Consider the following 115,343-nt stretch of genomic DNA (forward strand, 5'->3'; position numbering starts at 1 on the left):
GCACCAGCATCAGCTCGTCACGACCTTCGTTGACCAGCATCATCGCGGTCAGGGCCACGGCCGGCGCCGTGTTGCGGCCGAACGGTTCCATCAGGATGCGCTGGGTTTCCAGTTTACGGTTGGTCAACTGCTCGTTGACGATGAAGCGGTGGTCTTTGTTGCAAACCACGATCGGGGTGTCCATGCCTTCAAACACCAGGCGTTCCAGGGTTTGCTGGAACAGCGTGTGTTCGCCGGTCAGGGCGAGGAACTGTTTAGGGAACTGCTTACGGGAAAGCGGCCAAAGACGTGAGCCGCTACCACCTGACAAGATCACCGGAATCATGTTGTTACTCCTTGAAAATCGTATGGGTCAGAGCTACTGCGTTCTGTCGTTTCACTCTTGTTCTTATTCCGTAGCCAGGCCGTCTCACCGATCTCTGTAGCAGCTGCCGAGCCTGCGAGGCTGCGTTCGAGCGCGAAGCGGTCGTTATCCTGGCAACTCGGTCTCTCTGAAAGACCGAATGTGCCGGTTTTACGACTGCTGCGCAGCCGGACGCAGGCTTCGCCAGCTGCTACAGAGGGATCACCGTCCTGACGAATTATTTAGCGCGTCGAAACCGGGCGTTTTACCCAGACTGGCGACAGGCTGCTGCCTTTGCCTGTGACGTACAGCACGGCGGCTTCACCGCGTTCCAGGGCAACCGGTTTCACGTCGCCGACTTTGGTGGCGCCGTCATACAGGGCCAGGCTGACTTTGACCGGGTTGATTTCACGCTCGCCACGGCCCTTGGCCGCTACGGACGGAACCACTTCGGTCTTGCCGTCAGCGGTTTTCAGGGTCAGGGCCTTGTCGCTGAGGTTCTGTACGCGAACCAGGGATTTCTGCTTGTTCTTGAACGGCGGCTCTTCGATCAGTTGCGGCGCGCCGCTGGCGTTGTTGACCAGGGTGTAATAGTGATCGCCGGCCAGTTTCACCGGCAGCGTCTGGCTGCCGACCTTGGCGCTGTAGTCGCCGCCCGGCATGAAGCTGAAGTCGGTGCTGGACAGCGGCGCGACTTCGGCCAGGTTGGTGCTGCCGACGGTGGCGCTGACTTCAGCGTTACCGGCGTTGTAGACACGGACGAAGCTCGAACCTTTCGGTGCAGTCGGGCCGTAGAGTGCAGCGTCACCAGCGAAGGCGGACATCGACAACACGCTCATGCCAGCAACAAGTGCAAAGGTCTTGGCGAGACGGCGAGGAGTAGTAGTGAAAGTCATGGTAGTACCTCTCTCTTTCAGTTTTGCGCCCGGTCGGGCGTCTCGGATTTAGTGTTTGCGGCTACGTTTTGTTGGCGGGCGCCGGCTTCTTTGAGCTCTGCGACCCACTGCGGGTCGGCGTCGCCGATTTCGTTGTTCACAGGCAGATAACGTTCAGGAAACTCCCAGATCAGCACCTGTGGCGGGCTGTTCTTGAAAGCATCACTTTTCAGGTAGCTGAGCATCGGCAGAATCGGGCCGTGGCCGTCTTCGGCGTAATTGACCACGTCGCTGTTCAGCGCTTGTTTCAGCGCACCGACGAAGTTCCAGTTAGGGTTGGCGCTGTAGCTGGTGCCAATCAGGGCCACCGGCACTTCAGTGTTGGCGAACAGCGCGTCATCACCGGCAGGCTGGTCTTGCGCGACCACGGTGTTGCGCTTTTGCAACGGTTCGGTCTTCGGCATCAGGTTTTCGAACAGCGGGTCCAGCGGCAGGAACAACCGCAGGTCGCCCTTGTGCGTAACGTTCTCCGCAGCTTCGGTGACGAAGCGTTGCGGCTCGCCGCTGAGCGGGGTCTTCTCGGCAATGGTCTTGGCCAGAGTCTCGGCGGCGATTTGTGCGCCTTCCGGGGTCCAGTGAGTGTCGGTGCGCAAGAACACTTGCTGACCGTCGAGCTTGGCTTTCAGCATCGGACCGAACAGGTCGGGCGCGATGATCTTGTTGGCCGCCACTCGAGCGTGGAAGTCTTCATAGAGGTTGGCGTGAATGCTCGAAGGCTTCACTTGGCCCAGGTGTTCCGGGTACAGGCGAGTCTTGGCCGGCACGATCGCCATCACCAGTTTCACGCCTTTGGCCTTGAGTTCCTGACGTACGCCTTCTACGAGCGCGTAGTTGCCTTGCAGGTTCAACTCTTCGTTGACGATCGGGTTGAATTCTTCATCGCTGTACAACCATTGATCGCGGCCGAGCACGACGCCCGGACGACCTTCGTTGAACAGTTTGAAATCCAGCGCAGCCCAAAGGTTGGTGCCCAGGCGCTTGATCGGGAACTCTTCGTCGTAGTGCGTTTCCACGGCTTTGGCCCAGCGGCCATTGAGCACCGTCGCATCGGCGTTGGTGCTGAAGCCGAAGAAGCTGCGCGTCGACCACAGGCCCAGCACCAGCAGGGTCACCATGAACAGGGCGATGTAGAAGATACGTAATGAGCGGGTCATGGTCAGATCCCTCAGAACTGGAAGTAAAGGAACGGCGAGAAGCTTTGCGCCGAGAGTTTGAAAATCGAGGCGATGAACAGCACCAGGACCAGCGTGCGCATCACGTAACGGGACCAGTCCGCCGTCCAGTAGGCCGGTTGCACGGTGGCTTCAACGCCAACGGTGTAGCCAGGCTCATGGATGCTGGTCGGGTTGTCGCCCGGTACGGCTTTGATCATTCCTGGCGTGGCAGCGGCAGGGCCGTCGGCCTCGACGTTGACCACAGGCTTGGTCTTCTCAGGCGGCAGGTTGCTGTAGAAATCGCGGATGCCGAAGAACGCCAGGGTCATGTAAGCCACCACCAGGGTTGCCACTTGCAGGCCGGTGAGGCTGGCCGCGTTGAGTTCCGACAGTGACCATTCGCCGAAGCTGAACATCGCGCCGTACATACGACCGGCAACGTGCAGGTTTTCCGAGCGGAAGATCACCCAGCCCATGACCACGAGCAGGAAGGTCAGCGCCCAGCGGATCGGGTTGATGCTGCGTGGCGAGGTGTTCAGGCCCAGGGCCTTTTCGATCGCCAGCCACATGCCGTGCCAGGCGCCCCAGATGATGTAGGTGATGTTCGCGCCGTGCCACAGACCACCGAGCAGCATGGTCAGGAACAGGTTGCGATAGGTCATCAGCGTGCCTTTGCGATTGCCGCCCAGCGTGATGTACAGGTAGTCACGCAGCCAGGTGGACAGGCTGATGTGCCAGCGCCGCCAGAACTCGGTGATCGACTGGCTGATGTACGGCTGTTTGAAGTTTTCCATGAAGCGGAAACCCATCATCAAGCCCAGGCCGATGGCCATGTCGCTGTAGCCGGAGAAGTCGAAATACAACTGCGCGGTGTAGGCGAGGGCGCCCAGCCAGGCATCGCCCGTCGTCGGGTTCTGCAAGGCGAAGCAATGGTCGGCCACCACCGCGAGTGTGTCGGCGATGAAGACCTTCTTGATGAAACCCTGCATGAACCGCGTGGCACCTTCGGAGAACTTGTCGAGGGTGTGGGTGCGGTTGTTGAACTGGTCGGCGAGGTCGCGAAAACGCAAAACCGGGCCGGCAATCAGGTGCGGGAAGATCGCCACGAACGCCGCAAAGTCGATCAGGTTGCGCGTTGCCGGCGTGTCGCCACGGTAGACGTCGATGATGTAGCTGATGGACTCGAAGATGTAGAACGAGATCCCGATCGGCAACAGCACGTGGGTCAGGATGAACGGCGAAAGACCCACCGACGTCATCATCGCGTTGATGCTGTCGACGCCGAAGTTGGCGTACTTGAAGTAGCCGAGGATGCACAGGTCGACGCCCACGCCGAGCAGCAGCCAGCGCTGGGCCGGTTTGGTTCGAACGCCTGCGGCGCCGACTTTGAGGCCGATCCAGTAGTTCCACAGCGTGACGGCGGCGAACAGCGCGAGGAAGTCCACGCGCCACCAGGCATAGAACACATAGCTGGCGAGCAGCAGCAGCAGGTTGCGATAGCGTATTCCGCTTAAGTAGTACATGCCGAGAAAGATCGGCAGGAACAAAAACAGGAACACGTTGGATGAAAATACCATCCCGGTCTCTCCATGTTTAACCAACAGTCAAGGGCCAACGGCCCCCCCAAACCCCCCACCGAAAACCGAGGGAATATCACTCAACTCAAATCTTGCACTGACCCTAGTGGGAGCGAGCAAGCCCGCTCCCACAGGGGTTATGTGTTGGCCCTAAGAACCTTTGCCTTTCTCGTTGGCCGGGTCGTAGACCTTGGTCAGGTCACCCCCGAGGCGGAAGGTCTTGAACGGCTGCATCTCGTGTTTTTTCTCGAGCACATCCGGCGAGCAGGTGTAGAGCGTGCAGAACGGTTCCAGCCAGGCGAATTTCGAATCGACCTTGAGGTCGGTCATGTCCTGTTCTTTACCGTTCTTCTTCTCGAATTCGTCCGGGTCTTCAACCCCCGACAGCACTCGATCACCCAGGCGTTTCAGCGCGCCGTTGTTTTCCTGGCGCAAATCCACACCGTTGACCTGCGCAAAACTGGCGATCATCGCCAGCGGCGGCAGGGCGTAGTTGTGATAGGCGAGGGCGCGTTGCTGGCGCTTGAGTTCGTTGGGCAGGAAACCCTGGGCGTCAATTTGATTGGCGGCGACCTTGAATTCCTTCACCGACCAGTCGAACAGGTCGCGGCGGTTGGTGGCGATGGACGTTGCCATCACCGACCAGGCGGACCAGTACGAGTGGTTGTTGGTTTTTTCCAGCGGCAGGTTGTCCCAATCGCTGACCACCTGATCCGCCATTTTGCTGAACCAGGCTTCAATCAACTGCGACTCTTGCTGATGGTTGGCCAACGGATGCGAGTCGGAGAACTTCAGGCGCAGGTACGAAGACGCCATGCTGCCCAACGCCCATTTGCGCATGGACTTGCCGGTGTGGTTGAAGTCCTTGGACATCAATGCATCGGCCTTGGCCCAGGCGGTCAACCAGTTCAAGGTGCATTCCAGTTGTTCCGGACGACCGTCACGCATGTACTGCATCACGCGCTTGCTGGTGCCGCGCTCAATCTTGGTGATGTCGGCGGTGGTGTCGCGGAAGGCTTTTTCCGAGGCTTCGTTCAGGGTCGAACGGGCCTTGTCGGAGCCTTCGTACTTGCTGCGAAATTGCAGCGAACCGGTATACGGCGTCGGCACCGCATCACAGCCTTCGCTCTTGTCGCCGGTTTTGACTTTTTCAATCGGCGCGAAGTAGCCCTGGGGCGGACGAAGGGGCGCGGCGGCCTGCGTGGCGCCGGCGAACATCGCCAGCGTCAGCAGTGACGGTGCGAGTAATCTTTTCAAAGTTCGGGTTTGCATAATTGCCTCATTGCCCGGCCGAAGCGGTACGCTGCCCAGCGCCAGGGAATACGTTGCGTTTGCAGATTTTCGCTTCGACTTTCTGTGGCGTGGCACCTGCTTCAGGGCCCTGGATTTCGACGGCCAGCAAATTCTGCGTGGCCCAGTCTTCGTCCGTACGCAACTCAAAGGCAAAGCGCCCGTCGGTGTCGGAAGTTTCCGGTTTTTCGATTTTGATGTCCTCGTGGCGACCGTTCATGTACCAGAGGGTGGCTTGCAGGACTTTCACCGACGCATCGGCGAACTGGATGTCGACCTGGTGACTGCCGTTTTGCAGGTTCAGGTTCTTGCTGTTGACCATTAATTCGTTCTTGCCCGGTTTCAACGTGGTGCTGCCGGTCATCTGTGCATCCTTTCCTTCGCAACCGTTGTCCAGCAACGCCATCATCTGGCGGTAGGTGGTTTCCTGGTCTAGGCGATAGAGCGGCGAGAATTCCCAGATCAGAATCTTCGGCGGCTTGGTCTGGAACTCTTCGCTGCCCAGGTACTGCAGCATCGAACCTTCTAGGCCACCGCCGGGGAACGCCACGTTGAGGATGTCGGCGCCGATGGCCTCTTCGAGGAAACCGGCGAAGTTGTAGTTCTTGCCACTGTGGCTGGTGCCGACCAGGGTGATCTCTGGATTGCCGGAGTCACTGAACAGGTCGCCGTCGGCGGCTTCGCCCTTTGGCTCGGTGGTGAACTGATCCATGTACTGGATCGCGTAGCTGGTGCCACAGAGTTGACCGGCCATGTTGTGTAATGTTCCGGTCTTGCCCATGCGACCCGACTTATGGCTCTCGAACTCGCGCTTGGGAATGTCCGCGAACTCAGGCAATTGCTTGATTTTCTCGCCGACGATTTTCGCTGTGCGCTGGGCGCCATACGGCGTCCAGTGTTGGTCGCCGCGGAAGTAGAAGTCGTGGGCCGGCAGGGTGTCGGGCAGCGATTCGTTGGTCAGCGGCGACAGGTCCGGCACCACATAACCCATGGCGGCGAAACGGCCGAGCATGGTCTTGTAGTTCTTCAGCGCCTTGTCGAAATCGAACTTGGCTTTGTCTTCCGGATTGAGCTTGTTGCGGTTCACCAGGCCACGGGTCGGCTGGTAAACGACGACCAGTTCCACGCCTTTGCTCTTGAACGCATCGTGCAGTTCTTTCATGCGTTTGTAGCCGGCGGGGGTGGTGTCGAATTCGGTGCGCAAGTCTTCTTGCGTACGGAACAGCCAGTCGCCCTGAGCCTGCACCAGCGTGGTGAAGTTCTGCTGGTAGCGCGTGGTGTAGTTCTTCGCGTCGTGAGCTTCGGGGCACAGGTTGCAGCACGGTTCAGCACTGAAACTAGGGGCTTTGACTTCATCGGCCCGGACGCCGGCGCTGGCCGCGAGAATGCCGGCGGTCAGGGCCGACAGGCTGAGTAATTTGATCAAGTGTGGGTGCATAAAATTATCCTCAGTCCTGCATTTCGGTCTGGCGTTCGACAGGGTCGATCAGCACGGCTTTCTGCTGGCGCACCAGCAGGTCGAGAATTTCATCCTGGCGCTCGCCAAGAATCCCGTTGAAGCTGATGCCGCTGGATTTGGTCGGCGCGAGCATGGACACGCGATACAACTCGACGCTCAGCGGCGAGTCGATTGACAGCGGTCCGCTGCCGTTGCCGGCCAGTTCGCCGCCGACGATGATCAGCGACACCTGGGCGTCGAACGGGTCGAGCTTGATGTCCCGGTCGGTGTCGCTCAGGTCCTTGATGTGGCCGTAGACGCCGGTCAGGCCGTTGGCCATGGCGAGGTTTTCGTAGAGGCGGATGTTCACGCTGTTACGAATCCGGATGCCGTGGCGACGGTTGCTGATTACCTTGTTGCCGTAAATCAGATTGTCGCCACTCTCGTAGAGGGTGATGCCGTCCGTGTGGTTCTTGTAGATCTCGTTGTAGGCGATCAGGTTGTTAACGCTGTTACGGTCGATCACCAGGCCCGACAACTTGTTGTCGTAGCTGCGGTTGTTGAAGATGAAGCTGTCGTTGACCTCACGGGAAATAATGATCCCGTGCTTCTTCTTGGTCCCGTAAACGGTGTTGTCAGCGATGATCAGACCGTGTGAACGGTCATGCGGGTCAATGCCGTAGACGATGTTGTCTTTGTAGGTGTTGCCCTTGACCACGAAGTCGCGGGTTTCGTAGCAGTAGAAGCCGTACCACATGTCCGAGAACTCGGAGCCGACGATCCAGCCAGTCGGTTCAGGGCGCTTGAGCACCTTGGCCATGTTCGGCGTGTACTGGGAAATACTCACACCGTAGGACTTACTGTTGGCATAGCCGAAACTGGCGATCTTACTGTTGGCGATGTAGGTCTCGGTGCCGCCCCAGGACAGCAGGAACGGACGGAATTCCTTGGGCGACTTGAAGGCCGCCGGGCCGTTTGCCTTCTCGCTCCAGCCAGTGATTTTGGTATCACGCACGAACAGCTGGCCGTCGTTGACCAGGAACGAGCCGGCTTCTTGGGACAGGCGCAATTCCTGGGTCTGCTTGTCGATTTCCAGGATGCCGTTCTTGCCGACCACGATCGGCAGCTTCGCCAGGAACACGCCCGGCGAGGTTTCGCTGAAGTACTGCTTGGGCAGTTTCTTCGCCAGGTCCTTGAGGTTCATGTAGCCGTCGTCGACGAAGATCGCCTGCGGGATACCGTGCTGACGCACCACCCATTCAGCCATCTTGTTGTCGCCGCCGATGAAGTCCTTCAGCGCGTCTTCCTGCATCATCCGACGCACGCTGATCTTGCCGGCCTTGGTGCGCACGATCTTCGCGGCGATGGCTTCGGCGGTGTAGCCGGAGGTGTCCGGCAGTTTCGGCGCAGCCAGTTCCAGCGGCTCGGTCGGTGCGCTGCTGACGGTGTAGGTCTTGGCCTGTTGCAGGCCCTTGGCGATGGTCGCCGGCTGCCCTTTCTGCACGGGCGCTGACGGCTCCGCCGTGGCGAAGGCCGCCGAACTTGCCAGCAGCATCGCGCCGGCCAGCAAGGTCAATGAGCCTCTCTTCGGACTGTTCATGTCAGGAACTCCCTTCGCGGTTCGCATCAGAAGCGCCAGATCACGTCGATAAACGCGCGGTGCATGTACGAGTCGACGCCTTTGCCATACGCATCGCCCGGCTTGAACACACCGCCACGCAAACGCACGAGGGCCGAAGGCTCATCGATCGACTGACTCAGGGAGGCCGGCAGCAGGCCTTGCTTGAAGTACTTGGTGACGACCACGTCCATTTCCTGGCCGAGGTCTTTGTTGCCATCTTCCAGTGGCAGGGACGTGCTGGAGAGCACGGCGCCGGTCACGTCGTCAGTGTCGTTCTGCACGGCGTTGATGCCGTTGCTGCCGACTGGCTTGTTGCCGTCGACACGCCAGAATTTGTGGTAGATCACGCTGGCGTCGTATTCGTCGTTGAGCATCCACGAACCGAACAACGTCGCGGTTTGCATGTTGTTCATTTCGCCACGGAAGGCTTCGCCGAAACGGTGAACACGGGAACGGGTACCGGTGTAGTTCGAGCGGTTGCTTTCCAGACCGTTCTGTTCGTAATCGGCACTGGCGCGGGCATAGGCTGCACCGACTTGCCATTGCGGATCGAGGCGCAGACGCACGCCCAGGTCAGTGGCCCAGCCATCGACGTTACCGCTGGTCTTGGCTTGTGCCGGCGGAGTGCCGTCGGCGTTCAGCGGGTTGACCGTGTCGCGGTCGCCGTTCATGCCGGTGACGCTGCCCCAGTAATTGACAGTGTTGGTGTTGCGCCAGTTGTAGGCATCGCTGTCGGCGGTGAGGCCGATCCAGCTGATGTCGCCGTTCTCTTTCTTGTCCAGAGAATCGGCAGGAACACCTGGCTCTGGATAGTCGAGCTTGCCGTCATCGTGGGTGTGATGACCGCGAATGCCGACCCAGTTGCCCGGCGTCCACTGATACGCCGCATCGGCGTAGGCGTGCAGGCGATCCTTGTCTTTGGGCGCCAGCTCGGTGAGGTCGGTGCGGTATTCGCTGAAGCGTTCGGCGACACCGGCGTTGGCGCGCAACAGGGTGGTGTCGAAGGTCCAGTTCAGGGCTTCAATGTTGGTGTCGCGCCATTGGCCGTCGTCGTTGCGCAGGCGTTGACGACCGAGCTTGAGGATCTCGCCAGGGTACGGCGTCAAGCCGCTGTAGCCGACCCAGAACTCGCGCATCGCCAGGTAGTTTTTCTTGCTCTTGCGATCACCGTTGTCGGTGGCCTGGGTGCCGTCGCTGTCGGACTGCTGCAGGGTGTCGGTCTCGATGATGTCGGTGGACGTCACCGCCTGACCCATCGCGTATCCGCTCCACGCGCCGCTCTCGCCGTAGATCCAGGGACGCAGGTCGAGGCCGACGCCGTTGACGTCGCCGCCGCTCGCGGTACCCAGGTCGGTATCGTCTTCGGACTGGGCAGTGATTTTCACGTCCAGGCCGTAGTTCTGGTTTTCAGTCAGGGCCGCCAGGGTCGGGCACGACCACAAGAGGGCGAATGACAGGCCGATACCGGCCTTAACGAATGGATTCAGCTTCATAGGGATTCCTCGCCGTCTTCTTCTTGCAGGGCGTGCAGTTCCAGCGTGTTCTGGCTCAAGGCACCACGAACGGCCTGTTCTTGTTTCAACAGACGTTGGGCCTCGGCGAGCTGGGCAGGCGGCAGTTGCGCTTCGAGTGTTTGTGCAAGCTCGGTGGCTTGCGGGGTGTTCTGCGCCTTGGCCAATTGGCTGAAGACGTAAGCGTTAAGCGGGTCGGGCTTGGTGCCCTTGCCTTGGGAAAACAGTTGGGCAATGGCGAAGTCGGCGCTGTTCTGGCCGTTACGCGCAGCCTTGAGCAGGTGGTCCAGCGCTTTCTGCGAATAAACCTTGCCCAGGTAACCGCGACGGTAGATCTGGCCGAGGTAGTAATCGGCGGCCACTTCTCTGTCGACGGCTTTCTTGAAGTGTTCTTCGGCGACCTTCGCGTCGGCCGGGACCATTTTGCCTTCGTAGTAGAGCTTGCCCAGCAACAGTTCGGCACGCGGCTGGTCAGCGGCGCGGCCGTTGTCCAGGTACTTCATCATCGTGTCGACGTCGCCCAGTTCCGGGAAGTCGTAGAGCAATTGCGCGAGGCTGACCCAGGAAGCGGGGTAGCCCGGAGCGATGCTTTCGAGCAGCGTCTGAGCGGTTTTCTCGTCGGTCTTGCCGAGGGTCGCATCACCCAATACGCGAGCGACGCTGTCCACGCGTTGAGCAGTGACCGTGCCGCGAGCATGAGCGGCTTGCATCTGCTTGATCAGCTCGGCCTGTTGCTCAGGCTTGGCCTGTTTCTGATAAACCGTGGCCAGTTCGACGTAGCAGATGTCGGTGGTGTTCAACGCGGCCTTGCAGATGGTTTCCACTTCGTCCAGGTGCTGGTCGTAAGTGCCTTGGGTGCGATAAAGCAGCACTTGGGCCAGGCCCGCTTCCGGCTTGCCTTCGGCGCGCCATTGGCTGATCTGCTGCTGGGCGTTGACGTTCGGGAAACTGTGCGGGTATTGCAGGTACAGCATTGCCAGCGGGATCAGGGTGTTGCCTTCGCCAGCGGCCGAGGCTTTTTTCAACAAGCCTTCGGCTTCGTGCTGTTCGGCTTCGGTAGAACCCGGCTTGGCCACCAGCAGGCGACCCAGGCGAGCCTGAGCCCGCGGCGAGACGCTGGCCGCGGCGCGGTAAGTCGCCTCGGCCTGTTTGATTTGTGCCGGGTCACGGCTGTCGACCTGGATATCGGCCAGGCCAACCTGTGCTTCGCTGTAACCCAGGTCTGCCAGTTGCTGATAGTTCTGCGCCGCCAGCGCGGTGTCGCCGCGCTTGAGGGCTTCGTTGGCCAGACGCTGGTCGGGCAGGCCGGCGCAACCGGCCAGGCTTACGGCCAGGGCCAAAGCACACACCGTACCCATGTGGGAGCCAGCCTGCTGGCGATTCAAGTGACTCGGTCCATCAGACAGACCGCGGCGATCCCATCGCGAGCAGGCTCGCTCCCACAGGGACTGCGGTGCGTTCAAGATTTTTGAGATAGTCACGGGCATGTCCTCTGCTTAAAGACCGGAAGCCATGGCTTTGTCGATCAGCCAGTTCAGGTTCGGACCACGGGAGCTGTTCACTTCAACCGGGCGACCGGCGAATTTGCTGTCCAGCGGCTCGTCGGGCTGGATCAGCACGCGGATGTCGGAGGAAAGGTCGGCACTTTTCAGGCTGGTGCTGCTGACGATCTTGCCGGTGCGAGTGGTGTCTTCGCCGGCGATCTGGAAGCTGACGGTGCTGCCTGGACGCACATCGGCAAACTGGCGATAGGTGAAGCGTGCTTCAACGTTGGCTTCGCTGTTACGCGGCACCAGTTGGAAGATCACGTCGCCCTTGCTGGCGTACTGACCGTTGGCGACCAGTTGCTGGGCCACGGTGCAATCGCACGGCGACGTCAGGGTGCCGGTCATTTGCTTGCCGAACAGCTCTTCAACCTTGGCCGGTTGCAGTTGATTGTCGTCAAGATGGCCCTTGAGCACATCGAGCATGCTGGTGCTGAACGTCGCGAGCGGAGCACCTTTGGCGGCAACGCCGTCTGCCTTGATCAGGCTCTGCACGGTGCCGTCACGCGGCATGGTGATGTTCATGCCCGGCACGCTGACCAGACCGGCCTGTGCGTGGCTGACGAAGTACATGCCGTACACCGACTTGAAGATGAAACCGAACGCCGCCAGGCCGACGATGAAAATCGCCAGGCTGAACGTCACGGCGCGCAGGCGACCGAACGCGGTCATGCCGTGGCCGCCGTCCTTCATCTTGCGCGCCTTGGTGAAGTTGTCGCGCTGCAGGGTTGCCAGCACTTCACCCATGCTGACGATGTCGCCGGCCAGGTGCGAGGTGATCAGGTGGCGCAGGGTCGAGATGTCTTGCGGTTCCAGGTTCTGGAACTGGCAACCGGCACGACCGGTCTGGCGGTCGAAGGAGCGCACTTGCAGCTCCACGTCCATGGCCAGGCCGAGGTTATCGATGACGAATTGCAGGCGAGCCTTGTACACGTCGCCGATTTTCAGCGGCAGCTGACCGGCGTTGAAGGCCAGACCGCCAGCGGAAAGGTCGATCACTCGAGCTTCCATCGGGGTCCGATCGGGACCGAAGAAGCGCAGCTTGGCCGGAATTTTTACTCGGGCGTGTTGGCGCTGGGCTTCTGACTCATGCACTACGTTGGCGTTGACGGCGGTATTCATATGGGCGATTTCCTAGTTAATTCAGGCGAGTTCGGTCAGACCATCATCAGCAGCACGGCAACAAAAATGCTGCCGGCGGAGAAGGTCATGGTCCGAGACGACCAAGTGTTGAACCAACCTTGAAAGCTGGCGAGATCACGGGTCAGGGAAGTGGGCTGGCGACTCCAGGACTGTCGGTCGAGGCGGAAGAACACGTAGATCTTCACCATCGCGCCGACGATCTGGTTGTAATAGAGAATCGCCGGGTAGGCCGGGCCGATCCGGTGACCGGACAACGACAGCAGCACGGTCAGGATCAGGCGGGTAATGCCGATCCACAGCAGGTACACCAGAATGAACGCGGTGCCGTACTTGAAGCTGGCGATCAGCGCGACCGTCAAGCCCAGCAACGAGGTCCACATCGACACGCGCTGATCGAACAGCACCACCGAGGTGAACAGGCCGAGGCGTTTAACCCCCAGGCCCAGGGCGCGGGCGTTCTGGCGCAGGTTGTTGCCGTACCAGCGGAACATCAGTTTGCGACTGGCCTTGATGAAGCTTTTTTCCGGCGGATGCTCCACGGTGTGGATCGCGGCGTCCGGCACGTAGAACGTGTCGTAGCCCAGGCGCATCAGGCTGAACCAGCTCGACTTGTCGTCACCGGTCAGGAACTTGAAGCGGCCCAGGCGCCAGTGTTGCAGCGAGTCGCTTTCCACGTCGGCGATGAAGTCCGGGTTGGTGACCACGGTCGCGCGAAACACCGACATCCGGCCGGTCATGGTCAGTACGCGCTTGGACAAGGCCATCGAGCACATGTTGATGTGGCGCTGGGCGAATCGCAGTTTGTGCCATTCGCTCATGATGTAGCCGCCGCGCACTTCGCAGAACTCGTTGGTGGTCAGGCCGCCGACATTGCCGAACAGCTGGAACCAAGGCACGGTCTTGAGCACGGTGCCCTCGGCGAGCACGGTGTCGCCATCGATCACTGCAACCACTGCGCGGTCGTCCGGCAGGTGGCGGGAGATGGCGCGGAAACCGTAGGCCAGGCCATCACGCTTGCCGGTGCCGGGAATGCGCACGAAGTCGAGCTTGACCCGATCCGGCGGATTCATCTTCGTCCAAAGGCTTTTCACCAGCTTCTCATCGGACATTTCCACGATGGAGCACACCATGGTGGTCGGCAGGCCGCAGTCGATCGCTTCGCGAATGACGGAGGCGTAGACCTGTGCGGTGGTCAGCGCATCGATACGGAAACTGGTGACCATCAGAAACACATGGGACGGGTTTGCCGCGTCACCCAGCTTGCGCACTTTGCGCCGCAGGTGCGGGTAGACCACGTACAGGAACAGCATCCCGCGCACAAAGTGCGTGGCGCCCATCGAGTAGCGCCAGATGCCGATGAAACCGATGAGGAAGATAAAGTCCTTCGAATCGGAATCGAATGTGGACGCAGGCAACGCCATGGCGATGCCCATCAATAAACTTAGGTAAAACAGCCAACCGGCGGCCTGAAGTAGGCCGTGCTTTAGCCTGTGCATAATCTGCATCCGTCTCTATCTCGGGCGAGCCTGTGGGGTGGCCCGATGGGGTTAAGGCAGGCGAAAAAGCCGGGAGGGTTGCGGGCTTTGTGAGCACCGCAAACCCTCCCGATACCGCTTGTTACCAGCAGATGCCTTCGGTACGGCCACTGACGCTGGTGGCTTTAGACATGAAGCCGACCAGGTCGACGACTTGCTTGCCGTGCGGAGCGTTCTGCGCCAGGGCGCGGAATTTCTCGTCACGGTTGCCGAGGATGATCACGTCGGAGTTGGCGATCACGTCGTCGAAGTCAGCGTTGAGCAAGGACGAGACGTGAGGGATCTTCGACTCGATGTAATCCTTGTTCGCGCCGTGGACACGGGCGTATTCGACGTTGCTGTCGTAGATGCTCAGGTCGTAACCCTTGCCGATCAGCATTTCCGCCAGATCAACCAGCGGGCTTTCACGCAGGTCATCGGTGCCGGCCTTGAAGCTCAGGCCCAACAGGGCGACTTTGCGTTTGTCGTGGCTGGAAACGATGTCGAAGGCGTTCTGCACCTGCGATTCGTTACTGCGCATCAGCGAGTTCAGCAAAGGCGATTCCACGTCCAGTGCACCGGCGCGGTAGGTCAGGGCGCGCACGTCTTTGGGCAGGCAAGAGCCGCCGAACGCGAAGCCTGGGCGCATGTAGTACTGGGACAGGTTCAGTGTCTTGTCCTGGCAGACCACTTCCATCACTTCGCGACCGTCGACACCGCACGCCTTGGCGATGTTGCCGATCTCGTTGGCGAAGGTCACCTTGGTGGCGTGCCACACGTTACAGGTGTACTTGATCATTTCGGCAACGGCGATGTCCTTGCGGATGATCGGTGCGTCGAGCTCTTCGTACAGCGATTGCAGAACGTCGCCCGAGGCCTTGTCGAACTCGCCGATGACGGTCATTGGCGGCAGGTCGTAGTCGGCGATCGCGGTGCTTTCGCGCAGGAACTCAGGGTTCACTGCGACGCCGAAATCAACGCCGGCTTTCTTGCCGGAGCAGTCTTCGAGGATAGGGATGACAACGTTTGCGACCGTGCCCGGCAAAACGGTGCTGCGAACCACGATGGTGTGGCGGGTGGTCTTGTCACGCAGGACAAAACCGATCTCGCGGCACACGGCTTCGATGTAGTTCAGTTCCAGGTCGCCGTTCTTCTTGCTCGGCGTACCGACGCAGATCATCGACAGGTCGGTGTCACGAATCGCCTCGGCGAAGTTGGTCGTGCCGCGCAATTTGCCCGTCTCGATGCCCTTCTTCAGAAGTTCGCCCAGACCCGGTTCAACGATCGGCGATTTGCCGGCGTTGATCATATCGATTTTGTCTTTGGCAACATCGACGCCTACGACGTCATGGCCCCGTGCAGACAGGCAACCGGCACATACTGCGCCGACGTAACCCAAACCAAATATGCTGATGCGCATCGCAATTACCTCTGTGTTTTATCAAGCCATTACATGGCCGGAGTTAATGGTGTTCAGCGGTATAGTGCACTCGGAAGTGCGGCTTACAGGCGCCACAGTGCCGCGTGCAGGCATACAAAGTTCCGAGTGTCTAAATAAGTGCACTCAAGGGGTGCGCAACTAGGCCTTATTATTCTGATGTGCCCTGTTATGCAGCCGATCTTCTAATCAGAGGACCGTGAGCAAAGGTCTTGCGCGCTCAATGCCAGGCCAGAAGCCCGTAAATCAAGCGGTTGGGTGCTCAGATGAGCACGTTTATAGGGGCGCAGCCTTGGCCTTGAAGGGGATATTAATAAGCGTATCTCCTGTCCTTTATGTGTTGCCAAAATCAGAGGCCCAGTCTGCGGAAGTTAATGTGACAACTTCGCTACGTGGCGCTCTTCTCTGCGTAAGTTATCTCGTACATACATTGAGAAAATCGTTACCGGTGGTATGAGCTACGCATTTGGACATAGTTCCTGTCCGCCCATCGCGAATTCTGAAATTTCTTGAAATATTGAGAAAGATGGCACTGCTCTCAAACTGATAGCACTTACCGTTTGGCCCTTTATATATAGGCTTATTATCGACCCCGATAGTTTTGTGCCACTACCGAGAAAAATTTTCAGTGCCACTACTGAAAAAAATCATCAAAGTCGAGTGAAACTAAAGTTAGAAAATCGGGTGATGGATTTATGGCGCCAATAACTCGGCGAATAAGGCGGGGGATTGTTGGACGATCAGACGGCGGCGCACGACGCTTTTCTGCTGTCGTGCACCAACCGGGAGCTTACTCGGGCGCGTGATCGCGCAGGAATACCAGATGGTCCGGTTTAGACTGCTCGGCACTGTAGCGATAGCCTTGAACGTCAAATTTTTTGAGGTCTGCCGGGTCGTTGACGCGCTCTTCAATGACGAAACGGCTCATCATTCCCCGCGCTTTTTTCGCGTAGAAACTGATGATCTTGTATTGACCGTTCTTCAAGTCCTTGAAGTCGGTATTAATGATGCGTGCGTTCAAGGCACTGCGTTTGACCGCCGAGAAGTATTCGTTGGAGGCCAGGTTCAGCAATACGTCGTCGCCCTGATCGGCCAGGGCTTCGTTCAGCCATTCGCTGATCCGCGTGCCCCAGAACGCATACAGATCCTTGCCACGGGCATTTGCCAGTTTGGTGCCCATCTCCAGACGATACGGTTGCATCAGGTCCAGCGGGCGCAACAGACCGTACAGGCCTGAAAGCATGCGCAAGTGTTGTTGCGCGTAATCGAAATCGGCTTCGCTGAAGGTTTGCGCGTCGAGTCCGGTGTACACGTCGCCCTTGAAGGCGAGCAGCGCCTGCTTGGCGTTTTCCGGGGTGAACGCGGGCGTCCAGCTGCCGAAACGTGCGGCGTTGAGGCCGCCGATCTTGTCGGAGACGTGCATCAACTCGCTGATCTGCGCTGGCGTCAGGTCGCGCAACTGCATGATCAACTCTTGGGAATGGTCGAGGTACTGCGGCTGGGTAAAGCGCTGGGTCGCCGGCGGTGTTTCGTAGTCGAGGGTCTTGGCGGGGGAAATCACCATCAGCATGAAGTCGTCTCCTTTAATCGTGGGCGCGATTCTAGGGGGTTGGGCCGGTTGACTCCAGCTATCAAGTCCATAGGTGATGATCGGTGGCTTGATGTAAACCTTGTGGGAGCGGGCTTGCTCGCGAATGCGGTGTGTCAGTTACCGATGATGCCGACTGACACACCGCATTCGCGAGCAAGCCCGCTCCCACAGAGTTCGGTGCTGCTGCGGGAATGTGGGCTGGATCAGCTATAGTGCCGCGCGGGTTTTGTTATGGAGACATCCCTTTGCGTATCGTTTTTCTATTTTCGGCGTGGCTCTTGAGCTTCGGTGCCATGGCGGCGCCTGGCGACGTGGCGACGCTTGATCGCAGCACCTGGCCGGAACAGCTCAGCAGCCCGACGCTGTTCGACGTCGCATCACGCGCCGAAATCCTCATGTTCGCGCGGGTGTTGCTGGCCAGCGAATCGCTGGATGAACCGGCCCTGGCCCAACGCCTGGGCCTGCGGAAAATCAATCTGGAGGCCGTCAAAAACCTGCGCCAGCGCCTGTGGCAGCGCCTGCTCACCAACTATAACTTTGCCCAGCAGAGCTGCGATCAGGATGCTTCCTTCTGTTTTCTCGTCGAGGACATGGACACCCTGCGCCAGCAAGCGGCCAAGTTTCAGGTCAGCGACGACAGCTACTACATCAAGTGGTCGGAGCCGAGCCGGTTGTTCCACGCCCAGTATCTGGACGAGCAACTGCGCAAGGCGGCACTGTCCCCCCAGAGCAGCAGCGAAGTCGATCGTTTTGGCGACTATGAGCGCAACGGCGACGAGATGCATGACCGGCTGTTTTTGCTGACCTTCGACAGCGCCGCCAATGTCATGCCGGACAACACCGGCTGGGTCACGGAGTACCTGCGCAAGTCGAACATGAGCGGTACGTTCTTCGTGCTGGGCAAAGACATCCAGGCGCGTCTGGCCGAGCGCTCGGTGTCCAGTCTGCAAGCGACGTACTCAGCGCAGTGCATCGGTGTGCAAGGCTGGGAGTTTCGTTCCCACAGCCACTGGCAAGACTGGCAGGACTCGGTGCGCCGCAGCGTCGAGCTGGTCAAAAGCAAACTGCCGGAGAACTACGTGCCGCTGTTTCGTCCGCCCGATGGCCAGCGTCGTTCGGACGCCGAAGGCTTCTTCAAGGCTCAGGGTTTGCAGGTGGCGCTGTGGGACATCGATGCCCTGGACGGCGCCGGCAAACTCAAGGGTAACCCGAGTGCGCAACGCGTGTTGACGTTGATGCTGCTGTGGCGACACGGGGTGATTAACTTCAATGTGAAGCAGGATGCAGTGAAAACGGCGATGCCCTGGCTCATCACGCAAACGGCGCAAAGCGGGATCGGTTGGGAGGACTGTCAGGACGCGTTTCGCTGAAACCGTAAAAAGCCCGGAATCATTGGGTGTGAGGGCGCAGCGGGGTGATTTTTGTGCAGAATTCGATGCAGGCGGACTTCCGACTTTAACGGGGTGATGGCCATCCGCCTAGTGCTATTGGTCACTCTGAAAAATAAACTTCAAAAAAGCGTCAAAGTACTTTTTTCTGTCATGGGTTTTGGAGTATTACGAAGACAGACCGCCGAAACCTGCACCACAGGTGGCGTCTTCCAAGACCCAACTATGGATGCAGTTCACTTGAGTCCCCGCAGGTGAAATTCGGTAGTCACTTCGAGGCGCAGCACCGCCAAGGTATTGCGTCGAATGGCTCCCACAAAGGTGACCGAGTATGGATGATCACGGACGTAGTTCTTCCTCCAACCAGCCAATCCTTTATGTACTCGATACCAACGTATTGATTCACGATCCAAACGCCCTTCTTAACTTCGAAGAACACCACGTTGCCATCCCGATGACCGTGCTTGAGGAGCTGGATAAGCTCAAGAGCGGGCATCACAGCGTGGCTGCGGAATGCCGTCAGGCGATTCGCCTGATCGACAAGACGTTGGGCGACGCCAGCCCAGAAGACGTCGAGCTCGGTGTACCGATCCAGCGCGGCAAGAGCGGGCCCAAAGGTTTGCTGTCAATTCTGATGAGCAAGCGTGCCGAACCGAACATCATTCTTCCCGAACACCTGAACGACAACATCATCATCAACCAGTTGATTGACCTGCACGCGCGCGAGCCGAAACTGCCCGTGGTGCTGGTCACCAAAGACATCAACATGCGCCTCAAGGCCCGGGCGTGCGGGATCGCGGCCGAGGACTACAGCACCGACCAACTGGTTGACGACGTATCGCTGCTGCCCAATGGTTATCACAACATGGACGGCTCCTTCTGGGATCGCGTGAAGAATGTCGAAACCCGTCAGGATCACGGTCGCACCTGGCATCAGGTGCAGCTGATCGACAACCTGCCGGCTGTGCATATCAATGAGTTCATCATCGACGAACAGGGTTTTGTCGGCTGGATCAAGGAGATCGAAGAAGACCGCCTGCTGATTCTCGACCTGCATCAGGAACCCCTGTTGCACCAGGAAGCCTGGGGCCTGAAACCGCGTGACATCTATCAAAGCCTGGCGCTGTATGCCTTGCTCGATCCGGATATCCACCTGGTTAACCTGACCGGGGCCGCCGGCTCGGGTAAAACCATCCTGGCCCTGGCGGCGGCGATCGAGCAGACCATGGTCAGCAAACGCTACCGCCGGATCATCGCGACGCGCAGCGTGCAGGGCCTGGACCAGGAAATCGGTTTCCTGCCCGGCACCGAAGCGGAAAAAATGGAGCCTTGGCTGGGCGCCATCACCGACAACCTCGAAGCCTTGCACATGGATGACGAAAACACCCATGGCAGCGTCGATTACATCCTCAGCAAAGTGCCGTTGCAGTTCAAATCCCTCAACTACATTCGAGGCCGCAGCTTCCAGCAGAGCCTGATCCTGATCGATGAATGCCAGAACCTGACCCCGCACCAGATGAAAACCATCATCACCCGTGCCGGCGCCGGTTCCAAAGTGGTGTGCCTGGGCAACCTGGCGCAGATCGACACTCCTTACCTGTCCGCGACCAGCTCCGGGCTGACGTACTTGACCGAACGCTTCAAGGATTTCCCCAACGGCGTACACATCACCCTGCAAGGGGTGCCACGTTCGATTCTGGCCGAATACGCCGAATCGCATTTGTAACCACGTCACCAGTACCGGGCGGCCCCAAAGCCGCCCGGTTTTTTTATGCCCGACACAAAACCCCTGTGGGAGCGGGCTTGTGGTGATCGGATAATCTTGCGTGCGGAAAATTGACCCGCAGGTTTACAATCGACGCTCCTGATCAGGAGTAACCCCGTGCTGACTCATCTCGATTCCCAAGGTCGCGCCAACATGGTCGACGTCACCGAAAAAGCCGTGACGTTCCGTGAAGCGACCGCCCAAGCGCTGGTGCGCATGCAGCCCGAAACCCTGCAGATGATCGTCAGTGGCGGTCACCCTAAAGGTGACGTGTTCGCCGTGGCGCGCATTGCCGGCATTCAGGCGGCGAAGAAGACCAGCGATCTGATTCCCCTGTGCCATCCGCTGATGCTCACCGGCGTCAAGGTCGAGCTCAGTGCCGAAGGCGATGACACCGTGCGCATCGTCGCGCGTTGCAAGCTGTCCGGGCAGACTGGCGTCGAGATGGAAGCGTTGACGGCCGCCAGTGTCGCCGCGCTGACTATCTACGACATGTGCAAGGCCGTGGACCGTGGCATGACCATCGAAAGCGTGCGGCTGCTGGAAAAACTCGGCGGCAAGAGCGGCCATTTTCAGGCAGATCAACCATGAACCTCACCGTGAAGTTTTTTGCCCGCTACCGCGAAGCCCTCGGCGTTGACTCGGTCAAGGTTGAAGGTGATTTCGCCACCGTCGACGATGTGCGTGCGCTGCTGGCTCAACGTGACGGTGCCGACGTGTTGAGCGAGCAGAACCTGATGTGCGCGCGCAACGAGGACCTTTGCCAACTCGACGAGCCGGTGACTGACGGTGATGAAGTGGCGTTCTTTCCGACCGTGACCGGGGGCTGACATGGCGATTCGCGTGCAGTCCACGGCGTTCGATCCGGGTGCTGAAGTCAATGCCATGCACGCCGCCAATGTCGGTGTTGGCGCGGTGGTGAGTTTTGTCGGTTACGTGCGCGACTTCAATGACGGGCTCGATGTGGCCGGGATGTTTCTCGAGCACTATCCGGGCATGACCGAAAAGGCTCTCGGCAAAATCGCCCTCGAGGCTGAGCAGCGCTGGCCGCTGTTGAAGCTTGAAGTGCTGCACCGGATCGGCGCCCTGGAACCGGGCGAACCGATCGTCTTCGTCGGCGCTGCGAGCGCCCACCGCCAGGCGGCTTTCGACGCCTGCGCCTTTGTCATGGACTACCTGAAAACCCGTGCGCCGTTCTGGAAGAAAGAAAACACCACTGACGGGCCGCGTTGGGTCGAAGGGCGTGACAGCGATCATGCGGCGGCGGATCGCTGGAAGCAGTGATTTCTGCGGCGTCTACAAGTACGCCTTCGCGGGCAAGCCCGCTCCCACAGGTTTTGTGTCGTGAACAGATTATGTGAACAACGTAAAAACTGTGGGAGCGTGGCTTGCCCGCGAAGAGGCCATCAGCAGCACCAAAAATCCCAATGACCCACCGCCCGACCACTGGCCGGCACATCTTCATTTTGCCCGATTGACGACCTATACATTAAAGTCCAGTATGGAATTATAAGTACAAAAAAAGGCGTTCCCCTGTTCCAGCTTTGTCTTCTGTCTTGCCAAACCAACAACAACCCGCGAGAGAACGAACATGAAGAAATTCCCCCTCATCACCGGTCTGGCGCTCAGCCTGTTGGCGTGCAGCTCTCTGTTCGCCGCTGACAACACCCTGCGCATCGGCATCGAAGCCGCTTATCCACCGTTCGCCTCCAAGACCGAAAAAGGCGAGATCGTCGGTTTCGACTACGACATCGGCAATGCCCTGTGCGCGCAGATGAAGGTCAAGTGTGTGTGGGTCGAAGGCGAATTCGACGGTCTGATTCCTTCCCTGAAAGTGAAGAAAATCGACATGGCGCTGTCGTCCATGACCATCAACGAAGACCGCAAGAAGTCGGTCGACTTCACTCACAAGTACTACTTCACCTCATCACGCCTGGTGATGAAGGAAGGCGCGGTTGTGGACGACCAGTATGCCAGCCTCAAGGGCAAGACCGTCGGCGTGCAGCGTGCAACCACCACAGACCGTTACGCCACCGAGGTTTTTGAACCCAAGGGCATCAACGTCAAGCGCTACGGCAACAACGAAGAAATCTACATGGATCTGGCAGCCGGTCGCCTCGACGCCATTTTTGCCGACACCATTCCGCTGAGTGACTTCCTGGCGATGCCGCGTGGCAAGGGCTACGCGTTTGTCGGGCCGGAGTTGAAAGATCCGAAGTACGTGGGCGAGGGCGCCGGGATTGCGGTGCGCAAAGGCAACAGTGAGTTGGTTGCCAAGCTGAACACGGCCATTGATGGCATTCGCGCGAGTGGCGAGTACCAGAAGATTTCCGAGAAGTATTTCAAGTCTGACATCTACGGCGACTGATCAACCGCACCGCGAGCAGGCTCACTCCCGCATTGGAATGCGTTTCCCCTGTGGGAGCGGGCTTGCTCGCGAAGGGGCCCGATTAAACAACACACCTCTCAGGACTTAACCCTTCAATTCCTTCAAATGCTTGTAAACCGTCGCCCGCCCCATGTTCAGCACATTGGCCACGTAGTTCGAAGCACTCTTCCCCTTGAAGGCCCCCTCGGCGTGCAACGCCAGCACCAGCTCGCGTTTGTGGTCGCGCGTCAACACGTTCAGGCTCAGCTGACGTTCGCGCAGCCAGGCGTGCAGAAAGGTATTGATCCGCTCCTGCCAGTCATCACGAAACAGTGAATCCGGCTGCGGGATCAGCTTGCTCGGCGACAGGAACAGATCCAGCGCCGCTTTCGCGTTCTCAAACAGCGAAATATTCAGGTTGATGCACAGCACCGCCAGCGGATGACCTTCGCTGTCGCGCAAGACGCTGCTCAGGCTGCGAATCTTCTGGCCATCCCAATTCAGCTTTTCGTACGGCCCGATGTTCCGTTCGCTGACATCGTCGCTGAGCATGTCCTCCAGCGCCGAGTCGTCACCGATCTCCCGCTTGGAAAGGTTGTTGGCGATGTAATCGACCTTCTGCGTGCGCAGGTCATGCAGCACCACTTCGGCGTGGGGGAAGAACAGCGTTGCGATGGCGTCGGCGATCGCACGGTAGTTGTCCAGAGAGGTGTTATCCACAGCCGGGTCTTTTTCAGGTGCGTTCATACAGTGGAACTCCAGGCAGCGTCAGCGCCCTGCAAAAAGGGCGCTGGAAGTTTGCCGCAATCGTGTCGACACGTCACCTGAGGGCGACAATCAGCCCAGGCGAGCAGGGGAGAGCATCTCGGCGTCCAGGCCGAAACGGCTGAGCTGATCCGGCAAGGCTTCACCGCGTACCAGCGCAGCGCTGGCCTGGCCCATGGCGGGTGAAGTCTGGATGCCGTAACCGCCCTGTGCCGCGACCCAAAACAGCCCCGGCACTTGCTGATCGAAGCCACTGATCAAATCGCCATCGCTGACGAAGCTGCGCAGGCCGGCCCAGGTGCGGGTCGGGCGGCGGATGGTCAGGGTGGTGGCTTCTTCTATCTGGTAGATGCCCATGGCGATGTCCAGCTCTTCAGGCTGCACGTCGTGTGGTTCCACCGGGTCGGCATTGGCCGGCGAGCCGAGGAACATCCCGGCATCGGGTTTCATGTAGAACGATTCGTCGAGGCTGACCAGCATCGGCCAATGGTGGATGTCCACGCCCTCGGGGCCGGCGAAAATGAACGCCGCACGCCGCTTGGGTTGCAGGCCCAGCGGCTTGGCGCCGGCCAGCTCGCCGATCTTGTCGGCCCATGCGCCTGCCGCGTTGATGATGACCGGTGCGCTGAAGGTCTGACCGCTGGTTTGGACCTGCCACAGGCCTTCGGTGTCACGGTTAAGGCCCAGTACTTCGCAGTCGGTATGCACTTCGCTTTTATTGCGTCGGATGCCGCGCAGGTAACCCTGGTGCAGGGCATCGGTGTCGATGTCGCTGGCGGTCGGATCGTAGATCGCGCCGTGGACTTTTTCCCGGCGCAGGATTGGCAGGCGTGCGCAGGCTTCGTCGGCGCTCAGCAGTTGCATCTCCGACACCGTGGCCTTGGCGCTCATGTATTGATTGTTCAGCTCGGCCGGGTCGCCGGTGAAGTCCACGGTCATCTCGCCGCGCGGGGTCAGCAGCGGGTGTTCGCAGAAACCGCCGGGCGGCGTGTCGAAGAAGTCGCGGCTGGCTTGGGTCAGTGCGCGCACCTGCGGTGTGCCGTAAGCGGCGGTGTACAGCGCGGCGGAGCGTCCGGTGGAGTGATAAGCCGGATGGGACTCGCGTTCGAGCACAATCACCCGGGCGTGCTGCGACAGCCAGAAACCGGTGGAAGCGCCGGCAATTCCGCCGCCGATAATGATGAAATCTGCCTGGCTCATGAACGTCTCCTGTCGAGCGCAAATACCGAAATTGTAGAGATTCATTGTGGGAGCGGGCTTGCTCGCGAAAGCGGTGTGTCAGTCCACTCATTGGTGAATGTCAGACCGCATTCGCGAGCAAGCCCGCTCCCACAGGATTTAGGTGTCAGGGCTGCAAGCGGTAGATGGCATTGGCCAGCGCGATGTCTTCCAGGCCCAGGCCGATGGAGCGGAAGAACACATGGCGGTCATAGCCGGGGCGTTGGACTTTTTCGCTGAGCAGATCGGGCAGGTCGCCAACGATGGCGTTCTTGTCCCAGCCATGTTGTTCCCCCGCAATCAGCATTTCACCCGCCGAGCCCGGCGTGGTCTGACGATAGTCGCAGAACACCTGCATGTCGTTGAGGCTCTGCGGTGGCACTTCGTGGGCGCGAGGGGCGTTGGTGCTGATCGAGGTGATCAGCGCCGGTTTGCTCAAGCTGGAGGGATCGATCACCGGGCCGGCGGACGAGGTGCAAAGCATGATCACGTCAGCGTCCCGGATCGCCGCTTCGCGACTGTCGGCGATGGTCAGGCGCGAATCGAGGCTTTTGAGCTGTGCCAGCGTTTCAGGATTCTTATCGCTCAGGCTCGGCGAGTAGAGGCTGATGCTCTGCCAGTCACGAAGACCTTTCACGTAATGCAGGTGTGCCTGTGCCACCTTGCCGCTGCCGATGATCGCCAGGCGTTGCGCCTGTAACGGGGCGAGGGCATCGACGGCGACGGCAGTGGTCGCGGCCGTGCGAGCGGTAGTCAGTTCGCCGGCATCGCAAAGCAGCAACGGCTGGCCGGTTTGCATCGACATCAACAACGTCCAGGCGGTCACCAGTGGACCTTGCTCGCGCACGATGTAAGGCGATGTCTTGACCCCGTACACGCAGTCTTCAGCCAGCACGCCCAGGTAGTTGATGAAATCGCCAGCGCCCTGGGGGAATTCCACCAGCTGTTGGGCCGGTTGCACCGCTTGCCCGGCGGCCAGGTCGCGGAACAGCTTGCGCAGGATCTGTGGCACGTCGATCTGCGCCAGCAGCTCGCGGGCCTGGGGTTGGGTGATCACGTAAGGCGTACTGGACATGGTCGGCTCCGAGCGCTGCAATTAAACTAATTTGTCCATTATGGACTTTTAGTTGTATCGAGCAATATCGGGAGGAAAAAAAAGCGCAGTCCGTTTCCGGCTGCGCCTCTTTCAGCAAGGGCCCGGGTTACGGGCGCTTGCGCTCAACCGCCCGCAGTAGATGCGTCGGCGGCGTTTCACAGCTGATTTTCCGACCCAGCAACGCCTCGATAGACGGTAGCTGGTAGGAGTCGTCTTCACCGGCAAAACTGATGGACACGCCATCGGCGCCAGCACGACCGGTACGACCGATGCGGTGCACGTAATCGTCCGGGACTTCCGGCAGGGTGAAGTTGATCACGTGGCTGATGCCGTCGATGTGGATGCCGCGACCGGCCACGTCGGTGGCGACCAGCACGCGAATTTTGCCTTCGCGGAAACCTTCCAGGGTCTTGATGCGCTTGTGCTGCGGCACGTCGCCGGACAGTTGCGCGGCGTTGACGCCGTCACGCACCAGGCGTTCTTCGATGCGCCGCACTTCATCCTTGCGGTTGGCAAACACCATCACCCGCTCCCAACCGTTGTCGTTGACCAGGTTGTAGAGCAGTTTGTATTTATCGGCACCGGCAACGGCGTAGATGTGTTGCTCGACGTTTTCGCTGGCCACGTTCTGTGATTCGATCTCGACGATCGACGGGTCGGTGGTCCATTGCTTGGCCAGGTTCATCACGTCTTCGGTGAAGGTCGCGGAGAACAGCAGCGTCTGACGCTCGTTCTTCGGTGGCGTCTGGCGAATGATCTGACGCACTTGCGGGATGAAACCCATGTCGAGCATTCGGTCGGCTTCGTCCAGCACCATGACTTCGACCATGTCCAGATGCACGTCGCCGCGCTGGTTGAAGTCGAGCAGGCGACCCGGAGTGGCCACGAGAATGTCGCAGTGACGGGCTTCGAGGTGCTTGAGCTGCTTGTCGAAATCCATGCCGCCGACAAACGTCATGACGTTGAGGCCGGTGTACTTGGTCAGGTCGGCGGCGTCCTTGGCGATCTGTACCACCAGTTCGCGGGTCGGCGCGATGATCAGTGCCCGCGGTTCACCCATGTAGCGTTCCTTGGGTGGCGGGGTTTCCAGCAGCTGGGTGATGATCGAGATCAGGAACGCAGCGGTTTTGCCGGTGCCGGTCTGGGCGCGACCGATGGCGTCTTTGCCGGCGAGGGTGAAGCCCAGCACTTGCGCCTGGATCGGCGTGCAATACGGGAAGCCCAGGTCCTGGATGGCGTGCATCAGTTCCGGAGCGAGTTTGAAATCGTGGAAGCGGGTTTTGCCTTCCTGGGGTTCGACGGCGAAGTCTTCGAGTTTCCAGGGGATGACTGGCGCTTTGGGTTTTGGTTCGCGGCGCGGTTTTGCCGGTTTCGGCGTTTCACTGCGCGGTGGTTCGGCGGCAGAAATATCGACAGGTTGGGCGGCCGGTGTGGTCACTGGCTCGTGTTTCGGTGCCGCTACGGTTGCGGTCCGGCCAGGCTGATTACCGTCGGTGCGGTGGCTGGGGATGTGAGACGGAGCGCTGGCAACTGGCGCGAGCTGCTCAGTCTCGCTTTTACCGAACATTTTCTTGAGTGCTTTGAGCACGGTCATCTCATCAATTGGTTAAGGAATATACGCCGGCCAGTGTAATGCAAGAATCGGGCGCGGCGTAGTGGGATGGATCAATGGGTAGCTTTTAGCGCAAACGCTCGGCCAGCCAGACGCCGATGTCGCGAATTTCTTCGGGTAACACTTCGTGGCCCATTGGGTATTCCTGCCATGTCACGGTGACACCATGCTGCTTCAAAAACTCGTAAGCGGTGCGACCCATGGCGTTTTGAACCACGTCATCGTACTGGCCGTGCAAAGACAGTACGGGAATGCGCTGCTGGCTGGCGGAAAGCTCCAGTTCATTGCTGAAGGTCGGTGCATAAGTGGAGAGGGCAAGTACGCCACCTAACGGCCCCTGCCATTTCAGGAAAGCGGTGTGCAAGACGACAGCGCCGCCTTGGGAAAAACCTGCCAGAAAAATCCGCGAGGCGTCTATTCCGCTGGCGCGCTGCTCTTCGATCAAATCGAAGACTCTCTGCGCCGACGCTTCCAGCTGCTCACGGCTGATCGCGCGCGCCGGGCTCATGGCCAATATGTCGTACCAGCTCGGCATCTCGTAGCCGCCGTTGATGGTCACGGCGCGGGTCGGTGCCTGCGGGAGAACGAAGCGGGTGGTCAGCAGGCTTTCCTGCAGGGCTTCGGCCACTGGCAGGAAGTCGTAGCGGTCGGCGCCCAGGCCGTGCAGCCATATCACGCAGGCGTCTGCGGGCTTTACGGGTTGAAGAATCAAGGGCTCGGTCATGGCTGCTCCAATGTTGTGCGTGCGCTCTCAATGAGTGCGAGAGATGAGTGCGCGTCTGGTTGATCCGTTAAGAAGATGTCGCAAGGCTACAAGTTTTGCTATTGACCTGTCGCCGAACGGCTTCGGCGAGCGGTCTGGTACGGGCTTTGCTATGGGAAAGCCTGTACTGAAAATCCCACGCCTGTCGGTAACACTATCAGGCCATGGTGGTAGGTGGGATAGCAAAAGAATCCGGTGATGGATGTTCGCCAGTGGCCGCTACGGGCTTCGCGAACGTGAAAGGGCTACCGCCCGTTCGGCCGATTGGTGAGAAGTGAGTAATCCATGATGTGGGTTTTCTCCTACTAGACTCATAGCGCAGGTCCTACGTCGGTTGACCCCAAAAAAAGCCAACACGGGTCGACTACGCCTCATAAGGGTGCGACAGGACTCAAGCTCCGACACAAGAAGAGCAAAACTGGAGGTTTGAATGAAGATGTTGAAATCCACCCTGGCTATCGTGACTGCAGCCGCAGTACTCGGTGTCAGCGGGTTCGCTCAGGCGGGTGCAACCCTGGATGCAGTGCAGAAGAAAGGTTTCGTACAGTGCGGTGTAAGTGACGGTCTGCCGGGCTTCTCGGTTCCGGACTCCACCGGCAAGATCGTGGGTATCGATGCTGACTACTGCCGCGCTGTGGCTGCTGCCGTATTCGGCGACGCGACCAAAGTCAAATTCAGCCAGCTGAACGCCAAAGAGCGCTTCACCGCGCTGCAGTCTGGCGAAATTGACATTCTGTCGCGCAACACCACCATGACCAGCTCCCGTGACGCGGGCATGGGCCTGAAGTTCCCGGGCTTCATCACCTACTACGACGGCATTGGCTTCCTGGTAAATAGCAAGCTGGGCGTCAAGAGTGCCAAAGAGCTCGACGGTGCGACCATCTGCATCCAGGCCGGTACCACCACTGAGCTGAACGTTTCCGACTACTTCCGCGGCAACGGTCTGAAATACACCCCGATCACCTTCGACACCTCCGATGAAAGCGCCAAGTCGCTGGAATCCGGTCGTTGCGACGTACTGACCTCCGACAAGTCCCAACTGTTCGCTCAGCGCAGCAAGCTGGCTTCGCCGAAGGACTACGTGGTTCTGCCGGAAACCATTTCCAAGGAACCGCTGGGCCCGGTCGTGCGTAACGGCGACGACGAGTGGCTGGCCATTGTTCGCTGGGTAGGCTACGCCATGCTCAACGCTGAAGAGGCTGGTGTCACTTCGAAGAACGTCGAAGCCGAAGCCAAGGCCACCAAGAATCCGGACGTCGCACGTCTGCTGGGTACCGACGGCGAATACGGCAAAGACTTGAAAGTGAAGAAGGACTGGGTCGTCCAGATCGTCAAGCAAGTGGGTAACTATGGCGAAGTGTTCGAGAAAAACCTCGGCAAAGGCACTCCGCTGGAAATCGACCGCGGGCTGAACGCCTTGTGGAACGCTGGCGGCATTCAATACGCACCACCAGTGCGCTGATGGTTCTATCACCCGGTGGGCCAACCACCGGGTGATGTTCTGTTCCATTACATCCGGGGCACTTCATGCAAAATTCAATCGGCGCACCAAAGCAGAGGCTCAGCCTCAGCGATCCCAAAGTGCGTGCGTGGCTATTTCAGATCATCACCATTGTGGCGGTGGTCTCCATGGGCTGGTATCTGTTCGATAACACCCAGACCAACTTGCAACACCGGGGCATTACTTCCGGCTTCAGCTTTCTGGAGCGCAGTGCCGGTTTCGGCATCGCTCAAACCCTGATCGACTACACCGAATCGGACAGCTATGCCCGAGTGTTTGTCATCGGCCTGCTCAATACGCTGCTGGTGACCTTCATCGGGGTCATCCTGGCGACGCTCCTCGGTTTCATCGTCGGCGTTTCACGCCTGTCGAAGAACTGGATCATTGCCAAGCTGGCGACTGTTTATGTGGAAGTCTTCCGCAACATTCCGCCGCTGCTGCAAATCCTGTTCTGGTACTTCGCGGTGTTCCTGACCATGCCAGGGCCACGCAACAGCCATAACTTCGGCGACACCTTCTTCGTTAGCAGCCGCGGCCTGAACATGCCGGCCGCGTTGACCGCGGATGGTTTCTGGCCCTTCGTGGTCAGCATCGTCGTGGCCATTGTCGCCATCGTGCTGATGAGCCGCTGGGCGAACAAGCGCTTCGAAGCGACTGGCGTACCTTTCCATAAATTCTGGGTTGGCCTGGCGCTGTTCCTGGTGATCCCGGCACTGTGCGCACTGATCTTCGGCACGCCGGTGCACTGGGAAATGCCCAAGCTGCAAGGCTTCAACTTCGTTGGTGGCTGGGTGCTGATCCCGGAACTGCTGGCACTGACCCTGGCCCTGACCGTGTACACCGCGGCGTTCATCGCCGAGATCGTGCGTTCGGGCATCAAGTCGGTCAGCCACGGCCAGACCGAAGCGGCGCACTCGTTGGGCCTGCGCAACGGTCCGACCCTGCGCAAGGTGATCATCCCGCAAGCCCTGCGCGTGATCATTCCGCCGCTGACCAGCCAATACCTGAACCTGGCGAAGAACTCCTCGCTGGCGGCCGGTATCGGTTATCCGGAAATGGTGTCGTTGTTTGCCGGTACGGTGCTGAACCAGACCGGGCAGGCGATCGAGGTGATTGCCATCACCATGAGCGTGTACCTGGCGATCAGTATCAGCATCTCCCTGCTGATGAACTGGTACAACAAGCGCATTGCGCTGATCGAGCGGTAAGGAAAAGCGCATGAGTACTCATACTTTCAAACCCGACATGCCTCCACCGAGCAGCAGCATCGGTGTGGTGGCGTGGATGCGCGCGAACATGTTCTCCAGCTGGCTCAACACCCTGCTGACCCTGTTCGCGTTCTATCTGATTTACCTGGTGGTCCCGCCAATCCTGCAGTGGGCGATCCTGGACGCCAACTGGGTCGGCACCTCCCAGGCCGACTGCACCAAGGAGGGCGCCTGCTGGGTGTTCATCCAGCAGCGTTTCGGCCAGTTCATGTACGGCTACTACCCGCCGGAACTGCGCTGGCGCGTGGACCTGACCGTGTGGCTGGCGGTCATCGGCGTGGCACCGTTGTTCATCTCGCGCTTCCCGCGTAAAGCGGTGTACGGGCTGAGCTTCCTGGTGTTGTACCCGATCATTTCCTGGTGCCTGTTGCATGGCGGCGTTTTCGGCCTGACCCAGGTGGCGACCAGCCAATGGGGCGGCCTGATGCTGACCCTGGTGATCGCCACCGTCGGTATTGCCGGTGCGTTGCCGCTGGGGATCGTGCTGGCGCTGGGCCGTCGTTCGAACATGCCGGCGATTCGCGTGGTCTGCGTGACCTTCATCGAATTCTGGCGCGGCGTGCCGTTGATCACGGTGCTGTTCATGTCCTCGGTAATGCTGCCGTTGTTCCTGCCTGAAGGCATGAACTTCGACAAACTGCTGCGGGCGCTGATCGGCGTGATCCTGTTCCAGTCGGCCTACGTGGCCGAAGTGGTGCGTGGCGGTCTGCAAGCGATTCCCAAAGGTCAGTACGAAGCGGCCGCAGCGATGGGCCTCGGTTACTGGCGCAGCATGGGCCTGGTGATTCTGCCGCAAGCCCTGAAGCTGGTGATCCCGGGCATCGTCAACACCTTCATTGCGCTGTTCAAGGACACCAGCCTGGTGATCATCATCGGCCTGTTCGACCTGCTCAACAGCGTCAAGCAAGCCGCCGCCGACCCGAAATGGTTGGGCATGGCCACCGAAGGCTATGTGTTCGCGGCCCTGGTGTTCTGGATTTTCTGTTTCGGTATGTCGCGCTATTCCATGCATCTGGAACGCAAGCTCGACACTGGCCACAAGCGTTAGGAGTTCTGTAATGAGCGAAGCAATCAAAAAGCCTGTGAGCCCTGAAGGCATTATTCAGATGCAGGGCGTGAACAAGTGGTACGGCCAGTTCCACGTACTGAAAGACATCAACCTGAACGTCAAGCAGGGCGAGCGAATCGTCCTGTGCGGCCCGTCAGGTTCCGGCAAGTCGACGACCATTCGTTGCCTCAACCGTCTGGAAGAACACCAGCAGGGTCGCATCGTGGTCGATGGCGTGGAATTGACCAACGACCTCAAGCAGATCGAATCGGTCCGTCGTGAAGTCGGCATGGTGTTCCAGCACTTCAACCTGTTCCCGCACCTGACCATCCTGCAGAACTGCACGCTGGCGCCGATGTGGGTGCGCAAGATGCCCAAGCGCCAGGCCGAAGAAATCGCCATGCATTACCTGGAACGCGTACGCATTCCGGAGCAGGCGCATAAATTCCCGGGGCAACTGTCCGGCGGCCAGCAACAGCGTGTGGCGATTGCCCGCGCCCTGTGCATGAAGCCGAAAATCATGCTGTTCGACGAACCGACTTCGGCACTCGACCCGGAGATGGTGAAAGAGGTTCTGGACACCATGATCGGCCTGGCCGAAGACGGCATGACCATGCTCTGCGTGACCCACGAAATGGGCTTCGCCCGCACCGTGGCCAACCGCGTGATCTTCATGGACAAAGGCGAAATCGTCGAACAGGCTGCGCCGAACGACTTCTTCGATAACCCGCAGAATGAGCGGACGAAGATGTTCTTGAGCCAGATCCTGCATTGATTGGTACTTGGCAGTGAAATAAACCCGGACAGTGTTCCGGGTTTATTTTTGCCTGGAGTTCAGGGTCTCAGGACAGGTCCTGTTTCAGAATTCGGTCCGATTCAGCTCGATGTGTCCTTGCGCTCAAGCGCCAGACGTACCGCTCGAAGTGCATTGAGGCGCCCGTATCCATAGTAATGACTATGACCTGCCTGATCATATTGACCGAGCGGGCCATCGTCGACATGGCCGATCTTGTCGCAACAATCAGCGAGGATTTGTCGGACAGCTTCGCGATCAAGTGCTTGATTGACTCCCAATATCAGCGCTGCCAAGCCTGCTGCACCTGGACAGGCACTGGAGGTTCCACTGAACGATTCGGTGTAGGCCGCATTGTCTGGATCTGCAAATTTCCCGCTCAGGTCCGTGGTGCGAATGCCTCGGGTTTGCGGGATCGAGGTCGCGGGTTTGAATTTTGGATCCGGGTGCGGCTGGTCTCCGCTCGGAAAGGTGCACCAGAGCGCTTTGCCGTAATCGCTGTAGGCGCTGCGTCGGCTCTGGTCATTGCAGGCACCGACGGCAATGACCATGGGATGGCTGGAATACCCATCGTTATCCACGCATTCATTCCCGTTGCCGGCACCAAAAAAAATGACGCAGCCTTTTCCGTTGCGACCCTTGGTCGCTGCATACTCAATGGCCAGTCGCGTGCTTGCAGCCAGTGGAAACACTTGGGTGTGCCGGGGGTCGGTGGGGTCGGCCCAATGACCTTCTGCAGGACCCCAGCTACAGGAAATGATATCGGCGCCCTTATCGGCGGCCCAGAAAAATGCGTCGGCTTCTGCCCGTGCGCCCAAAGGTTTGGTGAGCTTCAGCGGCATAAGGCTGGCCCGAGGGGCAACGCCGCTGGCGCCGGTGTCGCCATTGGCGCAGGCGACACCGGCGGCGGCTGTGCCGTGACGTTCATGGGCGTTTTTCGGCCGTGGGCCTTGCTTGGCATTACGGTGATCAAAGTTTTGCGCCCCGACGACTTTGCCGCATCCGGCAAATTCGGGATGGTCGATATCAAAGGCGTCGTCAATGACCGCGATGACAATACCTTCACCCTGAGTCAGGTCATGGGCCGCTTCAACGTTGGCGCTGGCATCGATGTGCGCCTGATAGGTCACGGTGGTCTTTTTCAGGTGCCACTGATTGTCGTGGATCGCCCGGCGTTTTCCCTGGCGCAATATTTCCGGATGACAGTAATCGATGTCTTCGCGCTGGAGCAGCTCAAGTGCGAATGAGCACACCTTGGTCCCGCAGCAATGGCTGTGATGAACGAAAAAGGCATTGGTCGCGTAGGGGACCTGCTGTTTGATGGTCAGCCCCAGCTCATCGAGTATCACGAGACACTGAGTCGAGGTGAGTTGATCAATAAATTTCAAAAAGATGTTTTCGGTGTAGAGAACAGGCTCCTGAGTGTGAGGATCGACCAGCACACTGCCGGCAAAGCGCAACTCCGGCAATTCACGCAACAACGCTTTGCGTCTGGATAAATCCGTATTTTTAGGCAGTTCGAAAACCTGCACGTCGGCGTCCTCGATGTGGTGCAGCAGATGACCGCCCGCCAGTGCGTGACAGGCTTTTTCGCATCCCATTATTGCGCCGATATCCTTTCCCCCCCCGGCCGCGCACGGCGAGCAGTTGCTGACTTTTTGTCAGAAAAAAAGAAGGGCTGCCCTTCTTGCCGAAGTTGACTTCTTCCATGCGGTTTCCATTCCCTCTAGTGCAACGTGCCGAGCGAAACGCCCGCTCATCAATAAACGAAATTCTGACGACAGGTTGCTGCAGTGGCTGTCAGCTCATTTCGTTGAAGGCGTAGGAAATTGCTCCGCGAATGAAGAGCTTTTTCGCTTCTTCCTGTGGAAATGCTTGCACGCTGTGTCGAGGCTCCACCTGATCCGCCGTTACTTGTGGGGGCGCACGATGTTGACTAACATGTCAGAAAATTCATCCTATGATTGGATGAAAGGGCGAATCCTATGGCAGAAATTTCTCTACTCGTTAAGCGATCCCTGGTCGATCAGGCCCTGGATCAACTGCGTCAACGCATCAACGACGGCGCCTGGCAGGTCGGCCAGCGCCTTCCTACTGAGCCAGAGCTGTCCGCCGAACTGGGCATCAGCCGCAACACCGTGCGTGAGGCCATGCGCGTACTGGCGTTTTCTGGGTTGATCGAAATTCGTCAGGGTGACGGCAGTTACTTGCGGGCGGTGATCGATCCGCTGGATACGATGAAGGCGTTATCGCGCTGCTCCCATGAACAGGCCCGCGAAACCCGGCACATCCTTGAAGTCGAAGCCATCGGCCTCGCTGCCTTGCGCAGAACTGATGAGGACCTTGTGGCCTTGCGCGAAGCATTGGGCGTCAGCGGCAGCCACTATCACGGTGATCTCGACAGCTACATCGCCTGCGATCTGGTGTTCCACCGTCGCCTGGTGGACGCCGCGCACAACCCGACTCTAAGCGAGCTGTACCGCTATTTCTCCAGCATCATCGGCGCGCAGTTGCGCCAGACACTGAACATCACTCCTCGACGCCAAGAGGTGTTCGACCTTCATATCGAACTGCTTGATGCGGTCGAACAACGCGACCCGGAACGGGCCAAAGCCCTGTCGAGGCAGTTGATCAATGAACCTTGAAACCGAGAATTCCATGTCTAGCCGCACCAGCAACATCCCTCAGCCCAAGCGCACAGCGGAGCTCGAAGAGCTGCTGATCGACTGCGAGGCCGATGACGAAGAGGTCCAGCAGCATCATCCGATCCTGCGTCGTCCGTGGCTGTTGCTGCTGGGTTTGATCCTGGTGGCGCTAAACCTGCGCCCGGCGCTCTCGAGCATGGCGCCGATGCTCAGCGAGATCTCGAAGACCCTCGGTCTATCGGCGGCCCAGGCCGGTTTGCTGACGACGTTGCCCGTGCTGTGTCTTGGCTTGTTTGCTCCGCTGGCACCCTTGCTCGCGCGACGTTTCGGCGCCGAGCGTGTGGTGTTGGGGATTCTGTTGATGCTGGCCGGCGGGATCATCCTGCGCAGTTCGTTCGGTGAAATCGGCCTGTTTGCCGGCAGCGTCCTGGCCGGCGCGAGCATCGGTGTGATCGGCGTTTTGTTGCCGGGCATCGTCAAGCGCGACTTCCCGAAACAGGCCGGGACCATGACCGGCGTGTACACCATGGCACTGTGTCTGGGCGCGGCGATGGCGGCCGGCGCGACGGTGCCATTGAGCGAGCATTTCGACAAAAGCTGGGCCTTGGGCCTCGGTTTCTGGGTGGTGCCGGCATTGGTGGCCGCGATTTTCTGGTTGCCGCAAGTCGGTCAGAAGCACGGCGCGCACAACGTCGCTTATCGGGTTCGCGGCCTGTTACGTGATCCGTTGGCCTGGCAAGTGACGCTCTACATGGGGCTGCAATCATCCCTGGCCTACATTGTGTTCGGCTGGTTGCCGTCGATCCTGATCGGTCGCGGCCTGACGCCGACCCAGGCTGGCCTTGTGCTCTCTGGTTCGGTGATCGTCCAGTTGGCCAGTTCACTGGCGGCGCCGTGGCTGGCAACCCGGGGCAAGGATCAGCGGCTGGCGATTGTCATCGTCATGCTGCTGACTCTCGGCGGTCTTTTTGGCTGTCTCTACGCGCCGATCGAAGGCCTGTGGGGCTGGGCGATCCTGCTCGGTCTGGGGCAGGGCGGTACGTTCAGCCTGGCGTTGACCCTGATCGTGCTGCGCTCGCGCGATTCCCATGTCGCCGCCAACCTGTCGAGCATGGCCCAGGGTTTCGGTTATACCCTTGCGTCGATGGGGCCGTTCGCGGTCGGTATCGTGCATGACTGGACAGGTGGCTGGACGGCGCTGGGGTGGATCTTCGGCGTGATCGGCCTCGGCGCCATCATCGCCGGCCTCGGTGCTGGACGGTCGTTGTACGTTCAGGTCGAAAGCGAAAAAGTCTGAGCCTTCACACTGTCGGTATTCGGGCCACGAATGCCGATAGTGTTCCGCGCATTTGTTGACTATCGTGCAGGCAATCCTTCAAACGTTCGGAGCCTGCCCATGAGTGATGCCAACCGCGCATTGATCACCCAGTTCTACCAAGCCTTTCAGCGGCTGGATGCCGAGGCCATGAGCGCCTGCTATACCGACGATGTGCTGTTCAGCGATCCTGCATTTGGCGAACTGCGCGGCCGCGATGCCGGCGACATGTGGCGCATGCTCACGACTCGGGCGAAGGATTTCTCCCTGACGTTCGATAACGTTCGAGCCGAAGAACGCACGGGCGGCGCGCATTGGGTCGCGACGTACCTGTTCAGCCAGACCGGCAACACGGTGGTCAACGATATTCAGGCGCAGTTCGTGTTTCGTGACGGCAAGATTTGCGAGCACCATGACAGCTTCGATATGTGGGCCTGGTCGCGGCAGGCGCTGGGTTTCAAAGGGCTGCTGCTCGGCTGGTCGCCAGCAGTGAGAAATGCCGTTCGCGCTCAAGCCTTGAAGGGGCTGAAGGCATTCCAGGCCAGTCGCTGATAAGATCGCGGCTTGTTTCCTTTCAAGCCTTGATCGTCACGTGAACACCCCGAGCGAATCTCCCGTCATTGCCGCCGAACCGGCACCGGTCAACAAGCCCTGGTTCGTCTACCTCGTTCGCGCGGCCAATGGTTCGCTCTACTGCGGGATCAGCGACGATCCCGTGCGCCGCTTCGCCACTCACCAGAGTGGCAAGGGCGCGCGCTTCTTTCTCTCCAGTCCGGCCGTGGCGTTGGTCTACACGGAAGTTTGTCGCGACAAGGGCGAAGCACTGCGCCAAGAACGCTTGATCAAAAAACTCAAGAAAAGCGCCAAGGAATGCCTGGTCGCAAGCGCTGCCGCAGGCTTATCAACCTGACTGATAAGTGCCCATCAGGCAGATCTGTAGGCTGCCCACGAATTGCGCGCTAAGCTGCGGATTCCTTATCCGTGCGGCGGAGCCGAGCATGTCCGAGTTGATTCTTCATCATTACCCGACGTCCCTTTTCGCCGAGAAGGCCCGCCTGTTGCTGGGTTTCAAGGGGCTGTCCTGGCGTTCGGTGAAGATCTCGCCGGTGATGCCAAAACCTGATCTGACGGCCCTGACGGGCGGCTATCGCAAGACCCCGGTGTTGCAGATTGGCGCTGATATTTATTGCGACACCGCGCTGATCGCCCGTCGTCTGGAGCAGGGAAAAGCCTTGCCGGCGTTCTTCCCGGAAGGTCAGGAAATGATCTGCGCGACCTTCGCCGCTTGGGCCGATTCGGTGGTGTTCCAGCATGCGGTCAGCCTGGTGTTTCAGCCGGAATCCATCGCTGTGCGCTTCGGCAATATGCCGCCGGAAGCGATCAAGTCATTCCTGGCTGATCGCGCCGGGTTGTTCAGTGGCGGCAGCGCTGCCAGGTTGTCGGCCGAGCAAGCACGGCATCAATGGCCGACGATCATGGGGCGCCTAGAGCAGCAGTTTCAGCGCGAGCAGGGTGATTTCCTGTTCGGCGAGCCGTCGATTGCCGATTTTGCGTTGGCGCACTGCCTGTGGTTCCTCAAGGCGACGCCGGTGACTGCACCGCTGGTTGATGCTTATCCGGCGGTTTCTGCGTGGTTAGGGCGGGTGATGGGCTTCGGTCATGGCGCGTCCAGCGAGATGACGTCCGAGGACGCGTTGGCGGTGGCGCGCAATGCCACACCGGCCGCGTTGCCGGATGAGCAGTTTGATGAACCGAATGGTTTTGAAGCGGGTCAGCAGGTGGTGATCGCGGCGACCGACTACGGGGTTGACCCGGTGGCGGGTGAGTTGCTGTTTGCGGGCAGGGAAGAATTGATTCTGCGTCGAGAAGACGAGCGTGGCGGCTTGGTGCATGTGCACTTTCCGCGGTTTGGATTCCGCATAGAAGCGAAGTAGCCTGCTTCACGAATGGTTGGACTGGCTCGAACCTGTGGCGAGGGAGCTTGCTCCCGTTGGGCTGCGCAGCAGACCCAAACTCTTCGCAATGAATGCCTGTTTTGTGAGTGCTGCGCACTCAAGCGGGAGCAAGCTCCCTCGCCACAGGGATTGAGTAAGTCAGATGGGTTACTTCAGGGCTGCGAGGATTGCATCCGGGTCATACCCGCGAATCAACGTCCCATTCACATCGATGATCGGAATCCCGCCGCCACCCAACGCCTCATAGGCCTTGCGCGCCTCGGCATCCTTTTCGATATCGAATTCCTGGTACGGAATGCCTTTCTGATCGAGAAAGCGCCGCGTCAGTTTGCAGTAGCCACACCACTCGGTCGCATAGAGCACGACACTGGCCTTGGCCTGGGTCTGCTCCGACACCACCTGCGAGGGGTTGAACACCCGCTCGATCTTGCCCCAGTTCTGATAGACCACAACCACCAGCAGGATCAGCAGGCATTTTTTCAGCACGCCGTTCAGCATCAGTTACGTCGCTTGAGCTGATCAGTCAGCTGAGTGGGTAGGCCTTTGATGATCAGCGTGCCGGCTTCTTCGTCGTATTCGATCTTCGAGCCCAGCAGGTGGGCTTCGAAGCTGATGGAAAGGCCTTCGGCGCGGCCAGTGAAGCGGCGGAACTGGTTCAAGGTGCGCTTGTCTGCCGGAATCTCTGGCGACAGGCCGTAGTCCTTGTTGCGAATGTGATCGTAGAAAGCTTTCGGGCGCTCTTCGTCAATCAGCTCCGAAAGTTCTTCCAGGCCCATCGGCTCGCCGAGCTTGGCCTGGCTGCTGGCGTAGTCCACCAGGGTCTTGGTTTTCTCGCGGGCAGACTCTTCCGGCAAATCTTCGCTTTCAACGAAATCACTGAATGCCTTGAGCAGGGTGCGGGTTTCGCCCGGGCCGTCGACGCCTTCCTGGCAGCCGATGAAGTCGCGGAAATACTCCGACACCTTTTTCCCGTTCTTGCCTTTGATGAACGAAATGTACTGCTTCGATTGTTTGTTGTTCTGCCACTCGGACACGTTGATCCGCGCGGCGAGGTGCAATTGGCCCAGGTCCAGGTGGCGGGACGGCGTCACGTCCAGCTGATCGGTCACTGCAACGCCCTCACTGTGGTGCAGCAAGGCGATCGCCAGGTAATCGGTCATGCCCTGCTGGTAATGCGCGAACAGCACGTGGCCGCCCACAGAGAGGTTCGACTCTTCCATCAGTTTTTGCAGGTGTTCCACCGCCACTCGGCTGAATGCCGTGAAATCCTTGCCGCCCTCGAGGTATTCCTTCAGCCAGCCGCTGAACGGATGCGCCCCGGACTCGGCATGGAAGAAACCCCAAGCCTTGCCTTGTTTGGCGTTATAGCTTTCGTTGAGGTCGGCAAGCATGTTCTCGATGGCGCTCGACTCGGCCAGTTCAGAGTCGCGAGCGTGGAGAACTGCAGGTGTGCCGTCGGGTTTTTTGTCGATCAGGTGGACGATGCAATGACGGATCGGCATGGGCTTCTCGGCTGATTGATGAGAGGAGGGCGCGCTCCCCCAAAAAGTGCCAAGTGTACCGCAACCACTGGTTTTGGCGCGGCTCGAAGGGCAATTCGCAGGCGTGCGGCGGCCCTTATGCAGTTTTTTCCCGTTTTAGAGCAATAAAGCTGACCAAATGGGTAGCTAGAGGCGGATATTTCCCCGTCTCTGTGCTAGTTTTGCCCCGTCTTACGCGAAGTCACTGCGTTAAGCGTGCATTCAGCATTTGTCAGGTCGAACCAAACCCTGATTTCGGTATCTATAACCCCGATCCCGTGGTTATTGGCCGAGGGTGCCAGATCCAGAAGATCGGGCTCGATGGCTGACACTGCACTCTGCAATCCATATGAATTTGATAGGGAAGGAACACTACATGGCTCTTACTAAAGACCAACTGATCGCCGACATCGCTGAAGCTATCGACGCGCCAAAAACCACCGCGCGTAACGCTCTGGACCAACTGGGCCAAATCGTTGCCGATCAGCTGGAAAACGGCGGCGAAATCACTCTGCCAGGTATCGGCAAACTGAAAGTGACTGAGCGTCCAGCCCGTACCGGCCGCAACCCTTCGACTGGCGCTGCCATCGAAATCGCTGCCAAGAAAGTTATCAAGCTGGTTGTGGCCAAAGGCCTGACCGACGCTGTTAACAAGTAAGACGCAGTAAAAAAAGCCGTGCTCCGGAGCGATCCGGGCACGGCTTTTTTGTGTCTGCGATTTGGCGATTGACCTGCAGCACCACTAAACCAATGTGGGAGCGAGCAAGCCCGCTCCCACAGTTGATCTGCGTTGGTCAGTTACCCTTGCGGGCCCAACGTTCACGCCACACCTGCTGCTCGGACTTGGTCTGGAAGGTCCAGGCGACGAAGCGGCTTTGCTTCTGGCCCTGGGACATTTCCACCACCTGGCTTTCCAGTACGCCGGCCTTTTTCAGCGCCGTCTGGATCGAAGGCAGGTTTGAAGCCTTCGACACCAGCGTGCTGAACCACAGGACCTTGTGCTGAAAGTGCGCACTCTCGGCGATCAGTTGCGTCACAAACCGGGCTTCGCCCCCTTCGCACCACAGTTCGGCCGATTGACCGCCAAAGTTCAATACGGGCAGCTTGCGTTTCGGGTCGGCGCGGCCCAGGGCGCGCCACTTACGCTCGCTGCCTTTGGTCGCTTCGTCCATCGACGCGTGGAACGGCGGGTTGCACATGGTCAGGTCAAAACGTTCGCCCGGTTCGAGCAAGCCCAGCAGGATGTGCTTGGGATTGCTTTGCTGGCGCAACTGGATGGCTTTGTTCAGCCCGTTGGACTGCACGATGGCTTTGGCCGCGGCTACGGCCGTCAGGTCGATTTCCGAGCCGAGGAAGTGCCAGCGGTAATCGCTGTAGCCGATCAATGGATAGACGCAGTTGGCGCCCATGCCGATATCGAGCACCTTGACCGGCGCGCCGCGTGGGATTTCGCCGTCGTTGACACTGGCCAGCAGGTCGGCCAGGAAATGCACGTAGTCAGCGCGCCCCGGAACCGGCGGGCAGAGGTAATCGGCTGGAATGTCCCAGTGAGCAATACCATAGAACGACTTGAGCAGCGCCCGGTTGAACACCCGCACCGCATCCGGGCTGGCGAAGTCGATACTTTCCTTGCCGTACGGGTTGATGATCACGAACTTCGCCAGTTCCGGCGTGGTTTTGATCAGCGCCGGGAAGTCGTAGCGACCCTGATGGCGATTGCGCGGGTGCAGGCTGGCCTTTTCACGCGGCTCAACGGCTTTGGCCGGGGTCGCGGTGTCAGGCTTCTTGCGCGCAGGTCTTGGTGTGCGGGGGGCGTTCATGGGCGTGGTCGATTCGGGTATGGCTGAAAGTGGCGGGTATTGTCCCACATTCAGGCCTTGTGAACCCAATACCTGTCGGAGCGGGCTTGCTCGCGAATGCGGTGTGCCAGGCAGCATTTAAGTTGACTGACACACCGCATTCGCGAGCAAGCCCGCTCCCACAGGGTGTAGTGGTGTTTCTGGGTAAGTAGCAGGCATAAAAAAGGAGGCCGTAACGGGCCTCCCTTTTCATTGCCATTTGCCGTTACAAACTGGCAATCCGCGCATGCTGCTCGGCCAGCTTGCCCAAAGCCTGTTCAGCTTCAGCCAGTTTGGCGCGTTCCTTCTCGATAACTTCGGCCGGAGCCTTGTCAACGAAACCGGCGTTCGACAACTTGCCTCCCACCCGCTGAACTTCACCCTGCAAACGCAGGATTTCCTTGTCCAGGCGTGCCAGTTCGGCGTCTTTGTCGATCAGGCCAGCCATCGGCACCAGCACCTCCATCTCGCCGACCAGTGCAGTAGCGGACAGCGGTGCTTCTTCACCGGCAGCCAACACCGTGATCGATTCGAGGCGCGCCAGTTTCTTCAACAGGGCTTCGTTCTCGGTGAGACGACGCTGATCTTCGGCGCTGACGTTTTTCAGGAACAGGTTCAATGGCTTGCCCGGACCGATGTTCATCTCGCCACGGATGTTGCGCGTGCCGAGCATCAGCTCCTTGAGCCATTCGATGTCGTTCTCGGCCGCCGGATCGATGCGCTCTTCATTGGCCACTGGCCAAGGCTGCAGCATGATCGTCTTGCCTTCGATACCGGCCAGCGGCGCGATGCGCTGCCAGATTTCTTCGGTGATGAACGGCATGAACGGGTGCGCCAGACGCAACGCGACTTCCAGTACCCGAACCAGCGTGCGACGGGTGCCGCGCTGACGTTCAACCGGGGCATTTTCGTCCCACAGCACAGGCTTGGAGAGTTCCAGATACCAGTCGCAATACTGGTTCCATATGAACTCGTACAAGGCTTGGGCGGCCAGGTCGAAACGGAACTGGTCGAGCTGACGGGTCACTTCGGCTTCGGTGCGTTGCAGTTGCGAGATGATCCAGCGATCTGCCAGCGACAGTTCGTAGGCTTCGCCGTTCTGGCCGCAGTCTTCGCCCTTGTCCAGAACATAACGCGCGGCGTTCCAGATCTTGTTGCAGAAGTTGCGATAGCCCTCGACGCGGCCCATGTCGAACTTGATGTCGCGACCGGTGGACGCCAGCGAGCAGAAGGTGAAGCGCAGGGCGTCGGTGCCGTAGCTGGCGATGCCGTCGGCGAACTCGTCGCGGGTCTGCTTCTCGATCTTCTTCGCCAGTTTCGGCTGCATCATGCCGGAGGTGCGTTTTTGCACCAGGTCTTCGAGCTCGATACCGTCGATGATGTCCAGCGGGTCCAGGACGTTGCCCTTGGACTTGGACATCTTCTGGCCTTGGCCATCTCGCACCAGACCGTGAACGTAAACGGTCTTGAACGGAACCTGCGGCGTGCCGTCTTCGTTTTTCACCAGGTGCATGGTGAGCATGATCATCCGGGCAACCCAGAAGAAAATGATGTCGAAACCGGTCACCAACACGTCGGTCGAGTGGAATTTCTTCAGGAATTCGGTCTGCTCAGGCCAGCCCAGGGTGGAGAAGGTCCACAGGCCCGAACTGAACCAGGTGTCGAGAACGTCGTTGTCCTGTTGCAGCGCAACGTCCGGGCCGAGGTTGTGCTTGGCGCGGACTTCGGCTTCGTCGCGACCGACGTAGACTTTGCCCGACTCGTCGTACCAAGCCGGAATCCGGTGACCCCACCACAACTGACGGCTGATGCACCAATCCTGGATGTCGCGCATCCACGAGAAGTACATGTTTTCGTATTGCTTGGGCACGAACTGGATGCGGCCGTCTTCAACGGCGGCAATCGCAGGCTCGGCCAGTGGTTTGGTCGACACGTACCACTGGTCGGTCAGCCACGGCTCGATGATGGTGCCAGAACGGTCGCCTTTCGGCACTTTCAGGGCGTGATCGTTGACGCTGACCAGCAGGCCGGCGGCGTCGAATGCGGCAACAATTTGCTTACGGGCTTCGAAACGGTCGAGGCCGGCGTATTCCGCCGGGATCTTGCCGTCGATGCTTTCGTTGAGCGTGCCGTCAAGGTTGAACACCTGACAGGCCGGCAATACAGCGGCGTTCTTGTCGAAGATGTTCAGCAGCGGCAGGTTGTGGCGCTTGCCGACTTCGTAGTCGTTGAAATCGTGGGCCGGGGTGATTTTCACGCAACCGGTGCCGAATTCAGGATCGCAGTAATCGTCGGCGATGATCGGGATACGGCGGCCGACCAGCGGCAGCTCGACAAATTTTCCGATCAAGGCTTTGTAGCGCTCGTCGTTCGGGTTCACCGCGACGGCGGCGTCGCCGAGCATGGTTTCCGGGCGAGTGGTCGCGACGATCAGGAAATCGTTGCCTTCAGCGGTCTTGACGCCGTCGGCCAGCGGGTATTTCAGGTTCCACAGGAAACCTTTCTCGTCGTGGTTTTCCACTTCGAGGTCGGAAATTGCCGTGTGCAACTTGGTGTCCCAGTTGACCAGACGCTTGCCGCGATAGATCAGGCCGTCTTCGTGTAAACGAACGAACGCTTCTTTAACGGCTTCCGAGAGGCCGTCGTCCATGGTGAAGCGCTCGCGGCTCCAGTCCACGGACGAGCCGAGGCGGCGGATCTGACGGCTGATGTTGCCACCGGACTGATCCTTCCATTCCCAGACTTTCTCAAGGAATTTTTCACGGCCCAGATCGTGACGGCTCTGGCCCTGAGCTTCGAGTTGGCGCTCCACCAGCATTTGCGTGGCGATACCGGCGTGGTCGGTGCCCGGCTGCCACAGGGTGTTGCGACCCTGCATGCGGCGGAAACGGATCAGGGCGTCCATGATCGCGTTGTTGAAGCCGTGACCCATGTGCAGGCTGCCGGTGACGTTAGGCGGCGGGATCATGATGGTGTAGGACTCGCCCGCGCCTTGCGGGGCGAAGTAATTCTCAGACTCCCAGGTGTTGTACCAGGAAGTTTCAATGGCGTGCGGCTGGTAGGTCTTATCCATGCGCGGCGGGACCCTATTGGCATTTATTCAGGAAAAGCCGGCAAGTATAGCGGGGCATGGGGCGCAGGGCGAGCGAGCAGGTGCCGAGCTGATCATCAAAAACTATGTCTATCGGATAGGGGCGGCGTTGCTTGTGTGGCGAAGGAGGGCCTGAGCATTTTTAATACTTCAGTTTTTGAGGCGAAGACTGGCGTGGTGTGCTTGTTGGTTATAAGTACTTTCTGATTGATTCCATATGGATCTATTTAACTGTTATTTCTGACAGTTGCTGAAGGCTGTGATGAGTATTAGTGTTGAAGGTGATCAGGTTGTTAATTACAACTTTGATTGTGCCGGTCTTTCAACTAAATAATATTTTATATAGGGAGTCTCGATATGAAACGGATGTTGATGGTCGCCGTCTGTATGGTGTTCACTGCAAGTGCGTTTGCTGTCACGCTTACCGGCATTCCGGAAGTGGATGAAGTGCTTCAAAACCGCAGTAAAGAGTACTATATGACTGATGCTACATGGCATGAAGTAACAAGGTTGCCACGTGAAATAGGTCCAACCAAGAACTTTGTTATTGTTGGCAATAATTCATCAAAAAGTACGTTCATTGATGGTGACGACTTTCCGCGGGTTGAAGTCAAGCCGGGATATGCTGCGACAGTTGTATATGATCGTGATCAAAAAAAATGGGTAACCGCGAGAAATGAAAAACAACCAGACGGTATGGGGCATGTGTCGCCGCCTGGGCAGTAGTCATCGTTCTTGTCTTGGGCTGCCGGGTAAAATCATTAGTCTAGCCCGGAAATAGGTTTTTCCTATTTCGCCCCAACACCCGATGCCTGCATCGGGTGTTTTATATTTCAGCGACTGTCGCGCTGCCTTCTCGCCGCTTAACTTTGATACTGACTGAGCAACCGTTCCATCCGCGCATCCAGCCGGCGCTTGATCTCGGTTTCGATGTGCGGGGCGAAGTCGTCGATTACGTCTTGCATGATCAACAGCGCGGCAGCGCGCAGTTCGCTATCGAGGTGCAGCAAGGCGTCAGGGCCTTTGCTGGCCGCCGGCGCCGTTTGCGCGGCAGGGGCGGGCGGTGTCGGTTCGACGGTCTGCGGCGCGCCGCCGACTGAATCGAACAACATTGGAATCTGTTCCTGGTCACCGTCATTGACCGTGTCGGTCAGCAGTGGCGGTTGCAGGTTGTCATCGCCGAGCAGTTGGCGGATCGACTCGAGGTCGTCCAGCAGGTGCGCGGACTTCTGTTGCGGTTTCGGAGTGTCCATCGGAATGCTCAGAGTCGCTGTAAACGGTGGTCTTGCAGAGGATAGCCCTGTTCGCGGTAGAAACGGAAACTCTCCCGCGCGGCCGCGCGAATCGTCGGATCTTCCACCACTACTTCCGCCACGCGGGCGAACTTGTTGGCGAATACCGGCACCTTCAGGTCGAGATTGACCAGCAGATCCTGATGCAGACCGCAGTCATCGCCAAGACCCAGGACAATCAAACCCTCTGGTTCGCTTTCGGCAGGACCATGGGGCACGAAGCTTTCACCCTTGAAGGCCCACAAACGTGCATCGAGATCCTCGCGCTGGGCGGCATCGCTGCAATGCAGGTAAATGCGGTGGCCCATGCGCCAGGCTTTCTCGGTGAGCTTGCAGGCGAAATCCAGCCGTGCCGACGGATCGGCGCTGGGCAGGATGTAGAAGTCGACTTTGGTCATTGCGGTTCCTGAGCCAGCAGCAGCGTCACCCGAAAGTGACGCCGCCGCGGGTCATCGGTTTCAGGCTTTGGCGCGGTCCAGCAGGTATTGGGTCAGCAACGGAACTGGACGGCCAGTAGCGCCCTTGTCCTTGCCGCCGCTGGTCCATGCGGTGCCGGCGATGTCCAGGTGCGCCCAGTTCAGGTTTTTGGTGAAGCGCGACAGGAAGCACGCGGCGGTGATGGTGCCGGCTTTCGGGCCGCCGATGTTGGCGATGTCGGCGAACGGGCTGTCCAGCTGCTCTTGGTACTCATCGAACAGCGGCAGTTGCCAGGCGCGGTCGTCGGCAGCCTTGCCGGCGCTCAGCAGTTGGCCGATCAGCTCATCGTTGTTGCCCAGCAGGCCGGAGGTGTGCGCGCCCAGTGCAACGACGCAAGCGCCGGTCAGGGTGGCGATGTCGATCACGGCTTGCGGCTTGAAGCGCTCGGAGTAGGTCAGGGCATCGCACAGCACCAGACGGCCTTCGGCGTCGGTGTTGAGGATTTCCACGGTCTGGCCGCTCATGGTGGTGACGATGTCGCCCGGACGCGAAGCGTTGCCGCTCGGCATGTTCTCGGCGCAGGCCAGGATGCACACCAGGTTGATCGGCAGTTTCAGCTCGAGCACGGCACGCAAGGTGCCGAACACGCTGGCAGCACCGCCCATGTCGTACTTCATTTCATCCATGCCCAAGCCAGGCTTGAGGCTGATGCCGCCGGTGTCGAAGGTGATGCCTTTGCCGACCAGTGCGTACGGCTTCTCGGATTTCTTGCCGCCGTTGTATTGCATGACGATCAGGCGTGGCGGCTGGGCGCTGCCTTGGCCGACTGCGTAGAACGAGCCCATGCCCAGGTCCTTGATCTTCTTTTCATCGAGGACTTCGACTTTCAGGCTCTTGAACTCTTTGCCCAGGTTCTTGGCTTGTTCGCCGAGGAACGTTGGATGGCAAATGTTCGGTGGCAGGTTGCCCAAGTTACGGGTGAACGCCATGCCGTTGGCGATCGCAGTGGCGTGGGCCACGGCGCGCTCGACTTCGGCCTGTGCAGCCTTGATGGTCACCAGAGTGATTTTCTTCAGGGAGCGAGGTTCAGCTTTCTGGCTCTTGAACTGGTCGAAGGCGTATTCGCCGTCCACCAGGGTTTCGGCCAGCAGACGGGTCTTGCCGTAGCTGTCGCGGCCTTTGACCACGACCTCGTCCAGCGCCAGCACGGCATCACTGCCGCCCAGGCCTTTAAGGGTATTGAGGACGCCGGCGATGATTTTGCGGAACGGGCGGTCGCCCAACTCTTCGTCTTTGCCCACGCCGACCAGCAGAACGCGTTCGGCCTTGAGGTTCGGCAGGCTGTGCAGCAACAGGCTCTGGCCGACTTTGCCAGCCAGGTCGCCGCGCTTGAGAACAGCGCTGATGGCGCCGCCGCTTAGTTCGTCGAGTTGTTTGGCGACGGCACCGAGCTTGCGGTCTTCGCCGACGGCGACCACCAGAGTGGCGGTCTTCAACGTTTCTGGGCTGACGCTTTTTACAACCAGTTCCATGTCCGGGTCCCTGAATTAATGGTCAACGTGCGCGGGCAAATCGGCGGCGCACAGACGCTTGCTTATAGATAGAAAGACGCAGGTCACGGCCCGCGACAAAGGCCGCAGTTTGAACCTCGCTCACTGCGCCTGACAACCCTCGGTTGTACGATCTTCAACGCATTACCCGCCTGCTTGAGCATGCGCAGTGACAGGCGCACCCAATCACAGGATAATGCGCCAACTTTTTCGGCGGCTCTGCCCTGCGGGCCGTCTGATACGTTTGCTTGTTTGGCCGCCTTAGCCTGACAACCCTGGAGTGTCTGGTTTGATTGTCTTCCGTTATCTGTCCCGCGAAGTCCTGTTGACCTTGAGCGCCGTCAGCGCCGTGCTGCTGGTCATCATCATGAGCGGTCGCTTCATCAAATACCTCGCCCAGGCGGCCTCGGGTCTGCTGGATCCGGGCTCCCTGTTTCTGATCATGGGCTTTCGCCTGCCGGGTTTCCTGCAACTGATCCTGCCGCTGGGCCTGTTCCTCGGGATCCTGCTGGCCTACGGTCGCTTGTACCTCGAAAGCGAAATGACCGTGTTGTCGGCCACTGGCATGAGCCAGCAACGTCTGCTTGCCATGACGCTGTTTCCGGCCACGCTGGTTGCGCTGGTCGTGGCCTGGCTGAGCCTGAGCCTGGCGCCACAAGGTGCCAATCAGTTCCAGCTGCTGCTGAACAAGCAGGATGCGCTGACCGAGTTCGATACCCTGGAGCCGGGTCGCTTCCAGGCCCTGCGCGACGGCACCCGGGTGACCTACACCGAGCAGCTATCGGATGACCGCATCAATCTGAACGGTGTGTTCATTTCGCAAAAAAACATCAACTCCGACAAGAAGGATCGCGGGATTTCCGTGCTGGTGGCCGAGAAGGGCCGTCAGGAAATCCGCCCTGACGGCAACCGCTACCTGATTCTCGACAACGGCTATCGCTACGACGGTAACCCGGGGCAGGCCGACTACCGGGCAATCAAGTACGAAGAGTACGGCGTATTGCTGCCCAAGCCGGACGTCAGCGACGAAGTCACCGACCGCGATGCAATGACCACCCGTTCCTTGATCGGCAGCGATGACATTCGTTCGCGCACCGAGCTGCAATGGCGTTTGTCCCTGCCGTTGCTGGTGTTCATCGTGACCCTGATGGCGGTGCCGCTGTCGCGGGTCAATCCACGTCAGGGCCGTTTCCTCAAGCTGCTGCCGGCGATTCTTCTTTATATGGCTTACCTGAGCATCCTGATTGCCGCACGCGGCGCCCTCGAAAAGGGCAAGATCCCGCCGGCGCTGGGGTTGTGGTGGGTTCACGCAATCTTCCTGGCCATTGGCCTGGGCTTGCTCTACTGGGAGCCGTTGCGCTTGAAGATGGCGAGTCGCCGCAGTGCGCTGGAGGTGGCCCGTGGTTAAGCTCGATCGCTACATCGGTAGCAGCGTATTCGTCGCCATCCTGGCGGTGCTGGGGATTATCCTTGGCCTGGCGACCCTGTTTGCCTTCATCGATGAGATGAGTGACGTCAGCGACACCTACACCTTGATGGACGTCTTGAGCTACGTCTTGCTGACCGCGCCCCGTCGTTTGTATGACATGTTGCCGATGGCAGCATTGATCGGTTGCCTGATCGGTCTGGGCAGCCTGGCCAGCCACAGCGAGCTGACCATCATGCGCGCCGCCGGTGTGTCGGTCGGCCGGATAGTCTGGGCGGTCATGAAGCCGATGCTGGTGCTGATGGTGGTGGGTGTGCTGATCGGCGAATACGTCGCACCGGCCACCGAAGTCACCGCTCAGGCCAACCGTTCCCTGGCTCAGGGTGGCGGCGATGCGCAGAGCGCCAAGCATGGTTTGTGGCATCGCCAGGGCGACGAGTTCATTCACGTCAACTCTGTGCAACCGAACGGTTTGCTGTACGGCGTCACCCGTTATCGTTTCGACAATGAGCGTCATATGCTGTCGTCCAGCTTCGCCAAGCGGGCGAAGTTCGATCAGGATCACTGGCAACTGAGCGACGTCACCACCACGCTGTTCCATGAAAAGAGCACCGAAGTGGTCACCACCCCGGTCGAGCGTTGGGATGTTGCCTTGAGTCCGCAACTGTTGAGCACGGTGGTGATGTCGCCGGACACCCTGTCGATCAGCGGCCTGTGGGGTTACATCCACTACCTGGCAGACCAGGGCCTGAGCAACGGCCGTTACTGGCTGGCGTTTTGGGTCAAGGTGTTGCAGCCGCTGGTAACCGCCGCGTTGGTACTGATGGCGATTTCCTTCATCTTTGGTCCGTTGCGCTCGGTGACTCTCGGTCAGCGGGTGTTCACTGGCGTGCTGGTCGGCTTCACCTTCCGTATCGTCCAGGATTTGCTGGGGCCTTCGAGCCTGGTGTTCGGTTTCTCGCCGCTGTTTGCGGTGCTGGTTCCGGCCGGTGTCTGTGCCTTGGCCGGTGTCTGGCTGTTGCGCCGAGCCGGCTGATCAGGGGGGTTCCTCGACCTCGCTGGTGATAAAAAACGCCCCTGTCGCAAGACCGGGGCGTTTTTGTAGGTGCCGTCTGACCTGTGAACGTGACGCTTGCGCCGTGGATCAGGTACAATTCCCGGCTATTTTTCGGCGGGCTATGCCTGCAGCCTTTTTGAGTGTTGATCCGTGAGTGATTTGAGTCATATCCGCAATTTCTCCATCATCGCCCACATTGACCATGGCAAGTCGACGCTGGCCGATCGCTTCATCCAGATGTGCGGCGGCCTTGCCGAGCGCGAAATGGAAGCCCAGGTGCTGGACTCCATGGACCTGGAACGTGAACGCGGGATCACCATCAAGGCCCACAGCGTCACCCTGTATTACACCGCTCGCGATGGCATCAAGTACCAGCTGAACTTCATTGACACCCCGGGCCACGTTGACTTCACCTACGAAGTCAGCCGGTCGCTGGCGGCCTGTGAAGGTGCGTTGCTGGTGGTCGATGCCGGTCAGGGCGTTGAAGCGCAGTCCGTTGCCAACTGCTACACGGCGATCGAGCAGGGCCTGGAAGTCATGCCGGTCCTGAACAAGATCGACCTGCCACAGGCCGATCCGGACCGCGTCAAAGAAGAAATCGAAAAAATCATCGGCATCGATGCCACCGATGCGGTCGAGTGCAGCGCCAAGACCGGCCTGGGCGTCGACGAAGTCCTCGAACGCCTGGTTCACACCATTCCTGCGCCGACCGGCAACTACGAAGATCCGCTGCAAGCGTTGATCATCGACTCCTGGTTCGATAACTACCTGGGCGTTGTTTCCCTGGTACGCGTGCGTCACGGTCGTGTGAAGAAGGGCGACAAGATTCTGGTCAAGTCCACCGGCAAGATCCACCTGGTGGACAGCGTCGGTGTCTTCAACCCGAAACACACCGCCACCGTTGACCTGAAGGCCGGCGAAGTGGGCTTCATCATTGCCGGCATCAAGGACATTCACGGTGCACCGGTGGGTGACACTCTGACCTTGAGCTCCACGCCAGACGTTGACGTGCTGCCAGGCTTCAAGCGCATTCAGCCGCAGGTCTACGCCGGCCTGTTCCCGGTCAGCTCCGACGACTTCGAAGATTTCCGTGAAGCCCTGCAAAAGCTCACGCTCAACGATTCGTCCCTGCAGTACACCCCGGAAAGCTCCGACGCCCTGGGCTTCGGCTTCCGTTGCGGGTTCCTCGGCATGCTGCACATGGAAATCATCCAGGAGCGCCTGGAGCGCGAGTACGACCTGGACCTGATCACCACGGCGCCGACGGTAATTTTCGAGCTGTTGCTGAAAACCGGTGAAACGATTTACGTCGACAACCCGTCGAAGCTTCCGGACGTGTCTTCGATCGAAGACATGCGTGAGCCGATCGTGCGGGCCAATATTCTTGTGCCGCAAGAGCACCTGGGCAACGTCATTACCCTGTGCATCGAGAAGCGTGGCGTGCAACACGACATGCTGTTCCTCGGGTCCCAGGTCCAGGTGACCTACGATATTCCGATGAACGAAGTGGTCCTGGACTTCTTCGACCGTCTGAAATCCACCAGCCGCGGCTATGCTTCGCTGGATTACCATTTCGACCGTTACCAATCGGCTAGTCTGGTGAAACTGGATGTGCTGATCAACGGTGACAAGGTCGACGCCCTGGCGTTGATCGTGCACCGGGACAATGCGCACTACAAAGGTCGCCAGTTGACCGAGAAGATGAAAGAACTGATTCCGCGCCAGATGTTCGACGTCGCGATCCAGGCTGCCATTGGCGGGCAGATCATTGCGCGGACCTCCGTCAAGGCTCTCAGAAAGAACGTATTGGCCAAATGCTACGGCGGTGACGTTAGCCGTAAGCGCAAGCTGTTGGAAAAGCAGAAGGCCGGTAAAAAACGCATGAAGCAAGTCGGCAACGTGGAAATTCCACAAGAAGCCTTCCTTGCGGTGCTCAGGTTGGATAGTTAGGTCCTATGTCACTAAATTTCCCGCTGTTGCTGGTCATCGCCGTGTTCGTCTGCGGCCTGTTGGCGTTGCTCGATCTGCTGTTCCTGGCGCCTCGGCGTCGGGCTGCCATCAACTCCTATCAGGGGAGCGTCAGCCAGGCTGACATGGTGGTCGTCGAGAAACTGAACAAAGAGCCGCTGCTGGTCGAATACGGCAAGTCGTTCTTCCCGGTGTTGTTCATCGTGCTGGTGCTGCGTTCGTTCCTGGTGGAACCGTTCCAGATTCCTTCCGGCTCGATGAAACCGACCCTGGATGTCGGCGACTTCATTCTGGTGAACAAGTTTTCTTACGGGATCCGCCTGCCGGTGATCGACAAGAAAGTCATCGAAGTCGGTGATCCACAGCGCGGCGATGTAATGGTGTTCCGCTACCCGAGCGATCCGAACGTCAACTACATCAAGCGTGTGGTGGGTCTGCCGGGTGACCAGATTCGCTACACCGCCGACAAGCGTCTGTTCGTCAACGGCGAATCGATTGCCGAACAGCTGGTCGGCTCAGAGCCGGGCACGCTGGGCAGTGCCGAGCTCTACAAGGAAAAACTCGGTGTCGCCGAACACCTGATCCGCAAGGAAATGAGCCGCTACCGCGCCACGCCGGACCATTCGTGGACCGTGCCGGCCGGCCACTACTTCATGATGGGCGACAACCGCGACAACTCCAACGACAGTCGCTATTGGGATGATCCGAGCATTCCCAAGGATCTGCTGGGCATGGTTCCCGACAAGAATATCGTCGGCAAGGCCTTCGCAGTCTGGATGAGCTGGCCGGAACCCAAACTCAGTCACCTGCCGAATTTCTCGCGGGTTGGCCTGATCAAGTAATCACACACGGCGCTGTTGAACACAGCGCCGAATGCATTTCTGGAGCCGCCACAATCGGCGCCGGACGCATGAAAACAATGATATTCAGGACGTAATTTTTGAACACAGCGTTAATTGTCCCAAGCCTGCGCCGCATCACGGCCATGGCGGTGGAATCCAGCCACGAACTCAGCGTGGGTAAACCGTGAGCGTCTCCTTAAGCCGTCTAGAGCGTCAGCTCGGCTACACCTTCAAGGATCAGGAACTGATGGTCCTGGCCCTGACTCACCGCAGCTTTGCCGGGCGCAACAACGAACGCCTGGAATTCCTCGGTGATGCCATCCTCAACTTCGTCGCTGGCGAGGCGCTGTTCGATCGCTTCCCGCTGGCGCGCGAAGGCCAGTTGTCGCGTTTGCGCGCACGTCTGGTGAAAGGTGAGACGCTGGCCGTACTGGCCCGCGGTTTCGATCTGGGCGAATACCTGCGCCTGGGCTCCGGTGAGTTGAAAAGCGGCGGTTTCCGTCGCGAGTCGATTCTGGCCGATGCCCTTGAAGCGCTGATCGGTGCGATCTACCTGGATGCCGGCATGGACATGGCGCGCGAGCGTGTTCTGGCCTGGCTGGCCGGTGAGTTCGAAGGCCTGACGCTGGTCGACACCAACAAAGATCCAAAGACCCGCCTGCAGGAATTCCTGCAATCGCGTGGGTGTGAGCTGCCGCGTTACGAAGTGGTGGATATCCAGGGTGAGCCGCATTGCCGGACGTTCTTCGTCGAATGTGAAATCACCTTACTGAATGAAAAAAGCCGAGGTCAGGGTGTGAGTCGTCGTATTGCCGAACAGGTAGCGGCCGCCGCAGCACTGATTGCCCTGGGTGTGGAGAATGGCAATGACTGATTCAACTGCAACTCGCTGTGGCTATGTTGCCATCGTCGGCCGTCCCAACGTGGGCAAGTCCACGCTGCTGAACCACATCCTGGGTCAGAAACTGGCGATCACCTCGCGCAAGCCGCAAACCACCCGCCATAACATGCTGGGCATCAAGACCGAAGGCGCCGTGCAGGCGATCTACGTCGACACCCCGGGCATGCACAAGGGCGGCGAAAAGGCTCTGAACCGCTACATGAACAAGACCGCTTCGGCGGCGTTGAAAGACGTCGACGTGGTGATCTTCGTGGTGGATCGCACCAAGTGGACCGACGAAGACCAGATGGTCCTCGAACGCGTCCAGTACGTGACCGGCCCGCTGATCGTGGCACTGAACAAGACCGATCGCATCGAAGACAAAGCCGAGCTGATGCCGCACCTGACCTGGTTGCAGGAACAGCTGCCCAACGCGCAGATCATGCCGATCTCGGCCCAGCACGGGCACAACCTCGAAACGCTGGAGCGTGTGATTGCCGGCTACCTGCCGGAAAACGATCACTTCTTCCCGGAAGACCAGATCACTGACCGCAGCAGCCGCTTCCTCGCTGCTGAACTGGTGCGCGAGAAAATCATGCGCCAGATGGGCGCCGAGCTGCCGTACCAGATCACCGTCGAAATCGAAGAGTTCAAGCAGCAGGGCAAAACCCTGCACATCCATGCCTTGATCCTCGTCGAACGTGACGGTCAGAAGAAGATCATCATTGGCGACAAGGGCGAGCGTATCAAACGCATCGGCACCGAGGCGCGCAAGGACATGGAGTTGCTGTTCGACTCCAAGATCATGCTTAACCTTTGGGTGAAAGTGAAAGGCGGCTGGTCCGACGACGAGCGCGCCTTGCGTTCGCTGGGTTACGGCGACCTGTAACACCGGATCCAGATACACCGAAGAACCCCTGTGGGAGCGAGCCTGCTCGCGATGAGGACCTGAAATTCAACATCACTGTTGACTGACAGACCGCAATCGCGAGCAGGCTCGCTTGTATGTTTAGACTTGAAGGGGTGGGTGGGACTACAGACTCGATTCTGACTCTGACCAGTACAGACTGTGGGAGACTTCTCGTCCCGCCCCTTCTACCCAAAGCGCCGATAAGGAATTCATCGGTAAACCGACGATAGAGACAAGCCAGCGCAACGGTAGACCCCAACAAGCACTTAAACCCTAGCTCCGAGGATTCGTCATGACAATCCTTACTTCGCAGACGGTTGTTGGTATCGATATCGCCAAGGCCCAAATTGCTGTCTATCGCACCGACCTGCAAATCATTCAAGACATCAAGAACGATCGAACCGCCCTCAAGCGTTGGCTTAAAACCCTGCCTGCCCAAAGCGCTATCGCCGTTGAAGCCACCAACATCTACCACTTGGACACGGTAGAGCTGGCCCATGAGATGGGTCATCAGGTCTACGTGGTGGATGCTTATCGCGTGAGTCATTACCGCCGTGGCGTTGGCCAACGAGCCAAGAACGATCCCTGCGATGCGCGTTTGCTGGCGCGTTACCTGGAGAATGAACAAAGCAAACTGCGGGTCTGGAGCCCGCCACCCAAGGCCTACAGCTCGCTGAAAAGCCTGCTTCACAGACGTGCAACGCTGATCCAGAACCATGCTGGGCTGATGTTGAGTTGGGCCAATGAACCCTTGTTGAAGAAAGTGCAGGTCGCTCAGCAGAAGGCGTTCAAGCAAGCGGATCAGGCGATTCAGAAACTGCTGCGCAAGGTCAGCAAAGAGGCGGGAATTGAGGCGAATATTGATCGCTGCAAAGCCATCGAAGGCGTTGGGGAACTGACCGCAACCGGGTTGGCGACGACCTTTATGCGGGGCGATTTTGCGAACAGCGATGCGTTCATCGCATTCCTGGGAATGGACTTGGCAGTCGAAGACTCCGGCAAGAAGAATGGGCAGCGGTACCTGACCAAAAAAGGAGATCCGGAGGTTCGTCGTTTGGCGTACAACGCCGCAATGGCGGCGTGTCGCTCGCCTAAATGGAAGCCGTTTTACGAGGCATACCTGGCTAGAGGCTTCTCGAAAACCCAGGCCTTGGTTGTCTTGGCCCGAAAGCTCTGTCGAGTGGCATTTGCCCTGATGAAAAATCAGAGCGAATACCTGTCAGCCTGAGAATTCAGGGTTGCCGGGCAACATAGAATCTCCCACATTGGTTTCTGGTCGTTTATAAGATCGCGTTTCTTCATTGAGAACTCCATGTCCCAGCCCATCGGCCAACCCGCCTACGTCCTCCACTCCCGCGCCTACCGCGAAAGCAGCGCGTTGGTGGACTTCCTCACGCCGCAAGGTCGGCTGCGGGCGGTATTGCGTAGCGCGCGGGGCAAGGCCGGGACATTGGCCCGGCCGTTCGTGCCGCTGGAAGTCGAGTTTCGCGGGCGGGGAGAGCTGAAGAACGTTGGGCGAATGGAAGCCGCCGGTGTTTCGACCTGGCTCAACGGTGAGGCGCTGTTCAGCGGCCTCTACCTAAACGAACTGCTGATCCGCCTGTTGCCTGCCGAAGACCCGCACCCCGGTGTGTTCGATCACTACGCCGCGACATTGCTCGCGCTGGCCGAAGGTCGCCCGTTGGAACCGTTATTGCGCTCTTTCGAGTGGCGCCTGCTCGACGACCTCGGTTACGGTTTCGCCCTGACCACCGACATCCACGGTGAGCCCATCGCCCCGGACGGCCTCTACCGTTTGCAAGTGGACGCCGGCCTGGAGCAGGTGTACCTGCTGCAACCCGGCCTGTTCAACGGCACCGAACTGTTGGCCATGGCCGAGGCCGACTGGACCGCACCCGGCGCATTGTCCGCTGCCAAGCGTTTGATGCGTCAGGCACTGGCCGTGCACTTGGGCGGCCGACCTTTGGTCAGTCGCGAACTGTTTCGCAAGCCATAGTCTTCCCCGTATGCTGTGCGCCGAATCTTTAATTCAGGAGCGCTTCCGTGACCACCAGCAATCGCATTCTTCTTGGCGTGAACATCGACCACGTTGCCACCCTGCGTCAGGCCCGGGGAACTCGCTACCCGGATCCGGTCAAGGCAGCACTGGACGCGGAAGAGGCGGGCGCTGACGGCATCACCGTGCACCTGCGCGAAGACCGCCGCCACATCCAGGAGCGCGACGTGCTGTTGCTCAAGGACGTGCTGCAAACCCGCATGAACTTCGAAATGGGCGTCACCGAAGAAATGATGGTGTTCGCCGAGCGCATCCGCCCGGCGCACATTTGCCTGGTCCCGGAAACCCGTCAGGAACTGACCACCGAAGGTGGCCTGGACGTGGCGGGGCAGGAGGCACGGATCAAGGCCGCAGTGGATCGCCTGGCGAAGATTGGCTGTGAAGTGTCGCTGTTCATCGATGCGGACGAGCGCCAGATCGAAGCGTCCTGTCGTGTGGGGGCTCCGGCGATCGAGCTGCACACCGGTCGTTATGCCGATGCCGAGACACCGACCGACGTGGCTGAAGAGCTCAAGCGTGTGGCGGATGGCGTGGCGTTTGGCCTGGCTCAAGGCCTGATCGTCAATGCTGGTCACGGCCTGCATTATCACAACGTTGAAGCGGTGGCCGCGATCAAGGGCATCAACGAGCTGAACATCGGCCATGCGCTGGTGGCGCATGCGTTGTTTGTCGGGTTCAAGTCGGCTGTGTCCGAGATGAAAGCGCTGATCCTGGCCGCCGCAAAAGCCTGAAGCCAAACACAAAAATCAAAGGTGGGAGCGGGCTTGCTCGCGAAGGCGGTGTGTCAGTCGACATCAACGTTGACTGATGCACCGTCTTCGCGAGCAAGCCCGCTCCCACCTTTTTTGATTGGGGTGGCCGTTAAAGCTGCGGGGTTTCCTGACTCGGCTTGGTCTTGTCGACCCCCGGCACGTGCAGGTTACCTTCAGCCACCTGATCACCTTCAAGTTGCGGTTGCGTAACCCACGTCAGGATGTCGTAGTAGCGGCGGATGTTTGCCACGAAGTGTACCGGCTCGCCGCCCCGGGCGTAGCCATAACGGGTCTTGCTGTACCACTTCTTCTCCGACAGCCGCGGCAGGATCTTCTTCACATCCAGCCACTTGTCGGGGTTAAGCCCTTCCTTCACCGCCAGTTTGCGCGCGTCATCCAGGTGACCGCTGCCGACGTTGTAGGCCGCCAGGGCAAACCAGGTGCGATCCGGCTCCTGGATCGACTCGTCCAGCTGATCCTTCATGTAGGCCAGGTATTTGGCGCCGCCCATGATGCTTTGCTTGGGATCAAGGCGATTGGACACGCCCATGGCCTGCGCGGTGTTCTGGGTCAGCATCATCAGCCCGCGAACGCCGGTCTTGGACGTGACCGCCGCTTGCCACAACGATTCCTGATAACCGACGGCCGCCAGTAGGCGCCAATCGACTTTCTCTTTCTTGGCGTATGCCTTGAAGTGTTGTTCGTACTTGGGCAAGCGTTGCTGCAAGTGTTGGGCGAAGGTGTAGGCGCCCACGTAGCCGAGGACATCGACATGTCCGTAGTAACGGTCTTTCAGACGTTGCAGAGTGCCGTTTTTCTTCACCTTGTCGAGATACGCATTGATCTCGTTGAGCAGGCTATTGTCGTCACCCATCGCCACGGCCCAGCTTTGATCGCTGGCTTCACCGAGGTCGAAGGCGACCCGCACTTTGGGGAAATAGACCTGGTTCATCGCCACTTCGTTGGAGTCGACCAGGGTCAGGTCGATCTGGCCTTCATCGACCATGCGCAGTAGGTCCACGACTTCAACCGCGTCGGACTCTTCGTATTCAATGCCGGGATATTTCTTTTTCAGCTCCGCCAATTGTTCGGCGTGGGTGCTGCCCTTGAGCACCATGATCTTCTTGCCGACCAGATCGCCCGCGTCGGTCGGCCGTGACTGGCCGTTGCGGTAGATGATCTGCGGGGTGACTTCCAGGTAGGAGTGGGAAAACCGCACTTGTTTTTTGCGTTGCTCGCTGCTGACCAGACCAGCAGCAGCCAACACCGGACCGTTAGGCTTGCCCACCTGGTTGAACAGGTCGTCAAGGTTGTCGGCGGTCTCGATCTTGAGCTCCACCCCCAGATCGTCGGCGAAGCGCTTCACCAGCTCGTATTCGAAGCCGGTTTCACCGTTGCGATCCTGAAAGTAGGTGGCGGGGCTGTTTCGGGTAACCACCCGCAGCACACCATCCTCCTTTACGCGCTCCAGCGTGTTGGGTTTATCAACACAGCCACTGAGCATCAGGAAGAGTCCGGTTGCGATCAGCCATTTGGCGTATCGCGGACGCAAAGCCGTTGGGGAAAACATCTGCGCAGTATACGCAAAGGACCACGACCGCCATATCTCGACAGCGAAGGGCTTGTCTGCTAGGGAGCGAAAAACCCGCTTGAAGCCCGCAGGAATGGGCCCAAACGCTAATTTGTGACATAAAAAATAACCCTCGGCCAACCGCCGCATAAGGTCCAAATACCCGGCCCGACGTTCGGGTACGGCCGCGCGCACCGTTTCGGGTGATGTCGCGGGCGGTTTAGGCTAGAATGCACGGCCTCAAAGCACACCCCTTCCCGAGGCTGTCCCGAAGATGTTGATCCTGCGCGGCGCTCCTGCCCTTTCTGCCTTTCGCCACAGCAAACTCCTTGAGCAACTGAGCCAGAAGGTCCCGGCTGTCAGCGGCTTGTATGCTGAATTCGCTCACTTCGCCGAAGTTACCGGCGTCCTGACCGGCGACGAACAGCAGGTGCTCGCGCGCCTTCTGAAGTACGGCCCAAGTGTTCCGGTTCAAGAGCCGACCGGTCGTCTGTTCCTGGTGTTGCCACGTTTCGGCACCATCTCGCCGTGGTCCAGCAAGGCCAGCGATATCGCTCGCAACTGCGGCCTGAGCAAGATCCAGCGCCTGGAGCGCGGCATCGCGTTCTACGTCGCCGGCCAGTTCAGCGACGCCGAAGCGCAGCTGATCTCCGATGCGCTGCACGATCGCATGACCCAGATCGTCCTCGGCAACCTTGAACAAGCCGCCGGCCTGTTCAGCCACGCCGAGCCGAAGCCGCTGACCGCGATCGACGTGCTGGGTGGCGGCCGTGCCGCGCTGGAAAAAGCCAATACCGAGCTGGGCCTGGCCCTGGCGGAAGACGAGATTGACTACCTGGTCAACGCCTTCGTCGGCTTGAAGCGCAACCCGCACGACATCGAATTGATGATGTTTGCCCAGGCGAACTCCGAGCACTGCCGTCACAAGATCTTCAACGCCAGTTGGGACATCGACGGTCAGAGCCAGGAAAAAAGCCTGTTCGGCATGATCAAGAACACTTACCAGATGCACAGCGAAGGCGTTCTGTCCGCTTATAAGGACAACGCTTCGGTGATCGTCGGTAACGTCGCCGGCCGTTTCTTCCCGGACCCTGAAACCCGCCAGTACGGCGCGGTGCAGGAACCGGTGCACATCCTGATGAAAGTCGAGACTCACAACCACCCGACCGCGATCGCCCCGTTCCCGGGCGCATCCACCGGTTCCGGTGGCGAGATCCGCGACGAAGGCGCAACTGGTCGTGGCGCCAAGCCAAAGGCTGGCCTGACCGGCTTCACCGTATCGAACCTGCAGATCCCGGGCTTCGAACAGCCGTGGGAAGTGCCGTACGGCAAGCCTGAACGCATCGTTACCGCGTTGGACATCATGATCGAAGGCCCACTGGGTGGCGCCGCGTTCAACAACGAATTCGGTCGTCCGGCCCTGACCGGCTACTTCCGTACCTTCGAGCAGTCGATCACCACCCCGCGGGGCGACGAAGTTCGCGGTTACCACAAGCCGATCATGCTGGCGGGCGGCATGGGTAACATCCGTGCCGAACACGTACAGAAAGGCGAGATCACCGTCGGCTCCAAGCTGATCGTACTCGGCGGCCCGGCGATGTTGATCGGCCTGGGCGGCGGCGCGGCTTCCTCCATGGCCACCGGCACCAGCTCGGCTGACCTGGACTTCGCTTCCGTACAGCGCGAAAACCCGGAAATGGAACGTCGCTGCCAGGAAGTCATCGACCGTTGCTGGCAACTGGGCGACAAAAACCCGATCAGTTTCATCCACGACGTGGGTGCGGGCGGTTTGTCCAACGCCTTCCCGGAACTGGTCAACGACGGCAACCGTGGTGGCCGTTTCGAACTGCGCAATATTCCAAACGACGAGCCGGGCATGGCCCCGCACGAAATCTGGAGTAACGAATCCCAGGAACGCTACGTTCTGGCGGTCGGCCCGGCTGACTTCGAACGCTTCCAGGCGATCTGCGAACGTGAGCGTTGCCCGTTCGCCGTCGTCGGCGAAGCCACTGCGGAACCGCAGCTGACCGTTACCGACAGCCACTTCGGCAACAGCCCGGTGGACATGCCGCTCGAAGTGCTGCTGGGCAAAGCCCCGCGTATGCACCGTTCGGCCGTTCGCGAAAACGAACTGGGCGACGATTTCGATCCGTCGACCCTCGACATCGCCGACTGCGTCGAGCGTGTCCTGCATCACCCGGCCGTGGCGAGCAAAAGCTTCCTGATCACCATCGGCGACCGCACCATCACCGGCCTTGTTGCCCGTGATCAGATGGTCGGCCCGTGGCAGGTTCCGGTGGCTGACGTTGCCGTCACCGCCACCAGCTTCGACGTTTACACCGGCGAAGCCATGGCCATGGGCGAGCGCACTCCGCTGGCTCTGCTGGACGCTCCGGCGTCGGGCCGCATGGCCATCGGCGAAACCCTGACCAACATCGCGGCTTCGCGCATCAACAAGATCTCCGACATCAAGTTGTCGGCGAACTGGATGTCCGCCGCCGGTCACCCGGGCGAAGATGCGCGTCTGTACGACACCGTGAAAGCGGTCGGCATGGAACTGTGCCCGGACCTGGGCATCACCATTCCAGTGGGCAAGGACTCCATGTCCATGGCCACGCGCTGGAACGACGAAGGCGTCGACAAGACTGTGACTTCGCCGATGTCGCTGATCGTGACCGGTTTCGCGCCAGTGGCTGACATCCGTCAGACCCTGACCCCGGAACTGCGCATGGACAAGGGCACCACCGACCTGATCCTGATCGATCTGGGCCGTGGCCAGAACCGCATGGGCGCCTCGATCCTGGCCCAGGTTCACGGCAAGCTCGGCTCGCAAGCGCCGGACGTCGACGATGCCGAAGACCTCAAAGCCTTCTTCGCCGTGATCCAGGGCCTCAACGCCGACGGTCACTTGCTGGCGTACCACGACCGTTCCGACGGTGGTCTGCTGACCAGCACCGTGGAAATGGCCTTCGCCGGTCACTGCGGCCTGAGCCTGAACCTCGACGGTCTGGCTGAAACCTCCGCCGACATCGCTGCAATCCTGTTCAACGAAGAACTGGGCGCTGTAATCCAGGTTCGCCAGGACGCTACTCCAGACATCCTCGCGCAGTTCAGCGCTGCCGGTCTGGGCGAGTGCGTGTCGGTGATCGGTCAGCCAATGAACAACGGCCAGATCAACATCACCTTCAACGGCGAAACCGTGTTCGAAGGTCAGCGTCGTCTGCTGCAACGCCAGTGGGCTGAAACCAGCTACCAGATCCAGCGTCTGCGTGACAACGCCGACTGCGCTGAACAAGAGTTCGACGTGCTGCTGGAAGAAGACAACCCGGGCCTGAGCGTCAAGCTGAGCTACGACGTCAACCAGGACGTCGCCGCGCCTTACATCAAGAAAGGCATCCGCCCACAAGTTGCCGTGCTGCGTGAGCAGGGCGTCAACGGTCAGGTGGAAATGGCGGCCGCGTTCGACCGCGCCGGTTTCAACGCGATCGACGTGCACATGAGCGACATTCTGGCCGGCCGTGTCGACCTGAACGAGTTCAAAGGTCTGGTGGCGTGCGGCGGTTTCTCCTACGGCGACGTACTGGGTGCCGGCGAAGGCTGGGCCAAGTCCGCGCTGTTCAACAGCCGTGCTCGCGATGCGTTCCAGGGTTTCTTCGAGCGTACCGACAGCTTCACCCTCGGCGTGTGCAACGGTTGCCAGATGATGTCCAACCTGCACGAGCTGATCCCGGGCAGCGAGTTCTGGCCGCACTTCGTGCGTAACCGCTCCGAGCAGTTCGAAGCGCGCGTGGCGATGGTTCAGGTCCAGGAGTCGAACTCGATCTTCCTGCAAGGCATGGCCGGTTCGCGCATGCCGATCGCCATCGCTCACGGTGAAGGCCATGCCGAGTTCGCCAGCGAAGAAGCATTGCTGGAAGCCGATCTGTCGGGTTGCGTGGCGATGCGTTTCGTCGATAACCATGGCAAGGTCACCGAAAACTACCCGGCCAACCCGAACGGCTCGCCGCGCGGGATCACCGGTTTGACCAGCCGCGACGGTCGCGTAACGATCATGATGCCGCACCCGGAACGTGTGTTCCGCGCTGTGCAGAACTCGTGGCGTTCGGAAGACTGGAACGAAGACGCACCTTGGATGCGTATGTTCCGTAATGCTCGAGTCTGGGTGAACTAAGGGCCGTGTACAAGCTCAGCTTTTTCGTTCCGGCCAGTCACGTGGAACAGGTCAAAAGCGCCGTATTCGCTGCCGGTGGCGGGCGGATCGGGGCTTATGATCATTGCGCGTGGCAGGTGCTTGGCCTGGGCCAGTTTCGGCCGTTGGATGGCAGTCAGCCGTTTATTGGTGAGGCGGGGCAGGTCGAGCAGGTTGAGGAATGGAAGGTTGAGCTGGTGGTGGCGGATGAGTTGATCGTGGCCGTGGTGGCTGCATTAAAGCTGAGCCATCCCTACGAGACACCGGCTTATGAAGTGTGGCGGTTGGAGGATTTCTGATCTTCTACTGCTGAAATGAGAAACCCGCTGATGAAGATCAGCGGGTTTAATGAGATGGTCAGCCTGACCGAGAAGCCCTGCAGGTTTACGCTTGCAGGGCTTTTCTCGTTTTCGGCGGAGGATCTCTCATGAATACGATGACGCTTCTCGGTATCGACATTGGCAAACACAGTTTCCACCTGCATGGCCAGGATGCCAAAGGTCATCAGGTATTGCGCAAGAAAACCAACCGCGGCCAATTGCTCAGCACATTGGCGCAGGTACCGTCCTGTACGGTGGTAATGGAGTCCTGCGGCGGCGCCCATTGGCTGGCTCGACAGATTGGTGCATTGGGCCACGAGGTGAAGCTGATCGCCCCGCAGTACGTCAAACCATTCGTCAAAGGCAACAAAAACGACTTCATTGATGCCGAAGCGATTTGCGAGGCGGCGAGCCGCCCCGCGATGCGCTTCTGCTCGATCAAAACCGCAGAGCAACAAACGCTTTCAGCCCTGCATCGTGTCCGTAAATCTTTGATTGGCCAGCGAACCGTCGCGACCAACCAGATTCATGGCTTTCTGCTGGAGTTCGGGATCAGCCTGCCTATAGGTGCCGCTGCGTTGCACCGCGTGCCGGCGCTGTTGGACGACCCGCAGCACCCGGTTCCGTTGCGCCTAAAGGGCGTAGTGATGCGTCTCCATCATCAAATTCAACAGCTGAATGATGAAATCAAGGACATCGAGTTCGATCTGAAGCAGCAGCTGAAAGAAGACGATGCCGGGAGTCGTTTGCAGAGTATTCCTGGCATCGGCCCGATCACCGCCAGCGCGGTATTGGCGGATGTGGGCGATGCGTCGAACTATCGAAGTGGACGCGATTTTGCCGCTTCGCTAGGGCTGGTGCCGAGGCAGTATTCGACGGGCGGAAAAACAGTACTACTGGGGATCAGCAAGCGCGGCGACAAGCACATCCGCCAACTGCTGGTGCAGGGCGCGCGATCCATCATGCAGCATATCGATAAGCGGGAAGACGCCTTGGGGCCCTGGGTTCGAGAGCTGCTGACGCGTCGCCACTCCAATGTTGTCGCGTGCGCGCTGGCGAACAAACTGGCGCGCATCGTGTGGGCGGTACTGGCCAAAGGCGGCCAGTACGACCCACATCCGAACGCTTGAACGTACAGCTTTACTACCGGCTTTTGCGACGTCACTGACTGATGACAGTAAACGGCAAACGGCCCGACTGAGAACCTGGCAATAAAATCAGCTTTAGAGGCTGAGGGTTTTTTCAGGACAGTCGGGAGCGGCTACTCATCGAGGGCCGAGCGTTGTTGCAGCAACGCTCACAATGAGCCCGGATACATTAGCGCAAGCCAGCTTTACCGAAAACAGCCCATGAGGTTGCAGGAGATGGGCTGACCATACATTTTATTGCCGAAAACTTAATGAATCCACACAACCCTTGTAGGAGCTGTCGAGTGAAACGAGGCTGCGATCTTTTGATTTTGATTTTTAAAGTCAAGATCAAAAGATCGCAGCCTCGTTTCACTCGATAGCTCCTACAGGGGGCGAGGGTTAGACCTTCGCACTGACCTCACTGCGATTGACCAACGCCTCCAGCGCCCCACTCAAACTCGGCGCCTTGTCACCAATCAGCAGGTGCCACACGCCCCCTTCAAGCTGACTGACTCCCTGACAACCCAGCGCCTTCAAATCACCCTCCGACAACGCTTTGCCATCCGCCAGTTGCAGCCGAATCCGGGTCATGGCCACGCAATCCATCTGCAACACATTGTCCCCGCCGCCCAACGCCTTCAGCCATTGCTGCGCCTCTGAAGTCGCCACTGCTGCTGGTTTCGGCGCATCGATAACGGCGGGAGGGGAGGAAACAAGTGCGCGACCCAGCGCCGGCATCGCCAAGCGAATTTCATCCGCGATGCTGTCGGCCATCGGCCCAACCACCACCTGCAAACTTCCGCCCTTGCCCGGACGCACCACCGCCATCGCCCCCAGCGCTTTCAACTCTGCGTCGTTTGCCTTGTTGCGATCCACCATGTCCAGGCGCAACCGCGTGGTACATGCGCCGACAGTGATCAAATTCTGTGCACCGCCCAGCGCCTTGATGTAAGCCCCGGCGCGCTCGTTCTCGGTGACTACAACCTTGTCACTCGCCGGCACTTCTTCACGCCCCGGTGTCTTGAGTTTGAAACGGCGAATGCAGAAATCAAACACCACGTAGTAGATCACCGCATACGCCAGACCCACCGGTACCACCAACCAGCCGTTGGTGGATTTACCCCAGCCGAGCACCATGTCGATGAAGCCGCCGGAGAAGGTGAAACCCAGGTGGATGTTCAGCGCATTGGTGATCGCCATCGACAGGCCGGTCAGCAGCGCATGGAGCAAAAAGAGAAACGGCGCGAGGAACATGAACGCAAATTCGATGGGTTCGGTGACGCCGGTCAGGAACGAGGTCAGCGCCATCGACAGAAAGATCCCGCCCATGACCTTGCGGCGTTCCGGCAGGGCGTTGCGGTACATCGCCAGGCACGCGGCGGGCAGGCCGAAGATCATCACCGGGAACATGCCGGTCATGAACTGGCCGCCCTTCGGGTCACCGGCGAAGTAGCGCGACAGGTCGCCAGTGACCATGGCGCCTGTGGTCGGGTCGGTGAAGTTGCCGAAGACGAACCACGCCATGTTGTTGAGGATGTGGTGCAGGCCGGTGACGATCAGCAGGCGGTTGAACACGCCGAAAACGAAGGCGCCGATGCTGCCGCTCTCCATCATCAATGTGCCGAAGCCGTTGATGCCGTGCTGGATCGGCGGCCAGATCAGACCGAAGATCACGCCCAGACCGACGGCGGCGAAGCCGGTGACGATCGGCACGAAGCGCCGTCCGCCGAAGAACGCCAGGTACTCCGGCAACTTGATGTCCTTGAAACGGTTGTACAGCGCGCCCGCCATCAAGCCGCTGACAATCCCGGCGAGCATGCCCATGTTGATGCTTGCATCCAGCACCTTGAGCGTGGAGATCATCACCAGGTAACCAATCACCCCGGCGAGGCCGGCGGTGCCGTTGTTGTCCTTGGCGAAACCGACCGCGATGCCGATGGCGAAGATCATCGCCAGGTTAGCGAAGATCACTTGGCCAGCGTCATGGATGATCGCGATGTTCAGCAGGTCTGTGTCACCCAGACGCAGCAACAGGCCGGCAATCGGCAGGATCGCAATCGGCAGCATCAGCGCGCGGCCGAGGCGTTGCAGGCCTTCGATGAAATATTGGTACATGGCAGATCTCCCTGGATTCTTGTAGTTGTTATTCAGCTCAGAGGCCATTGCTGGTGACAGGCGTGACGCACCGCGCCGGCACTGCTCAGCTTGAGCAGGCCGTGGCTGATACGCCGGCATTCGGCAGCATCGAGGTGGCGCACGCGGTCCTTGATTTCACCGATCTGCACCGGGCTCACCGACAGCTCGCTGACGCCCAGGCCGATCAGAACGGGTGTGGCCAGCGGATCAGAGGCGAGAGCACCGCAGACGCCGACCCAACGGTTATGCACCGCCGCACCGGCGCAGGTCTGGGCGATCAGTCGCAGCAGCGCCGGATGCATCGCGTCGACGCGAGAGGCGAGACCCGCATGGTCGCGGTCCATCGCCAGGGTGTATTGCGACAAGTCGTTGGTGCCGATCGACAGGAAGTCCGAATGCTCTGCAAGCTGCTCGGCCAGCAATGCGGCGGCCGGGACTTCGATCATTACGCCCAGTTCGGGACGCTCACTCACACCGAGTTCAGTGCACAGCGCGTCGAGGCGCTGACGGATGTGCAACAGCTCATCGACCTCGGTGACCATCGGCAACAGGATCCGGCAGCGCGACAGCGGGCTGACGTGGAGCAGCGCGCGCAGTTGCTGATCGAGCAATTCTGGCCGCACCTGAGCCAGGCGAATACCGCGCAAGCCGAGTACCGGGTTGGCCTCGACCGGCAGCGGCAGGTAATCAAGTTGCTTGTCGCCACCGACGTCGATGGTGCGGATGATCACCGACTTGTCGCCCATGGCATCGAGCACGGCTTGATAGGCGACGTGTTGTTCCTGTTCGTCCGGTGCGGTGTTGCGGTCGACAAACAGAAACTCGGTGCGCAGCAGGCCGACGCCATCGGCGCCATTGGCCAGCGCATCGGCCGCTTCTGCGCTGGAGGCAACGTTAGCGGCGACTTCGATGTGCACACCGTCGAGTGTCAGTGCCGGGGTGTGAGCCTGAGATTGTTGAAGTGCGCGGCGTTGTTGATGATCGAGTTGTGCCTGATGCACCTCGGCAAGGCGTTCAGCAGTCGGTGTCAATTCGAGACGACCTCCGTCGGCATCGAGCACAACGTCTTGGCCTTGCGGCTGATCCAGCAGCGCCGAACCCAGCGCTACCAGGCACGGCAAGCCTTTGCCTCGCGCCAGAATGGCGACATGCGAAGTCGCGCCGCCCTCGACCATGCACAACCCGGCGACCCCTTGCTCGCTCAGTTGCAGCAAGTCCGACGGCGTCAGTTCATGGGCGGCGACGATGGCGCCGGCCGGTACGTCGTAATGCCAGGCTTCGCCGAGCAGGGCACGCAGCACCCGTTGCTTGAGGTCGCGTAGATCGTTGGCGCGTTCGGCCAGCAATGCGCTGCCGAGTTGCTGGAGGACGTCGCACTGCGCGTCGATCGACTGGCTCCAGGCGTGCGTCGCGGCCATGCCTTGAGCGATGGAGACGTTGGCAGCGTCCAGCAGCGCCGGGTCTTCGAGCAAGGCGAGGTGCGCGGCGAAGATCGCTTCTTCGTCAGTGTTCTTGTGTTTCCTGGCCTGGGCCAGCGTGTGGTCGATTTCGCAGCGTACGGCGCTCAGTGCGGTATCGAGGGCGTGCAGTTGTTGCTCGGGGTCGTGGCTGCCGGCATCCACCGGCAGGCTGATGGCGTTCAAGCGAAACAACGGCCCACCGACCAGGCCGGGCGCGGCGCACACACCGTGCAGCACGCCGGCTTCGGCCGTCCGCTGACGTCGAATATTCGATGCAGGCGCGGCGGCGTGGCTGTCTTCGGCCAGCGCCGTGGACAAGGCGATCAGCAACGCTTGCATCGCCGCTTCGGCATCCGGGCCCTGACAGCTGACCTGAACCTCGTCCTGCTCGCCGACGGCCAGGCTCATCAGGCCGATCAAGCTGTCGCAGGTTGCCGATTTGCCGGCGAAATGCAGCTGCGATTTGCTCTTGAAGCCTTGTGCGGTCTGGCGAATCAGCGCAGCCGGGCGAGCGTGCAGACCGCCACGATGGGCGACGCGAATGTGGCCGACAATCTCTTCACCTGAAAGCTCAACTTCAGCCTGCGTACCTGGCGCGTACCGGCGAATGATGTGCAGCAGCGGATCGCCGACTTTCACCGATTTCAACGTAATGGGCCGCGCCTGAAAGTCCTGGCTGTTGGTCAGGATCATCAGGCTGACCAGGCTTTTGCATTGCTGCGCGACCTTGTCCAGGTCGTAGCGCAACAGCGGCTGGCCGTTACTGACTCGAGCGCCTTCCTTGACCAGCATCGAGAAGCCTTCGCCCTGCAACTCGACGGTGTCGAGGCCCAGGTGCAAGAGCAATTCCGCGCCATTATCGGCGCGCAAGGTGACGGCATGGCCACTGCGGGCAACGTGCACCACGACGCCGGCACACGGCGCGTGAAGGGTGTCGTTCAGCGGGTCGATGGCGATCCCGTCGCCCATGGCGCCGCTGGCGAACACCGGGTCCGGGACTTTGGCGAGCGTGAGCACCGGGCCGCTGAGCGGGGCGCTGAGGGTCAGCTCTTTATTGTTGTTATGCATGGCTCGGTCTCATCAGGAAATCGTTCGGGGCAGACTTAGTGCGTACGCGTCACTTTGCTCAAATGGCGCGGTTGATCCGGGTCCATGCCACGGGCCACGGCCAAACCGGCGGCCATGACGTAGAAACTCTGGATCGCCAGAATCGGATCAAGGACCGGGTGCTCGGCGCAGCTCAGGGTGAGTTCGCGTTCGGCAATGTCATCCGGTGCCGCCAGCAGAACGCGAGCGCCGCGCTGGCGCATGTCTGCGGCGAGGCTCAGCAAACCGGCTTGCTCGGCACCGCGTGGTGCAAAAATCAGCAGCGGATAGTTTTCATCGATCAATGCCATCGGACCGTGACGCACTTCGGCGCTGCTGAAGGCTTCGGCCTGAATTGCCGAGGTTTCCTTGAATTTAAGGGCCGCTTCCTGAGCGATGGCAAAACCGGCGCCACGACCGATCACCATCAAACGCTGGCAATCGCGCAGGGCGTCAATGGCCAGGCTCCAATCCTGCTGCGCCGCTTCGCGCAGGCCCTCCGGCAAAGCGTTGCCGGCGTCCAGCAATTCCACGTCTTCCTTCCAATGGGCGATCAGCCGGGCGCTGGCACTGAGGGTGGCGATAAAACTCTTGGTCGCGGCGACGCTGCTTTCTGTACCGGCGCACAGCGGCAGGCTGAATTCGCAGGCCGCTTCCAGTGGCGAACTTTCGGCGTTGACCATGGAAATGCTCAAGGCGCCGCGTTTGCGCAACAGACGCATGCTGTTCACCAGGTCCGGGCTTTGCCCCGACTGCGAGAACGCAAACGCCACTTGCCCGCTGACCTTCAACGGTGCTTGCAGCATGGTCACCACCGACATCGGCAGCGACGCCACCGGAATGCCCAGTTGCTGCATGGTCAGGTAGGCGAAGTAACTGGCGGCATGGTCGGAGCTGCCGCGCGCGACGGTCATCGCCACTTGCGGCGGCTGACGACGCAGGCGCCCGGCGATCTCGAGCATCTGCGGGTCGAGTTGCTGCAATTGGGCTTGCACGGCCTCGAACGAGGACAGCGCCTCTTCAAGCATTTTTGAAGTCAATGTCTTCTCCTTCGACCATGACGGCGGTGAGTGTGAGTGAGCGATCCAGCCGCACGCAGTCGGCCCAGCTGCCCGGTTGCAGGCGACCGCGTTCGGTGAGGCCGAGGTAGTCGGCGGGGAATTGCGAAAGACGTTGCGACGCCTCGGCGATCGGCAGACCGATCTTCACCAGATTGCGCAGCGCCTGATCCATGGTCAGCGTGCTGCCCGCCAGGGTGCCGTCGGGCAAGCGCACGCCACCCAGGCACTTGGTGACCGTGTGGCTGCCGAGCTTGTATTCACCGTCGGGCATGCCGGCAGCGGCGGTGGAGTCGGTGACGCAATACAGGCAGGGGATCGCGCGCAGGGCCACCCGCATGGCGCCGGGATGCACGTGCAGCAAGTCTGGAATCAGCTCGGCGTATTTGGCGTGGGCCAGCGCCGCACCGACGATGCCTGGCTCGCGGTGATGCAGCGGGCTCATGGCGTTGTAGAGGTGAGTGAAACTGCTGGCACCGGCCGCCAACGCTGCGACGCCTTCCTCGTAACTGCCCAGGGTGTGGCCGATCTGCATGCGGATGCCGCGTGCACTGAGGGTGCGGATCAAGGCATCGTGGCCGGCGATTTCCGGGGCGATGGTGATCACCCGGATCGGTGCCAGTGCCAGGTACTCCTCGACTTCGGCCATCAACGCGGTGTGGGCGAAATTCGGCTGGGCGCCGAGTTTGCCGGGGTTGATGTACGGGCCTTCGAGGTGCACGCCGAGCACTCGGGCGCAGCCTGTTGGCCGCTGCTCGCAGAACTCGCCGACGGCTTTGAGCACGCTGGAAATCTCTTCCGGCGGCGCGGTCATGGTGGTCGCCAGCAGCGACGTAGTGCCGAAGCGCACGTGGGTTTTGCTGATGGTTTCGAAGGCGGTTGCGCCTTCCATGATGTCTTTGCCGCCGCCGCCGTGAACGTGCAGGTCGATGAAGCCTGGCAGCAGATAAGGCAAGTCGTTGTCGGCCGGCTCGCAGGGCACGCCGTCGATGGACACGACCTTGCCGTGTTCGTGAATCAGCCGGCCGCGAACCCAGCCGTGGGCGGTGAGGATGTTGTCTTCGGACATGATCGGTTCTCGTTGCTTGATTAGCGGCGAAGCTCTGCGACAAAGTCGTAGTAGTCGTTGCGGCAGTAGGTGTCGGTGACTTCGATCGGTGTGTTGTCTTCCAGGTAGCCGACCCGGGTCATCAGCAGCATGGCGGTGCCGGGGGCGATGCCGACGAGGGCGGCGAATTCGTCCGAGGCGTTGATCGCCTGGATGTGCTGCAACGCGCGGACGATCGGCTTGCCGATACCGTCGAGGTATTCGTAGAGGGAGTCGCCCACCGCTTGCGGCTTGGGAATGATCGAGGCGGGCAGGGTGCTCATCTCGATCGCCATCACCGTGTCGTCGGCTTTGCGCAGGCGTTTGAGGCGCGCGACCTTATCGTTGGGCGAGAGGCCCAGGCGGATCAGTTCTTCGTGGGTCGGCGGGGTGATCTCGCGTTCCAGCCATTGCGAGCCGGGCACGAAACCCTTGAGGCGCAGCATTTCGCTGAAACCCGAGAGGCGCGACAGCGGTTGTTCCAGGCGTGGCGTGATGAATGTGCCGGAACCTTGATTGCGGCGGATCAGGCCTTGCTCGAACAACACTTCCAGCGCCTTGCGGGCGGTGACGCGGGAAATGCCCAGCAACTCGCTCAGGTTGCGTTCCGAGGGCATTGCCTGCTCGGCTTTCCATTGGCCGGCATGAATCGCCGCTTCCAGATTGCGCGCCAGTTGCAGGTACAACGGCGTGGGCTGGGTGTCGTCAGGGCGTAGGGCCTGGAGGTCGTTCATGTCAGGAATGTCCGATGCGGATATTGGAGTGTTGTGTTCCGCGAATGGCCGGAAATTAATACCACTTAAATACCATGTCAATGCCAGTACTTTGCTGTTGGCGCAGTTAAGCCTGACCTGTTGGCCGGTTATGAAGGCCGTTGGTTTTAAGTGGTATTAGAGGTGGGGATTTTGAGCGCAAAGATCGCAGCCTGCGGTAACGCTTGCCGAGAGGATTGGTATCTTCCCGGCAGGCATTACCGCAGGCTGCGATCTTTTGAATTTATTTTTCGAGGAGCGACCGAAGGTCGCGCTCATAGGCCGAAGCAACTCGGCCCACTGTGGTGAGGGGATTTATCCCCGTTCGGCTGCGAAGCAGTCGCAGGCTCAGTCGACGCGGTGAGCCTGACCCAATGCAATTGCAGGTTTCAGCACTGCTTCGCAGCGCAACGGGGATAAATCCCCTCACCACAAAGGCTTTTCACCCGTCAGGGAAAGCTTCCCCAGTCTGGGACGCCGGGGGGTTACGGACGAATCTCGATCATCGTGCCATCCGGCACCAGGCCCCACACTTCACGCATGTCCATGTTGCGCATGGCAATGCAGCCGTCGGTCCAGTCCAGGGTGTGGAACAGATCTTCCGGGTTTTCTTCGGTGTCCGGCGTGCCGTGGATCATGATCATGCCACCAGGCTCGACGCCTTCACGCCGGGCGCGGGCAGAGTCGCTGATGTTCGGGTAGGAGATGTGCATCGACAGATTGAATTTATCGCTGACCTTGCGCCAGTCCAGCCAATAGAAACCTTCAGGCGTGCGTCTATCGCCTTCCATCAGTTTTTGGCCTTTCGGGTTTCTGCCCAGGGAAATGCGATAGGTCTTGAGCGGCTTGCCGTCATTGATCAATTGCAATTGATGGGCGGACTTGAGCACCAGAACTTTTTCGATGACTTTGCCGTTCAGGGTTTCCGCAACGGAAGCCTGTGACAGGGCGACGAACGACAAGCAAAACACGGCAAGCAACCAGCGCATTGAAACGATATCCCTGAAAGGTGTCGCGACTATTTAGTTAGTTATAGGTGATTTTGGAGCCAGGAGCTTTAGGTGATGGCAGGCTGGACAAGCGGCGGGATCGACTCGGACCGCACGGGGTAGACCTCGGTCCGCCGGTCAGCGAAGAAGTATTCTAAGGTACGGCCCACCGTGCGGAAAGCCAACTCGGACCACGGGATATCGGCTTCGTCGAAAAGCTGCACTTCCAGGCTCTCGGGACCGGCGGAAAAATCCGGGTCCACCAGCTCCGCGCGAAAGAACACATGCACTTGGCTAATGTGCGGCACGTCGATCAACGTGTAGATGCTCAGGTTGCGCACCCGCGCGCAGGCTTCTTCAGCGGTTTCGCGAATGGCCGCCTGCTCGATGGTTTCGCCGTTCTCCATGAAACCGGCGGGCAGGGTCCAGTAACCGAGCCGAGGCTCGATGGCGCGCCGGCACAGCAACACTTTCGAGCCCCAGGTCGCCACGCAACCGGCGACGATATTGGGGTTCTGGTAGTGAATCGCCTGACAGCTGTCACAGACATAACGCAGGCGCGAATCGCCTTCGGGGATACGCTGGGTGACCGGGTTGCCGCACTGACTGCAAAATTTCATACGGGGGTTCCTGAATGCTGCGCCTATCTTGGCGTGCGGCGGTGCCTGTCGGCAAGTTGTCGTTTAGCGACATGCAGTGGTTATGGGGTTGGGCGGCCGGTGTGATTGGTGCATGATGCAAGGTAGCGAATAAATCGAGAAGACTCATGCTGGACGAGCTACTTCACCGGGTTAGCAACCACACGCCGCGTACCCTGGAAACCGATCGACGTTTCCCCGAAGCCGCAGTGCTGGTGCCCATCACCCGCAGCGACGAACCGGAACTGATTCTGACCCTGCGTGCCAGCGGGCTTTCGACCCATGGCGGCGAAGTCGCCTTCCCTGGCGGGCGGCGCGATCCGGAAGACCCGGACCTGGTGTTCACCGCGCTACGGGAGGCCGAAGAAGAAATCGGCTTGCCGCCGGGGCTGGTCGAAGTGATCGGACCGCTGAGCCCGCTAATCTCCCTGCACGGCATCAAGGTCACGCCTTATGTCGGGGTGATTCCGGATTTTGTCGAATACCTGGCCAACGATGCCGAGATCGCTGCGGTGTTCAGTGTGCCTCTGGAGTTCTTCCGCGAGGATCCTCGGGAACATACTCACCGCATCGATTACCAGGGGCGCAGTTGGTACGTGCCGAGTTATCGTTACGGCGAATACAAAATCTGGGGCCTGACGGCGATCATGATCGTCGAGTTGATCAATCTGCTCTATGACGCCGACATCAGCCTGCACCACCCACCCAAAAGCTTCATCAATACTTGAAGCCATCGTTCGTATGGCGTGAAACGCGGCTGCCTGAGCCTTTGAGGAAAACAAGATGAAATATCGCCTGGGCGACGCCCGCGTCGAAACCCATCCGCAGAGCTGGGTCGCACCCAATGCCGTGCTGGTGGGCAAGGTCAAGCTGGAAGAGGGCGCCAACGTCTGGTTCAACGCCGTGTTGCGTGGCGACAATGAATTGATCCTGATCGGCAAGAACAGCAACGTCCAGGACGGGACGGTTATGCACACCGACATGGGCTACCCGCTGACCATCGGCACCGGCGTGACCATCGGCCACAACGCCATGCTTCACGGCTGCACCGTGGGCGATTACAGCCTGATCGGTATTAATGCGGTGATTCTCAACGGTGCGAAGATCGGCAAAAACTGCATCATCGGCGCCAACTCACTGATCGGCGAGGGCAAGGAGATTCCCGACGGTTCGCTGGTCATGGGCTCGCCGGGCAAAGTGGTTCGTGAGTTGACCGAGCCGCAAAAGAAGATGCTCGAGGCCAGCGCTGCGCACTATGTGCATAACTCGCAGCGTTATGCCCGTGATCTGGTTGAGCAGGAAGAATGAACGCCACCGAACGACCGGTTCTTTCGCCGTGCGTGAACATTTGTGCGCTGGATGAGGATGATATCTGCACCGGGTGTCAGCGCACGGTCGAGGAGATCACGCGCTGGAGCCGGATGGACAACGAAGAGCGCCGCAAGGTGTTGGGGTTGTGTCATGAGCGGGCGAAGTCGAGTGGGTTGATCTGGATGTTGCCTTCCAAATCTGATTCCTGAGTTTTGTGAGCTTTTGTGGCTGATGAGGTTTTTTGTGGCGAGGGAGCTTGCTCCCGCTGGGTTGCGAAGCAGTCCCAGAGCTGACAAACACATTCAACCTGACACACCGCGCGCCCTGACTTCAGGGCCGCTGCGCGACCCAGCGGGAGCAAGCTCCCTCGCCACAGGTTATTTGTAAACCCGAGATGGTAATCTGTGCGCCAAATTGACAGGTATCCCGCCACCCCATGCTCTTCCTGATCGCCTACATCAGCAGCGTCGTGCTGATCAATTACGCCTTTTCCACCGCCCCGCACCTGGACGTCATCTGGTCGGCCTGGGGCGGGTTGGTGTTTGTCCTGCGCGACATGGTGCAAACTCGCTTCGGCCATGGCGCCATCGCGGCGATGCTCGCGGCGCTGGTCCTGTCCTATGTCACGTCCGATCCGTCCATCGCGTTGGCCAGCGCCACGGCGTTCGCGGTGTCCGAGTGCATCGACTGGCTGGTGTTCAGCATCACCAAACGCCCGTTGCACGATCGCCTGTGGATAAGTTCGGCCCTGAGCATTCCCCTCGATACGTTTATCTTCTTCGGCATGATCGACGCCTTCACCCCGGCCGTGATCCTCACCGCCATGGGCTCCAAGTTCGCGGGCGTGACGGTCGTGTGGCTGATCATGGCCTGGCGCTTGCGCAAACAGGCCGTCGCCAGCTGAAGCCAAACCCTTCGGTTCATGTAAAATGCCGCGCTTTCTCCCCATGGGAAGCGCGCGTGGCGCTGCATCCCTCGATGATCCGCTTCTTGAGGACCTGAGATGACCCGTATCGGAACTCCATTGTCGCCAACCGCGACCCGCGTATTGCTGTGTGGCTGTGGTGAGTTGGGCAAGGAAGTGGTGATCGAGCTGCAACGCCTGGGCGTTGAAGTGATTGCCGTCGACCGTTACGCCAACGCGCCGGCCATGCAAGTTGCGCATCGCAGCCATGTGATCAACATGCTCGACGGCGCCGCCCTGCGTGCCGTAATCGAAGCCGAGAAGCCGCACTTCATCGTGCCGGAAATCGAAGCCATCGCCACCGCAACCCTCGTGGAACTGGAAGCCGAAGGCTTCACCGTGATCCCGACCGCGCGCGCCGCGCAGTTGACCATGAACCGTGAAGGCATCCGTCGTCTGGCCGCTGAAGAGCTGGACCTGCCGACCTCGCCGTACCATTTCGCCGACACCTTCGAGGACTACAGCAAAGCCGTCCAGGACCTGGGCTTCCCGTGTGTCGTCAAGCCAGTCATGAGTTCGTCGGGCAAAGGCCAGAGCCTGCTGCGCAGCGCCGATGATGTGAAAACCGCTTGGGATTACGCACAAGAAGGCGGCCGTGCCGGTAAAGGTCGCGTGATCGTCGAAGGCTTTATCGACTTCGACTACGAAATCACCTTGCTGACCGTACGTCACGTCGGTGGTACGACCTTCTGCGCGCCAGTCGGTCACCGTCAGGAGAAGGGCGACTATCAGGAATCCTGGCAGCCACAAGCCATGAGCCCGATTGCCCTGGCTGAATCCGAGCGTGTTGCCAAAGCCGTCACCGAAGCCCTGGGCGGTCGTGGCCTGTTTGGTGTCGAGCTGTTCATCAAAGGTGATCAGGTGTGGTTCAGCGAAGTCTCGCCGCGTCCGCATGACACCGGTCTGGTGACCCTGATTTCTCAGGACCTGTCGCAGTTCGCGCTGCACGCACGGGCGATCCTGGGCCTGCCGATTCCGTTGATCCGCCAGTTCGGACCATCGGCTTCGGCGGTGATTCTGGTGGAAGGGCAGTCGACCCAGACCGCTTTCGCCAACCTCGGTGCTGCGTTGAGCGAGCCGGATACGGCGTTGCGTCTGTTCGGTAAGCCTGAGGTCAATGGCCAGCGCCGGATGGGCGTGGCGTTGGCGCGGGATGAGTCGATCGAGGCTGCCCGGGCTAAAGCGACCCGTGCTTCTCAGGCTGTTGTTGTAGAGCTGTAAACCGAGGGGCGGCAATCGCTAGCAGGCTAGCTCCCACAGAGTTATTGGTTGGTCACAAATTTTGTGTACACCCAATTTCCATGTGGGAGCCAGCCTGCTGGCGATGCTTCTGATTCAGGCAACCCGATTCAGATCGTTATGCCGCGTCTCCTTCAGGCACAGCACCGCAATCAAGCTCAACACCGCCGCCCCCGACACATACCCGCCGACATAACTCAAACCGCCCATTGCTACCAGTTTCTGCGCGAAGAACGGCGCCGCCGAGGCCCCGACGATGCCGCCCAGGTTGTAGGCTGCCGACGCGCCGGTATAGCGCACATGCGTGGGAAACAGCTCCGGCAGCAGCGCGCCCATCGGTGCAAATGTCACGCCCATCAGAAACAGCTCGATGCACAGGAACAGCGCCACGCTCCAGGTCGAGCCTTGGGTCAGCAGCGGTTCCATCAAGAACCCCGACAGAATCGCCAGCACGCCGCCAATGATCAGCACCGGTTTACGCCCGTAACGGTCGCTGGCCCAGGCTGACAACGGCGTCGCGGCGGCCATGAACAACACGGCGAAGCACAGCAGGCCGAGGAAGGTTTCGCGGCTGTAGCCGAGTGTCGCCACGCCATAACTCAGCGAAAACACCGTCGAGATGTAGAACAGCGCGTAGCACACCACCATCGACCCGGCCCCCAACAGCATCGGCGCCCAGTACTGGCTGAACAGCTCGACCAGCGGGATCTTTACGCGCTCCTGACGGGCCATGGCGTTGGCAAACACTGGGGTTTCGTGGAGTTTCAGTCGAACATACAAACCCACCATCACCAATGCGGCGCTGAGCAGGAACGGAATCCGCCAGCCCCACGAGCGGAACTGCTCGTCATCCAGGGTCATCGCCAAGGTAAGGAACAAGCCGTTCGCCGCCAGAAATCCGATCGACGGACCGAGCTGCGGGAACATGCCGAACCAGGCGCGTTTGCCTTTGGGCGCATTCTCCGTCGCCAGCAGCGCCGCACCGCCCCATTCACCGCCCAGCCCCAAGCCTTGGCCGAAACGCAGCACACAGAGCAGGATCGGCGCCCAGGCCCCGATGCTGTCGTAACCCGGCAGCACGCCGATCAGCGTGGTGCACACGCCCATCAACAGCAACGAAGCGACCAGTGTCGATTTGCGCCCGATGCGGTCACCGAAGTGGCCAAACAGCGCCGAGCCCAATGGTCGTGCGAGGAAGGCGATGCCGAAGGTGAGGAACGCCGACAGCATCTGGGCGGTGCCGGAGGTCTGCGGAAAGAACACCGGACCGATCACCAGCGCAGCGGCGGTGGCGTAGACGTAGAAGTCGTAAAACTCGATGGCCGTGCCGATAAAACTCGCCGTCGCCACGCGGGTGGCGGAGTTCGTCGGTTGCGCAGGCGTGGTTTCGGTATAAGTCGTGCTGGTCGTCATGCGGTTATCCCTGACAGTCATGTGCCCCAGTGGAGCGAATTATTATGGTCGAACACCCAGGGATGTGGGAGTGAGGCGCGGCCGCTGTTTAAGGTAGGAACAGTCGTCGGTGTAGTGTGGAAATTGCCGATGGTCTGGCCGGAACCTGCTGCGTGCGGGGTAAGCACGTGGCCCGGCGGGGCTTGGGTAAGCGGATTCGATTATAGGAAGGTGGCTAACGATCAAACAAGTGTCGCGGGCAGAGTGATGGCTTTTGTGGCGAGGGAGCTTGCTCCCGCTCGGGCGCGCAGCGGCCGCAAATGGCTGGATGCGTTCTTCAGGATGGTCGCTGCGTCTGTTATCGGGCCTGCTTCGCAGTCCAGCAGGAGAAAGCTCCCTCGCCACAGGTCGGGTGTCAGGGTTTAGATAACGACTGGCACCGAGCTGGTATGCCAGATCAAAACCTGAGTAACGCGATTGTCTTCCGTCTCCAGAATCTCCAGCCGATAACGCCCGATCTTCAGGCACACCGCACTGTCCGGAATCGTCTCCAGCGCCTCGGTCACCAGACCGTTGAGGGTCTTAGGACCGTCGCTGGGCAGGTGCCAGCCCAGGCTCTTGTTCAATTCGCGAATCGACGCGGCACCTTCGATCATCAGGCGCCCATCGGCCTGCGGGTGGATGTGCGGGTTTTCCAGGCTGTGCTGGCTTTCGAATTCGCCGACGATTTCTTCGAGAATGTCTTCCAGGGTCACGATGCCGAGCACTTCGCCGTACTCGTCGACCACCATGCCCAGTCGTCGCTGCTGCTTGTGGAAATTCAGCAGTTGCAACTGCAGCGGCGTGCTTTCCGGCACGAAGTACGGTTCGTGGCTGGCGGCCAGCAGCGCTTCGAGGGTCAGGCTCGCGTTGGGCAGCATATGGCGGATCTGCCGGGTGTTGAGCACCGCTTCGACCTGGTTGATGTCGCTGTGGAACACCGGCAGGCGGGTGCGCTTGTTGTTGCGCAATTGCTCGATGATCTCTTCCAGGGAGTCGTCGAGGTTGATCCCGTCGACGTCACTGCGCGGCACCAGGATGTCGTTGACCGTGATGTTGTCGAGCGCATGGATGCCCGACAGCGGGTGTGGGCGGCAGACGGCTTGATCGAGCTCGTCTTTACGGTCGTTCGGGGCTTCGTCTTCACTCTGTTGCACCACTTTGACTTTGCGGGCAAACGGTCGCATCAGCAGTTGAGTGAAGCCGTTGAGCAGCCACGCGGCCGGGTAGATGATTTTCAGTGGCGCGCCGAGCAACGTGTTGCCCAGGGCCAGGACTGCGTCGGGATAGCGCACGGCGAGGGTGCGCGGCAGGTAATCGGCGAACACCAGAAGCGCGGCCCCGGCACCCAGGCAGGCAACCCACGGCCCGTTTTCTGCCCAGATGAAAATCGCCAGCAAGGTGCTGATGACCACGGCCAGAGCGCGGCACAGGGTATTGCAGAAGATCAGGCTGTTGATCGGGAAGCTCAGTTTCGCGACCGGTTTGTCGCCGGAGCGCGAGGCGGTTCGTTGCGCCAGCAAGTGCTGTTGCGCCGTTTCGATGGCGGTAAACAGCCCCGACCATAAAATCAGCAGGGCCACTACCGCGAGCATCGGCCCTATGGGCAAGTCGTCCATTAATGCCGCCCGTCAGATGTGCAGGATGTATTCACGGACCAGCTTACTGCCGAAGTACGCCAGCATCAGCAGGCAGAAACCGGCGAGGGTCCAGCGAATGGCCTTGTGTCCGCGCCAGCCGAGGCGGTTACGGCCCCAAAGCAGCACGCTGAAGACGATCCAGGCCAGGCAAGCCAGCAGGGTTTTGTGCACCAGGTGCTGGGCAAACAGGTTGTCGACGAACAGCCAGCCGGACAGCAACGACAGCGACAGCAGGGTCCAGCCGGCCCAGAGAAAGCCAAACAGCAGGCTTTCCATGGTTTGCAGCGGCGGGAAGTTCTTGATCAGCCCCGATGGGTGCTTGTGCTTGAGCTGGTGGTCCTGGACCAGCAGCAACAAGGCCTGAAACATCGCGATGGTGAACATGCCGTAGGCGAGGATCGATAGCAGGATGTGCGCGAGGATGCCCGGCTCTTCATCGATGACCTGCACCGTGCCTGCGGGGGCGAACTGTGCAAGCAGCACCGTGGCGGCACCGAGCGGGAACAGCAATATAAGCAGGTTCTCCACCGGTATCCGCGAACAAGCCAGCAGGGTCAGGGCGATGACCGCTGCGGCAATCAGGCTGGCAGCACTGAAAAAGTCCAGGCCCAGGCCGATTGGTGTCAGCAGGTGGGTGAACAGGCTGGCGCTGTGAGCCAGCACGGCAAGCACGCCGAGCGTGACCAGCAGGCGTTTGTTCGCCTTGGCGCCAGTGGCCAGACGAGTGCCTTGATAGATAGTCGCAGCGGCATATAAGCAGGCGGCGGCGAGGGTAGTCAGCAAACTGGGTGACAAGGGGAGCATAAATCCTGTTAGGCAAGCCCGAAAGGCGCTGAGTTTGGCATAGAACCCCCGCAGCACGAAAGACCATGCAACCTGACGACGAGGTGTCCGCCAGACGCAGTCTTCGCTATAATCCGCGACCTGCCCACGCCGCAGGCTCGCCGAGCACATGTTTATTCCGGTCTGGGCCGCCATTATCCCGGTCTACACAGGGCCTGAAAGGATCGCGCAATGTTTGAAAACTTAACCGACCGTCTCTCGCAGACGCTGCGCCATGTCACCGGCAAGGCCAAGCTGACCGAGGACAACATCAAAGACACCCTGCGCGAAGTGCGCATGGCGTTGCTCGAAGCCGACGTCGCCTTGCCGGTGGTGAAAGACTTCGTCAATTCGGTCAAGGAGCGCGCCGTCGGCACCGAGGTGTCACGCAGCCTGACGCCGGGCCAGGCCTTCGTGAAGATCGTCCAGGCCGAACTCGAAAGCCTGATGGGCGCCGCCAACGAAGATTTGAACCTGAGCGCCGTTCCGCCAGCCGTCGTGCTGATGGCCGGTTTGCAGGGCGCGGGTAAAACCACTACCGCCGGCAAACTTGCGCGCTTCCTTAAAGAGCGCAAGAAGAAGTCGGTCATGGTCGTGTCCGCGGACGTTTACCGTCCGGCGGCGATCAAGCAGCTGGAAATGCTTGCCGGTGAAGTCGGCGTCACCTTCTTCCCGTCCGACCTGAGCCAGAAGCCGGTCGAGATCGCGCAAGCGGCTATTAAAGAAGCGAAGCTTAAGTTTATTGATGTGGTCATCGTCGATACCGCCGGTCGTCTGCATATCGATGAAGAGATGATGGGCGAGATCAAGGCGTTGCACGCCGCGATCAACCCGGTCGAAACCCTGTTCGTGGTCGACGCCATGACCGGCCAGGATGCTGCCAACACGGCCAAGGCCTTCGGCGACGCATTGCCGCTGACTGGTGTGATCCTGACCAAGGTCGACGGCGACGCCCGTGGCGGTGCCGCCCTGTCGGTGCGTGCCATCACCGGCAAGCCGATCAAGTTCATCGGTATGGGCGAGAAGAGCGAAGCGCTCGAACCGTTCCACCCTGAGCGTATCGCTTCGCGCATCCTCGGCATGGGCGACGTGCTCAGCCTGATCGAACAGGCCGAAGCGACCCTCGACAAGGACAAGGCCGACAAACTGGCCAAGAAGCTGAAGAAGGGCAAGGGCTTCGACCTCGAAGACTTCCGCGATCAGCTGCAACAGATGAAGAACATGGGCGGCCTTGGCGGCCTTATGGACAAACTGCCGAACATCGGCGGCGTGAACCTGGCGCAAATGGGCAATGCCCAGGGCGCGGCAGAGAAACAATTCAAGCAGATGGAAGCCATCATCAATTCCATGACCCCGGCCGAGCGCCGCGACCCTGAGCTGATCAGCGGTTCGCGCAAACGCCGGATCGCCATGGGTTCCGGCACCCAGGTGCAGGACATCGGTCGCTTGATCAAGCAGCACAAGCAGATGCAGAAGATGATGAAGAAATTCTCCGCGAAAGGCGGAATGGCCAAAATGATGCGCGGCATGGGCGGTATGTTGCCCGGCGGCGGCATGCCGAAAATGTAAAGAATTCGCGCCGGCATCTATGTCGACGCTAACCCACAGGGACGTGGGATCAACAGCAAACCCGCACTTGGCGGGAGCTGACTGGCCGTTTTCAACGACGGCTCTATAGCAAATCTTGATGGCGACCGAAAGGCCGTCGGAAAAAGTCATTTGCAAAAGTCCGGATATTCCTTAGAATATGCGGCCTTTCGGGCACCTATGCCCGCTGTGCCTTTAGATTTGCAGCACCGACTACAGGAACGATGTTCACATGCTAACAATCCGTCTTGCCCTTGGCGGCTCCAAAAAGCGCCCGTTTTACCACTTGACCGTAACCGACAGCCGCAACCCGCGCGACGGTTCGCACAAGGAACAGGTTGGTTTCTTCAACCCTGTTGCTCGTGGTCAAGAAGTCCGCCTGTCCGTGAACCAAGAGCGCGTAGCCTACTGGCTGAGCGTTGGTGCACAGCCTTCTGAGCGTGTTGCTCAGTTGTTGAAGGACGCTGCTAAGGCTGCGGCCTGAGCAATATGAACGCGACGCCTGCTGTTGCTGATGATTTGATCGTTATCGGCAAGATTTACTCTGTTCACGGCGTTCGCGGCGAAGTGAAGGTTTATTCCTTTACTGATCCGACTGAAAACCTGTTGCAGTACAAAACCTGGACGCTCAAGCGCGAAGGCAATGTGAAACAGGTCGAGCTGGTCAGTGGACGCGGGAACGACAAGTTCCTGGTCGCAAAGCTCAAGGGTCTTGATGATCGTGAAGAAGCTCGTCTTCTGGCCGGTTATGAGATCTGCGTGCCGCGCAACCTGTTCCCTGAATTGACCGACGGCGAGTACTACTGGTACCAGCTGGAAGGTCTGAAGGTTATTGATCAACTCGGGCAATTGCTCGGGAAAATCGATCATCTTCTGGAAACCGGCGCCAATGATGTAATGGTGGTCAAGCCTTGCGCTGGCAGCCTGGATGATCGCGAACGCCTGTTGCCCTATACGGAGCAATGCGTGTTGGCCGTCGACCTTGCCGCAGGCGAGATGAAGGTGGAATGGGATGCGGACTTCTAAGCGTGGCTAACTTGCGCGTAGAAGTGATCAGTTTGTTTCCCGAGATGTTCTCCGCCATCAGCGAGTACGGCATCACCAGTCGTGCGGTGAAACAGGGGCTGTTGCAGCTCACCTGTTGGAATCCGCGAGACTACACGACGGATCGACATCACACTGTGGACGATCGCCCATTTGGCGGTGGCCCGGGCATGGTGATGAAGATCAAGCCCCTGGAAGATGCTCTGGTTCAGGCCAAGGCAGCAGCCGGGGAGGCGGCGAAGGTAATTTACCTGTCCCCCCAAGGCCGTCAACTGACTCAGTCGGCGGTACGCGAGTTGGCGAATCTGGATGCATTGATCCTGATTGCCGGCCGCTATGAAGGCATTGACGAGCGTTTTATTGAAGCTCATGTCGATGAAGAGTGGTCGATTGGCGACTATGTACTGTCTGGCGGCGAGCTGCCGGCGATGGTCCTGATTGATGCGGTTACACGACTGCTGCCTGGAGCTTTAGGGCATGCGGACTCCGCCGAGGAAGATTCCTTTACGGATGGTTTGCTGGATTGCCCGCACTACACCCGACCGGAGGTGTATGCGGATCAGCGTGTTCCCGACGTGTTGCTAAGTGGCAATCACGCGCATATCCGGCGTTGGCGTTTACAGCAGTCCCTTGGTAGGACCTTTGAACGACGCGCCGATCTTCTGGAAAGCCGCTCGCTTTCTGGAGAAGAGAAGAAGCTGCTCGAGGAATACATCCGCGAGCGGGACGATAGTTAACAACGTATCGATGGTAGATCCGACGATCTACCTTAGGAGCACAGCATGACTAACAAAATCATCCTTGCACTCGAAGCAGAGCAGATGACCAAAGAGATCCCTACCTTTGCCCCGGGCGACACCATTGTCGTTCAGGTGAAAGTGAAGGAAGGCGACCGTTCGCGTCTGCAAGCGTTCGAAGGTGTTGTTATCGCCAAGCGTAACCGCGGCGTAAACAGTGCTTTCACCGTTCGTAAAATCTCCAACGGTGTTGGCGTAGAGCGTACTTTCCAGACCTACAGCCCGCAAATCGACAGCATGGCCGTTAAACGTCGCGGTGACGTACGTAAAGCCAAGCTGTACTACCTGCGTGACCTGTCCGGTAAAGCAGCTCGCATCAAGGAAAAACTGGCTTAAGTCCAGCTTCCGATGCAAAAAAAAGCAGCCTACGGGCTGCTTTTTTGTTGCCTGCGATTTATACGTGCAATGGTTCCGCAGGCGGGCGCGCTATGAAAGACTGTCCAGTCGTTACCTGTCTTGCCTGAGCCTCTATGCCCGCCATCGATCATCCCCTGATAGACCAATTCCTCGACGCTCTCTGGCTGGAGAAAGGCCTGTCCGATAACACCCGCGATGCCTATCGCAGCGACCTGGCCTTATTCAACGGCTGGCTGCAGGACAAGGGCCTGGAACTGATCAACGCAGGGCGCGAGCTGATCCTCGATCACTTGGCCTGGCGTCTGGAGCAAAATTACAAACCCCGTTCAACGGCGCGATTCCTCTCCGGTGTGCGTGGCTTTTATCGTTATCTGCTAAGAGAAAAGCTGATCGCCGTCGATCCGACCTTGCGCGTCGATATGCCCCAACTGGGTAGGCCGTTGCCTAAATCTCTGTCGGAAGCGGACGTGGAAGCGCTGCTGAAGGCACCAGACTTGAGCGAAGCCATCGGCCAACGGGACCGCGCCATGCTCGAAGTGCTTTACGCGTGCGGCTTGCGGGTGACGGAGTTGATCAGCCTGACGCTGGAGCAGGTCAATCTGCGTCAAGGCGTGCTGCGGGTGATGGGCAAGGGCAGCAAGGAGCGCTTGGTGCCGATGGGCGAAGAGGCGATTGTCTGGGTCGAGCGATACCTGCGCGATGGCCGCCAGGAACTGCTCGGCGGGCGTCCCAGCGATGTCATGTTCCCCAGCCAGCGCGGCGATCAGATGACCCGCCAGACCTTCTGGCACCGCATCAAGCACCAGGCCAAGGTCGCCGGGATCGGCAAGTCGCTGTCGCCGCATACCTTGCGCCACGCTTTCGCCACACATCTGCTCAACCACGGCGCTGACCTGCGGGTGGTGCAAATGCTGCTCGGCCACAGCGACCTGTCGACCACCCAGATCTACACCCACGTCGCCCGCGCACGCTTGCAGGATCTGCACGCCAAACATCACCCGCGCGGCTGAACCCAGTTCCTGAAATTGAAATGCTGACTGTGGCGAGGGGTGTCAGTCAGACATGGTTGTATCACCCGCATTCGGCCACAGGGGCCTTATGTGGTAGGCTTTGCCGGTTTGCACGATGGGCGGTTATGACCCTGTGTTTCGGCACGGGCGTTCTGATCGTCCCATTTGTCCGTCTTCAGGAGTTCTCATGCGTCTGACCCAGATTTTCGCCGCCGCAGCCATTGCGTTGGTCAGCACCTTTGCCGTCGCCGATGATGCGGCCGACAAAGCCATTCGTAAAAGCCTGGAAAACCTCCAGCTCGAAGTGCCGGTAGAAAGCATCTCCGCCAGTCCGCTGCCGGGCCTGTACGAAGTCAAACTGCAAGGCAGCCGCGTGCTCTACGCCAGCGCCGACGGTCAATACGTAGTTCAGGGCTACATGTTCCAGCTCAAGGACGGCAAACCGATCAACCTGACCGAGAAGACCGAACGCCTGGGCGTGTCCAAACTGGTCAACGCCATTCCCGTCGCGGAAACAGTGGTCTACCCGGCGATCGGCGAAACCAAATCGCACATCACCGTGTTCACCGACACCACTTGCCCGTACTGCCACAAACTGCACGCCGAAGTGCCTGAGCTGAACAAGCGCGGCATCGAAGTGCGTTACGTCGCGTTCCCGCGCCAGGGCCTGGGCTCGCCGGGTGACGAACAGCTGCAAGCAGTCTGGTGCTCGAAAGACAAGAAAGCGGCCATGGACAAGATGGTCGACGGCAAGGAAATCAAGGCCGCCAAGTGCGATAACCCGGTCTCCAAACAGTTCGCCCTCGGTCAGTCGATCGGCGTGAACGGCACACCGGCCATCGTTTTGGCTGACGGTCAGGTCATTCCGGGCTACCAGCCTGCGCCACAAGTCGCCAAACTGGCGCTGGGCGCGAAATAATTCGCATCGTCACGGCCAGCCCTTGACGATCATGGTCCGGTGGCACCATTTGCCGGGCCATTAATAGAGAGCCGCGAGTATGCGGCTGTTTTCACGGCCGGCCTTGAGTCGGCCGTTTTATGGGGAGTTCACAGTGAAACCGGTCAAAGTAGGCATCTGTGGGTTAGGGACCGTCGGTGGCGGTACCTTCAACGTACTTCAGCGCAACGCCGAGGAAATTGCTCGTCGTGCCGGGCGTGGAATCGAAGTGGCACAAATTGCCATGCGCACGCCAAAGCCTCAGTTCCAAACGACCGGTATTGCGATTACCAACGATGTCTTCGAAGTGGCCACGAACCCTGAGATCGACATCGTTATAGAGCTGATGGGCGGCTATACCGTTGCCCGCGAGCTGGTACTCAAGGCCATCGAGAATGGCAAGCATGTGGTCACCGCGAACAAGGCACTGATCGCCGTTCACGGTAATGAGATTTTCGCCAAGGCTCGCGAGAAAGGCGTGATCGTGGCGTTCGAAGCGGCTGTGGCCGGTGGCATTCCGGTGATCAAGGCGATCCGTGAAGGCCTGTCGGCCAACCGCATCAACTGGGTCGCCGGGATCATCAACGGCACCGGCAACTTCATCCTCACCGAAATGCGTGAGAAGGGTCGCACCTTCGAAGACGTACTGGCCGAGGCGCAAGCCTTGGGTTACGCCGAAGCCGATCCGACCTTCGACGTTGAAGGCATCGACGCGGCCCACAAGCTGACGATCCTTGCCTCCATCGCCTTCGGCATCCCGCTGCAATTTGACAAGGCCTACACCGAAGGCATCACCAAGCTGACCACCGCTGACGTGAACTACGCCGAAGCGCTGGGCTATCGCATCAAGCACCTCGGCGTCGCTCGCAGCACTGCGTCCGGCATCGAGCTGCGTGTGCACCCGACGCTGATCCCGGCTGATCGCCTGATCGCCAACGTCAATGGCGTGATGAACGCGGTGATGGTCAACGGTGATGCTGCCGGTTCGACCCTGTTCTACGGCGCCGGCGCTGGCATGGAGCCGACCGCTTCGTCGGTGATCGCTGACCTGGTGGACGTGGTTCGCGCCATGACCTCCGACCCGGAAAACCGTGTGCCGCACCTGGCCTTCCAGCCGGACTCGCTGTCGGCGCACCCGATCCTGCCGATCGAAGCCTGCGAAAGCGCCTACTACCTGCGCATTCAGGCCAAGGACCATCCGGGCGTATTGGCCCAGGTCGCGAGCATCCTGTCGGAGCGCGGCATCAACATCGAATCGATCATGCAGAAAGAAGTCGAAGAGCATGACGGTCTGGTGCCGATGATCCTGCTGACTCACCGCGTGCTGGAACAGCACATGAACGACGCGATCGCCGCCCTCGAAGCCCTGACAGGCGTGGTGGGTCCGGTTGTACGGATCCGCGTCGAGCACCTGAACTAAGCCGTTATCGTTCACCGGGCTCGCGTGCGGGCCCGGGTTTGCGAACACTGTCTATTGGAGCCAGTCATGCGTTATATCAGTACCCGCGGCCAGGCACCGGCCCTGAATTTCGAAGATGTCCTGCTGGCCGGTCTCGCCACCGACGGCGGTCTGTACGTCCCGGAAAACCTGCCACGTTTCACCCAGGAAGAAATCGCGTCCTGGGCCGGACTTCCGTATCACGAGCTGGCCTTCCGGGTGATGCGCCCGTTCGTCACCGGCAGCATCCCTGATGCCGATTTCAAAAAGATTCTTGAAGAGACTTACGGCGTGTTCTCGCACAACGCTGTCGCGCCGCTGCGTCAGTTGAACGGCAACGAATGGGTGCTGGAGCTTTTCCACGGCCCGACCCTGGCGTTCAAGGACTTCGCCCTGCAACTGCTCGGCCGCTTGCTCGACTACGTGCTGGAAAAACGCGGCGAGCGCGTGGTCATCGTCGGTGCCACTTCCGGTGACACCGGTTCGGCCGCCATCGAAGGCTGCAAGCACTGCGAAAACGTCGACATCTTCATCCTGCACCCGCACAACCGCGTGTCCGAAGTGCAGCGTCGCCAGATGACCACCCTCTTCGGCGAGAACATCCACAACATCGCCATCGAAGGCAACTTCGATGACTGCCAGGAAATGGTCAAGGCGAGCTTCGCCGACCAGAGTTTCCTCAAGGGCACGCGCCTGGTGGCGGTGAACTCGATCAACTGGGCGCGGATCATGGCCCAGATCGTTTACTACTTCCACGCAGCCCTGCAGTTGGGTGGCCCGGCGCGTTCGGTATCGTTCTCGGTGCCGACCGGCAACTTCGGCGACATCTTCGCCGGTTACCTGGCACGCAACATGGGCCTGCCGATCAACCAGTTGATCGTCGCCACCAACCGCAACGACATCCTGCACCGCTTCATGAGCGGCAATCAGTACGTCAAGGAAACCCTGCACGCCACGCTGTCGCCGTCGATGGACATCATGGTGTCGTCGAACTTCGAACGCCTGCTGTTCGACCTGCACGGTCGCAATGGCGCAGCGATTGCCGGTTTGATGGACAACTTCAAACAGGGTGGCGGCTTCAGCGTCGAACAAGAACGCTGGACCGAAGCCCGCAAGCTGTTCGATTCCCTGGCCGTGGATGACGCACAAACCTGCGAAACCATTGCTGACGTCTATGAGCAAACCGGTGAGCTGCTGGATCCGCATACCGCCATCGGTGTGAAGGCTGCGCGCGAATGCCGTCGTAGCCTGGATATTCCAATGGTGATTCTCGGCACAGCCCATCCGGTCAAATTCCCGGATGCAGTGGAGAAGGCCGGCGTAGGAAAAGCGCTTGAACTACCCGCACATCTTTCTGATTTGTTTGAGAGAGATGAGCGTTGCACCGTGTTGCCGAATGATTTGAAAGCCGTGCAGGCCTTTGTCAGTCAGCATGGCAACCGCGGCAAGCCGCTGTAACCGCTAAAAGCTGTCACATTTTGAAGCCCGTCTCCTGACGGGCTTTCTCATTTCTGCATGCCACACTTGTCGCGTTTTCGCCCCAGGAAGGACGGGCGAGTTGATTGCGAAGGAAGTGGTAATGCTGTTTTTCAGAGGGTTAAAGCCAGCCGTGTGCTGGATGTTTTTGATCGGCGTCCTGGGCTTGGCCCAAAAAGGGACGGCTGCGCAATTGGCGGCACCTGAGTCCAGCGGCTCGGGCGGCGCAACCGTCGATCTGGACGCTCAGGAAATGAGGTGGATTGCCGAGCACCCGCAAGTCATCGTCTCATCGGTGCAATACCCGCTTTATCTGTTCAAGGATGAGCACGGCCAATGGAGCGGTCTGAACAACGATCTGCTCAATCGCATCAGTGCCATGACAGGCTTGCAGTTTGTTCACGAAGAGTCGTTCTCTACCGATCAGTTACTTGGGCGTCTGGAAAATGGCGAGGCGGATATGAGCACCACCCTGGCAATGAATGACGAGCGCAAGGCGTTTCTGGATTTCAGTCATGCGTTCGGTGGCGCTGGCTGGGTGGTTGTCGGGCGAGCAGATGCACCGGTCGTGCACTCCCTGGAGCAGTTGGCAAAAAGAGTGCTTGTGTTGCCGGCCCGGCACGCACTCGAAGGCACGATTCGCCGCGACCACCCGTCGATCGAGTTGCGCACGGTCAAGACGTATGCCGAAGCCAGGGCGCTGGTTGAAAGTGGTGAAGCCTTTGCCACTATCGAAAATGAAATCGGGGCGCAGCTCTATCCGTTGGGCCAGCTCAAGGTCGGGCGGGCAGTGGAGGGCAAATGGGAGGCTGATCACCTCGCGGTACGCAAAGGTCAGTCGCCGTTGCTGAGCATTCTCAACAAGGCGCTTGAGGCCTTTCCGGCAGCAGAACTGCGCACGATCCGCCTGAAGTGGCTCAATGGAATCGCCCCCGTTCAGTCACCTTCCCGTTGGCGGCAGATGACTCATTGGCTTTGCTGGAGCATGTTTATCGTCAGCCTGTTCGGCCTGCTTTCCTTGCTCTGGAACCGCAGGCTTGCGGCGCTGATCAAGCAGCGCGTCGACGCCGAGATAGGTCTCGGCGATCAACTGGCGTTCCAGCATGCGTTGATGGACGCCATGCCCGATCCGATGTTTGTTCGTGACCTGGAAGGGCGTTTGATCATGTGCAACAAGAGTTACGAAGAAAGTCTCTGCACTCGTTTTGATCAGGTCCAGGGCAGACGGCTGATTGAGCTCGATGTGTTGCCCAAAGAGACCGCTGAGCTGCTGCATGCCGAATTCATGGCGCAGATGGAGACTCGAAAGCCACGCTTCAGTGAGCGTCAATTAATGTTCAACAACGGTGTCCAGGACATCTACCAGTGGACGGTGCCGTTCTACAGCGCCGATGGTCAATTGCGAGGATTGCTGGGTGGATGGACCGATATCGGTCGCCGGACAAGGCACATGTGAATCGTCTGTTTTTTCCCTGTCATCTTTGCCGTGCATGCTCAGTCGACCTGGGACGCCGACGCGTCTGCACCTGGAATCCAGAACTTTCTTCTCGGGCCAGTGGTCACTTACTGTGAACACGCCCCAGGCACTTTGTTTTCGGACTATTGAGTGGTGATCGAGATGGAAAGTATCAGTCTATTGCTCGGTGAGGCGCTGAGCCCGTATCAGGTCACGCTGACCCCGTCGGGCGCCCATGGCGAATGCCTGGTGACACTGAAGAATGCGACCGGCGCGATCGTGGTCGAACGGGCGTTCAATCAAGCCCAGTTAACCGATTACCGTCTGTTGACGGATGTCGTCGACGGCTTGCACCGCGACGTGCTGATTGCCGAAGGACGGCTGGAGCCCTGCGTCATCGCGGCTCTGCGCAATGCGGCTCAGGACAAGATTCTGGCCAGTCGAAATTGAATTGTTCTTTTGTGGGAACCTTCCTGCACTCAGGTCGTCAGACCATGTAACAGCAGGATCAAGCATTGTGCTCCGGTGCTTGTAGCCTGCAGTTACTGGTCTTTATGTAGGCCACGTTTAACCCCGAGTCGTCTCCCCACTTCTCGGGGTTTCTTTTGCCTGCGATTTGTCATTGCTGCGCCTGATGCTCGAAGAACACTCGGGATTCTTCGAGGTAAGCACTGCGACTTTCCGGGTCGAGCCACGCGGCGTAAGCCTCGCTCAACTGGTCGCGGGGCAGTTTGCGCAGCAGCTGATTGATCTCGACGATCGCTTGCCGGCCCTTGCGTGTGTCGGTACAGCCGATGTAACCGGACAAGAATTTTTCCGCGCCACGAATCGGGTAAAACTGCAGCTCATCCTCCGCGATTCCCTGCTGCTGGGCCTGGTAACGGATTTCCGGGCGATAGCCCAGTAGCAGGCGCAATCGTCCCAGACGTTGCATTTGCAGGAGACTGCCCAAGGCGTCGTTGCCGTAGTGCAGCGTCAGCGCGTCGGGCGGCGCTTGCTTGAGCAGTGCGTCGAGGTACTCGCCATAGTTGCGCTCGGCGATGATGCCCAGCTTCTCGCGGCCACTGGCTAGCAGGGCGGCCAAGTCCAGTTCACCGTCCTGGATAAAGGGTGTCAGCGCCTCACGATCCACCCGCCTTACCGCCACACCATTACTCATGGCCCGAAAAACCGGAATGGAAAACGCAATCCAGCGCTCGCGCTCCTTGCTTTTGTTCAGCGCCGCGTCGCACGTGAGGGAGGGGTCGTGGAGCATTTGCAAGCCGCGAGCGCGATTGACCCGCATCAGCGTGTGTTCGTATTGCGGCATGCCGGCGATCAACAGCGGCAACAGTTGATCGATAACGCCCTGGCCTTTTTTCGGTCCTTCGAAGATCGTCAATGGCGGCAAATCACGCATCAGCCAGATCAGCGTTTCCTTGGGTTGCGCCATCGCGGATGGGGCCAGCCCGGCGAGCAGAAGCGTAACCAGCAGCGCGCGCACTAGCCGTCCGCCATGCGCCAGGCAGATTCTGATGGACTGCGCTAGCCGGCGCCTCAGCTTAGATGGCTCCGTCTTTGCGCAGTTGAGCAATCTGCGACGCGTCATAGCCAAGTTCCTGGAGTACCTGTGCGTTGTGCTCACCCAGTTGTGGCCCGACCCATTCGCAATCGCCGGGCGTCTCAGAGAGTTTCGGCACAATCCCCGGCATCTTGAAGTCTTTACCGTCCGGCAACTTGGCTTGCAGGAACATTTCCCGGGCCAGGTATTGCGGATCGCTGAACATGTCTTCGGCGCTGAAGATCCGGCTGACGGGCACCTCGGCCTGATTCAGCTTCGCCAGCACGGTGTCCAGCGGCTGCGAATTGACCCAGCGATCGATCACCCCATAAATCTCGTCGCGGCGGCTGTCGCGGCCATCGTTGCTGGCCAGCACCGGGTCGTTGGCCAGGTCTTCGCGGCCGATGACCAGCATGAAACGCTTGAAGATCGCATCGCCATTGGCGCCGATCTGCACATGCTTGCCGTCAGCGCTGGTGTGGATCGAGGAGGGCGTGATGCCCGGCATGATATTGCCGGTGCGCTCACGGATGAAACCAAATACGTCGAACTCCGGCACCATGCTTTCCATCATGGCGAAGATCGCTTCATACAGCGCCACGTCCACCACCTGGCCCTGGCCGCCATTGACCTCGCGATGACGCAACGCCATCAGCGCACCAATCACACCCCAAAGCGCGGCAATCGAGTCACCGATGGAAATCCCGGTGCGCACCGGTGGCCGGTCTTCGAAACCGGTGATGTAGCGCAAACCGCCCATGGATTCGCCGACCGCGCCAAAACCGGGCTGATCTTTCATCGGCCCGGTCTGGCCGAACCCCGACAGCCGCACCATCACCAGTTTGGGGTTGAGGGCGTGCAAGACGTCCCAGCCCAGGCCGAGCTTTTCCAGCACGCCAGGGCGAAAATTCTCGATCAGGATGTCTGCGTCGCTCAGCAGTTTTTTCAGGATTGCCAGGCCGTCGGGGTGTTTCAGGTTCAACGTCAGGGACTTTTTATTGCGGGCTTGCACGAACCACCACAGCGAGGTGCCTTCGTACAGTTTTCGCCACTTGCGTAGCGGATCACCGCCGTCGGGGGATTCAATCTTGATCACTTCGGCGCCGAACTCAGCGCAAATGCGCGAGGCAAACGGCCCGGCGATCAAGGTGCCCAATTCGATGACTTTCAGACCTGAGAGCGGTTTGGCGGTGAACGGCATGCTGGATCCTGTAAGACAAAGGCTGAGCGGATATAGCCTTTTAACATAGCCCAATGTCAGACGACCAAGGTTCATCGCCTTCTATTCGTTGATTGCCTACTGCATCGGTTAGACTTGCCGCCTTTCCTCGTATCAAGAAGCCCGTTCATGGCCCAGCCGTCCACGACCTACAAGTTTGAACTGAACCTCACCGACCTCGACCGCAGCGTTTACGAGACCGTGAAGCAGACCATCGCCCGCCACCCTTCGGAAACCGAAGAGCGCATGACCGTGCGGCTGCTGGCCTACGCCTTCTGGTACAACGAGCAGCTGTCGTTCGGTCGCGGTCTGTCAGACGTGGATGAACCTGCCCTGTGGGAAAAGAGCCTGGACGACCGTGTCCTGCACTGGATCGAAGTCGGCCAGCCAGACGCCGATCGCCTGACCTGGTGCTCGCGCCGTACCGAGCGCACCAGCCTGCTGGCCTACGGCAGCCTGCGCGTCTGGGAAACCAAAGTGATCCCGGCGATCAAGAACCTGAAAAACGTGCACATCGCGGCCGTGCCTCAGGACATCCTGGAAACCCTGGCCAAAGACATGCCCCGCGTTATCAAGTGGGACGTGATGATCAGCGAAGGGACGATCTTCGTCACCGACGATCGTGGTCAGCACGAAGTGCAATTGCAGTGGCTGAGCGGCGAACGCGGCTGATTTTTCGCCGTTTGTTCGCGTTATCCGGTTTTATCCTACGTATTCAAGAGAAGCACCTGTCACCCCATGCGCATCGAACCTCGCCTGTTGCCCGACACCCTGCCATTCCTCGGTGATCTGCCGCCACTGCTGACGCGTCTTTACGCGGCGCGGGGCGTGCAATCCGAGGCGGAACTGGACAAGAGCCTGGCGCGGCTGATTCCGTTCCAGCAGCTCAAAGGCATCGATGCGGCGGTGGATTTGCTGGTGACAGCGCTGGAGCAGCGCCAGCGGATTCTGATTGTCGGCGACTTCGACGCTGATGGCGCGACGGCCAGTACCGTGGGCGTGCTGGGGTTGCGGCTGCTCGGCGCGGCGCATGTCGATTATCTGGTGCCGAACCGATTCGAGTATGGCTATGGCCTGACCCCGGAAATCGTTGAAGTGGCGCTGACACGCACGCCTCAGTTGCTGATCACAGTCGACAACGGCATTTCCAGTGTCGAAGGCGTGGCGGCGGCGAAAAAGGCGGGCCTGAACGTGCTGGTCACCGACCACCACTTGCCCGGCGACGAACTGCCGCTGGCCGATGCCATCGTCAATCCGAACCAGCCCGGCTGCGAATTTCCGAGCAAGGCACTGGCCGGCGTCGGAGTGATTTTCTATGTGTTGATGGCCCTGCGCGCGCGGTTGCGCAGCCTCGGCTGGTACGCAAACACGCCACAGCCGAACATCGGCGAGTTGCTGGACCTGGTGGCGCTGGGCAGCGTTGCCGACGTCGTGCCACTGGATGCCAACAACCGGATTCTGGTGCACCAGGGCCTGGAGCGGATTCGCGCCGGGCGTGCCCGTCCGGGCATCAAGGCGATTCTCGAAGTGGCCAAGCGTGAACCGGCACGCATCACCTCGACCGACTTGGGCTTCATTGTCGGCCCGCGCCTGAATGCGGCGGGACGCCTGGATGATATGAGCCTGGGCATCGAATGCCTGATCACCGAAGACGCGGGGCTGGCGCGGGAAATGGCCGTGCAGCTCGACGGCATGAACCAGGACCGCAAATCCATCGAGCAGGGCATGCAGCGTGAAGCGCTGGCTCAACTGAAGGATTTGCCGGTCGAGTCGATGCCGTTTGGCCTGTGCCTGTTTGATCCCGAGTGGCACCAGGGTGTCATCGGAATTCTCGCCTCGCGTATGAAAGAGCGCTATTTCCGTCCGACCATTGCCTTTGCCGATGCCGGCGATGGGTTGCTCAAGGGCTCGGGGCGTTCGGTTCAGGGTTTCCACATCCGTGACGCCTTGAGCGTGGTGGCCGCGCAACATCCGAACCTGATCAGCAAGTACGGCGGCCACGCCATGGCGGCCGGTCTGACCTTGCCCGAAGCGAATTTTCCGTTGTTCGCCGAGGCCTTTGACGCTGAAGTGCGCAGGCAATTGCGCGAAGAAGACCTGACCGGGCGGCTGCTCTCGGATGGAGTGTTGGCGGTCGAGGAATTCCATCTGGAACTGGCCCGTGCCCTGCGCCATGCAGGCCCGTGGGGGCAGCACTTTCCGGAGCCGCTGTTCCATGGCGTGTTTCAGTTGGTTGAGCAGCGCGTCGTCGGCGAACGGCACCTCAAAGTGGTGCTGAGAAGCGAATGCGGCTCGGTGAAGCTCGATGGCATTGCCTTCGGCATCGACCGCGACATCTGGCCGAATCCGACGATCAAATGGGTGGAGTTGGCCTACAAACTCGACCTCAACGAGTTTCGCGGGAACGAGACGGTGCAACTGATGATTGCCCACATAGAACCGCGCTGAGCCTTTCGCGAGCAAGCCCGCTCCCACAGGATTTGCGCAAACCCTGTGGGAGCGGGCTTGCTCGCGAAAGCGATCGCCCTCACGCCAAATATCCCCGGAACCCTCCCTCATCCCCCGATGTCGACTAGGCTCTAAGCACTGCTTGATTATCCTTGTGACGTCTTGTCCAATTTTTGCCCGCGGGGGCGGGTGCTACGCCTTTTTCCTGTCACTCGTCGACTTTTCAAACAGAACCCTGGAGCCTGCCCACTGATTCGAGAGGTGCCCCATGAGTCTGCTGCTTGAACCCTATACCCTTCGTCAATTGACCCTGCTCAACCGCATTGCCGTATCACCGATGTGCCAGTACTCCAGCGTCGATGGGCTGGCCAATGACTGGCACCTGGTTCACCTCGGCAGCCGCGCCGTTGGCGGCGCAGGCCTGATTTTTACCGAAGCCACGGCGGTCACGGCCGACGGGCGCATCACCGCCGAGGACCTCGGCCTGTGGAATGACGAGCAGATCGAACCCCTGCAACGCATCACGCGCTTCATCGCCGCTCAAGGCGCTGTGGCCGGCATTCAACTGGCGCACGCCGGGCGCAAGGCCAGCACTCATCGGCCGTGGATCGGCAAGCATGGCAGCGTCAAACCCGAAGACGGTGGCTGGGTGCCGGTGGGGCCTTCGCCGATTGCTTTCGACCCGCAGCACACCCATCCGAAGCAGCTGGATGAAAGCGAGATTGCAGCGGTGATTCAGGCCTTTGTCGCCTCAGCCAAGCGAGCGCTGACGGCCGGTTTCAAAGTGGTAGAAGTCCATGCCGCTCACGGTTACCTGCTGCATCAGTTTCTTTCGCCCCTGAGCAATCAGCGGCGCGACCAATACGGCGGTTCGTTCGAGAACCGGATTCGACTAGTGCTGCAAGTTACCGAAGCAGTGCGTGCGGTCTGGCCTGAGGAGCTTCCGGTGTTTGTGCGTGTGTCGGCCACCGACTGGGTGGAAGACGGCTGGAATCCTGATGAAACCGTTGAACTGGCACGACGCCTCAAAGACTTGGGTGTCGACCTGATTGATGTTTCGTCGGGTGGTACGGCGGCCAATGCGGAAATTCCTACAGGGCCGGGTTACCAGACCCGTTTCGCCGAACGTGTACGCAAGGAGTCAGGCATCGCCACCGGCACGGTCGGCATGATTACCGAACCGGCCCAGGCCGAGCACATATTGCGCACCTGTCAGGCTGACATCATCTTCCTCGCGCGGGAACTGTTGCGCGATCCGTATTGGCCGCTGCATGCCGACGATGATCTGGGTGGTCGCAAGGCGATCTGGCCGGCGCAGTATCAGCGGGCGACGCACCGGGATCAGCCGATTCATGAGTCGGATTTACGCGACTGAATGCAGCTGAAAAACCAAAAAGCCCCGATCGAGTTGATCGGGGCTTTTGCGTTTCTGGGCGGGAACATCTGTCGTCTGTCAGGCCGTCTTCGCGAGCAAGCCCGCTCCCACATTGGATCTCCATAAAACACAAATTTTGTATCCAACGAAGGACCCCTGTGGGAGCGAGCCTGCTCGCGATGGGGCCAGCCCAGGCAAACCCTTATTATCAGGTGTACTTACGCTTATCCGGTGCCGGCGGGAAATACTGGTACAACCAGGTCTCGCTCAACGTCCGGTCATTGGTGCGAATGAACAACCGCAGCTCAACCGGCGCCACGCTGTCATTGGTCGGGTACCAGTCGAAGGTAATCCGATAACCCTTGATGTCATCCAGCACCAGCACGTTGAAGTCCTTCACCTCGCCGTTTGAGCAGGTCACCACAGGCTCGATCCCCGCGCCTTCCGGCAAGCGGTCCAGACCGCCACCGGTGAAGTCCACGGCAAAGCGTCGTGCCCAGACTTCCGGGTAATGCTCGCCCGGCGCCCAGCCTTCGATAAAGCCGCCCATGCCCGAACGGGTCGCATTGACCCGCGCCAGCGGCGTGCTTACCGGTGGCAGCGCGCTCCAGTAGAGCTTGTAGCCGTAGTTCAGGGAATCACCGGCCGCGACCGGTTTTTTCGGGGTCCAGAACGCGACGATGTTATCGAGGGTTTCGCCGGTTGTAGGAATTTCCAACAGATCGATAGAGCCTTCGCCCCACGCGGTCGTAGGTTCTACCCACAGGCTAGGACGCTTGCTGTACCAGTCCACGGTGTCCTGATAATTGGCGAACTCGTGATCGGTCTGCACCAAGCCAAAACCTTTTGGATCGGTGTCGGCGAAGGCGTTGAATTGCAACGTCGCCGGATTGTTCAGTGGGCGGCAGATCCACTCGCCGTTACCGCGCCACATGGCCAGTCGGTCGGAGTCGTGGATTTGCGGGTGAATGGTGTCGCACATGCGGCGCTCGTGGGTGCCGCAACTGAACATGCTGGTCATCGGAGCGATGCCCAGTTGTTCGATGGCCGTGCGTGCGTTGATGTGAGCGTCAATCTCCATCACCACGCGTTCGGCCTGGCAATCAATGTCAAAGCGGTACGCGCCGGTAGCGCTCGGCGAGTCCAGCAGGGCGTAGACCACGAAACGGGTGCTGTCCTTGCCCGGGGTCTCGAACCAGAACTTGGTGAAGTCCGGGAATTCCTCACGCTTCTTGGCGTAGGTATCAACCGCCAGACCGCGGGCCGACAGACCGTACTGGCCGGTGGCGTCTACCGCACGGAAATAACTGGCGCCAAGGAAGGACAACACATCGTGCCGGTCCAGTTCCGGGGCCTTGAACAGCTTGAACCCGGAAAACCCCAGGTCGCCGGTCAGCTGCTTGGTGTCGACCGTGGTCTTTTCATAGTTGAACAGCGAAGGGCGGAAATGCACTTCACGGGCCTGACGCGTCTTGGGATCGACGCTGTACATGCGCACAGGCTGCTTGAAGCCCATGCCGACGTGGAAGAATTGCACGTCCAGCTGACCGTTCAAGTCTTTCCACAGCGAGTGGTTGCCGTCGTAGCGGATCGCATTGAAATTCTGCGGCGTCATGGTCGCCAGGGTCGGCGGCAGCACCTGCTTGGTGTCCTGATAGCGATTGCCGGCGAGTTGCTTGGCCTGAATCTTCAGCGCCTCGAAATCGAACGCCTGGGCCTCGCCATCAGCGGCGCCGGTGCCCGCCCATGCACGGGCGGCCAGCAGGCCGGTGGCAGACAAGCCGGTGTAGGCAGCGATGGCCATGGACGCTTTGAGCAAATTCCTGCGATGCATAAGTAAAACCTGTCGTGAACAATCCCGCGCCGTTCCTGGCACGTGCTGGATCAAAAATATCGGTTCGGACATGCCTTCGGCCAAACGCAACGGACTTTAAACAGATAACAAATAGCTTAAACCGTTCGGTTACAGAGAAAAAATGATTGGTAGCACTTTGATGATGCGGCAATGAAACAAGAAATGTCGGTTAATTTTTCCGACAGCACTTTCTGATTTTTAGGGCATTTCTGCTTTTTTTGACTAATTACTCTAAAAACCGCTTTTCAGCGCCGGGAATCTTCCTATTCTGTGTTCATGGCCGGTTTCTGCCCTTCAGGCTGGCGACTAATAAAAGGATAGGGCGATGCGGTTTTTGAAGTTTTCTCGGGCTTATAGAAGGACATCGTCCATGACGAAAGTACAAGGCATCACCGAAATGTTGGGAATCTTCCCTTGCCTCGCAACAGGGCGGCGAAGGCATCGGCTCAGTTCGGACGAAATGAAGCTGTTGGAACGGTATCGCGAGTTGTCGGAAAACGACCGGATTGCGATGCGGTATCTGGTGGATGCGATGCGGAGTGTTTCGCGGTTTTGAGCGCCAAACCAAAGGGGCGGACTGTGAAGTCTGCCCCTTTTTCATTTTTCACCCTGCGTTCAACTGCAAGTGCCCATGATCGTGAACGGTCGCTGTGCCTGCATCAGGTCAGGCATGTCCCGCCACTTGATCCACGCTTGATTCTTCCAGTGCAGCAGCGGCACCGAGATGCCTGCCCACTGCAACGAACTCAGGCTTGGAATGTTATCCACAGATGGCGCACTCGAATTACGCAGCATGGGGATGACTTCGTTGCTCAGCCACTGACGCAGGTTTCGATTTTCCGGGATGAAATGATGGACTAGCAGCGCATACATTCCCGATTCGCTGACCATCAGTGATTCGACGGTTTTGCCGTCTTTCAGCAACCAGACGTATCGGCGTTGATCGGGATCGAGTTTCAGAGTGAGACGTTGGTCCAGCGGACGACCCATCAAGCGACCGAGATCCTGGACGCAGAACCAGGCTTGGTTGTCTTGCATGAAGGCGTGAAGGAAGCGGTTGTGGCGGGTGAAGATGGAAGGGATGAAATGAGGATGGGTGTCAGATGGATTTAGCGTGTGCTTAAGCATTTTTTCGACTCCATGTTGAAAAGGGAGCCGCCACTAATCCTTCGACAGATTATGGGTGGCGGACCGTGCGGCGTTCGAAGTCGGGACATTCTCGATCAACATGCAAGCCAAGAGGCCCGCGCCACACGGCCCACCATAAAGCGAAACTGAAAGGCAAAAAATTGCCCCAGTTCATATGGGGGCGCGGATGCGCCATGTTGATGATTTACCGGCTTCGACCCCGGGTCGCTGATTTGGCAGCGACGAGGTAAAGCCTATCGTTCAGGCGCTCGCGGCGCCAAGTCTACTCTGGCGCCGCGTGTTGTAGGAATTGGAGTCTTCCCCGGAAGGCTTGGTCTGTAGGAATTTCCTGTTTTTGCCTGAAGTGCGCTGAAGCAGCATCGTCACCCTGGTTTTTCCTATAGTTTTTTCCGCTTTCAGGAACGAACTGCAGGTTTGCTACATGTTGATCGAATTTTCAGTTTCCAATTACCGCTCCTTCCGTGACAAGCAAACCCTGTCCATGGCAGCAACGCCGCGCCTGAGCAAAAAGCGCAACCTTTTCAAGTCGCCGGTGAATGGAGAAAAACTGCCGGACTTACTGAAGATCGCTGCGATATACGGGCCAAACGCGTCGGGTAAATCGTCACTGATCCGGGCGATGGGAATTATGGGAAGCTTGCTCGCTGCGCCTCCGACCTCAAATGAGGAATCGCTACCGGTTTCCCCGTTTCGTTTTGACCCGCAGCTTAAAGACGAGCCAAGTTGTTTCGAGTACAACTTCATTCAAGGCTCACTCCGTTATCGGTTTTTACTGCGCATGACGGCGCAACGAATCATCGAGGAACACCTGGTCTCTTATCCGAAAGGAAAGGAAACGCTTTTATATCAGCGTTGTTTGGGGGAGGAGGGTGAGCAGTACGTGTTTGGCTCAAGCCTTGAGGGAGGCAAAGAGGTTCACAATGCCTGGCGGCGTTTGACCAGTCCGAAGATGTTATTCATTGCACAGGCTGTCGCGAACAGCAGCGAAGAGCTGGCGCAGTTGCGAGAACCATTTGGCTGGTTTCAATCCGGCCTTCTCGTCATCGAACAGAACAACATGATGGGATTGTCGGCAGCCTCCATCCGGTTTCTTCAGATGGCATCGGACTACACGTGCGACTTGAGAGACTTTCTAAAAGAGGTCGATATTCCAGTCTCGGACATTCAACTGAATTCTGATGCAGACGCTGCTCCAGCCAGCAGAAAACTCACGCTTAAAGAATTCTTCGCGGCGGCGCGAAAAGACAAAGTGACCCTGACGCATACGAGTCATCTAGGAGATGCGGAGTTTGATTTTTCAGAAGAGTCTGGTGGCACAAAAAACCTGATTGGATTCTGGTTGCCCTGGTTCATGATCAATCACACAGACGGGAGCGGAATACTGGCCGTCGATGAGTTGGACAGCAGCCTTCATCCAGCAATAGTGGCTGATCTGATTGGAAAACATTTGGACAGTGGGCAGAACACCCAGCTGATTTTCACGACTCACGACACTCATCTGATGAATACCCAAATGCTTCGGCGAGATCAAATCTGGATCACCGAGCGTGATGCCAATGGCGCCACCCGTCTTTTTTCCGTCCACGATTTTGACGGGCGCGAGGGAGAGGACGTTGAGAAGCGGTACTTCGAAGGCCGTTACCGTGGTTTGCCGTTGATCAGGCGGAGGTAACCATGGCGCGGACGACACGCTTGTTTGATCGAAAGAAGTCGCGGTTCAAACCGCAACCCAAGGTGCTGATCCTTTGTGAGGACAGTCAATCAGGAAAGCGATACCTGGAGGATGCGGCCTTTCATTTTCGTGCCAACGCCCACGTTGAAATTGCCCATTGCGGCCTGACTCATCCAAGTGGGATTGTCGAAAGGGCGATTGCCCGGCAAAGAAACTTCGACAAGGTTTTTTGTGCCTTGGACCGCGACACTCATCTTTGCTTCGACCGTGCGGTCGACCTGGCGAAACCGCATCCGAAGATAAAAGTGATAGCGTCTTTTCCCTGTTTCGAGTTTTGGTTGCTATTGCACTTTGGCTACAACAGAAAGCCATTCGCTGCAGCAGGTGGGAAATCCCCCGGCGAACTTGTGACCAGAAGTCTTAGGGGCCAACCTCTGATGGAGGATTATGAAAAGGGTAAAAATGTCAGCCATTTTGATCTGTTGAAGGGAGAGCTTTTCAATACTGCAAGGGTGCTTGCTCCTCGAATTTTTCTCGATGCTGTTAACAGCGGTGAGCTCAATCCCAGTACTGAAATCCATCTGCTAATGGATGAGTTTGAAGTCCTTTCCGTCCCCCAATCGATCTAACGTCGTAACAACTCGCCCCGGTGCCACAACCAGCCCCGGGGCGAAATCAATTACCGACTAACCTTCCACGCATCCCCCGCCGGCACCGTCCCATGGTCATACGGCTTGGCCAACCACATGTAGATCAACCCCAACCCAGTAACGATCGCCGTACTCAACACCATCGCATAGTTGATGTACCACTCCGCATCCGGTGTACGCGTTGCTCGGCGTCGCTGTCGGCGACGGCTGCTGAGAGTTCGGGTAGTGCACTCATGGTGTGTCAGCTCCGGAAAATCGGCAGATTTCGGATGTCCGAAACCGTGGCAGGGCCGTGATGGCGCTGCCCGGATCGGTGGTTACAGTTTTGGTTTTCTGGCTTTGAATCCTGGCGGTGCGTGGTGCCGGTTTCGACCTTGAAACCGAGGTGACGCCTTCGCGAGCAAGCCCGCTCCCACATGGAATGCATTTCAACTGTGGGAGTGAGCCTGCTCGCGATGCTTTTAGTGCTTGAACATCACATGCCGAACCACGGTGTAGTCCTCCAGCCCATACATGGACATGTCCTTCCCGTAGCCGGACAATTTCTGACCGCCGTGGGGCATTTCACTGACCAGCATGAAGTGCGTATTCACCCAGGTGCAGCCGTACTGCAAGCGTGCAGACAGGCGATGCGCGCGACCGACATCCGAGGTCCAGACCGACGACGCCAAGCCGTAGTTCGAGTCGTTGGCCCAGCCCAGCACCTGTGCTTCATCGATGAACTTGGTCACCGACACCACTGGCCCGAACACTTCGCGGCGGACGATTTCGTCGTCCTGCTGAGCGTCCGCCAACACCGTCGGTTCGAAGAAGAAACCATTCCCCTCCACAGCCTTGCCGCCAGTAACCAAACGGATATGCGGTTGCGCCACGGCACGCTCGACAAACCCGGCCACGCGGTCACGGTGCTGCGCAGTGATCAGCGGCCCCAGCTCGGTGGACGGATCATCCTGCAACCCGTACTTGATGCTGCTGACTGCTTCGCCGAGTTTCTCGACGAATTTTTCGTAGATGCCTTCTTGTGCGTAGATGCGGCAAGCCGCGGTGCAATCCTGGCCGGCGTTGTAGAAACCGAAGGTGCGAATGCCTTCCACGGCAGCGTCGATGTCGGCGTCGTCGAAGATGATCACCGGGGCCTTGCCGCCCAGTTCCATGTGCATGCGTTTGACGCTGTCGGCGGTGCTGGAAATGATGTTCGAACCGGTGGCGATCGAGCCGGTCAACGAAACCATGCGTACTTTCGGGTGCGTGACCAATGGGCTACCGACGGTAGGACCACGGCCGAACACCAGGTTAAGCACGCCGGCCGGGAAGATTTCCGACGCCAGTTCCGCCAGGCGCAACGCGGTCAGCGGGGTTTGTTCCGACGGCTTGAGCACCACGGTATTACCGGCGGCGAGGGCTGGGGCGATTTTCCAGGCGACCATCATCAGCGGGTAGTTCCACGGCGCGATGGAAGCGATCACGCCGACCGGGTCGCGGCGGATCATCGAGGTGTGGCCGGGCAAGTATTCGCCGCCCGCTGAGCCGCTCATGCAACGGCTGGCGCCGGCGAAGAAGCGGAACACGTCGGCAATCGCCGGGACCTCATCGTTCAGCGCGGCGCTGTAGGGTTTGCCGCAGTTATCCGATTCGAGTTTGGCCAGCTCTTCGCCGTGGGCTTCGATGGCGTCGGCGAGTTTGAGCAGTAGCAATGAGCGTTCTTTCGGCGTGGTTTGCGACCAGCTTTCGAAGGCACTGTCGGCGGCACGCACGGCGGCATCGACCTGGGCTTCGCTGGCTTCGTTGATTTCCACCAGTACACGGCCGAGGGCCGGGTTGAACACCGGTTGGGCGGGGCCGTCGCCGTCGATCAGTTGGCCGTTGATCAAGAGTTTGGTTTGCATTGTCTTGCCCTCATTGACGCTTTTATTGTTCTGTCGAAACCGGATCCCTGTAGGAGCGAGGCTTGCCCGCGAAGAGGCCATCACATTCAACATTGATGTTGGCTGACACACCGCTTTCGCGGGCAAGCCTCGCTCCTACAGGATCCGGTTTCCACATTAGGATCTGAGTTGTCGGTTATTTTCCGCCACTGCCCGCAACACTCTCACCGCCCCGGGTCAGGTAATACGCGCCGAGAATCGGCAGCATGGTCACCATCATCACCAGCATCGCGACGACGTTGGTCACCGGCACATCCCGTGGGCGACTGAGCTGGTTGAGTAGCCACAGCGGCAACGTGCGTTCATGCCCGGCGGTGAAGGTGGTGACGATGATTTCGTCGAACGACAACGCAAACGCGAGCATGCCGCCGGCCAGCAACGCCGAGCCGAGGTTCGGCAGAACGATGTAGCGAAAGGTCTGCCAGCCATCGGCGCCAAGGTCCATCGAGGCCTCGATCAAACTGTGCGAAGTGCGGCGCAAACGGGCGATCACGTTGTTGTAGACGATCACCACACAGAAGGTCGCGTGGCCGACTATGATGGTGAACATCCCCGGCTCGATCCCCAGCGTCTTGAAGGTCGCCAGCAACGCGATCCCGGTGATGATCCCGGGCAACGCAATCGGCAGGATCAGCATCAGCGAGATGCCCTGCTTGCCGAAGAAATCCCGCCGGTACAACGCCGCTGACGCCAAGGTGCCAAGGACCAATGCGATCAACGTCGCGACGGACGCAATCTGCAGCGACAGCTTGATCGCTTCCAGCACGTCGGGACGGGAGAACGCGACGCCGATCCACTTCAGGGTGAAGCCCTTGGGCGGAAAGCTGAACGCCGTGTCTTCAGTGTTGAAGGCGTACAGGAAGATGATCAGGATCGGGAAGTGCAGGAACACCAGCCCGCCCCAGGCTGCGATTTTCAGGCCTAAAGAAGCTTTCTCAGAGTGCATCGAAAGCCCCCAGTCGTTTGACGATGGTCAGGTAAATGGCGATCAGCACAATCGGCACCAGCGTGAACGCCGCGGCCATCGGCATGTTGCCGATTGCGCCTTGCTGCGCGTACACCATGCTGCCCACGAAGTAACCCGGCGGACCCACCAGTTGCGGCACGATGAAGTCGCCCAGGGTCAGCGAAAAGGTGAAGATCGAACCGGCCGCGATGCCTGGAATCGACAGCGGCAGAATCACCTGCATGAAAGTCTGGCGCGGCTTGGCGCCAAGGTCGGCCGACGCTTGCAGCAGCGAAGGCGGCAGGCGTTCCAGCGAGGCCTGGATCGGCAGGATCATGAACGGCAGCCAGATGTAGACGAACACCATGAAACGACCCAAGTGCGAGGTCGACAACGTGCTGCCACCGACGCCCGGAATGCCCAGCACAAACTGCAAAACCGGCTCCAGTCCAAGGTACTGAACAAACCACTGCGCAACACCGCCCTTGGCCAGCAGCAAGGTCCACGCGTAAGCCTTGACGATGTAACTGGCCCACATCGGCATCATCACCGCGATGTAGAAAAACGCCTTGGTCTTGCCGGTGGTGTAGCGCGCCATGTAATAGGCAATCGGGAACGCGACGATGGCGCTGGCAATCGAGACGGCGACGGCCATGCTCAGGGTGCGCAGGATGATGTCGAAGTTCGACGGCTGGAACAGCGCGGCAAAGTTCGCCAGGGTCAGGTCGGGGGTGACCGCCATGGTGAAGTCATCGAAGGTGTAGAAACCTTGCCACAGCAGCACCAGCAGCGAACCGAGGTAGATCGCGCCGAACCACAGCAGCGGCGGCACCAGCAGCAGCGACAGGTAAAAATTCGGTCGGCGATAGAGCAGGTTGGAAAACCTGCGCAACGGCGAACCGCCGGCCGGGGTTTGAGGGAGAGCCACGCTGGTCATTTCACACCCCACCGACAGCGTTGTCGTGCAGCGGGATCATCGCCTCGCGAGCCCAGCGTGCGCTGATGCGTTGCCCGGTCTGGTGCTGGGCGCTGACGTCCAGCCACTGCACGTTGGCCTGGCTGATGTTGAGGGTCTGGCCGTTCTCCAGTTTCAGTTCATAGCGCGTGGCGCTGCCCTGGTACTGAATGTCGTGGAGCAAACCGCTGACTTCAATCTCGTGGCTGGCCAGCGGGCCTTCGGCAAAACGCACGTGTTCGGGGCGAATCGAAAACGGCTGTGGATTGCCGCTCAATTGCTTCGCCAGATCGCCGCGAATCACATTGGACGTACCGACGAATTCAGCAACAAAAGTGGTCGCCGGTTTCATGTACAGGTTGCGTGGTGTGTCGACCTGCTCGATGCGCCCTTTGTTGAATACCGCCACGCGGTCAGACATCGACAACGCTTCGGTCTGGTCGTGAGTGACGAAGATGAACGTGATGCCGAGTTGGCGTTGCAGCTTTTTCAGCTCGCTCTGCATTTGTTCGCGCAGTTTCAGATCGAGGGCGCCCAATGGCTCGTCGAGCAGCAGCACGCGAGGGCGATTGACCAGGGCGCGGGCCAGGGCCACACGCTGGCGCTGACCACCGGACAGTTGCACCGGTTTGCGTTCGCCGTAACCGCCTAGGGCGACCATGTCGAGGGCCTCTTCGGCACGCTGCTGGCGTTCAGCTTTGCCGACGCCTTTGACTTTCAAACCGTAGGCGACGTTGTCGAGCACGTTCATATGCGGGAACAGCGCGTAATCCTGAAACACCGTGTTGACGTCACGCTCATACGGCGGCAGCCCGGCGGCTTCTTCGCCATGAATCCGGATAGAGCCTGCGCTCGGTTGTTCGAAACCGGCGATCAGGCGCAAACAGGTGGTCTTGCCCGAGCCGGAAGGGCCCAGCATGGAAAAGAACTCGCCGTCCTGGATATCGATGGAAACCCGGTCAACGGCCTTCACTTCGCCGAACTGACGGGAAACGTTGGTGAACTGGACTGCAAGCGTCATGGTGCGGAACTCCGAAAATCTGAATCTTTAAAAGCATCGCGAGCAGGCTCGCTCCCACAGGTATTGCAGTGAAGATGGGGGATCAAGTTTGTAGCAGCTGCCGAGGAACGAGGCTGCGTCGGGCTGCGCAGCGGCCCCCGAGGGCGGTCCTGCGGACACGCAACGCAGCCTCGTTCCTCGGCAGCTGCTACAGGGGCTTAGCGGCCGCCCATGATCGCGATGTAGTCGTGGGTCCAGCGGCTGTACGGCACGAACTTGCCGCCTTCGGCCTGCGGGGTTTTCCAGAAAGCGATTTTCTCGAACTGGTCGAAACCGTTGGTCTTGCAGCCCTCGGCACCGAGCAGTTCGCTCTCCTTGCACCCGGCTGGAACCGATGGCAACGAACCGAACCAGGCCGCCAGGTCACCCTGGACTTTCGGTTGCAGCGAATGGTCCATCCATTTGTAGGCGCAGTTCGGGTGCTTGGCGTCGGCGTGCAGCATGGTGGTGTCGGCCCAGCCCGTCGCACCTTCCTTGGGAATGACCGAGGCAACTGGTTGCTTGTCCGCCACCAGGCCATTGACCATGTAGCCCCAGGTGCTGGAGGCCACGACACCTTCGTTTTTGACATCGCTCATCTGCACGGTCGCGTCATGCCAGTAGCGGTGGATCAAGGGTCGCTGCTTGCGTAGCAGGTCCAGTACCGCTTTGTATTGCGTTTCGTTGAGCTGGTACGGGTCCTTGATCCCCAGTTCCGGCTGTTTCGCTTTGAGATAGAGCGCCGCATCGGCGATATAGATCGGGCCGTCGTATGCCTGGACCCTGCCCTTGTTGGACTTGCCGTCCGGCAGGGTCTGCTCTTCAAACACCACGCTCCAGCTGTCCGGGGCAGTCTTGAAGACATTGGTGTTGTACATCAGCACGTTCGGGCCCCACTGGTACGGGGTGCCAAAGGTTTGGTTATTGACGACGTACCACGGGCCATCCTTGAGACGAGGGTCGATGTTCTTCCAGTTCGGGATCAACGCGGTGTTGATCGGCTGCACACGCTTGCCGGCGATCAACCGCAACGAGGCATCGCCCGACGCGGTCACCAAGTCGTACCCGCCCTTGGACATCAGGCTGACCATCTCATCGGAAGTCGCCGCAGTCTTCACATTGACCTTGCAGCCGGTTTCCTTCTCGAAACCGGTCACCCAGTCGTAAGCCTTGTCGCTTTCGCCACGTTCGATATAGCCGGGCCACGCCACGATATCCAGCTGACCTTCGCCAGCGCCGACGGCTTTCAGCGGTTCGGCGGCCTGGAGACTGGCGCTGGCCAACAGCGCGGTGGTGATTGCACTGAGCAGTGCGGTCTTGTGCACGAACATGGGGGTTCCCTCTTCTTTAATTATGGTCGGGGCAGTTGTGAACGTGGTGAAGCATGCCGTGAGCGGCTTGTTATTAGCGTAGTCAGAGATGCTGGCCGTGGCGGGCCATGATGTGCCGCACCACGCTGTAGTCCTGAAGCGAATCGCTGGATAAGTCTTTGCCGTAGCCCGAGCGCTTGAGGCCGCCGTGGGGCATTTCGCTGACCAACATGAAATGGCTGTTGATCCAGGTGCAGCCGTACTGCAACCGCGCCGCGACCTGCATAGCCTTGTCCAGGTTCTGGGTCCAGACCGAGGAGGCGAGTCCGTATTCCGAATCGTTGGCCCAGTCCACCGCTTGTTCGAGTTGATCGAAACGGGTCACGGTGACCACCGGCCCGAACACTTCGCGCTGGACGATTTCATCGCTCTGTTTGCAACCGGCCAGCAGGGTGGGCTGGTAATAGAAGCCAGCGCCTGAATGCACTGCCGCGCCCGTCACCCGCTCGATGTGCGGCTGGCCGAGGGCGCGTTCGACGAAACTGGCCACGCGGTCGCGCTGGCGAGTGCTGATCAGCGGGCCGATCTCGTTGTCGGCGTCGCGTTTACCGGCAAAGCGCAGGCTGCTGACCGCCGCACCGAGTTCCGCCACCAATCGATCATGAATCCCGGCCTGTGCGTAAATCCGGCAAGCCGCGGTGCAATCCTGGCCAGCGTTGTAATAACCGTAGGTGCGCACGCCTTCGACCACGGCCTGAATATCCGCATCGTTGCAGACGATCACCGGCGCTTTACCGCCGAGCTCAAGGTGCGTGCGTTTCAGGTTTTTTGCCGCGGCCTGGAGGATTTTTTGCCCGGTGACGATATCGCCGGTCAGCGATACCATGCGCACTTTGGGATGACTGACCAAGTGGCTGCCGACGCCTTCACCACCGCCGCAGACGATATTGATTACGCCGCGCGGCAGGATCTCGGCCAGCGTGGGCGCCAGGGCCAGAATCGACAGCGGCGTGTGTTCGGACGGCTTGAACACCAGCGTGTTGCCGGCGGCGAGGGCCGGGGCAATTTTCCACGCGGCCATCATGATCGGGTAATTCCACGGCGCAATCGAGGCGACCACGCCAATCGGATCGCGACGGACCATGCTGGTGTAGCCCGCTAGGTATTCGCCGCTGAGCTGGCCAGTCTGGCAACGCACGGCACCGGCGAAGAAGCGGAACACATCGACCGTCGCGCTCAAGTCATCCTGGCGAGCCAGGTGCAACGGCTTGCCGCAGTTCAGGGATTCGAGGCGGGCGAGGAGGTCGGCTTGTTTTTCGATGGCGTTGGCGATGTCCAGCAACAGGTTCGAACGTTGCTGCGGCGTGGTCCGCGACCAACCGGCGAAGGCGCGGTGGGCGGCGAGGATGGCGGCTTCGACTTGCTCGGTGCTGGCTTCGGCGATGTGGGTCAGCACTTCCCCGGTGGCCGGGTTGAGGATCGGTTCGACAAACCCCTGGCCCGCGACCAATTCGCCATCGATCAACAACGCGGTGAACAACGGGGTCTGCGCGCCAGCCATTTTTCGGGTTCTCTTTTCTTGTGTGGCCATGCTGCTCCCAGTGACTGGGGCCCCGGCCGTCTTATTGATTCTGCAAGACTAGTGCGCGGGCCCGAGGTCGACAAATTCTAAATACTGAAGGTGGCGTTCGATTAAATAGATGGCTTGCGCCCGCCGTGGGGTTGCTCCCGAGCGACAGTTAAAAACGGATCAACCAACGCCGGGCGCGCGGTGCCACGGCGCCAGGCGAGGCCAACGTCAAGAGTCTGGCTCAGGTCGGCAATCGGCCGCGCTTCAATGATGTCGCCCTCCAGTGACCACGGACGGTAGGTCATGTCGGGCTGGATCGACACGCCTAAACCGGCGGCCACCAGGCTTCGCACGGCTTCCGTCGAGGCCGTTCTCAAGGTGATTCGTGGTTGCAATGACGCGGCCGACCACATGCGCTGGGCGTTGCGGTCCATTTCGTCGACGTTGAGCTGAATCAGCGGCTCGCGGGCCACGTCGGCGAGGTTGATGCTGTCGTGTTCCAGCAGCGGATGCTGGGCCGGCAACCACAGGCGATGGGGCGAGTGGGTCAACACTTCGGTTTGCAAGGCGTGGCGGTCTTCGAGGTTGGAGAGGATCAACACGCCGACATCGATCTCGCCGCTGACCAGCAAATGCTCGATATACGGCCTCTCGTCCTCCATCACCCGGATCTCGACGTTGGGATAGGCGCGCTGGAAACGAGTGAGCAGATCCGCGAGGTAGTAACCGGCCACCAGACTCGTCACGCCAATGATCAACTGGCCGGCGACCTGGTCGGTGCTTTGTTGCAGGCTGCGTTTGGCGTTGTCCACCGTGGCCAGAATCAGGTGCGCCTGGCGCAGGAATTGATGGCCCTGGTGGGTCAGGCTCATGCCCTTGGCGTGCCGGTTAAACAGGCTGACGCCAATCTCCTCCTCCAGTTGCTGGATTGCCAGGGTCAATGTCGATTGGGAAATGAACGCAGTTTGCGCGGCAGCGGAGATCGAGCCGGTCTCGGCCACGGCGATGAAGTGACGAATCTGACGCAAGGTCATCATGGGAAATTACCCGGTGGGCGGTTTTTATAGATTCGCTTGAGTGTATATCGCTTTAATCGATGGCTCTGTTTTTCCAGGCAACATCCAGAAGCACTCTCGTCCCCGGTCGCCGGGCACTTTCGTTCTAGGCTGGTGGCCTTAAGTGTCCGGTTAACCCCTTTCGTGGAGGCGGCAAATGAATACGCGTGGATTGCTCGATCAACTACTCAAGTCCGGTCAGGACCTGATGCAGAACAAGGCCAGCGGCAATCAAAACAAGTCGTCCAGCGGTGGATTGGGCGGATTGCTCGGCGGCAGCGGTGGTTCGGGCGGCCTCGGTGGTCTGCTCTCCGGCGCGGGCGGTGGCGCACTGGCGGCGGGCGCCATGGGCTTGTTGCTCGGTAGCAAAAAGGCCCGCAATGTTGGCGGCAAAGTCGCCATCTACGGCGGTCTCGCAGCCCTCGGCGTCATTGCCTACAAGGCTTACGGCAATTGGCAGGCCCAGCAGGGCACCGCGCCGAAGACTGAACCGCAGACACTCGATCGTCTGCCCCCGGCGCAAGTCGAGTTGCATAGCCAGGCGATCCTCAAGGCGCTGGTCGCCGCAGCCAAAGCCGATGGCCACGTTGATGATCGCGAGCGCGCATTGATCGAAGGCGAATTCACCAAGCTCGACAACGATCAGGAACTGCAGCAGTGGCTGCACGCCGAACTCAGTAAACCGCTCGACCCGACAGAAGTCGCCCGCGCGGCCAGCACGCCGGAAATGGCTGCCGAGATGTACATCGCCAGCGTGATGCTGGTGGATGAGGAGAGCTTCATGGAGAAGTCCTACCTCGATGAACTGGCGCGGCAGTTGAAGCTGGAGCCGGGGTTGAAGGCGGAGCTGGAGAAGCAGGTGCGTCAGGCTTCCCTATAAGGTTCAAGATCGCTTTCGCGGGCAAGCCTCGCTCCACAGGTACTGCGCTGAACTTGTAGGAGCGAGGCTTGCCCGCGAAGGCGTCCCAACTCTCACCACCTCCCGATGGCCAATCTACGGCTCATTTCTTCCACCACGCCCCTGCGACTCGCCACCCGATCCAACGCAAAGCCCTCCCCAAAGGCTCTCCTGCGGTTTTCACGCACAAGGCCGAGAACTGGCAAACCCTCGTCTTATAAATGAAACACCCTCAGCTATACTCCGCAGCATTTGACCCGCCCCGAGGACTGACTGTGAAGAACTGGACGTTGCGCCAACGCATCTTGGCGAGCTTTGCGGTGATCATCGCCATCATGTTGCTGATGGTCATCGTCTCGTATTCGCGGCTGTTGAAGATTGAAACCAGCGAAGCCAGTGTTCGTGAGGACGCGTTGCCCGGGTTGTATTACAGCTCGATGATTCGCAGCGCCTGGGTCGACACCTACCTTCGGACCCAGGAAATGCTCGGTTTGAAAGAGGGGCAGGGTTTCAGCGCTGAAGAAGCCGAAAGCTTCAAAAACTTCGAGGCGCGTCTGCAGGAACAGATGAAGAACTACCAGGCCACCGTCACCACGGATGAAGACAAGGTCGAATACGCTGTTTTCGAAAAACTCCATGATGATTACAACAAGGTTCTGGCCGCTGTGCTCGACCTGCACAAGCGCAATCAGGAAGCCGAGGCCATCAAGATGTTCAACGAGCAACTGACCCCGGCCTGGACCGCAGGTCGCATGAAGCTCAATGACATCATTCGCGAAAACAAAGCCGTGGCTGATCAGGACATTGCGGCCATCGATGACGCTGTGATTACCGCGAAAGTGATCATGGGCATTTCCCTGCTGGTCGCGGTATTGGCCGCCGGCCTCTGTGGTTTGCTGTTGATGCGCGCGATCATGGCGCCGATGAACCGGATTGTGCAGATCCTCGAAATCATGCGCACCGGCGACCTCAGCGGCCGTCTGAATCTGGAGCGCAAAGACGAATTCGGCGCTGTGGAAACCGGCTTCAACGACATGATGACCGAACTCACCTCGCTCGTGTCTCAGGCCCAACGCTCCTCGGTCCAGGTCACCACGTCGGTAACCGAGATCGCCGCGACCTCCAAGCAACAACAGGCCACTGCCACCGAAACCGCGGCCACCACCACCGAGATCGGCGCGACGTCCCGTGAAATCGCCGCCACTTCCCGTGATCTGGTGCGCACCATGACCGAAGTCTCCACCGCCGCCGATCAGGCCTCGGTCGCGGCCGGCTCCGGGCAGCAAGGCCTGGCGCGGATGGAAGAAACCATGCACTCGGTGATGGGCGCGGCGGATCTGGTCAACGCCAAACTGGCGATCCTCAACGAGAAGGCCGGCAACATCAATCAGGTGGTGGTGACCATCGTCAAAGTCGCCGACCAGACCAATCTCTTGTCGCTGAACGCCGCCATCGAAGCCGAAAAGGCTGGCGAATACGGTCGCGGGTTTGCCGTGGTCGCCACCGAAGTGCGGCGTCTGGCGGACCAGACCGCCGTCGCTACCTACGACATCGAGCAGATGGTCCGTGAGATCCAGTCGGCGGTCTCGGCCGGGGTTATGGGCATGGACAAATT

Annotated in this window: 101 protein-coding genes (2 of these 101 only partly in view); 53 read left to right on the forward strand and 48 right to left on the reverse strand. The window is 59.5% G+C overall.

Annotated features, from left to right (window positions below):
* The 13 genes from ACA053_RS04775 to yaaA form a co-directional block, all read right to left on the reverse strand.
* Positions 1 to 325, reverse strand: partial view of a mannose-1-phosphate guanylyltransferase/mannose-6-phosphate isomerase gene (locus ACA053_RS04775; protein ID WP_109628068.1) — the start only. Its footprint begins 1,127 nt before the window's first position; the window shows 325 of its 1,452 coding nt (coding positions 1–325); it begins with the start codon at positions 323 to 325; the stop codon falls past the left edge of the window.
* A gap of 260 nt (positions 326 to 585) precedes the next feature.
* Positions 586 to 1,239, reverse strand: coding sequence for an alginate O-acetyltransferase AlgF (locus tag ACA053_RS04780; RefSeq protein ID WP_042932354.1), 654 nt, complete (start codon positions 1,237 to 1,239; stop codon positions 586 to 588).
* A gap of 17 nt (positions 1,240 to 1,256) precedes the next feature.
* On the reverse strand, positions 1,257 to 2,432 hold the full coding sequence (locus tag ACA053_RS04785) for an alginate O-acetyltransferase (protein WP_497394654.1): 1,176 nt from the start codon (positions 2,430 to 2,432) through the stop codon (positions 1,257 to 1,259).
* 11 nt (positions 2,433 to 2,443) lie between these two features.
* Complete coding sequence (locus tag ACA053_RS04790; protein ID WP_109628070.1) at positions 2,444 to 4,009, reverse strand: MBOAT family O-acyltransferase; 1,566 nt, start codon at positions 4,007 to 4,009, stop codon at positions 2,444 to 2,446.
* A 150-nt stretch (positions 4,010 to 4,159) separates the two neighbouring features.
* Positions 4,160 to 5,281 carry a mannuronate-specific alginate lyase gene (locus tag ACA053_RS04795; RefSeq protein WP_497315727.1) on the reverse strand — a complete coding sequence of 374 codons (1,122 nt, stop codon included), beginning with the start codon at positions 5,279 to 5,281 and terminating at the stop codon, positions 4,160 to 4,162.
* 7 nt (positions 5,282 to 5,288) lie between these two features.
* Positions 5,289 to 6,737, reverse strand: coding sequence for an alginate O-acetyltransferase (locus ACA053_RS04800; protein WP_109628072.1), 1,449 nt, complete (start codon positions 6,735 to 6,737; stop codon positions 5,289 to 5,291).
* 10 nt (positions 6,738 to 6,747) lie between these two features.
* On the reverse strand, positions 6,748 to 8,337 hold the full coding sequence (algG, locus tag ACA053_RS04805; RefSeq protein ID WP_497315729.1) for a mannuronan 5-epimerase AlgG: 1,590 nt from the start codon (positions 8,335 to 8,337) through the stop codon (positions 6,748 to 6,750).
* 26 nt (positions 8,338 to 8,363) lie between these two features.
* On the reverse strand, positions 8,364 to 9,851 hold the full coding sequence (locus tag ACA053_RS04810; protein WP_497315731.1) for an alginate export family protein: 1,488 nt from the start codon (positions 9,849 to 9,851) through the stop codon (positions 8,364 to 8,366).
* Positions 9,848 to 11,227: an alginate biosynthesis TPR repeat lipoprotein AlgK gene (gene algK / locus ACA053_RS04815; RefSeq protein WP_497318180.1), complete on the reverse strand. Its 1,380-nt coding sequence runs from the start codon at positions 11,225 to 11,227 to the stop codon at positions 9,848 to 9,850. Before algK ends, ACA053_RS04810 begins: the two co-directional genes overlap by 4 nt.
* A 138-nt stretch (positions 11,228 to 11,365) precedes the next feature.
* Positions 11,366 to 12,535, reverse strand: coding sequence for a PilZ domain-containing protein (locus tag ACA053_RS04820; RefSeq protein ID WP_497315733.1), 1,170 nt, complete (start codon positions 12,533 to 12,535; stop codon positions 11,366 to 11,368).
* A 35-nt stretch (positions 12,536 to 12,570) separates the two neighbouring features.
* Positions 12,571 to 14,052: a mannuronan synthase gene (gene alg8 / locus ACA053_RS04825; protein ID WP_497315735.1), complete on the reverse strand. Its 1,482-nt coding sequence runs from the start codon at positions 14,050 to 14,052 to the stop codon at positions 12,571 to 12,573.
* A 121-nt stretch (positions 14,053 to 14,173) separates the two neighbouring features.
* Positions 14,174 to 15,490 carry a nucleotide sugar dehydrogenase gene (locus ACA053_RS04830; RefSeq protein ID WP_109628077.1) on the reverse strand — a complete coding sequence of 439 codons (1,317 nt, stop codon included), beginning with the start codon at positions 15,488 to 15,490 and terminating at the stop codon, positions 14,174 to 14,176.
* Positions 15,491 to 16,298: 808 nt separating this feature from the next.
* A complete protein-coding gene (gene yaaA / locus ACA053_RS04835; protein WP_497315737.1) occupies positions 16,299 to 17,078 on the reverse strand; it encodes a peroxide stress protein YaaA in 780 nt (259 codons plus the stop codon).
* A gap of 266 nt (positions 17,079 to 17,344) precedes the next feature.
* On the opposite strand from yaaA, the gene ACA053_RS04840 reads away from it, so the two are divergent.
* From ACA053_RS04840 to ACA053_RS04865, 6 genes are all read left to right on the forward strand, one after another.
* Positions 17,345 to 18,469, forward strand: a complete 1,125-nt coding sequence (locus tag ACA053_RS04840; protein ID WP_497394655.1) for a polysaccharide deacetylase family protein — start codon at positions 17,345 to 17,347, stop codon at positions 18,467 to 18,469.
* A gap of 349 nt (positions 18,470 to 18,818) precedes the next feature.
* The gene (locus tag ACA053_RS04845; RefSeq protein ID WP_109628080.1) at positions 18,819 to 20,213 is read left to right on the forward strand and encodes a PhoH family protein; all 1,395 of its coding nucleotides are present in this window, start codon (positions 18,819 to 18,821) and stop codon (positions 20,211 to 20,213) included.
* A gap of 156 nt (positions 20,214 to 20,369) precedes the next feature.
* Positions 20,370 to 20,843, forward strand: coding sequence for a cyclic pyranopterin monophosphate synthase MoaC (moaC, locus tag ACA053_RS04850; protein ID WP_109628081.1), 474 nt, complete (start codon positions 20,370 to 20,372; stop codon positions 20,841 to 20,843).
* Positions 20,840 to 21,082 (forward strand): MoaD/ThiS family protein, encoded by a 243-nt coding sequence (locus ACA053_RS04855; protein ID WP_109628082.1) that lies wholly within the window; start codon positions 20,840 to 20,842, stop codon positions 21,080 to 21,082. Before moaC ends, ACA053_RS04855 begins: the two co-directional genes overlap by 4 nt.
* 1 nt (position 21,083) lies before the next feature.
* Positions 21,084 to 21,536, forward strand: coding sequence for a molybdopterin synthase catalytic subunit MoaE (gene moaE / locus ACA053_RS04860; RefSeq protein WP_109628083.1), 453 nt, complete (start codon positions 21,084 to 21,086; stop codon positions 21,534 to 21,536).
* Between the two features lie 307 nt (positions 21,537 to 21,843).
* The gene (locus tag ACA053_RS04865; protein WP_497394656.1) at positions 21,844 to 22,620 is read left to right on the forward strand and encodes an ABC transporter substrate-binding protein; all 777 of its coding nucleotides are present in this window, start codon (positions 21,844 to 21,846) and stop codon (positions 22,618 to 22,620) included.
* A 105-nt stretch (positions 22,621 to 22,725) separates the two neighbouring features.
* Here ACA053_RS04865 and ACA053_RS04870 read toward each other — a convergent pair whose 3' ends face one another.
* The 5 genes from ACA053_RS04870 to ACA053_RS04890 all read right to left on the reverse strand — a co-directional run bounded on the left by ACA053_RS04870 (position 22,726) and on the right by ACA053_RS04890 (position 28,035).
* Positions 22,726 to 23,367, reverse strand: coding sequence for a helix-turn-helix transcriptional regulator (locus tag ACA053_RS04870; protein ID WP_109628085.1), 642 nt, complete (start codon positions 23,365 to 23,367; stop codon positions 22,726 to 22,728).
* Positions 23,368 to 23,457: 90 nt separating this feature from the next.
* Positions 23,458 to 24,585 (reverse strand): NAD(P)/FAD-dependent oxidoreductase, encoded by a 1,128-nt coding sequence (locus tag ACA053_RS04875; protein WP_497394657.1) that lies wholly within the window; start codon positions 24,583 to 24,585, stop codon positions 23,458 to 23,460.
* Between the two features lie 145 nt (positions 24,586 to 24,730).
* Positions 24,731 to 25,678: an ornithine cyclodeaminase family protein gene (locus ACA053_RS04880; RefSeq protein ID WP_497394658.1), complete on the reverse strand. Its 948-nt coding sequence runs from the start codon at positions 25,676 to 25,678 to the stop codon at positions 24,731 to 24,733.
* A 127-nt stretch (positions 25,679 to 25,805) separates the two neighbouring features.
* Entirely contained in the window at positions 25,806 to 27,293 is a 1,488-nt protein-coding gene (gene rhlB / locus ACA053_RS04885; RefSeq protein ID WP_109628088.1) for an ATP-dependent RNA helicase RhlB, read from the reverse strand.
* Between the two features lie 85 nt (positions 27,294 to 27,378).
* Positions 27,379 to 28,035: an alpha/beta hydrolase gene (locus ACA053_RS04890; protein WP_109628089.1), complete on the reverse strand. Its 657-nt coding sequence runs from the start codon at positions 28,033 to 28,035 to the stop codon at positions 27,379 to 27,381.
* Between the two features lie 469 nt (positions 28,036 to 28,504).
* Between ACA053_RS04890 and ACA053_RS04895 the strand changes: the two genes are divergently transcribed.
* The 4 genes from ACA053_RS04895 to ACA053_RS04910 all read left to right on the forward strand — a co-directional run bounded on the left by ACA053_RS04895 (position 28,505) and on the right by ACA053_RS04910 (position 32,666).
* Positions 28,505 to 29,536: an amino acid ABC transporter substrate-binding protein gene (locus ACA053_RS04895; RefSeq protein ID WP_109628090.1), complete on the forward strand. Its 1,032-nt coding sequence runs from the start codon at positions 28,505 to 28,507 to the stop codon at positions 29,534 to 29,536.
* Positions 29,537 to 29,601: 65 nt separating this feature from the next.
* Entirely contained in the window at positions 29,602 to 30,783 is a 1,182-nt protein-coding gene (locus tag ACA053_RS04900; protein ID WP_109628091.1) for an amino acid ABC transporter permease, read from the forward strand.
* A 10-nt stretch (positions 30,784 to 30,793) separates the two neighbouring features.
* Entirely contained in the window at positions 30,794 to 31,891 is a 1,098-nt protein-coding gene (locus ACA053_RS04905; RefSeq protein WP_497394659.1) for an amino acid ABC transporter permease, read from the forward strand.
* Positions 31,892 to 31,901: 10 nt separating this feature from the next.
* Positions 31,902 to 32,666 (forward strand): amino acid ABC transporter ATP-binding protein, encoded by a 765-nt coding sequence (locus ACA053_RS04910; RefSeq protein ID WP_007944823.1) that lies wholly within the window; start codon positions 31,902 to 31,904, stop codon positions 32,664 to 32,666.
* A gap of 101 nt (positions 32,667 to 32,767) precedes the next feature.
* Here the strand turns inward: ACA053_RS04910 and ACA053_RS04915 are convergent, their stop codons facing one another.
* Positions 32,768 to 34,216, reverse strand: coding sequence for a S8 family peptidase (locus ACA053_RS04915; RefSeq protein ID WP_497394660.1), 1,449 nt, complete (start codon positions 34,214 to 34,216; stop codon positions 32,768 to 32,770).
* A 453-nt stretch (positions 34,217 to 34,669) separates the two neighbouring features.
* Here ACA053_RS04915 and ACA053_RS04920 point away from each other — a divergent pair, with 453 nt between their 5' ends.
* From ACA053_RS04920 to ACA053_RS04940, 5 genes are all read left to right on the forward strand, one after another.
* Positions 34,670 to 35,329 carry a FadR/GntR family transcriptional regulator gene (locus ACA053_RS04920; protein ID WP_497315749.1) on the forward strand — a complete coding sequence of 220 codons (660 nt, stop codon included), beginning with the start codon at positions 34,670 to 34,672 and terminating at the stop codon, positions 35,327 to 35,329.
* On the forward strand, positions 35,319 to 36,626 hold the full coding sequence (locus tag ACA053_RS04925) for a CynX/NimT family MFS transporter (protein ID WP_497315751.1): 1,308 nt from the start codon (positions 35,319 to 35,321) through the stop codon (positions 36,624 to 36,626). Before ACA053_RS04920 ends, ACA053_RS04925 begins: the two co-directional genes overlap by 11 nt.
* Positions 36,627 to 36,725: 99 nt before the next feature.
* On the forward strand, positions 36,726 to 37,196 hold the full coding sequence (locus tag ACA053_RS04930; protein WP_109628103.1) for a nuclear transport factor 2 family protein: 471 nt from the start codon (positions 36,726 to 36,728) through the stop codon (positions 37,194 to 37,196).
* A 40-nt stretch (positions 37,197 to 37,236) separates the two neighbouring features.
* Positions 37,237 to 37,554 carry a GIY-YIG nuclease family protein gene (locus ACA053_RS04935; RefSeq protein ID WP_109628104.1) on the forward strand — a complete coding sequence of 106 codons (318 nt, stop codon included), beginning with the start codon at positions 37,237 to 37,239 and terminating at the stop codon, positions 37,552 to 37,554.
* Positions 37,555 to 37,642: 88 nt separating this feature from the next.
* Positions 37,643 to 38,578, forward strand: coding sequence for a glutathione S-transferase family protein (locus ACA053_RS04940; RefSeq protein WP_497394661.1), 936 nt, complete (start codon positions 37,643 to 37,645; stop codon positions 38,576 to 38,578).
* A 168-nt stretch (positions 38,579 to 38,746) separates the two neighbouring features.
* Here ACA053_RS04940 and ACA053_RS04945 read toward each other — a convergent pair whose 3' ends face one another.
* Entirely contained in the window at positions 38,747 to 39,097 is a 351-nt protein-coding gene (locus ACA053_RS04945) for a glutaredoxin family protein (protein WP_497315757.1), read from the reverse strand.
* A complete protein-coding gene (yejK, locus tag ACA053_RS04950) occupies positions 39,097 to 40,101 on the reverse strand; it encodes a nucleoid-associated protein YejK (RefSeq protein ID WP_010463075.1) in 1,005 nt (334 codons plus the stop codon). The genes ACA053_RS04945 and yejK overlap by 1 nt, the downstream gene beginning before the upstream one ends.
* 394 nt (positions 40,102 to 40,495) lie before the next feature.
* Between yejK and ACA053_RS04955 the strand changes: the two genes are divergently transcribed.
* Positions 40,496 to 40,777, forward strand: coding sequence for an HU family DNA-binding protein (locus tag ACA053_RS04955; protein ID WP_007905514.1), 282 nt, complete (start codon positions 40,496 to 40,498; stop codon positions 40,775 to 40,777).
* 136 nt (positions 40,778 to 40,913) lie between these two features.
* On the opposite strand, the gene rlmF is transcribed toward ACA053_RS04955, so the two are convergent.
* Positions 40,914 to 41,939: a 23S rRNA (adenine(1618)-N(6))-methyltransferase RlmF gene (gene rlmF / locus ACA053_RS04960; protein WP_497394662.1), complete on the reverse strand. Its 1,026-nt coding sequence runs from the start codon at positions 41,937 to 41,939 to the stop codon at positions 40,914 to 40,916.
* Between the two features lie 244 nt (positions 41,940 to 42,183).
* Positions 42,184 to 45,030 (reverse strand): valine--tRNA ligase, encoded by a 2,847-nt coding sequence (locus ACA053_RS04965; protein WP_497315761.1) that lies wholly within the window; start codon positions 45,028 to 45,030, stop codon positions 42,184 to 42,186.
* Positions 45,031 to 45,405: 375 nt separating this feature from the next.
* Between ACA053_RS04965 and ACA053_RS04970 the strand changes: the two genes are divergently transcribed.
* Positions 45,406 to 45,774 carry a hypothetical protein gene (locus tag ACA053_RS04970; protein WP_497394663.1) on the forward strand — a complete coding sequence of 123 codons (369 nt, stop codon included), beginning with the start codon at positions 45,406 to 45,408 and terminating at the stop codon, positions 45,772 to 45,774.
* Between the two features lie 137 nt (positions 45,775 to 45,911).
* Here ACA053_RS04970 and ACA053_RS04975 read toward each other — a convergent pair whose 3' ends face one another.
* The 3 genes from ACA053_RS04975 to ACA053_RS04985 are packed head-to-tail and all read right to left on the reverse strand — an operon-like array spanning position 45,912 to position 48,289.
* Positions 45,912 to 46,301, reverse strand: coding sequence for a DNA polymerase III subunit chi (locus ACA053_RS04975; RefSeq protein WP_109628114.1), 390 nt, complete (start codon positions 46,299 to 46,301; stop codon positions 45,912 to 45,914).
* 8 nt (positions 46,302 to 46,309) lie between these two features.
* Positions 46,310 to 46,738, reverse strand: a complete 429-nt coding sequence (locus ACA053_RS04980; protein WP_497394664.1) for a DNA polymerase III subunit chi — start codon at positions 46,736 to 46,738, stop codon at positions 46,310 to 46,312.
* Positions 46,739 to 46,798: 60 nt separating this feature from the next.
* On the reverse strand, positions 46,799 to 48,289 hold the full coding sequence (locus ACA053_RS04985; RefSeq protein ID WP_497315767.1) for a leucyl aminopeptidase: 1,491 nt from the start codon (positions 48,287 to 48,289) through the stop codon (positions 46,799 to 46,801).
* A gap of 307 nt (positions 48,290 to 48,596) precedes the next feature.
* On the opposite strand from ACA053_RS04985, the gene lptF reads away from it, so the two are divergent.
* The 9 genes from lptF to pdxJ all read left to right on the forward strand — a co-directional run bounded on the left by lptF (position 48,597) and on the right by pdxJ (position 58,177).
* Positions 48,597 to 49,715: an LPS export ABC transporter permease LptF gene (gene lptF / locus ACA053_RS04990; RefSeq protein WP_109628117.1), complete on the forward strand. Its 1,119-nt coding sequence runs from the start codon at positions 48,597 to 48,599 to the stop codon at positions 49,713 to 49,715.
* Positions 49,708 to 50,769, forward strand: a complete 1,062-nt coding sequence (gene lptG / locus ACA053_RS04995; RefSeq protein WP_109628118.1) for an LPS export ABC transporter permease LptG — start codon at positions 49,708 to 49,710, stop codon at positions 50,767 to 50,769. Before lptF ends, lptG begins: the two co-directional genes overlap by 8 nt.
* 171 nt (positions 50,770 to 50,940) lie before the next feature.
* Positions 50,941 to 52,740 carry a translation elongation factor 4 gene (gene lepA, locus ACA053_RS05000; RefSeq protein WP_090188076.1) on the forward strand — a complete coding sequence of 600 codons (1,800 nt, stop codon included), beginning with the start codon at positions 50,941 to 50,943 and terminating at the stop codon, positions 52,738 to 52,740.
* Between the two features lie 5 nt (positions 52,741 to 52,745).
* Complete coding sequence (gene lepB / locus ACA053_RS05005; RefSeq protein WP_109628119.1) at positions 52,746 to 53,600, forward strand: signal peptidase I; 855 nt, start codon at positions 52,746 to 52,748, stop codon at positions 53,598 to 53,600.
* A gap of 184 nt (positions 53,601 to 53,784) precedes the next feature.
* Positions 53,785 to 54,474 carry a ribonuclease III gene (gene rnc, locus ACA053_RS05010; protein WP_010463056.1) on the forward strand — a complete coding sequence of 230 codons (690 nt, stop codon included), beginning with the start codon at positions 53,785 to 53,787 and terminating at the stop codon, positions 54,472 to 54,474.
* Positions 54,467 to 55,369, forward strand: coding sequence for a GTPase Era (gene era, locus ACA053_RS05015; RefSeq protein ID WP_008151577.1), 903 nt, complete (start codon positions 54,467 to 54,469; stop codon positions 55,367 to 55,369). The genes rnc and era overlap by 8 nt, the downstream gene beginning before the upstream one ends.
* A gap of 313 nt (positions 55,370 to 55,682) precedes the next feature.
* The gene (locus ACA053_RS05020) at positions 55,683 to 56,618 is read left to right on the forward strand and encodes an IS110 family transposase (RefSeq protein WP_497394665.1); all 936 of its coding nucleotides are present in this window, start codon (positions 55,683 to 55,685) and stop codon (positions 56,616 to 56,618) included.
* 84 nt (positions 56,619 to 56,702) lie between these two features.
* On the forward strand, positions 56,703 to 57,386 hold the full coding sequence (gene recO, locus ACA053_RS05025; protein WP_010463052.1) for a DNA repair protein RecO: 684 nt from the start codon (positions 56,703 to 56,705) through the stop codon (positions 57,384 to 57,386).
* A 47-nt stretch (positions 57,387 to 57,433) separates the two neighbouring features.
* Positions 57,434 to 58,177, forward strand: a complete 744-nt coding sequence (gene pdxJ / locus ACA053_RS05030) for a pyridoxine 5'-phosphate synthase (RefSeq protein ID WP_497394666.1) — start codon at positions 57,434 to 57,436, stop codon at positions 58,175 to 58,177.
* A gap of 130 nt (positions 58,178 to 58,307) precedes the next feature.
* Here the strand turns inward: pdxJ and mltF are convergent, their stop codons facing one another.
* Positions 58,308 to 59,768, reverse strand: coding sequence for a membrane-bound lytic murein transglycosylase MltF (gene mltF, locus ACA053_RS05035; RefSeq protein WP_109628124.1), 1,461 nt, complete (start codon positions 59,766 to 59,768; stop codon positions 58,308 to 58,310).
* 274 nt (positions 59,769 to 60,042) lie between these two features.
* Here mltF and purL point away from each other — a divergent pair, with 274 nt between their 5' ends.
* The 3 genes from purL to ACA053_RS05050 all read left to right on the forward strand — a co-directional run bounded on the left by purL (position 60,043) and on the right by ACA053_RS05050 (position 65,407).
* Positions 60,043 to 63,939: a phosphoribosylformylglycinamidine synthase gene (gene purL, locus ACA053_RS05040; protein WP_497315777.1), complete on the forward strand. Its 3,897-nt coding sequence runs from the start codon at positions 60,043 to 60,045 to the stop codon at positions 63,937 to 63,939.
* Between the two features lie 5 nt (positions 63,940 to 63,944).
* Positions 63,945 to 64,256, forward strand: a complete 312-nt coding sequence (locus ACA053_RS05045) for a YqfO family protein (RefSeq protein ID WP_109628126.1) — start codon at positions 63,945 to 63,947, stop codon at positions 64,254 to 64,256.
* 128 nt (positions 64,257 to 64,384) lie between these two features.
* The gene (locus ACA053_RS05050) at positions 64,385 to 65,407 is read left to right on the forward strand and encodes an IS110 family RNA-guided transposase (RefSeq protein WP_497394667.1); all 1,023 of its coding nucleotides are present in this window, start codon (positions 64,385 to 64,387) and stop codon (positions 65,405 to 65,407) included.
* Between the two features lie 399 nt (positions 65,408 to 65,806).
* Here ACA053_RS05050 and nagE read toward each other — a convergent pair whose 3' ends face one another.
* The 7 genes from nagE to ACA053_RS05085 all read right to left on the reverse strand — a co-directional run bounded on the left by nagE (position 65,807) and on the right by ACA053_RS05085 (position 74,595).
* Positions 65,807 to 67,522, reverse strand: a complete 1,716-nt coding sequence (nagE, locus tag ACA053_RS05055; protein ID WP_109628127.1) for an N-acetylglucosamine-specific PTS transporter subunit IIBC — start codon at positions 67,520 to 67,522, stop codon at positions 65,807 to 65,809.
* Between the two features lie 32 nt (positions 67,523 to 67,554).
* Positions 67,555 to 70,071 (reverse strand): phosphoenolpyruvate--protein phosphotransferase, encoded by a 2,517-nt coding sequence (gene ptsP, locus ACA053_RS05060; protein ID WP_497394668.1) that lies wholly within the window; start codon positions 70,069 to 70,071, stop codon positions 67,555 to 67,557.
* Positions 70,072 to 70,106: 35 nt separating this feature from the next.
* Positions 70,107 to 71,129, reverse strand: coding sequence for an SIS domain-containing protein (locus tag ACA053_RS05065; protein ID WP_497315783.1), 1,023 nt, complete (start codon positions 71,127 to 71,129; stop codon positions 70,107 to 70,109).
* Positions 71,110 to 72,216, reverse strand: a complete 1,107-nt coding sequence (gene nagA / locus ACA053_RS05070) for an N-acetylglucosamine-6-phosphate deacetylase (protein ID WP_497394669.1) — start codon at positions 72,214 to 72,216, stop codon at positions 71,110 to 71,112. Before nagA ends, ACA053_RS05065 begins: the two co-directional genes overlap by 20 nt.
* Before the next feature lie 20 nt (positions 72,217 to 72,236).
* Positions 72,237 to 72,968: a GntR family transcriptional regulator gene (locus ACA053_RS05075; RefSeq protein ID WP_010463034.1), complete on the reverse strand. Its 732-nt coding sequence runs from the start codon at positions 72,966 to 72,968 to the stop codon at positions 72,237 to 72,239.
* 503 nt (positions 72,969 to 73,471) lie between these two features.
* Positions 73,472 to 73,975 carry a L,D-transpeptidase family protein gene (locus ACA053_RS05080; protein WP_109628131.1) on the reverse strand — a complete coding sequence of 168 codons (504 nt, stop codon included), beginning with the start codon at positions 73,973 to 73,975 and terminating at the stop codon, positions 73,472 to 73,474.
* 68 nt (positions 73,976 to 74,043) lie between these two features.
* Positions 74,044 to 74,595: an NUDIX hydrolase gene (locus ACA053_RS05085; protein WP_109628132.1), complete on the reverse strand. Its 552-nt coding sequence runs from the start codon at positions 74,593 to 74,595 to the stop codon at positions 74,044 to 74,046.
* 146 nt (positions 74,596 to 74,741) lie between these two features.
* On the opposite strand from ACA053_RS05085, the gene ACA053_RS05090 reads away from it, so the two are divergent.
* From ACA053_RS05090 to purT, 5 genes are all read left to right on the forward strand, one after another.
* The gene (locus ACA053_RS05090; RefSeq protein WP_109628133.1) at positions 74,742 to 75,341 is read left to right on the forward strand and encodes a CoA pyrophosphatase; all 600 of its coding nucleotides are present in this window, start codon (positions 74,742 to 74,744) and stop codon (positions 75,339 to 75,341) included.
* A gap of 55 nt (positions 75,342 to 75,396) precedes the next feature.
* Positions 75,397 to 75,921, forward strand: a complete 525-nt coding sequence (locus tag ACA053_RS05095) for a gamma carbonic anhydrase family protein (RefSeq protein WP_007954617.1) — start codon at positions 75,397 to 75,399, stop codon at positions 75,919 to 75,921.
* Positions 75,918 to 76,133, forward strand: coding sequence for a DUF1289 domain-containing protein (locus ACA053_RS05100; protein WP_109628134.1), 216 nt, complete (start codon positions 75,918 to 75,920; stop codon positions 76,131 to 76,133). Before ACA053_RS05095 ends, ACA053_RS05100 begins: the two co-directional genes overlap by 4 nt.
* Positions 76,134 to 76,360: 227 nt before the next feature.
* Positions 76,361 to 76,828: a 7-cyano-7-deazaguanine/7-aminomethyl-7-deazaguanine transporter gene (locus ACA053_RS05105; protein WP_109628135.1), complete on the forward strand. Its 468-nt coding sequence runs from the start codon at positions 76,361 to 76,363 to the stop codon at positions 76,826 to 76,828.
* 99 nt (positions 76,829 to 76,927) lie between these two features.
* A complete protein-coding gene (purT, locus tag ACA053_RS05110; RefSeq protein WP_461957368.1) occupies positions 76,928 to 78,109 on the forward strand; it encodes a formate-dependent phosphoribosylglycinamide formyltransferase in 1,182 nt (393 codons plus the stop codon).
* A 114-nt stretch (positions 78,110 to 78,223) separates the two neighbouring features.
* Here purT and ACA053_RS05115 read toward each other — a convergent pair whose 3' ends face one another.
* The 3 genes from ACA053_RS05115 to ACA053_RS05125 form a co-directional block, all read right to left on the reverse strand.
* Entirely contained in the window at positions 78,224 to 79,540 is a 1,317-nt protein-coding gene (locus ACA053_RS05115) for an MFS transporter (RefSeq protein WP_109628136.1), read from the reverse strand.
* Between the two features lie 401 nt (positions 79,541 to 79,941).
* A complete protein-coding gene (locus ACA053_RS05120; protein ID WP_497394670.1) occupies positions 79,942 to 81,177 on the reverse strand; it encodes a transporter associated domain-containing protein in 1,236 nt (411 codons plus the stop codon).
* 12 nt (positions 81,178 to 81,189) lie between these two features.
* On the reverse strand, positions 81,190 to 82,002 hold the full coding sequence (locus ACA053_RS05125) for a cytochrome C assembly family protein (protein ID WP_109628138.1): 813 nt from the start codon (positions 82,000 to 82,002) through the stop codon (positions 81,190 to 81,192).
* 210 nt (positions 82,003 to 82,212) lie between these two features.
* On the opposite strand from ACA053_RS05125, the gene ffh reads away from it, so the two are divergent.
* From ffh to ACA053_RS05180, 11 genes are all read left to right on the forward strand, one after another.
* Positions 82,213 to 83,589, forward strand: coding sequence for a signal recognition particle protein (gene ffh / locus ACA053_RS05130; RefSeq protein WP_017340267.1), 1,377 nt, complete (start codon positions 82,213 to 82,215; stop codon positions 83,587 to 83,589).
* Between the two features lie 250 nt (positions 83,590 to 83,839).
* Complete coding sequence (gene rpsP / locus ACA053_RS05135; protein ID WP_007944872.1) at positions 83,840 to 84,091, forward strand: 30S ribosomal protein S16; 252 nt, start codon at positions 83,840 to 83,842, stop codon at positions 84,089 to 84,091.
* A 5-nt stretch (positions 84,092 to 84,096) separates the two neighbouring features.
* Positions 84,097 to 84,633, forward strand: coding sequence for a ribosome maturation factor RimM (gene rimM / locus ACA053_RS05140; RefSeq protein ID WP_008014731.1), 537 nt, complete (start codon positions 84,097 to 84,099; stop codon positions 84,631 to 84,633).
* Positions 84,615 to 85,388: a tRNA (guanosine(37)-N1)-methyltransferase TrmD gene (trmD, locus tag ACA053_RS05145; protein ID WP_154503229.1), complete on the forward strand. Its 774-nt coding sequence runs from the start codon at positions 84,615 to 84,617 to the stop codon at positions 85,386 to 85,388. Before rimM ends, trmD begins: the two co-directional genes overlap by 19 nt.
* 45 nt (positions 85,389 to 85,433) lie before the next feature.
* Positions 85,434 to 85,784, forward strand: a complete 351-nt coding sequence (gene rplS, locus ACA053_RS05150; RefSeq protein ID WP_003175895.1) for a 50S ribosomal protein L19 — start codon at positions 85,434 to 85,436, stop codon at positions 85,782 to 85,784.
* A gap of 134 nt (positions 85,785 to 85,918) precedes the next feature.
* The gene (gene xerD, locus ACA053_RS05155; RefSeq protein ID WP_429533491.1) at positions 85,919 to 86,815 is read left to right on the forward strand and encodes a site-specific tyrosine recombinase XerD; all 897 of its coding nucleotides are present in this window, start codon (positions 85,919 to 85,921) and stop codon (positions 86,813 to 86,815) included.
* A 187-nt stretch (positions 86,816 to 87,002) separates the two neighbouring features.
* Complete coding sequence (gene dsbC / locus ACA053_RS05160) at positions 87,003 to 87,734, forward strand: bifunctional protein-disulfide isomerase/oxidoreductase DsbC (protein WP_109628141.1); 732 nt, start codon at positions 87,003 to 87,005, stop codon at positions 87,732 to 87,734.
* 133 nt (positions 87,735 to 87,867) lie between these two features.
* On the forward strand, positions 87,868 to 89,172 hold the full coding sequence (locus ACA053_RS05165; protein ID WP_109635956.1) for a homoserine dehydrogenase: 1,305 nt from the start codon (positions 87,868 to 87,870) through the stop codon (positions 89,170 to 89,172).
* A 66-nt stretch (positions 89,173 to 89,238) separates the two neighbouring features.
* Entirely contained in the window at positions 89,239 to 90,648 is a 1,410-nt protein-coding gene (gene thrC / locus ACA053_RS05170; protein ID WP_497315796.1) for a threonine synthase, read from the forward strand.
* 121 nt (positions 90,649 to 90,769) lie between these two features.
* Positions 90,770 to 92,122, forward strand: a complete 1,353-nt coding sequence (locus tag ACA053_RS05175; protein WP_497315798.1) for a transporter substrate-binding domain-containing protein — start codon at positions 90,770 to 90,772, stop codon at positions 92,120 to 92,122.
* A gap of 162 nt (positions 92,123 to 92,284) precedes the next feature.
* A complete protein-coding gene (locus ACA053_RS05180) occupies positions 92,285 to 92,572 on the forward strand; it encodes a DUF3509 domain-containing protein (protein WP_109628144.1) in 288 nt (95 codons plus the stop codon).
* Positions 92,573 to 92,741: 169 nt separating this feature from the next.
* Here ACA053_RS05180 and ACA053_RS05185 read toward each other — a convergent pair whose 3' ends face one another.
* Both ACA053_RS05185 and ACA053_RS05190 read right to left on the reverse strand, forming a co-directional pair.
* Positions 92,742 to 93,710 (reverse strand): TIGR02285 family protein, encoded by a 969-nt coding sequence (locus tag ACA053_RS05185; protein ID WP_497315800.1) that lies wholly within the window; start codon positions 93,708 to 93,710, stop codon positions 92,742 to 92,744.
* Complete coding sequence (locus ACA053_RS05190; protein WP_497394671.1) at positions 93,664 to 94,863, reverse strand: CaiB/BaiF CoA transferase family protein; 1,200 nt, start codon at positions 94,861 to 94,863, stop codon at positions 93,664 to 93,666. Before ACA053_RS05190 ends, ACA053_RS05185 begins: the two co-directional genes overlap by 47 nt.
* A gap of 147 nt (positions 94,864 to 95,010) precedes the next feature.
* Between ACA053_RS05190 and ACA053_RS05195 the strand changes: the two genes are divergently transcribed.
* The 3 genes from ACA053_RS05195 (at position 95,011) to ACA053_RS05205 (ending at position 98,704) form a co-directional block, all read left to right on the forward strand.
* Positions 95,011 to 95,553 (forward strand): YaeQ family protein, encoded by a 543-nt coding sequence (locus tag ACA053_RS05195; protein WP_150709869.1) that lies wholly within the window; start codon positions 95,011 to 95,013, stop codon positions 95,551 to 95,553.
* 66 nt (positions 95,554 to 95,619) lie between these two features.
* Positions 95,620 to 97,329 (forward strand): single-stranded-DNA-specific exonuclease RecJ, encoded by a 1,710-nt coding sequence (gene recJ, locus ACA053_RS05200; protein WP_497394672.1) that lies wholly within the window; start codon positions 95,620 to 95,622, stop codon positions 97,327 to 97,329.
* Positions 97,330 to 97,597: 268 nt separating this feature from the next.
* Positions 97,598 to 98,704: an NADH:flavin oxidoreductase/NADH oxidase gene (locus tag ACA053_RS05205; RefSeq protein ID WP_497315806.1), complete on the forward strand. Its 1,107-nt coding sequence runs from the start codon at positions 97,598 to 97,600 to the stop codon at positions 98,702 to 98,704.
* Between the two features lie 208 nt (positions 98,705 to 98,912).
* Here the strand turns inward: ACA053_RS05205 and ACA053_RS05210 are convergent, their stop codons facing one another.
* Entirely contained in the window at positions 98,913 to 100,538 is a 1,626-nt protein-coding gene (locus ACA053_RS05210) for a glucan biosynthesis protein D (protein WP_109628150.1), read from the reverse strand.
* A 391-nt stretch (positions 100,539 to 100,929) separates the two neighbouring features.
* On the opposite strand from ACA053_RS05210, the gene ACA053_RS05215 reads away from it, so the two are divergent.
* Positions 100,930 to 101,115, forward strand: coding sequence for a hypothetical protein (locus ACA053_RS05215; RefSeq protein ID WP_010462962.1), 186 nt, complete (start codon positions 100,930 to 100,932; stop codon positions 101,113 to 101,115).
* Positions 101,116 to 101,174: 59 nt separating this feature from the next.
* Here the strand turns inward: ACA053_RS05215 and ACA053_RS05220 are convergent, their stop codons facing one another.
* Entirely contained in the window at positions 101,175 to 101,687 is a 513-nt protein-coding gene (locus ACA053_RS05220) for a BRO-N domain-containing protein (protein WP_497315810.1), read from the reverse strand.
* 442 nt (positions 101,688 to 102,129) lie between these two features.
* On the opposite strand from ACA053_RS05220, the gene ACA053_RS05225 reads away from it, so the two are divergent.
* Together ACA053_RS05225 and ACA053_RS05230 are read left to right on the forward strand one after the other, a co-directional pair.
* Positions 102,130 to 103,380 carry an AAA family ATPase gene (locus ACA053_RS05225; protein WP_497315812.1) on the forward strand — a complete coding sequence of 417 codons (1,251 nt, stop codon included), beginning with the start codon at positions 102,130 to 102,132 and terminating at the stop codon, positions 103,378 to 103,380.
* A 2-nt stretch (positions 103,381 to 103,382) separates the two neighbouring features.
* Entirely contained in the window at positions 103,383 to 104,009 is a 627-nt protein-coding gene (locus tag ACA053_RS05230; protein ID WP_497394673.1) for an RloB family protein, read from the forward strand.
* A 482-nt stretch (positions 104,010 to 104,491) separates the two neighbouring features.
* Here the strand turns inward: ACA053_RS05230 and ACA053_RS05235 are convergent, their stop codons facing one another.
* The 7 genes from ACA053_RS05235 to ACA053_RS05265 form a co-directional block, all read right to left on the reverse strand.
* On the reverse strand, positions 104,492 to 105,916 hold the full coding sequence (locus tag ACA053_RS05235) for a gamma-aminobutyraldehyde dehydrogenase (RefSeq protein ID WP_497394674.1): 1,425 nt from the start codon (positions 105,914 to 105,916) through the stop codon (positions 104,492 to 104,494).
* Between the two features lie 175 nt (positions 105,917 to 106,091).
* Positions 106,092 to 106,901 carry an ABC transporter permease gene (locus ACA053_RS05240; protein ID WP_150710010.1) on the reverse strand — a complete coding sequence of 270 codons (810 nt, stop codon included), beginning with the start codon at positions 106,899 to 106,901 and terminating at the stop codon, positions 106,092 to 106,094.
* Positions 106,891 to 107,838 (reverse strand): ABC transporter permease, encoded by a 948-nt coding sequence (locus ACA053_RS05245; RefSeq protein ID WP_497315816.1) that lies wholly within the window; start codon positions 107,836 to 107,838, stop codon positions 106,891 to 106,893. Before ACA053_RS05245 ends, ACA053_RS05240 begins: the two co-directional genes overlap by 11 nt.
* A 1-nt stretch (position 107,839) precedes the next feature.
* Positions 107,840 to 108,877: an ABC transporter ATP-binding protein gene (locus tag ACA053_RS05250; RefSeq protein ID WP_497315818.1), complete on the reverse strand. Its 1,038-nt coding sequence runs from the start codon at positions 108,875 to 108,877 to the stop codon at positions 107,840 to 107,842.
* 197 nt (positions 108,878 to 109,074) lie between these two features.
* Positions 109,075 to 110,226, reverse strand: coding sequence for a putative ABC transporter substrate-binding protein YdcS (gene ydcS, locus ACA053_RS05255; RefSeq protein WP_497394675.1), 1,152 nt, complete (start codon positions 110,224 to 110,226; stop codon positions 109,075 to 109,077).
* Between the two features lie 82 nt (positions 110,227 to 110,308).
* Positions 110,309 to 111,796, reverse strand: a complete 1,488-nt coding sequence (locus tag ACA053_RS05260) for a gamma-aminobutyraldehyde dehydrogenase (protein WP_497394676.1) — start codon at positions 111,794 to 111,796, stop codon at positions 110,309 to 110,311.
* Between the two features lie 101 nt (positions 111,797 to 111,897).
* The gene (locus tag ACA053_RS05265) at positions 111,898 to 112,812 is read right to left on the reverse strand and encodes a LysR family transcriptional regulator (RefSeq protein ID WP_090187962.1); all 915 of its coding nucleotides are present in this window, start codon (positions 112,810 to 112,812) and stop codon (positions 111,898 to 111,900) included.
* A gap of 175 nt (positions 112,813 to 112,987) precedes the next feature.
* Between ACA053_RS05265 and ACA053_RS05270 the strand changes: the two genes are divergently transcribed.
* Both ACA053_RS05270 and ACA053_RS05275 read left to right on the forward strand, forming a co-directional pair.
* A complete protein-coding gene (locus ACA053_RS05270; protein ID WP_497394677.1) occupies positions 112,988 to 113,710 on the forward strand; it encodes a tellurite resistance TerB family protein in 723 nt (240 codons plus the stop codon).
* Positions 113,711 to 114,003: 293 nt separating this feature from the next.
* A protein-coding gene (locus ACA053_RS05275) for a methyl-accepting chemotaxis protein (RefSeq protein ID WP_497394678.1) crosses the window boundary here: on the forward strand, positions 114,004 to 115,343 show its 5' portion. Its footprint extends 283 nt past the window's final position; only the first 1,340 of its 1,623 coding nucleotides appear in the window; it begins with the start codon at positions 114,004 to 114,006; the stop codon falls past the right edge of the window.

The organism is Pseudomonas sp. LBUM1672, from assembly GCF_059695655.1.

Excerpts from the sequence above, each read along its gene's own strand:
- ACA053_RS05125 (WP_109628138.1), bottom strand. The coding sequence starts at position 82,002 with ATGCTCCCCTTGTCACCCAGTTTGCTGACTACCCTCGCCGCCGCCTGC.
- ACA053_RS04930 (WP_109628103.1), top strand. The coding sequence starts at position 36,726 with ATGAGTGATGCCAACCGCGCATTGATCACCCAGTTCTACCAAGCCTTT.
- ACA053_RS05235 (WP_497394674.1), bottom strand. The coding sequence starts at position 105,916 with ATGCAAACCAAACTCTTGATCAACGGCCAACTGATCGACGGCGACGGC.
- nagE (WP_109628127.1), bottom strand. The coding sequence starts at position 67,522 with ATGTACCAATATTTCATCGAAGGCCTGCAACGCCTCGGCCGCGCGCTG.
- rhlB (WP_109628088.1), bottom strand. The coding sequence starts at position 27,293 with ATGACCGTGCTCAAAGCACTCAAGAAAATGTTCGGTAAAAGCGAGACT.
- ACA053_RS04975 (WP_109628114.1), bottom strand. The coding sequence starts at position 46,301 with ATGGACACTCCGAAACCGCAACAGAAGTCCGCGCACCTGCTGGACGAC.
- ACA053_RS05100 (WP_109628134.1), top strand. The coding sequence starts at position 75,918 with ATGAACGCCACCGAACGACCGGTTCTTTCGCCGTGCGTGAACATTTGT.
- xerD (WP_429533491.1), top strand. The coding sequence starts at position 85,919 with ATGCCCGCCATCGATCATCCCCTGATAGACCAATTCCTCGACGCTCTC.
- ACA053_RS04980 (WP_497394664.1), bottom strand. The coding sequence starts at position 46,738 with ATGACCAAAGTCGACTTCTACATCCTGCCCAGCGCCGATCCGTCGGCA.
- ACA053_RS04795 (WP_497315727.1), bottom strand. The coding sequence starts at position 5,281 with ATGCAAACCCGAACTTTGAAAAGATTACTCGCACCGTCACTGCTGACG.
- ACA053_RS05020 (WP_497394665.1), top strand. The coding sequence starts at position 55,683 with ATGACAATCCTTACTTCGCAGACGGTTGTTGGTATCGATATCGCCAAG.
- ACA053_RS04865 (WP_497394656.1), top strand. The coding sequence starts at position 21,844 with ATGAAGAAATTCCCCCTCATCACCGGTCTGGCGCTCAGCCTGTTGGCG.
- ACA053_RS04870 (WP_109628085.1), bottom strand. The coding sequence starts at position 23,367 with ATGAACGCACCTGAAAAAGACCCGGCTGTGGATAACACCTCTCTGGAC.
- moaE (WP_109628083.1), top strand. The coding sequence starts at position 21,084 with ATGGCGATTCGCGTGCAGTCCACGGCGTTCGATCCGGGTGCTGAAGTC.
- ACA053_RS04910 (WP_007944823.1), top strand. The coding sequence starts at position 31,902 with ATGAGCGAAGCAATCAAAAAGCCTGTGAGCCCTGAAGGCATTATTCAG.
- rlmF (WP_497394662.1), bottom strand. The coding sequence starts at position 41,939 with ATGAACGCCCCCCGCACACCAAGACCTGCGCGCAAGAAGCCTGACACC.
- ACA053_RS04800 (WP_109628072.1), bottom strand. The coding sequence starts at position 6,737 with ATGCACCCACACTTGATCAAATTACTCAGCCTGTCGGCCCTGACCGCC.
- purL (WP_497315777.1), top strand. The coding sequence starts at position 60,043 with ATGTTGATCCTGCGCGGCGCTCCTGCCCTTTCTGCCTTTCGCCACAGC.
- ACA053_RS04810 (WP_497315731.1), bottom strand. The coding sequence starts at position 9,851 with ATGAAGCTGAATCCATTCGTTAAGGCCGGTATCGGCCTGTCATTCGCC.
- alg8 (WP_497315735.1), bottom strand. The coding sequence starts at position 14,052 with ATGCACAGGCTAAAGCACGGCCTACTTCAGGCCGCCGGTTGGCTGTTT.
- ACA053_RS04895 (WP_109628090.1), top strand. The coding sequence starts at position 28,505 with ATGAAGATGTTGAAATCCACCCTGGCTATCGTGACTGCAGCCGCAGTA.
- rimM (WP_008014731.1), top strand. The coding sequence starts at position 84,097 with ATGAACGCGACGCCTGCTGTTGCTGATGATTTGATCGTTATCGGCAAG.
- ACA053_RS04920 (WP_497315749.1), top strand. The coding sequence starts at position 34,670 with ATGGCAGAAATTTCTCTACTCGTTAAGCGATCCCTGGTCGATCAGGCC.
- algK (WP_497318180.1), bottom strand. The coding sequence starts at position 11,227 with ATGGGTACGGTGTGTGCTTTGGCCCTGGCCGTAAGCCTGGCCGGTTGC.
- ACA053_RS04985 (WP_497315767.1), bottom strand. The coding sequence starts at position 48,289 with ATGGAACTGGTTGTAAAAAGCGTCAGCCCAGAAACGTTGAAGACCGCC.
- ACA053_RS04905 (WP_497394659.1), top strand. The coding sequence starts at position 30,794 with ATGAGTACTCATACTTTCAAACCCGACATGCCTCCACCGAGCAGCAGC.
- ACA053_RS04970 (WP_497394663.1), top strand. The coding sequence starts at position 45,406 with ATGAAACGGATGTTGATGGTCGCCGTCTGTATGGTGTTCACTGCAAGT.
- ACA053_RS05205 (WP_497315806.1), top strand. The coding sequence starts at position 97,598 with ATGAGTCTGCTGCTTGAACCCTATACCCTTCGTCAATTGACCCTGCTC.
- ydcS (WP_497394675.1), bottom strand. The coding sequence starts at position 110,226 with ATGTTCGTGCACAAGACCGCACTGCTCAGTGCAATCACCACCGCGCTG.
- ACA053_RS05180 (WP_109628144.1), top strand. The coding sequence starts at position 92,285 with ATGGAAAGTATCAGTCTATTGCTCGGTGAGGCGCTGAGCCCGTATCAG.
- ACA053_RS05265 (WP_090187962.1), bottom strand. The coding sequence starts at position 112,812 with ATGATGACCTTGCGTCAGATTCGTCACTTCATCGCCGTGGCCGAGACC.
- ACA053_RS05195 (WP_150709869.1), top strand. The coding sequence starts at position 95,011 with ATGGCCCAGCCGTCCACGACCTACAAGTTTGAACTGAACCTCACCGAC.
- ACA053_RS05260 (WP_497394676.1), bottom strand. The coding sequence starts at position 111,796 with ATGGCCACACAAGAAAAGAGAACCCGAAAAATGGCTGGCGCGCAGACC.
- ACA053_RS05090 (WP_109628133.1), top strand. The coding sequence starts at position 74,742 with ATGCTGGACGAGCTACTTCACCGGGTTAGCAACCACACGCCGCGTACC.
- ACA053_RS04925 (WP_497315751.1), top strand. The coding sequence starts at position 35,319 with ATGAACCTTGAAACCGAGAATTCCATGTCTAGCCGCACCAGCAACATC.
- nagA (WP_497394669.1), bottom strand. The coding sequence starts at position 72,216 with ATGTCCGAAGACAACATCCTCACCGCCCACGGCTGGGTTCGCGGCCGG.
- ACA053_RS05210 (WP_109628150.1), bottom strand. The coding sequence starts at position 100,538 with ATGCATCGCAGGAATTTGCTCAAAGCGTCCATGGCCATCGCTGCCTAC.
- lepB (WP_109628119.1), top strand. The coding sequence starts at position 52,746 with ATGTCACTAAATTTCCCGCTGTTGCTGGTCATCGCCGTGTTCGTCTGC.
- ACA053_RS04965 (WP_497315761.1), bottom strand. The coding sequence starts at position 45,030 with ATGGATAAGACCTACCAGCCGCACGCCATTGAAACTTCCTGGTACAAC.
- ACA053_RS04955 (WP_007905514.1), top strand. The coding sequence starts at position 40,496 with ATGGCTCTTACTAAAGACCAACTGATCGCCGACATCGCTGAAGCTATC.
- ACA053_RS04820 (WP_497315733.1), bottom strand. The coding sequence starts at position 12,535 with ATGAATACCGCCGTCAACGCCAACGTAGTGCATGAGTCAGAAGCCCAG.
- ACA053_RS04900 (WP_109628091.1), top strand. The coding sequence starts at position 29,602 with ATGCAAAATTCAATCGGCGCACCAAAGCAGAGGCTCAGCCTCAGCGAT.
- ACA053_RS05080 (WP_109628131.1), bottom strand. The coding sequence starts at position 73,975 with ATGCGCTGGTTGCTTGCCGTGTTTTGCTTGTCGTTCGTCGCCCTGTCA.
- ACA053_RS05225 (WP_497315812.1), top strand. The coding sequence starts at position 102,130 with ATGTTGATCGAATTTTCAGTTTCCAATTACCGCTCCTTCCGTGACAAG.
- ACA053_RS04780 (WP_042932354.1), bottom strand. The coding sequence starts at position 1,239 with ATGACTTTCACTACTACTCCTCGCCGTCTCGCCAAGACCTTTGCACTT.
- yaaA (WP_497315737.1), bottom strand. The coding sequence starts at position 17,078 with ATGCTGATGGTGATTTCCCCCGCCAAGACCCTCGACTACGAAACACCG.
- ACA053_RS04855 (WP_109628082.1), top strand. The coding sequence starts at position 20,840 with ATGAACCTCACCGTGAAGTTTTTTGCCCGCTACCGCGAAGCCCTCGGC.
- ACA053_RS05185 (WP_497315800.1), bottom strand. The coding sequence starts at position 93,710 with ATGACGCGTCGCAGATTGCTCAACTGCGCAAAGACGGAGCCATCTAAG.
- ACA053_RS05190 (WP_497394671.1), bottom strand. The coding sequence starts at position 94,863 with ATGCCGTTCACCGCCAAACCGCTCTCAGGTCTGAAAGTCATCGAATTG.
- ACA053_RS05240 (WP_150710010.1), bottom strand. The coding sequence starts at position 106,901 with ATGCACTCTGAGAAAGCTTCTTTAGGCCTGAAAATCGCAGCCTGGGGC.
- ACA053_RS05120 (WP_497394670.1), bottom strand. The coding sequence starts at position 81,177 with ATGGACGACTTGCCCATAGGGCCGATGCTCGCGGTAGTGGCCCTGCTG.
- ACA053_RS05085 (WP_109628132.1), bottom strand. The coding sequence starts at position 74,595 with ATGAAATTTTGCAGTCAGTGCGGCAACCCGGTCACCCAGCGTATCCCC.
- rpsP (WP_007944872.1), top strand. The coding sequence starts at position 83,840 with ATGCTAACAATCCGTCTTGCCCTTGGCGGCTCCAAAAAGCGCCCGTTT.
- ACA053_RS05105 (WP_109628135.1), top strand. The coding sequence starts at position 76,361 with ATGCTCTTCCTGATCGCCTACATCAGCAGCGTCGTGCTGATCAATTAC.
- ACA053_RS05250 (WP_497315818.1), bottom strand. The coding sequence starts at position 108,877 with ATGACGCTTGCAGTCCAGTTCACCAACGTTTCCCGTCAGTTCGGCGAA.
- ACA053_RS04880 (WP_497394658.1), bottom strand. The coding sequence starts at position 25,678 with ATGTCCAGTACGCCTTACGTGATCACCCAACCCCAGGCCCGCGAGCTG.
- mltF (WP_109628124.1), bottom strand. The coding sequence starts at position 59,768 with ATGTTTTCCCCAACGGCTTTGCGTCCGCGATACGCCAAATGGCTGATC.
- ACA053_RS04790 (WP_109628070.1), bottom strand. The coding sequence starts at position 4,009 with ATGGTATTTTCATCCAACGTGTTCCTGTTTTTGTTCCTGCCGATCTTT.
- ACA053_RS05075 (WP_010463034.1), bottom strand. The coding sequence starts at position 72,968 with ATGAACGACCTCCAGGCCCTACGCCCTGACGACACCCAGCCCACGCCG.
- ACA053_RS05115 (WP_109628136.1), bottom strand. The coding sequence starts at position 79,540 with ATGACGACCAGCACGACTTATACCGAAACCACGCCTGCGCAACCGACG.
- ACA053_RS05175 (WP_497315798.1), top strand. The coding sequence starts at position 90,770 with ATGCTGTTTTTCAGAGGGTTAAAGCCAGCCGTGTGCTGGATGTTTTTG.
- ACA053_RS04890 (WP_109628089.1), bottom strand. The coding sequence starts at position 28,035 with ATGACCGAGCCCTTGATTCTTCAACCCGTAAAGCCCGCAGACGCCTGC.
- era (WP_008151577.1), top strand. The coding sequence starts at position 54,467 with ATGACTGATTCAACTGCAACTCGCTGTGGCTATGTTGCCATCGTCGGC.
- ACA053_RS04830 (WP_109628077.1), bottom strand. The coding sequence starts at position 15,490 with ATGCGCATCAGCATATTTGGTTTGGGTTACGTCGGCGCAGTATGTGCC.
- algG (WP_497315729.1), bottom strand. The coding sequence starts at position 8,337 with ATGAACAGTCCGAAGAGAGGCTCATTGACCTTGCTGGCCGGCGCGATG.
- rplS (WP_003175895.1), top strand. The coding sequence starts at position 85,434 with ATGACTAACAAAATCATCCTTGCACTCGAAGCAGAGCAGATGACCAAA.
- recJ (WP_497394672.1), top strand. The coding sequence starts at position 95,620 with ATGCGCATCGAACCTCGCCTGTTGCCCGACACCCTGCCATTCCTCGGT.
- dsbC (WP_109628141.1), top strand. The coding sequence starts at position 87,003 with ATGCGTCTGACCCAGATTTTCGCCGCCGCAGCCATTGCGTTGGTCAGC.
- purT (WP_461957368.1), top strand. The coding sequence starts at position 76,928 with ATGACCCGTATCGGAACTCCATTGTCGCCAACCGCGACCCGCGTATTG.
- ACA053_RS05245 (WP_497315816.1), bottom strand. The coding sequence starts at position 107,838 with ATGACCAGCGTGGCTCTCCCTCAAACCCCGGCCGGCGGTTCGCCGTTG.
- ACA053_RS04945 (WP_497315757.1), bottom strand. The coding sequence starts at position 39,097 with ATGCTGAACGGCGTGCTGAAAAAATGCCTGCTGATCCTGCTGGTGGTT.
- thrC (WP_497315796.1), top strand. The coding sequence starts at position 89,239 with ATGCGTTATATCAGTACCCGCGGCCAGGCACCGGCCCTGAATTTCGAA.
- ACA053_RS05270 (WP_497394677.1), top strand. The coding sequence starts at position 112,988 with ATGAATACGCGTGGATTGCTCGATCAACTACTCAAGTCCGGTCAGGAC.
- trmD (WP_154503229.1), top strand. The coding sequence starts at position 84,615 with ATGGGATGCGGACTTCTAAGCGTGGCTAACTTGCGCGTAGAAGTGATC.
- ptsP (WP_497394668.1), bottom strand. The coding sequence starts at position 70,071 with ATGCATAACAACAATAAAGAGCTGACCCTCAGCGCCCCGCTCAGCGGC.
- ACA053_RS04940 (WP_497394661.1), top strand. The coding sequence starts at position 37,643 with ATGTCCGAGTTGATTCTTCATCATTACCCGACGTCCCTTTTCGCCGAG.
- ACA053_RS05230 (WP_497394673.1), top strand. The coding sequence starts at position 103,383 with ATGGCGCGGACGACACGCTTGTTTGATCGAAAGAAGTCGCGGTTCAAA.
- ACA053_RS04785 (WP_497394654.1), bottom strand. The coding sequence starts at position 2,432 with ATGACCCGCTCATTACGTATCTTCTACATCGCCCTGTTCATGGTGACC.
- ACA053_RS05220 (WP_497315810.1), bottom strand. The coding sequence starts at position 101,687 with ATGCTTAAGCACACGCTAAATCCATCTGACACCCATCCTCATTTCATC.
- ACA053_RS05215 (WP_010462962.1), top strand. The coding sequence starts at position 100,930 with ATGACGAAAGTACAAGGCATCACCGAAATGTTGGGAATCTTCCCTTGC.
- ACA053_RS04875 (WP_497394657.1), bottom strand. The coding sequence starts at position 24,585 with ATGAGCCAGGCAGATTTCATCATTATCGGCGGCGGAATTGCCGGCGCT.
- ACA053_RS05095 (WP_007954617.1), top strand. The coding sequence starts at position 75,397 with ATGAAATATCGCCTGGGCGACGCCCGCGTCGAAACCCATCCGCAGAGC.
- recO (WP_010463052.1), top strand. The coding sequence starts at position 56,703 with ATGTCCCAGCCCATCGGCCAACCCGCCTACGTCCTCCACTCCCGCGCC.
- yejK (WP_010463075.1), bottom strand. The coding sequence starts at position 40,101 with ATGCCGATCCGTCATTGCATCGTCCACCTGATCGACAAAAAACCCGAC.
- ffh (WP_017340267.1), top strand. The coding sequence starts at position 82,213 with ATGTTTGAAAACTTAACCGACCGTCTCTCGCAGACGCTGCGCCATGTC.
- ACA053_RS05050 (WP_497394667.1), top strand. The coding sequence starts at position 64,385 with ATGAATACGATGACGCTTCTCGGTATCGACATTGGCAAACACAGTTTC.
- ACA053_RS04845 (WP_109628080.1), top strand. The coding sequence starts at position 18,819 with ATGGATGATCACGGACGTAGTTCTTCCTCCAACCAGCCAATCCTTTAT.